98 protein-coding genes, 1 pseudogene and 1 riboswitch are annotated in these 115,343 nt (G+C 52.5%); of the genes and pseudogenes, 46 read left to right on the top strand and 53 right to left on the bottom strand.

The features are described from left to right. Positions 1–499 precede the first annotated feature (499 nt). From ACEVG1_RS16455 to ACEVG1_RS16445, 3 genes are read left to right on the top strand one after another with little or no spacing between them, the layout of a single operon-like run. Positions 500–3,577 carry a SusC/RagA family TonB-linked outer membrane protein gene (locus ACEVG1_RS16455; protein ID WP_374744813.1) on the top strand — a complete coding sequence of 1,026 codons (3,078 nt, stop codon included), beginning with the start codon at positions 500–502 and terminating at the stop codon, positions 3,575–3,577. A 12-nt stretch (positions 3,578–3,589) separates the two neighbouring features. After that, complete coding sequence (locus ACEVG1_RS16450; protein WP_374744812.1) at positions 3,590–4,975, top strand: RagB/SusD family nutrient uptake outer membrane protein; 1,386 nt, start codon at positions 3,590–3,592, stop codon at positions 4,973–4,975. A gap of 1 nt (position 4,976) precedes the next feature. After that, positions 4,977–6,551 carry a TlpA family protein disulfide reductase gene (locus ACEVG1_RS16445; RefSeq protein WP_374744811.1) on the top strand — a complete coding sequence of 525 codons (1,575 nt, stop codon included), beginning with the start codon at positions 4,977–4,979 and terminating at the stop codon, positions 6,549–6,551. Between the two features lie 88 nt (positions 6,552–6,639). Here ACEVG1_RS16445 and ACEVG1_RS16440 read toward each other — a convergent pair whose 3' ends face one another. The 3 genes from ACEVG1_RS16440 to ACEVG1_RS16430 are packed head-to-tail and all read right to left on the bottom strand — an operon-like array spanning position 6,640 to position 8,229. Continuing rightward, on the bottom strand, positions 6,640–7,482 hold the full coding sequence (locus ACEVG1_RS16440) for a MauE/DoxX family redox-associated membrane protein (RefSeq protein ID WP_374744810.1): 843 nt from the start codon (positions 7,480–7,482) through the stop codon (positions 6,640–6,642). Then, on the bottom strand, positions 7,469–7,771 hold the full coding sequence (locus ACEVG1_RS16435) for a hypothetical protein (RefSeq protein WP_374744809.1): 303 nt from the start codon (positions 7,769–7,771) through the stop codon (positions 7,469–7,471). The genes ACEVG1_RS16440 and ACEVG1_RS16435 overlap by 14 nt, the downstream gene beginning before the upstream one ends. Continuing rightward, positions 7,768–8,229, bottom strand: a complete 462-nt coding sequence (locus ACEVG1_RS16430) for a hypothetical protein (protein WP_374744808.1) — start codon at positions 8,227–8,229, stop codon at positions 7,768–7,770. The genes ACEVG1_RS16435 and ACEVG1_RS16430 overlap by 4 nt, the downstream gene beginning before the upstream one ends. 447 nt (positions 8,230–8,676) lie before the next feature. On the opposite strand from ACEVG1_RS16430, the gene ACEVG1_RS16425 reads away from it, so the two are divergent. Then, positions 8,677–9,885 carry an ATP-binding protein gene (locus ACEVG1_RS16425; RefSeq protein ID WP_374744807.1) on the top strand — a complete coding sequence of 403 codons (1,209 nt, stop codon included), beginning with the start codon at positions 8,677–8,679 and terminating at the stop codon, positions 9,883–9,885. Between the two features lie 181 nt (positions 9,886–10,066). Further along, entirely contained in the window at positions 10,067–11,290 is a 1,224-nt protein-coding gene (locus ACEVG1_RS16420; RefSeq protein WP_374744806.1) for an ATP-binding protein, read from the top strand. 19 nt (positions 11,291–11,309) lie between these two features. Here ACEVG1_RS16420 and ACEVG1_RS16415 read toward each other — a convergent pair whose 3' ends face one another. After that, complete coding sequence (locus ACEVG1_RS16415; protein WP_374744805.1) at positions 11,310–11,504, bottom strand: hypothetical protein; 195 nt, start codon at positions 11,502–11,504, stop codon at positions 11,310–11,312. A 346-nt stretch (positions 11,505–11,850) separates the two neighbouring features. Here ACEVG1_RS16415 and ACEVG1_RS16410 point away from each other — a divergent pair, with 346 nt between their 5' ends. Continuing rightward, the gene (locus tag ACEVG1_RS16410) at positions 11,851–12,495 is read left to right on the top strand and encodes a hypothetical protein (protein WP_374744804.1); all 645 of its coding nucleotides are present in this window, start codon (positions 11,851–11,853) and stop codon (positions 12,493–12,495) included. A gap of 50 nt (positions 12,496–12,545) precedes the next feature. Beyond that, a complete protein-coding gene (locus ACEVG1_RS16405) occupies positions 12,546–13,709 on the top strand; it encodes an ATP-binding protein (protein WP_374744803.1) in 1,164 nt (387 codons plus the stop codon). 13 nt (positions 13,710–13,722) lie between these two features. Here the strand turns inward: ACEVG1_RS16405 and ACEVG1_RS16400 are convergent, their stop codons facing one another. Continuing rightward, on the bottom strand, positions 13,723–14,841 hold the full coding sequence (locus ACEVG1_RS16400; RefSeq protein WP_374744802.1) for a hypothetical protein: 1,119 nt from the start codon (positions 14,839–14,841) through the stop codon (positions 13,723–13,725). A gap of 218 nt (positions 14,842–15,059) precedes the next feature. On the opposite strand from ACEVG1_RS16400, the gene ACEVG1_RS16395 reads away from it, so the two are divergent. Beyond that, positions 15,060–15,857: a helix-turn-helix domain-containing protein gene (locus tag ACEVG1_RS16395; protein ID WP_374744801.1), complete on the top strand. Its 798-nt coding sequence runs from the start codon at positions 15,060–15,062 to the stop codon at positions 15,855–15,857. Between the two features lie 513 nt (positions 15,858–16,370). Here the strand turns inward: ACEVG1_RS16395 and ACEVG1_RS16390 are convergent. The 7 genes from ACEVG1_RS16390 to ACEVG1_RS16360 form a co-directional block, all read right to left on the bottom strand. Then, positions 16,371–17,348, bottom strand: a complete 978-nt coding sequence (locus ACEVG1_RS16390; protein WP_374744800.1) for a helix-turn-helix transcriptional regulator — start codon at positions 17,346–17,348, stop codon at positions 16,371–16,373. 251 nt (positions 17,349–17,599) lie between these two features. Continuing rightward, the gene (locus tag ACEVG1_RS16385) at positions 17,600–19,039 is read right to left on the bottom strand and encodes an ATP-binding protein (protein ID WP_374744799.1); all 1,440 of its coding nucleotides are present in this window, start codon (positions 19,037–19,039) and stop codon (positions 17,600–17,602) included. A gap of 104 nt (positions 19,040–19,143) precedes the next feature. Next, positions 19,144–19,683: a Crp/Fnr family transcriptional regulator gene (locus ACEVG1_RS16380; protein WP_374744798.1), complete on the bottom strand. Its 540-nt coding sequence runs from the start codon at positions 19,681–19,683 to the stop codon at positions 19,144–19,146. 35 nt (positions 19,684–19,718) lie between these two features. Beyond that, positions 19,719–20,444 (bottom strand): response regulator, encoded by a 726-nt coding sequence (locus ACEVG1_RS16375; protein ID WP_374744797.1) that lies wholly within the window; start codon positions 20,442–20,444, stop codon positions 19,719–19,721. Further along, a complete protein-coding gene (locus tag ACEVG1_RS16370) occupies positions 20,437–21,246 on the bottom strand; it encodes a sensor histidine kinase (protein WP_374744796.1) in 810 nt (269 codons plus the stop codon). The genes ACEVG1_RS16375 and ACEVG1_RS16370 overlap by 8 nt, the downstream gene beginning before the upstream one ends. After that, positions 21,189–21,860 carry a hypothetical protein gene (locus ACEVG1_RS16365; RefSeq protein ID WP_374744795.1) on the bottom strand — a complete coding sequence of 224 codons (672 nt, stop codon included), beginning with the start codon at positions 21,858–21,860 and terminating at the stop codon, positions 21,189–21,191. Before ACEVG1_RS16365 ends, ACEVG1_RS16370 begins: the two co-directional genes overlap by 58 nt. Beyond that, positions 21,860–22,423: a hypothetical protein gene (locus ACEVG1_RS16360; protein WP_374744794.1), complete on the bottom strand. Its 564-nt coding sequence runs from the start codon at positions 22,421–22,423 to the stop codon at positions 21,860–21,862. The genes ACEVG1_RS16365 and ACEVG1_RS16360 overlap by 1 nt, the downstream gene beginning before the upstream one ends. Before the next feature lie 335 nt (positions 22,424–22,758). On the opposite strand from ACEVG1_RS16360, the gene ACEVG1_RS16355 reads away from it, so the two are divergent. Together ACEVG1_RS16355 and ACEVG1_RS16350 are read left to right on the top strand one after the other, a co-directional pair. Then, positions 22,759–23,010: a hypothetical protein gene (locus ACEVG1_RS16355; RefSeq protein ID WP_374744793.1), complete on the top strand. Its 252-nt coding sequence runs from the start codon at positions 22,759–22,761 to the stop codon at positions 23,008–23,010. Beyond that, positions 23,007–23,201, top strand: coding sequence for a hypothetical protein (locus ACEVG1_RS16350; protein WP_374744792.1), 195 nt, complete (start codon positions 23,007–23,009; stop codon positions 23,199–23,201). The genes ACEVG1_RS16355 and ACEVG1_RS16350 overlap by 4 nt, the downstream gene beginning before the upstream one ends. On the opposite strand, the pseudogene ACEVG1_RS16345 reads toward ACEVG1_RS16350, so the two are convergent. From ACEVG1_RS16345 to ACEVG1_RS16320, 6 genes and pseudogenes are all read right to left on the bottom strand, one after another. Further along, positions 23,198–23,473 (bottom strand): annotated as a pseudogene (locus ACEVG1_RS16345) (putative toxin-antitoxin system toxin component, PIN family); the annotation flags it as partial. The gene ACEVG1_RS16350 and the pseudogene ACEVG1_RS16345 sit on opposite strands and share 4 nt — an antisense overlap. A 106-nt stretch (positions 23,474–23,579) precedes the next feature. Beyond that, on the bottom strand, positions 23,580–23,816 hold the full coding sequence (locus ACEVG1_RS16340) for a hypothetical protein (RefSeq protein WP_374744791.1): 237 nt from the start codon (positions 23,814–23,816) through the stop codon (positions 23,580–23,582). A 60-nt stretch (positions 23,817–23,876) separates the two neighbouring features. After that, positions 23,877–24,047 carry a hypothetical protein gene (locus ACEVG1_RS16335; RefSeq protein ID WP_374744790.1) on the bottom strand — a complete coding sequence of 57 codons (171 nt, stop codon included), beginning with the start codon at positions 24,045–24,047 and terminating at the stop codon, positions 23,877–23,879. Next, entirely contained in the window at positions 24,037–24,393 is a 357-nt protein-coding gene (locus ACEVG1_RS16330) for a hypothetical protein (RefSeq protein WP_374744789.1), read from the bottom strand. Before ACEVG1_RS16330 ends, ACEVG1_RS16335 begins: the two co-directional genes overlap by 11 nt. Beyond that, the gene (locus ACEVG1_RS16325; RefSeq protein ID WP_374744788.1) at positions 24,351–24,770 is read right to left on the bottom strand and encodes a DUF5675 family protein; all 420 of its coding nucleotides are present in this window, start codon (positions 24,768–24,770) and stop codon (positions 24,351–24,353) included. The genes ACEVG1_RS16330 and ACEVG1_RS16325 overlap by 43 nt, the downstream gene beginning before the upstream one ends. After that, entirely contained in the window at positions 24,767–25,534 is a 768-nt protein-coding gene (locus ACEVG1_RS16320) for a hypothetical protein (protein ID WP_374744787.1), read from the bottom strand. The genes ACEVG1_RS16325 and ACEVG1_RS16320 overlap by 4 nt, the downstream gene beginning before the upstream one ends. A gap of 540 nt (positions 25,535–26,074) precedes the next feature. Between ACEVG1_RS16320 and ACEVG1_RS16315 the strand changes: the two genes are divergently transcribed. The 7 genes from ACEVG1_RS16315 to ACEVG1_RS16285 all read left to right on the top strand — a co-directional run bounded on the left by ACEVG1_RS16315 (position 26,075) and on the right by ACEVG1_RS16285 (position 39,786). Then, positions 26,075–26,638, top strand: coding sequence for an RNA polymerase sigma-70 factor (locus tag ACEVG1_RS16315; RefSeq protein ID WP_374744786.1), 564 nt, complete (start codon positions 26,075–26,077; stop codon positions 26,636–26,638). 99 nt (positions 26,639–26,737) lie between these two features. Then, on the top strand, positions 26,738–27,868 hold the full coding sequence (locus ACEVG1_RS16310) for a FecR family protein (protein WP_374744785.1): 1,131 nt from the start codon (positions 26,738–26,740) through the stop codon (positions 27,866–27,868). 266 nt (positions 27,869–28,134) lie between these two features. Then, positions 28,135–31,545, top strand: coding sequence for a TonB-dependent receptor (locus tag ACEVG1_RS16305; protein ID WP_374744784.1), 3,411 nt, complete (start codon positions 28,135–28,137; stop codon positions 31,543–31,545). A 50-nt stretch (positions 31,546–31,595) separates the two neighbouring features. Next, positions 31,596–33,356, top strand: a complete 1,761-nt coding sequence (locus tag ACEVG1_RS16300; protein WP_374744783.1) for a RagB/SusD family nutrient uptake outer membrane protein — start codon at positions 31,596–31,598, stop codon at positions 33,354–33,356. Next, on the top strand, positions 33,350–34,258 hold the full coding sequence (locus ACEVG1_RS16295) for a metallophosphoesterase (RefSeq protein ID WP_374744782.1): 909 nt from the start codon (positions 33,350–33,352) through the stop codon (positions 34,256–34,258). Before ACEVG1_RS16300 ends, ACEVG1_RS16295 begins: the two co-directional genes overlap by 7 nt. Before the next feature lie 92 nt (positions 34,259–34,350). After that, positions 34,351–36,909 carry a zinc-dependent metalloprotease gene (locus ACEVG1_RS16290; protein WP_374744781.1) on the top strand — a complete coding sequence of 853 codons (2,559 nt, stop codon included), beginning with the start codon at positions 34,351–34,353 and terminating at the stop codon, positions 36,907–36,909. Positions 36,910–37,053: 144 nt separating this feature from the next. Further along, complete coding sequence (locus ACEVG1_RS16285) at positions 37,054–39,786, top strand: hypothetical protein (protein WP_374744780.1); 2,733 nt, start codon at positions 37,054–37,056, stop codon at positions 39,784–39,786. A 42-nt stretch (positions 39,787–39,828) separates the two neighbouring features. Here the strand turns inward: ACEVG1_RS16285 and ACEVG1_RS16280 are convergent, their stop codons facing one another. Further along, positions 39,829–40,176: a hypothetical protein gene (locus ACEVG1_RS16280; protein ID WP_374744779.1), complete on the bottom strand. Its 348-nt coding sequence runs from the start codon at positions 40,174–40,176 to the stop codon at positions 39,829–39,831. 296 nt (positions 40,177–40,472) lie between these two features. Here ACEVG1_RS16280 and ACEVG1_RS16275 point away from each other — a divergent pair, with 296 nt between their 5' ends. Beyond that, complete coding sequence (locus ACEVG1_RS16275; RefSeq protein ID WP_374744778.1) at positions 40,473–40,757, top strand: hypothetical protein; 285 nt, start codon at positions 40,473–40,475, stop codon at positions 40,755–40,757. 29 nt (positions 40,758–40,786) lie between these two features. Here ACEVG1_RS16275 and ACEVG1_RS16270 read toward each other — a convergent pair whose 3' ends face one another. From ACEVG1_RS16270 to ACEVG1_RS16245, 6 genes are read right to left on the bottom strand one after another with little or no spacing between them, the layout of a single operon-like run. After that, positions 40,787–43,264, bottom strand: coding sequence for a phosphocholine-specific phospholipase C (locus tag ACEVG1_RS16270; protein ID WP_374744777.1), 2,478 nt, complete (start codon positions 43,262–43,264; stop codon positions 40,787–40,789). A 1-nt stretch (position 43,265) separates the two neighbouring features. After that, positions 43,266–44,546: an alpha/beta hydrolase family protein gene (locus ACEVG1_RS16265; RefSeq protein WP_374744776.1), complete on the bottom strand. Its 1,281-nt coding sequence runs from the start codon at positions 44,544–44,546 to the stop codon at positions 43,266–43,268. A 9-nt stretch (positions 44,547–44,555) separates the two neighbouring features. After that, entirely contained in the window at positions 44,556–44,843 is a 288-nt protein-coding gene (locus tag ACEVG1_RS16260; protein WP_374744775.1) for a Trm112 family protein, read from the bottom strand. Between the two features lie 2 nt (positions 44,844–44,845). Beyond that, positions 44,846–45,493 carry a thiamine phosphate synthase gene (locus ACEVG1_RS16255; protein WP_374744774.1) on the bottom strand — a complete coding sequence of 216 codons (648 nt, stop codon included), beginning with the start codon at positions 45,491–45,493 and terminating at the stop codon, positions 44,846–44,848. Further along, on the bottom strand, positions 45,493–46,548 hold the full coding sequence (locus ACEVG1_RS16250; RefSeq protein ID WP_374744773.1) for an AIR synthase family protein: 1,056 nt from the start codon (positions 46,546–46,548) through the stop codon (positions 45,493–45,495). The genes ACEVG1_RS16255 and ACEVG1_RS16250 overlap by 1 nt, the downstream gene beginning before the upstream one ends. Beyond that, positions 46,548–47,270 (bottom strand): class I SAM-dependent methyltransferase, encoded by a 723-nt coding sequence (locus tag ACEVG1_RS16245; RefSeq protein WP_374744772.1) that lies wholly within the window; start codon positions 47,268–47,270, stop codon positions 46,548–46,550. The genes ACEVG1_RS16250 and ACEVG1_RS16245 overlap by 1 nt, the downstream gene beginning before the upstream one ends. Positions 47,271–47,338: 68 nt before the next feature. Further along, positions 47,339–47,433, bottom strand: a riboswitch (TPP riboswitch). Between the two features lie 252 nt (positions 47,434–47,685). On the opposite strand from ACEVG1_RS16245, the gene ACEVG1_RS16240 reads away from it, so the two are divergent. After that, positions 47,686–48,270 carry a hypothetical protein gene (locus tag ACEVG1_RS16240; RefSeq protein ID WP_374744771.1) on the top strand — a complete coding sequence of 195 codons (585 nt, stop codon included), beginning with the start codon at positions 47,686–47,688 and terminating at the stop codon, positions 48,268–48,270. Positions 48,271–48,355: 85 nt separating this feature from the next. Here the strand turns inward: ACEVG1_RS16240 and recG are convergent, their stop codons facing one another. The 12 genes from recG to ACEVG1_RS16180 all read right to left on the bottom strand — a co-directional run bounded on the left by recG (position 48,356) and on the right by ACEVG1_RS16180 (position 61,210). Next, positions 48,356–50,461 carry an ATP-dependent DNA helicase RecG gene (gene recG, locus ACEVG1_RS16235; protein WP_374744770.1) on the bottom strand — a complete coding sequence of 702 codons (2,106 nt, stop codon included), beginning with the start codon at positions 50,459–50,461 and terminating at the stop codon, positions 48,356–48,358. 23 nt (positions 50,462–50,484) lie between these two features. Beyond that, the gene (locus tag ACEVG1_RS16230) at positions 50,485–51,384 is read right to left on the bottom strand and encodes an EamA family transporter (RefSeq protein WP_374744769.1); all 900 of its coding nucleotides are present in this window, start codon (positions 51,382–51,384) and stop codon (positions 50,485–50,487) included. Beyond that, positions 51,385–51,774 (bottom strand): RidA family protein, encoded by a 390-nt coding sequence (locus ACEVG1_RS16225; protein WP_374744768.1) that lies wholly within the window; start codon positions 51,772–51,774, stop codon positions 51,385–51,387. 19 nt (positions 51,775–51,793) lie between these two features. Continuing rightward, positions 51,794–51,934: a DUF6728 family protein gene (locus tag ACEVG1_RS16220; protein WP_374744767.1), complete on the bottom strand. Its 141-nt coding sequence runs from the start codon at positions 51,932–51,934 to the stop codon at positions 51,794–51,796. A gap of 7 nt (positions 51,935–51,941) precedes the next feature. Next, positions 51,942–52,808 (bottom strand): cupin-like domain-containing protein, encoded by an 867-nt coding sequence (locus tag ACEVG1_RS16215; protein ID WP_374744766.1) that lies wholly within the window; start codon positions 52,806–52,808, stop codon positions 51,942–51,944. 169 nt (positions 52,809–52,977) lie between these two features. Continuing rightward, a complete protein-coding gene (locus ACEVG1_RS16210) occupies positions 52,978–53,937 on the bottom strand; it encodes a gliding motility protein GldN (RefSeq protein ID WP_374744765.1) in 960 nt (319 codons plus the stop codon). A gap of 24 nt (positions 53,938–53,961) precedes the next feature. Next, positions 53,962–55,497, bottom strand: a complete 1,536-nt coding sequence (gene gldM, locus ACEVG1_RS16205; protein ID WP_374744764.1) for a gliding motility protein GldM — start codon at positions 55,495–55,497, stop codon at positions 53,962–53,964. Positions 55,498–55,540: 43 nt separating this feature from the next. Continuing rightward, positions 55,541–56,338, bottom strand: a complete 798-nt coding sequence (gldL, locus tag ACEVG1_RS16200; protein WP_374744763.1) for a gliding motility protein GldL — start codon at positions 56,336–56,338, stop codon at positions 55,541–55,543. 44 nt (positions 56,339–56,382) lie between these two features. Further along, positions 56,383–57,690: an SUMF1/EgtB/PvdO family nonheme iron enzyme gene (locus tag ACEVG1_RS16195; protein ID WP_374744762.1), complete on the bottom strand. Its 1,308-nt coding sequence runs from the start codon at positions 57,688–57,690 to the stop codon at positions 56,383–56,385. Positions 57,691–58,007: 317 nt separating this feature from the next. Next, positions 58,008–58,781: a uroporphyrinogen-III synthase gene (locus tag ACEVG1_RS16190; RefSeq protein WP_374744761.1), complete on the bottom strand. Its 774-nt coding sequence runs from the start codon at positions 58,779–58,781 to the stop codon at positions 58,008–58,010. Positions 58,782–58,791: 10 nt separating this feature from the next. Beyond that, the gene (locus tag ACEVG1_RS16185) at positions 58,792–59,775 is read right to left on the bottom strand and encodes a DUF4271 domain-containing protein (RefSeq protein ID WP_374744760.1); all 984 of its coding nucleotides are present in this window, start codon (positions 59,773–59,775) and stop codon (positions 58,792–58,794) included. A 43-nt stretch (positions 59,776–59,818) separates the two neighbouring features. Beyond that, entirely contained in the window at positions 59,819–61,210 is a 1,392-nt protein-coding gene (locus tag ACEVG1_RS16180) for a DUF1080 domain-containing protein (protein ID WP_374744759.1), read from the bottom strand. Positions 61,211–61,381: 171 nt separating this feature from the next. Here ACEVG1_RS16180 and ACEVG1_RS16175 point away from each other — a divergent pair, with 171 nt between their 5' ends. Continuing rightward, the gene (locus ACEVG1_RS16175; RefSeq protein WP_374744758.1) at positions 61,382–61,741 is read left to right on the top strand and encodes an MGMT family protein; all 360 of its coding nucleotides are present in this window, start codon (positions 61,382–61,384) and stop codon (positions 61,739–61,741) included. On the opposite strand, the gene ACEVG1_RS16170 is transcribed toward ACEVG1_RS16175, so the two are convergent. The 3 genes from ACEVG1_RS16170 to ACEVG1_RS16160 all read right to left on the bottom strand — a co-directional run bounded on the left by ACEVG1_RS16170 (position 61,724) and on the right by ACEVG1_RS16160 (position 64,900). After that, positions 61,724–62,140 carry a CBS domain-containing protein gene (locus ACEVG1_RS16170; protein ID WP_374744757.1) on the bottom strand — a complete coding sequence of 139 codons (417 nt, stop codon included), beginning with the start codon at positions 62,138–62,140 and terminating at the stop codon, positions 61,724–61,726. The two genes, ACEVG1_RS16175 and ACEVG1_RS16170, sit on opposite strands and share 18 nt — an antisense overlap. A 143-nt stretch (positions 62,141–62,283) precedes the next feature. Next, on the bottom strand, positions 62,284–62,850 hold the full coding sequence (gene hpt / locus ACEVG1_RS16165; protein WP_374744756.1) for a hypoxanthine phosphoribosyltransferase: 567 nt from the start codon (positions 62,848–62,850) through the stop codon (positions 62,284–62,286). Then, positions 62,837–64,900 carry a transglycosylase domain-containing protein gene (locus tag ACEVG1_RS16160; RefSeq protein ID WP_374744755.1) on the bottom strand — a complete coding sequence of 688 codons (2,064 nt, stop codon included), beginning with the start codon at positions 64,898–64,900 and terminating at the stop codon, positions 62,837–62,839. Before ACEVG1_RS16160 ends, hpt begins: the two co-directional genes overlap by 14 nt. Positions 64,901–65,032: 132 nt before the next feature. Between ACEVG1_RS16160 and ACEVG1_RS16155 the strand changes: the two genes are divergently transcribed. Together ACEVG1_RS16155 and ACEVG1_RS16150 are read left to right on the top strand one after the other, a co-directional pair. Continuing rightward, positions 65,033–66,094, top strand: a complete 1,062-nt coding sequence (locus tag ACEVG1_RS16155; RefSeq protein WP_374744754.1) for an Mrp/NBP35 family ATP-binding protein — start codon at positions 65,033–65,035, stop codon at positions 66,092–66,094. Between the two features lie 11 nt (positions 66,095–66,105). Next, complete coding sequence (locus tag ACEVG1_RS16150) at positions 66,106–66,411, top strand: SelT/SelW/SelH family protein (protein WP_374744753.1); 306 nt, start codon at positions 66,106–66,108, stop codon at positions 66,409–66,411. A 154-nt stretch (positions 66,412–66,565) separates the two neighbouring features. Here the strand turns inward: ACEVG1_RS16150 and ACEVG1_RS16145 are convergent, their stop codons facing one another. The 4 genes from ACEVG1_RS16145 to ACEVG1_RS16130 form a co-directional block, all read right to left on the bottom strand. Further along, on the bottom strand, positions 66,566–67,459 hold the full coding sequence (locus ACEVG1_RS16145) for a hydroxypyruvate isomerase family protein (RefSeq protein ID WP_374744752.1): 894 nt from the start codon (positions 67,457–67,459) through the stop codon (positions 66,566–66,568). A gap of 86 nt (positions 67,460–67,545) precedes the next feature. Further along, complete coding sequence (locus tag ACEVG1_RS16140; protein WP_374744751.1) at positions 67,546–68,199, bottom strand: hypothetical protein; 654 nt, start codon at positions 68,197–68,199, stop codon at positions 67,546–67,548. An 87-nt stretch (positions 68,200–68,286) separates the two neighbouring features. Next, the gene (locus ACEVG1_RS16135) at positions 68,287–68,895 is read right to left on the bottom strand and encodes a fibronectin type III domain-containing protein (protein ID WP_374744750.1); all 609 of its coding nucleotides are present in this window, start codon (positions 68,893–68,895) and stop codon (positions 68,287–68,289) included. A 593-nt stretch (positions 68,896–69,488) separates the two neighbouring features. Further along, positions 69,489–70,451 carry a helix-turn-helix domain-containing protein gene (locus ACEVG1_RS16130; RefSeq protein WP_374744749.1) on the bottom strand — a complete coding sequence of 321 codons (963 nt, stop codon included), beginning with the start codon at positions 70,449–70,451 and terminating at the stop codon, positions 69,489–69,491. Between the two features lie 189 nt (positions 70,452–70,640). Here ACEVG1_RS16130 and ACEVG1_RS16125 point away from each other — a divergent pair, with 189 nt between their 5' ends. The 17 genes from ACEVG1_RS16125 (at position 70,641) to ACEVG1_RS16045 (ending at position 97,606) form a co-directional block, all read left to right on the top strand. After that, positions 70,641–71,738: an efflux RND transporter periplasmic adaptor subunit gene (locus ACEVG1_RS16125; protein WP_374744748.1), complete on the top strand. Its 1,098-nt coding sequence runs from the start codon at positions 70,641–70,643 to the stop codon at positions 71,736–71,738. A 30-nt stretch (positions 71,739–71,768) separates the two neighbouring features. Further along, entirely contained in the window at positions 71,769–74,975 is a 3,207-nt protein-coding gene (locus tag ACEVG1_RS16120; RefSeq protein WP_374744747.1) for an efflux RND transporter permease subunit, read from the top strand. After that, positions 74,972–78,016, top strand: coding sequence for an efflux RND transporter permease subunit (locus ACEVG1_RS16115; protein WP_374744746.1), 3,045 nt, complete (start codon positions 74,972–74,974; stop codon positions 78,014–78,016). Before ACEVG1_RS16120 ends, ACEVG1_RS16115 begins: the two co-directional genes overlap by 4 nt. Positions 78,017–78,024: 8 nt before the next feature. Then, on the top strand, positions 78,025–79,497 hold the full coding sequence (locus ACEVG1_RS16110; RefSeq protein WP_374744745.1) for a TolC family protein: 1,473 nt from the start codon (positions 78,025–78,027) through the stop codon (positions 79,495–79,497). Next, positions 79,494–79,853: a LytTR family transcriptional regulator DNA-binding domain-containing protein gene (locus tag ACEVG1_RS16105; protein WP_374744744.1), complete on the top strand. Its 360-nt coding sequence runs from the start codon at positions 79,494–79,496 to the stop codon at positions 79,851–79,853. The genes ACEVG1_RS16110 and ACEVG1_RS16105 overlap by 4 nt, the downstream gene beginning before the upstream one ends. 139 nt (positions 79,854–79,992) lie before the next feature. Beyond that, the gene (locus ACEVG1_RS16100; RefSeq protein WP_374744743.1) at positions 79,993–81,255 is read left to right on the top strand and encodes a hypothetical protein; all 1,263 of its coding nucleotides are present in this window, start codon (positions 79,993–79,995) and stop codon (positions 81,253–81,255) included. Between the two features lie 707 nt (positions 81,256–81,962). After that, positions 81,963–83,153, top strand: coding sequence for a 6-bladed beta-propeller (locus ACEVG1_RS16095; protein ID WP_374744742.1), 1,191 nt, complete (start codon positions 81,963–81,965; stop codon positions 83,151–83,153). Between the two features lie 78 nt (positions 83,154–83,231). Further along, complete coding sequence (locus ACEVG1_RS16090) at positions 83,232–83,834, top strand: hypothetical protein (RefSeq protein ID WP_374744741.1); 603 nt, start codon at positions 83,232–83,234, stop codon at positions 83,832–83,834. A gap of 112 nt (positions 83,835–83,946) precedes the next feature. Beyond that, positions 83,947–85,491 (top strand): hypothetical protein, encoded by a 1,545-nt coding sequence (locus ACEVG1_RS16085; protein ID WP_374744740.1) that lies wholly within the window; start codon positions 83,947–83,949, stop codon positions 85,489–85,491. A 60-nt stretch (positions 85,492–85,551) separates the two neighbouring features. Beyond that, positions 85,552–85,968, top strand: coding sequence for a GtrA family protein (locus ACEVG1_RS16080; protein WP_374744739.1), 417 nt, complete (start codon positions 85,552–85,554; stop codon positions 85,966–85,968). Then, complete coding sequence (locus ACEVG1_RS16075; RefSeq protein ID WP_374744738.1) at positions 85,968–86,954, top strand: glycosyltransferase family 2 protein; 987 nt, start codon at positions 85,968–85,970, stop codon at positions 86,952–86,954. The genes ACEVG1_RS16080 and ACEVG1_RS16075 overlap by 1 nt, the downstream gene beginning before the upstream one ends. Beyond that, complete coding sequence (locus ACEVG1_RS16070; protein WP_374744737.1) at positions 86,926–87,318, top strand: hypothetical protein; 393 nt, start codon at positions 86,926–86,928, stop codon at positions 87,316–87,318. The genes ACEVG1_RS16075 and ACEVG1_RS16070 overlap by 29 nt, the downstream gene beginning before the upstream one ends. Positions 87,319–88,259: 941 nt before the next feature. Next, complete coding sequence (locus tag ACEVG1_RS16065) at positions 88,260–89,522, top strand: Tm-1-like ATP-binding domain-containing protein (protein ID WP_374744736.1); 1,263 nt, start codon at positions 88,260–88,262, stop codon at positions 89,520–89,522. 41 nt (positions 89,523–89,563) lie between these two features. Next, a complete protein-coding gene (locus ACEVG1_RS16060) occupies positions 89,564–92,908 on the top strand; it encodes a UvrD-helicase domain-containing protein (RefSeq protein WP_374744735.1) in 3,345 nt (1,114 codons plus the stop codon). Further along, the gene (locus ACEVG1_RS16055) at positions 92,905–95,805 is read left to right on the top strand and encodes a PD-(D/E)XK nuclease family protein (RefSeq protein WP_374744734.1); all 2,901 of its coding nucleotides are present in this window, start codon (positions 92,905–92,907) and stop codon (positions 95,803–95,805) included. Before ACEVG1_RS16060 ends, ACEVG1_RS16055 begins: the two co-directional genes overlap by 4 nt. Positions 95,806–95,887: 82 nt before the next feature. Further along, positions 95,888–96,880 (top strand): PfkB family carbohydrate kinase, encoded by a 993-nt coding sequence (locus tag ACEVG1_RS16050; protein WP_374744733.1) that lies wholly within the window; start codon positions 95,888–95,890, stop codon positions 96,878–96,880. Positions 96,881–96,964: 84 nt separating this feature from the next. Beyond that, positions 96,965–97,606, top strand: a complete 642-nt coding sequence (locus ACEVG1_RS16045) for a bifunctional 4-hydroxy-2-oxoglutarate aldolase/2-dehydro-3-deoxy-phosphogluconate aldolase (protein ID WP_374744732.1) — start codon at positions 96,965–96,967, stop codon at positions 97,604–97,606. A 285-nt stretch (positions 97,607–97,891) separates the two neighbouring features. Here the strand turns inward: ACEVG1_RS16045 and ACEVG1_RS16040 are convergent, their stop codons facing one another. Together ACEVG1_RS16040 and ACEVG1_RS16035 are read right to left on the bottom strand one after the other, a co-directional pair. Continuing rightward, positions 97,892–98,578, bottom strand: coding sequence for a hypothetical protein (locus ACEVG1_RS16040; RefSeq protein ID WP_374744731.1), 687 nt, complete (start codon positions 98,576–98,578; stop codon positions 97,892–97,894). Further along, positions 98,575–98,913, bottom strand: a complete 339-nt coding sequence (locus tag ACEVG1_RS16035; RefSeq protein ID WP_374744730.1) for a PadR family transcriptional regulator — start codon at positions 98,911–98,913, stop codon at positions 98,575–98,577. The genes ACEVG1_RS16040 and ACEVG1_RS16035 overlap by 4 nt, the downstream gene beginning before the upstream one ends. A gap of 203 nt (positions 98,914–99,116) precedes the next feature. Between ACEVG1_RS16035 and ACEVG1_RS16030 the strand changes: the two genes are divergently transcribed. The 4 genes from ACEVG1_RS16030 to ACEVG1_RS16015 all read left to right on the top strand — a co-directional run bounded on the left by ACEVG1_RS16030 (position 99,117) and on the right by ACEVG1_RS16015 (position 103,641). After that, on the top strand, positions 99,117–99,599 hold the full coding sequence (locus ACEVG1_RS16030; protein WP_374744729.1) for an RpiB/LacA/LacB family sugar-phosphate isomerase: 483 nt from the start codon (positions 99,117–99,119) through the stop codon (positions 99,597–99,599). Between the two features lie 27 nt (positions 99,600–99,626). After that, positions 99,627–101,129 (top strand): glucose-6-phosphate dehydrogenase, encoded by a 1,503-nt coding sequence (gene zwf / locus ACEVG1_RS16025; protein WP_374744728.1) that lies wholly within the window; start codon positions 99,627–99,629, stop codon positions 101,127–101,129. A gap of 106 nt (positions 101,130–101,235) precedes the next feature. After that, entirely contained in the window at positions 101,236–101,955 is a 720-nt protein-coding gene (gene pgl, locus ACEVG1_RS16020) for a 6-phosphogluconolactonase (RefSeq protein ID WP_374744727.1), read from the top strand. Between the two features lie 105 nt (positions 101,956–102,060). Continuing rightward, positions 102,061–103,641, top strand: a complete 1,581-nt coding sequence (locus ACEVG1_RS16015; RefSeq protein WP_374744726.1) for a calcineurin-like phosphoesterase C-terminal domain-containing protein — start codon at positions 102,061–102,063, stop codon at positions 103,639–103,641. A 97-nt stretch (positions 103,642–103,738) separates the two neighbouring features. On the opposite strand, the gene ACEVG1_RS16010 is transcribed toward ACEVG1_RS16015, so the two are convergent. From ACEVG1_RS16010 to ACEVG1_RS15995, 4 genes are all read right to left on the bottom strand, one after another. Next, positions 103,739–107,122, bottom strand: a complete 3,384-nt coding sequence (locus ACEVG1_RS16010; RefSeq protein WP_374744725.1) for a HEAT repeat domain-containing protein — start codon at positions 107,120–107,122, stop codon at positions 103,739–103,741. Between the two features lie 246 nt (positions 107,123–107,368). After that, positions 107,369–107,860 (bottom strand): hemerythrin domain-containing protein, encoded by a 492-nt coding sequence (locus ACEVG1_RS16005; RefSeq protein ID WP_374744724.1) that lies wholly within the window; start codon positions 107,858–107,860, stop codon positions 107,369–107,371. 10 nt (positions 107,861–107,870) lie between these two features. Then, entirely contained in the window at positions 107,871–108,218 is a 348-nt protein-coding gene (locus ACEVG1_RS16000; RefSeq protein ID WP_374744723.1) for a DUF488 domain-containing protein, read from the bottom strand. Positions 108,219–108,241: 23 nt separating this feature from the next. Further along, positions 108,242–108,637, bottom strand: coding sequence for a group III truncated hemoglobin (locus tag ACEVG1_RS15995; RefSeq protein WP_374744722.1), 396 nt, complete (start codon positions 108,635–108,637; stop codon positions 108,242–108,244). A gap of 275 nt (positions 108,638–108,912) precedes the next feature. Here ACEVG1_RS15995 and hflX point away from each other — a divergent pair, with 275 nt between their 5' ends. Together hflX and lipB are read left to right on the top strand one after the other, a co-directional pair. After that, positions 108,913–110,121, top strand: coding sequence for a GTPase HflX (gene hflX, locus ACEVG1_RS15990; RefSeq protein ID WP_374744721.1), 1,209 nt, complete (start codon positions 108,913–108,915; stop codon positions 110,119–110,121). Further along, on the top strand, positions 110,121–110,819 hold the full coding sequence (gene lipB / locus ACEVG1_RS15985) for a lipoyl(octanoyl) transferase LipB (protein WP_374744720.1): 699 nt from the start codon (positions 110,121–110,123) through the stop codon (positions 110,817–110,819). Before hflX ends, lipB begins: the two co-directional genes overlap by 1 nt. Here the strand turns inward: lipB and ACEVG1_RS15980 are convergent. The 3 genes from ACEVG1_RS15980 to ACEVG1_RS15970 form a co-directional block, all read right to left on the bottom strand. Continuing rightward, positions 110,809–112,308: a S41 family peptidase gene (locus ACEVG1_RS15980; RefSeq protein ID WP_374744719.1), complete on the bottom strand. Its 1,500-nt coding sequence runs from the start codon at positions 112,306–112,308 to the stop codon at positions 110,809–110,811. The two genes, lipB and ACEVG1_RS15980, sit on opposite strands and share 11 nt — an antisense overlap. A 79-nt stretch (positions 112,309–112,387) precedes the next feature. Then, on the bottom strand, positions 112,388–113,227 hold the full coding sequence (locus tag ACEVG1_RS15975) for an MBL fold metallo-hydrolase (RefSeq protein WP_374744718.1): 840 nt from the start codon (positions 113,225–113,227) through the stop codon (positions 112,388–112,390). A gap of 65 nt (positions 113,228–113,292) precedes the next feature. Further along, positions 113,293–114,720 carry an L-serine ammonia-lyase gene (locus tag ACEVG1_RS15970; protein ID WP_374744829.1) on the bottom strand — a complete coding sequence of 476 codons (1,428 nt, stop codon included), beginning with the start codon at positions 114,718–114,720 and terminating at the stop codon, positions 113,293–113,295. Between the two features lie 193 nt (positions 114,721–114,913). Here ACEVG1_RS15970 and ACEVG1_RS15965 point away from each other — a divergent pair, with 193 nt between their 5' ends. Beyond that, complete coding sequence (locus ACEVG1_RS15965; protein ID WP_374744717.1) at positions 114,914–115,273, top strand: DUF5684 domain-containing protein; 360 nt, start codon at positions 114,914–114,916, stop codon at positions 115,271–115,273. Positions 115,274–115,343: the final 70 nt, after the last annotated feature.

Below are 115,343 nucleotides of genomic sequence, written 5' to 3'. Positions count from 1 at the left end.
CTTTTGAACTTCTATAGTTTTTCCTCCAAGCATTGCCGTATGCTCATCGTTAACATAACCTACAGATTATGGAAACGAGAACCAAAAACCCTCTAACCACAATTCACGGCAACATTGTTGCCGCAGTTGTTCAGTTGTCCGTTACCTCACGGCGACGAAACACCTCTATTAAGTCCATTAATAAGAACATCATCTGCCCACCAGACTAGCTAAATAACCAGAAGAAATACCGGGTTAAAAAAGGCCAGAGTGAAAACTCTCGTCGACCAATGGCATAAAAAAGGCCATTGGTGATGCCCGGTAACACCGACCCTGCGCCATAAGAAAACGGTTATGTTTGCTTTAGGTATGGAGCGGTTGTCTGCCTTTGGTCAATAAGTAGTCAGTGATAAAGGTAGATGGACATTCCCGCTTTTGCAAATTTTAGCTGAAATTTCTCGTTGGCGCTGAGGTCGGTTTGTGAGTGAGTAATTCTTAAACCGTTAATAACCAATGATAAATGAAACGAAATTTGAGCGTAGGGGAGGGGTATGCCCTTTCCAAACATCAACCGAAACTACTATATAGATATATCAGCCTACTGGCTGTAATAATGAGCATGTGTTTGTATGCCGCGAAGCAGGTTTCCGCCCAACAGGCGGAGCCTGTGGCTGCGGCAGTTGCGGATACCACCATTGCCGTTCGCGACACGCTCGCCATTGAAGAAGTACAGGTCAGCACAGGCTACCAGCGCATACCCAAAGAGCGGGCAACGGGGAGTTTTGATTTGATAGATCAAAAGACTTATAGTCGTTCAAATAGCCCTAATATCTTAGAAAGGCTAAAGGGGCTCGGGAATGGTTTGTTGTTTGATGCAAAGGCGGATAATCCGTTAGGCATAAGTGTTAGGGGTAGAAGTACCATATTCTCTAACACACAGCCTCTTGTCATTGTAGATAACTTCCCTTTCGACGGTAACTTGTCGAGCCTCAATCCGGAAGACGTACAAAATATCACGATATTAAAAGATGCCGCAGCTGCTTCCATATGGGGTACGAGAGCTGGAAATGGCGTTATCGTCATTACTACAAAAAAGGGTGCATTTAATAGCCCTGTCGCTTTCGATATGAGCAACAACATTACGGTTACCGAAAGACCCCAAATAAGCCGGATGCCCACTGTTTCTGCTGCAGACTTCATTGAAATGGAAGAGTTCTTATTTGAGAAAGGTTATTACAATCCGACCCTTTCGGTAGATTATCCGGTTGTATCGCCCGTTGTACAGCTACTTGATGAAAGGAGGAATGGAGTAATCAGTGAAGCTATCTATGCCGAACGAATTAACATACTGCGGCAGGCCGATGTGATGAAAGAGTGGCAGCAATACTTTTATCGGCCAGCAATGGTGCAGCAATATACACTCAGCGCCAAGGGCGGCGGTAAAAATCATAGCTTCTATGTCTCTGGCGGGTACAACAATAACCGCTCTACGGAGGTGGGAATTTCATCGGCCCGGTACACACTGAAGACTAACCAGACCTTTACATTGCTGGACGATAAACTGCGGATAGCAACCGACATCCAGTTTGCAAATTCGACAAACGAAACCCAAAACCCCAATGGCTACCGCCCGTATCTTCCTTATGAACGTCTCGCCGATGAAAACGATAATGCACTCCCTGCCTTACAGGTAGGGGGGCTCAGGGAACATTATACCGATACGGCTGGCAGTGGGTTGTTGCTGGATTGGAAATACCGGCCGCTTGATGAGTTGCGCGAAGGGTACTCACAAAGTAGAGGTCGTGTCGATAATATGATGATTAACGTAAATACACAGTACCATATATTTAACGGGCTTTCCGTTGCGGGCTACTACCAGTACCAGAAACAGCTGAGCGCAGGTACGGTGTTACATGATGAGCGTTCATTTTATACACGTAATCTAATAAATAGGTACACGAATATAGACCCCGCAACTGCACAATTGCGTAGACCGATTCCTATAGGTGCTATCTTCAGCGGTAGTAGTGGGGATTACCAGGTGCACAATGCACGCCTCCAAACGAATTTCGACCGAAGTTTCGGAAACCATGTGATCACTGTCCTTGCGGGTTACGAAGTGGGAATGAGCGACTACGGCACGAATGCGACGGGTATGCTCTATGGGTACGATCCCGAAACAGAAACGTACGCCAGAATCAACTCGTTTGAAGAGTTCCCCTATTTTTTTGGGCTGGGTCGCTCAACCATCAATAGCCAGAACGTATCGCGTTCAAAACGACTGGATAGGTCAATCTCTTATTATACGAATCTCATGTATGCGTATGTTGATCGCTACTTTGTCAGTGCTAGTTTTCGGAAAGACCAATCCAATATCTTCGGCGTGAAAGCCAACCAAAAGGGGGTGCCGCTCGGTTCCGTAGGATTAGCTTGGAACATACACAAGGAGCGTTTCTGGGGAGCAAACGCGCTGTCAAGTTTACGCTTGCGGGCAACCTATGGATTCAGTGGAAATGTTGATAAAACAACTTCGGCTTACCTAACCGCGAACACAGGGCGCACCAATGAGTTCCAGGATCTTTACCTTGACATCTCAAATCCCCCTAACCCTTCTTTACGTTGGGAAAAAGTCAAAACCATAAATTTCGGCGTAGACATGGCTTTGTTCGGCAACCGGCTATTGGGAACATTAGAATATTATTTCAAATATGGTATTGATCTGATGGGCCGCAGTCCCATTGCACCGCAAACCGGGGTGGTTTCCTTTTATGGTAATGTAGCGGATACGAAAACCCGAGGAATGGATATAAAGATCACTTCAAGGAACCTAACCTCACCGAATGTTAATTGGGAAACAACAGTCATCTTGAACTTAAATAAAGATAAAGTGACCAATTACAAGGTGAGCCCTGGTGCAAATGCAGATATCGCGCACAGCTCGGCTTTACAGGTGGTGCCAATGGAAGGGTATCCGATATATAGCTTGGTGAGTTACCGATTTGTGGGGCTAGACGACACAGGCGATGCCCTAGGGGTGCTTGACGGTGAAGTGGGTAAGGACTATGCTGCAATACAGCGATCTTCAGACATGAACAGCTTGGTCGTTCATGGTAGCCAAACACCTACTGCTTTCGGAAGCGTGATGAATACGGTGCAATATCGGCAGGTCAGTCTTTCATTTAATATCCTCTATAAATTTGGCCATCATTATAGACGGCCCTCGTTCTTGAGCAATTACCTTATTGGCGGGGGCTGGATGCAACCGGACTTCGAAAAACGTTGGCAACAACCGGGAGACGAAACGAGTACCAATGTGCCTGCGTTCAAATATCCTATCGATTTAAACCGCGATATCTTCTACCAATACGCGTCTATACTCGCCACGCCAGCTGCTTCGGTTAGGCTAAATGATGTGCGGTTAGCTTACTCATTGGCCATCAGAAATGTTGGTTGGTGGGTAAAACAGATGGAATTTTACGCTTACGCTTCAAATCTGGGTATTATATGGCGTGCTAGCGATGCGGGAATCGACCCCGAAGCGACTTTTGGATATCCTACTCCACGGTCCGTCGCAATCGGAATCAATTTTAAACTTTAATTGTACATAAAGATGAAAACCATTTGCTATACTTTACTCGCGGCGGTTTCCCTCGCGGGATGTCAGGAAGGGTTCCTAGATGTTAAACCATCGAGCGGCATCGTCCAGCCCACCACATTGGATGATTTCCAACAGTTGTTGGACAACATGTCGGTCATGAACCGGTTCTCTCCTATATTGCCGCAATTGTCTTCCGATGAGTATTATTACCTAAGTGAAGACACGTGGTTGGCCGCAAGAACAGAGACCGAACGGCATGCCTATATCTGGAACAAAGATGTGTTCGGTGGAGAAGTTGAGGTAAAAGCATGGAATGCACCTTATGAAGCCATATTTTATGCTAATAGCGTATTGTCGGGATTATCGGAACTTGAAGTCTCAGATGAAAATCATACCCATTACAACGAGATAGCCGGCGCAGCCTATTTTTTTCGTGCCAATGCTTTTTTTGAGTTGCTGAAATCGTTCGCTCCCGTTTACGATGCCCAAACCGCCGATACAGATTTGGGTATTCCGCTTCGCCTTCAACCGGAAATCGATGAAATCGTACCTCGGTCGTCGGTACGTGCAGGTTACAATCAAGTGATTGCCGATCTGGGGCGAGCCGCGCAAACACTAACCGGGACGACACCACCCGACAGCCGAAACAGACCTTCTAAATTGGCTGCATACGCGCTCTTTGCAAGGTTGTATACGAGCATGAGGCAGTACGATAAGGCTGAAAAATATGCGGACAGCGTATTGGCACTGTACAACGAACTAATCGATTACAACACGATAAGCCAGACCTCCACAAGCCCTTTTTTGAGAACGAACGCAGAAACCATCGTACGTTTTACCACGGCGATAGGATTTAATGCTGCCAGCTATGCAAGGAATGACAACACTTTCTCAGTAGACAGTAATCTTATTGCGAGCTATGACCAAAACGATCTTCGACTGAAAATTTACTTTTCACCATTAAATGGAGGGAAAGGGCACTATATAAAGAGAGGTTATAACGGGACTGGTGTAGTTCCGTTTACCGGGCTGGCCACGGACGAGATTATGCTCATTAAAGCCGAGTGTGCCGCTAGAAAAGGAGATACAAATATAGCGATGAACTTGCTCAATCAGTTGCTTGAAACGCGGTTTGTTACGGGCACGTACATTCCTCTCCGCGGTTTAGGTGCTCAGGAAGCATTGAATACAGTGCTTTTAGAAAGACGAAAATCATTGATATGGCGCAGCTTGCGCTGGGACGACCTACGCCGGCTTAATAAGGAAGGTGCAAATATCGTGTTAACACGTGTACTCGGATCAAATGAATATACATTGTTGCCGAATAGTCCCCGTTATGTCTTCAACATCCCGGCCGATGAAATATCGATGAGTCATATACAGCAAAATGAAAGATAATATGAAGACGACTAACAAACAGATTACATCCGGGCTGATGCTCTGCCTCTTTTTATTCTGGGCCTCCCCGTCTACTGGAGAGCCCGGGCCATTACAGCAACCGGGGATCAAAATTAGTGGAACCGTCGACCAGCGACTGGACGCGCGAGAGCTTATCATAACGTTGGCAACCGACGTCTTTCAAACGATTAATTGGCCTTTTGATGCTGAACAAATTTCAGTGCCCATCGCCAACGGAGCTTTCTCAACAACATTCGAAGTGCCTGGTCGGTTTTGTTACGCTAAATTTCAATTACTTGGAGAAGAAGGGACAACAATCAACAACCCCCTATTACCCTATGTTGCCAATTTTTTTCTTCTGGAAACAGGGCATGATGTTCAGCTGAAAATTTCTGCGGATCAATGCGATATCTCAGGAAGTGGAGCAAAGCTCTTCCGCTGCCAACACGAAGCTAACTTGATGCGGACAGAAATCTCGAAAAAAAACAATGTCGCCTTGCGTCAGGTCGAAGAGGTGATGAAAAAAAGCAGGGTAGAAAATAAGGACATAGGGGCTATGAAAGCACACCTTGTCGTGCGATTCGAACACGAATACCAAATCCGGGATGCGCAGATTGCAGCACTTCATAATTACTGCAACCACATTTCTAAGGACGCAATGGAAATCCTGGAGGTAGATTACAGGATGAGGGCCCTACATGCGGTATTGAGGCAAATGCATTTTTTTATCAAGTCTTCCGTATTCGCTACCGTACCCGGTGCGCAGCGGGATATTCTCCAGCTTTTTATGGACAGTGTATGGTTTTCAGCAAGCGAAAGCGTATCCGACAAGGTGATACCACTATCCAAATTTTATTTACCCACGTTATACCTCAAAGAGCTTTCTACTTTCTCTCTGCCTATCAAAGCGAATCAATCGGCATTTGATAGCGGTGCACTCTTCGAAGCCGTGGTCCGCAAAATAGCTGCCACATATAAGGGTGCCTTAGCTGAACAGCTCTTGACCACTGCGTTTGTGACTCAAATGGCTAACGGTAATATTTCAGATGAATTATATGACTATGCCCTAGGCTTACTCCATAATCCCGCCTATCGGCAGTGGCTCGTAAACTTATCTAATACAAGCAAAATAGGCTCAGTGGGGTTTGGTTTCACCCTGCAGGATTCGACCGGAAAATGGGTTTCTTTTAGTGGTTTTAAAGGCAAAGTAGTCATACTGGACTTCTGGTATACGGGCTGTGGAGGTTGCATTGGTCTCAAAAAAAAGATGGGTCCTGTTTTTGAGAAATTCTTAAATACTGACAATGTTTCGTTTGTAACGGTAAGTATTGATAAAAATCAATCAACTTGGAAAAAGAGCCTGCAAAGCGGAATATATACGCACGATGGGAGCATAAATCTTTATACCGGAGGTAAAGGCAAAGATGCCCCAGTGATCAACCATTACCGCATCGGTGCCTATCCTACCGTTATTATCTTTGACCAAGAAGGAATGATCCGGTCTTATAATCCGCCAGAAATTGGTAGCGAGATCGGGAATAATCGCTTGATAGCGTTAATCGACTCCTTGATATAACCAAACTCCCGGAGAAACGGCTTGCCGAATTCCGGGAGTTATAAATTAAACAACGGCTACGGACCAACAATTGGCTCGTAACGGAGGCTTATGGGGCTATTGGGTAAATGCCCAGATTCTCACTGAAGTCTTCGATTAAGCCGAGCCCCTTGTAATAAGTGACTTGACTTGGTGTAAGTGATGAAGGAACCGTGATGTGCGAATCCTTTGACGTCCGTTGAAGAGCACAGATGAATTCGGAATTGTTTTCGCATTCTTCTTCAGAATACGAAAGCGGATCCAGCTCTTCGTAATCACCATTTTGGGTCGTGTTGACCCACATCTGAGTGACAAGCATCCTGTTGTTTGCCTCAGCTTTTTGTGTATAGGCGCTGTTTCCTACGGCGATGGCACCTAGTGCCAAGCCCAAGACAGTTAAACGTAACATATGATATAAATTATTGGTAAAAAGCTTTTTGAATACCCGTTTGAAGCCTCTGAGCCCCTTTATAAGAAGCGGCTTTATTTTCTTCCAGTGTAAAGTAATTGGAACAACGGCTATCAGTATCAGATTGAATAGGATATGCTGTGTCCAGGTTAGCGATTCTATTACCCCACCGCAATTGCACGTGCGGGGTAAGCCCGAGGCCACCATATAGATGAGGTAAGTGGTAAATACTACCATCAATGACATGGATGCCCATAGGGCTTTCTTCATCATGGGCGGAAAAATGAGCAGTAAAGCCAACAAGGCTTCTGCCGCAGGGATGGCCCATGCGATGAAATGGGCGTGTTCCGGGCCAATAAGCGGAGATTTACCCAAGGTGGTAGCAAATTCAGCATGGCCTACGAATTTCGCGTGAGCGGTGTAGGCGAATAGGTAAACGTATGCAAACGCGGTGATAAAAATTCGGGGCCTTACTTGCGTGGCTTTAACATTACTCCAGTTCATTGCTTTCTTCTTTTTCCGGTAGAAAAGTCATTTCCTCCTCCGGCTGGTGAATATCGGCTGGTGGTTCTTTATAAAACCACTCGTATGTTTGTTTTACATTGCATGGTGGGCAGTCTACCGGATTGTCCGTGTAGTAAATGTCTGCCAGTGCCTCGTCAAAGAGTAGGTCATCGCAAGCACGGAGCCCTGCTTGGTAGCCTACATAGGCACCGATGGCCCATGCCACGAAGGCAGAAAAAAGGCTCGCCGACAGTATCCATACCCAATATCTCTTCAGTGTGTTCATCATCCCAGTGGTTCATTGTACTTACGGGTACAGTTTGCAATCAGTTTCACGCCGGTGCGCACACGTTTTTGCACGGCCCTACGGATGGCCGATGGACGTCCAATCGTCTTTCCTTGTTCCTCGGTAATGATATATTGCCAGAAGAGGCTGTCCAGCCAGATGATCTGCTCGAGCTCGGTAACCACCGAACAGTTGGCATAGCCCAGGGTTTTAATGCCGAAGCGCCACTCCACAATGCCGTGCACGGCGCTGAGGTAGGCCACCCGCGGGTCGCACGGGTTGCTGTGGTATAGCCGGATGACGAAGGGCGAGGCATACGTGTCGGCATAGACCCGGTCGCCGAAACCTTCCCAGTATATCGCCTCGTCGTGGCTGGTCTGCCAGTGGAAGAGCTTGAGCCAATAGGCTTGGATCATCGCTGGCGTGGTGGCCGGGGTAGGGGGGTATGTCTTTGTTTTCATCGTTTTCTCTCCTTTCTCCATACAAGGATACGGCGGATATGAAATTTTTGATGGGAAGGGCAAACCGGCCTGGCATAGTGCTAAAGCACGATTAGTGGGGGACGTTTTGGGGAATATGGAATTTTTTTGCGGAGTAGGCTTCTTGGTTAATCAGGCTTTTTAGCGTGTTGGAGGCGGTTTTTTGCATTTTTGGTCGATAAAAAAATGGGGAACCGATCATTCCCCAATATTTTTTCATTTTTTCACTGCAATAGGCAAGCGTAGGGCATAGGGTGGTAAAGCCAAAAAGGATGAAAACTTCGGATATTCGTTGAACCGGCCAAGCTTTTTGTATGGGAAGAGAACAAACGGTCTTCGGCAACATATCTTATGCATTGGTAACGGATAAAAGTTTATATTAGTAATGTATAATTTTATACATTTGTAATATAAACATTAGTTCAATAGATGGTTACGCAAGAAGCACTCACCCAAGTTATTGCTGCGCAACGGGATAACCTGTTGGCAAAAGGCTTGGGGTTGAAAAGGGAGGCAATGGCAACCCTCCCCGATATCTCCGCATATGCATTAATTGTATCTGGCGTACGGCGCTGCGGAAAAAGCACGTTGCTTTTCCAGCTTCTCCAGCAACGGTATCCGCAAGCATTGTATCTCAATTTCGAAGATCCAAGGCTTTACGGTTTTGATATCAAAGATTTTGCAAGGCTTGATGAAATTATCCGACAGGCGGGTGCAGGTGTCTTATTGTTTGATGAGATTCAGATTATCCCAGAATGGGAACGATATATACGCCAAAAGCTTGATGAAAATATCAAAATAGTGATTACAGGCTCCAATGCCAGTCTGCTGAGCAGGGAATTGGGCACCAAGCTTACCGGGCGTCATATCACTAAAGAACTTTTCCCTTTTTCCTACCGGGAGTTTATCACATTCACGCAACAGAAAGCATCATCAGATTCCGTAAGCGAATATTTACAAGTGGGAGGTTTCCCGGAATATGTGAAACAACGTGTGGATGATATATTAAACTATGTACTGGAAGACATTCTGATACGCGACATCGCGGTGCGCCATGGTATCCGTGACGTAAATAGCTTGCAGCGGCTTACATTATACTTGATTTCCAACATAGGGAAGCTTGTCACCGCTAACAGACTGAAGAGTTTAATCGGAGTGGGGTCGACCAATACGATAACGGAATACCTATCCTATCTGGAAGATAGTTACTTGGTTCATTTTATCCCCAAATTCGATTATTCGCATCGGAAACAAATGGTAAACCCCAAAAAGGTATACGCGATAGATACAGGTTTGGTAAACGTAAACTCAGCATCCTTTACAGACGACAGCGGCAGGCAATTGGAAAATTTGGTGTACCTGTACCTCCGGCGGCGATACAAGGATATCTTTTATTTCTCAGCGAAAGGAGAATGTGATTTTGTCGTTTCCGATAAAGGCAACATACAGACGGTGATACAGGTGTGCTACCAGTTGAACGCAGATAACCTCGACCGGGAGTTGAATGGAATGACCGAAGCCCTTGGATTTTTCAAATTGGACGAAGGACTCTTGATTACCCATGCACAACGGGATCTGTTTGAAAAGGACGGAAAAAAGATCGTGGTTTTACCTGCACACGAATATCTGATGGATTGAGTCTATTAAGGTTTGAAACCAAAATCTTCCTCCTGCATTTTCCGCATCCGGCCCAGTAGGCGGTAGAATCTCGCAACGCGGAGCACATGAATGATATATTGTTGTTTTAGTTTTTGTGGTTGTAACCCTAAAAATATTAAATAATTGATTATGTTTGTGGTCATAACCCAAATACGAGAAGATGAAAGTATTACCAAGACCCATCTATTTGGATCGACTGTTAAATTACATTGACAAGCCTCAGATAAAGATTCTTACTGGAATCCGCCGAAGCGGAAAGTCGTCAGTTTTAAGGATGATTCGAGACGAATTGCTGTCAAGGGGTGTCGAAGCGGATCATATCATCCACCTCAATCTGGAAAGCTTGCTAAATACGCAACTCCAAGAAGCGGAAGCCTTATACAAACATATTCAGCGGCAAATCACCAAAAGCGATAGATATTATATCTTACTTGATGAAATACAGGAAGTAAAGGGTTGGGAAAAAGCGGTGAATTCTTTTTTGGTCGACTTCAACGTAGACCTATACCTCACCGGATCCAATTCTCATTTATTATCTTCAGAATTGGCAACCTATTTAGCAGGACGTTATGTCGAAATTCCGATCTACACACTTTCTTTTGCCGAGTTTTTGCAATTTAGAAAACACTATATATCTGAAAACCCTGAAAATATCCGAGCAGCATTTATACACTATCTCCGAATGGGTGGGTTTCCGGTTATTCATACAACCAACTACTCAGAGGAAACCGCCTATCAAGTGATTTATGATATTTATTCGTCCGTGATTCTCCGTGATACGGTACAACGACATAAAATCCGCGATGTAGAATTGCTCGAAAGGGTGGTGAAATATATTTTTGATAATGTGGGTAATAGTTTTTCGGGTAAAAATGTAGCTGATTACTTTAAAAGTCAACAACGTAAAATAGACCTCAATACGGTATATAATTACCTTTATGCGCTTGAAGGAGCGTTCATCACCTACCGTATTCCTCGGTACGATGTAAAGGGTAAGGAGCTGTTGAAAACTCAAGAAAAATTCTTTGTTAGTGATCCCTCCATTATTTACTCGGTGATGGGGTACCGTGACCGGATGATTGCCGGTATACTGGAAAATATGGTAATGCTCGAGTTAAAACGCAGGGACTTTCGCGTCTATGTAGGTAAACTTGACAACAAGGAAATTGATTTCATTGCCGAAAAGGCCGGGGAAAAGATTTACATACAGGTAACCTATAAGTTGGAAAGCGAGCGTACGGTAGCCCGCGAGTTTAATCCCCTACTTGCTATAAAAGACCATTATCCAAAATATGTAGTTACGATGGATGAGGTTTGGCGAGAATCGATCGAAGGTGTGAAGCATATACACATCGCTGACTTTTTGCTTGCCGATAACTTTTAGCATTCCATAAACCAAGATTTTAACTATCCGTGGGTTTGAAACCAAAATCTTCCTCCAGCATTTTCCGCATCCGGCCCAGCAGGCGGTAAAATCGGCGTGCCGGCGTGTACAGCGCTTCCTTGTCAAACTTGGTGAGGCCATGCGCCGTTAGGCGTTTCCCGCCTCGCACCGCTGCTTCAAGCGACCAGCGACCGCTACTTCGAAAACCGTACAACGTTCTCTTGGTAAGCCACCGTATCCCGGGTACCCAGTGTTTCCAGGAAATTTTCGCTGAATGGGCTAAATACACCCGAATTGCTGTAGTATGAAGTAGCAAATTCACGTTGGCCGCGCCAACGGCTCAGCAGGTAAACGGTGGCGGGAAGCTCGAATGCCTGATAGGAGCCCGAGGCGGTCGCGATGATATCGCCGGCATGCTGATAGAGGGAAAAGGGTATGGGGATAATGACGTTGGTTTTCGCGATTCGATGACAAGTTGACCAGCTTGTGAAAACATACTGTTTATGGATTTGTCGCGCCTACCGAAACGAAAATGCTTTGCCACTGGCAAGGTGATTTTTATGAGTCGACAAGATGCCAGATCGGCCATGGTCAAGATGAAATGGGCATCCCAGACACACCACCGGCTGCCAGACGAGCAGCATAGCGCGCGTAGACGGAAGCAACCCAAACCACGGCGGGTATATTATTGCGAACATTGCGGCGGCTTCCATCTTACCAAGATGGAGTTTCCAAAGCCAGAAAACCGCGACGAACCCAAAGAGACACGGCTGGAGTCGTTTATCGGCGCTGTGCGTTGGTTCAATACTGAAAAAGGCGGAGGCGTGGTCGTGCTACCCGGTAAGAAGTCCCTGTATATCAACGAAGGGTTATTTCCAAAACCGTATCGCCCACCTCAAACAGGTGATATCCTGGTCGGTCAGCACCGCGACGACCCTGCCCGCGGCCGGGATGTGGCCGTGTATTGCCGGCCAGCCTCAAAATACGAGGACTGGAGGCTGCTGTTCGGGCTGTTGGGTACGGATAATTTGGTGCGTTTTGTCGATACCGATAACCGCTTCGCGTCCGTCCGTGTGGCAGGGCAGGGTGCAAATACATTCAAGTTGCTCGACATTGGTGCAATTCAGCTTTGCCGCACGTACACGGATGCGAAGTTATATTTTCCAGATATTTCAAAATTTATATTCATATATTTCAAAGTTTGATTCCGGATATTTCAAAATTACCGTACCTTTGGTAAGATAAAATTGCGGTTATGCCCAAATTGTTCTCCCGAAGTTTAGCTGAAGAAATCAGAAAACGTGCACATCAATTCCCTATCCTAGCAGTTACCGGCCCACGGCAGTCTGGCAAAACCACGCTGCTTAAATCCCTGTTTCCTGATCATGTCTATGTGTCTTTAGAAAATCCGGATATCCGGTCATTTGCTGAAGATGATCCGAATGGGTTTCTGCAACGGTATCCAGGGCAAGCAATACTTGACGAGGTTCAGCGCGTGCCTGCGTTGTTTTCCTATTTACAGACGGCTGTGGATGAATCCGGCCAAATGGGCCAATACATCTTGTCGGGTTCGCAAAATTTTCATCTACTGAAGAATATCACGCAAACCCTCGCAGGGCGTGTTGCCCTATTTCGCCTACTACCGTTGGATCATGATGAAATGGAGCAAGCTGGAATACTACCGGGTACATATGCAGAAGCTTGCATTCAAGGGGGATATCCTGCTATATTTCATCGGGGGATTAGCCCTGCCGACTTTTACGAAAACTACATCCGTACCTATATAGAAAAAGATGTTACGGAATTGGTTAATATCCGCGATACGCAAAGCTTCCGTACATTTCTGGGCTTATGCGCGGGGCGTACCGGGCAATTGCTGAATCTCAACGCCATGGCAAATGAATGCAATATTTCCCAACCTACGGCTAAGGCTTGGCTTTCCATATTACAAAGCAGTTACCTGGTTTTCCTATTGTATCCTTACCACGAGAATTTCAATAAGCGGCTTGTTAAAACACCTAAACTTTATTTTTATGATACCGGATTGGTGAGCTACTTGCTGGAGATACGTGAAAAGTCGGAAATTTTAACGAACCGGCTAAAAGGGAACATTTTTGAAAACCTGGTGGTTTCTAACTTTATGAAAATAAATGAACACCGATATCTGCATCGGCATTATTATTTTTGGCAGGATCACAACGGGTTGGAAGTGGACCTGCTTCGAAAAACCGCGGATGCATTTGAAGCTTATGAGATTAAAGCTACCCAAACACTAACAAGCGACCTTTTTAAGGGATTGCATCATTTTGCGGAGATCGCTAAGCCGGCAACGGTGCATTTGCATCTCGTATATGGTAGCCAGGAGTCTTTAACGCGAAGCAATACCGATGTACAGGGGTGGAATGCCTGTTTTCCTTAGGTACAGTAATTATTTACCCACTATCGGTGGGTTTGAAGCCAAAATCTTCCTCCAGCGTTTTCCGCATCCGGCCCAGCAGGCCGTAAAATCGGCGTGCCGGCGTGTACAGCGCTTCCTTGTCAAACTTGGTGAGGCCATGCGCCGTTAGGCGTTTCCCGCCTTTGCCCTCATACACTTCGCAAAAAGCCGCTGCGGCCTCCTGCTGCGTAGGGTAGTCGAAATCGCCCGCAAGGAAAAAATAGCGGAAGCGTACGGCCAGATCGCCGATAAGCAATTTTGTGAGCAGCCGCATCCACGGTTTATGGGCATTGAGCAGGCGCTGCTGCTGCTCAAGTCGCTTCCGGCAATCGCGGAGATAGATTTGCATATGTACATGCAGCGATGCGTTGTCCGGATCAAAGGCAATGCCGGGCTTGGGGTTGTAGTGTGCCGCCGTTTGCTGCCACTGCTGCAGACAGGCTTCCTGCCCGCCCTGTTTAGCCGCGGCGGCGATTTCCGCCTCGCGAAGCTCGCGCCAGCGCTCAAAGATGCCCATGTAGTTGAAGTTGCAGTTCACCAGCAGTTCCAAAAGGTGATGCTTCCAGCGGGTGGAGGTGCGCTTGGCGGCTAGCTTCAGCCCCTGGCCGATCAGCAGTGGGAGGTAGGCTTTATGCCGGTAGGTGAGCAGCGGCAGTGCCTTTTCGTCAAACAGGTTGCGTAGGGCATGCCGGATTTCCCGGCCGTACACGGCCGGGAGCTGGTGCCGCTCGATGGCCGTGCAAATCACCGGCAGCTGGCGGTCTACTAACGCTTGGACATGCTCGCGCTCGTGGCGAGGCAGCGGGCGATCGGGGTCTATTAATGCCGTGCGGCCGTCCAGCAGCTCGCCCAGCAGCCGGTCGAGGGCCTGCCGGATCTGGGCTGGCCACGCCTGCCGGTCGATGAGGCGGTCTACCTGATGGTGGTATTGGTTAAACTGGAGCGCCAGCATGTCGGGTGTGGCGCAGCGCTCCAGGCTTTGCTGGAAGGCTGCCGATACTTCTTCCGTAAGTCGGAGGATCTCCTGTAACCGGTTCCCGTCCGGCTCGTCTGCCGGGCGTAGCCGTGGCCATTCGGTCAGTTTCTTTTCCAGCGTGCGTACGTGTGCTACCATGATTCCCTGTTTTGTTGCTTACATGAAAACGAAGGTAGAGCACACCTAAGGCGCATTTAGGTGATTTTGGCTACGGCATTGTAGGCGATTTTGGCTACTTCATGAAAAACCTGCGGCCGCTAGGCGATCCGTCAAGCAAAATGACGGGTAAATGGCGGGTATGATTTGTGCGCTCCTATTCCTTAAACCTGTAATATTGCACCATAAATAGTTTTGATATGCAACAACCAGCATTAGGAAAAAGACTCACCGCCCTGCGCAAAGCGAAAAACCTTACGCAGGAAGAACTGGTAGAAAAAAGCCGCGTGAGCGTGCGCACCATCCAGCGCATCGAGGCGGGCGAAGTAATGCCGCGGATGTATACCGTGAAAATTCTATTGGCGGCACTGGGAGAAGAAATGGAAACTCAACAAAACAACGTACCAACCGTAAACCGAAACACACTGCTCATAGCGGCATTGGCTGGGGCGGTATTCCTCGTAACCGAAACCATCCTTGGGGCCATGGACGTGGCCTGGTTCATCGGCGATAGGAACTGGGGGCACTATGAAAACACCATTTATTTTGCCCTTACGGTATTGATGATCGGCTCATACACGCTATTTGCGCGGGGGCTCATCGCCTTGAGTAACCTATTTGAGAATAAGCTGCTGAAAACCGTGGCCTATATGCTCATCGTGGCTACGGCGGCAGTTGGTGTTTTAGACATAGTGTCATTGTCTGCCGCGGATGCAGATACCTTCCTGCTCCCTTACGCCACAGCATCGGTGCTGTTTGGCGCATTGAGCATCGCTTTCGGCGTATCGCTCATCCGCTTGCAGGATGGCATGGGCGAGCTCTCCCGCGTAGCGGGCATACTGGAAATCATCATCGGCTGCCTGCTGGTCACCGTGGTGCTCTTCTTCGTGAGCTATGTGATCATGATCCCTGCCGTAGTGATTGAGATATTGATCCTATACCGCGGGTACGAATACCTCTCCAAAGCTGATGCGGTTCAATTAGGCGGCGAGAGATAGAGGGGCTACATACTTCTGCAACCACCGCTTGGTTTTTTTCCAACTTCAGTTTGTAAAACTTCATTAATGCTTTTGTTGTTACGGCCGTAACTGTTACGGCGGTAACAAAGTTAATGCCGTCTTTCGAAACACTCGAGTATTACGCACAAGATTCGGCGGCCCTATTCCAAGAGAATAGCTGGCTGCGAACGGGAATTGGCTTTTGAGGATTGACTAATTACCCGCTATCCGTGGGTTTGAACTTGAAGTCACTTGGCAGCTTTTTTCAGGAAATACCGTTTATGTATTAGTAATGAACAAAAGTTTATATTAGTAATATATAATTTCATGCATTTGTAATGTACACATTGGCTTAATCGCCGCAAAACACTGGGCATTTGTCCATTTTCCGATAATGTTATTGTTTTCCGTAATGCTGCTTCTTTTGGACAAGGCTGTAAAACCACTGGTGACCGAAGAAGAAATTGACGAAATGCTATCGTCAATTCAAAAGGACATGGAAGTGCGTGAGCGTTAGCGGTAATTACTTGGCGACACGCCATACCTAGCCTTAAACGCCTTGTTGAAATGCCCGTACGTCCAACACACGTACCGGGCTACTTGTGCAGGGCTGTCACCGGCTTCCAACATGCGGCGGGCCTGCTCCAACTTGCTGCTACGGATGTACGCACCGATGGCCTGGCCTACGTGCGTACGGAAAATCACCTTGGCATAGGCGTAAGATACCACAAACCGTCGTGCCACCTTGGCGGCATCTATGCTGTCACCATCGGCCACCAGCTCATCAATGTGCGTGCGCATGCGCTGGGCGAGTGCTTCGCCTACCTGCCCTCCGGTGCGTTGCACATGCATTTCCTCGCAGGCTGCCAACAACAACGTAATCACCAACGATTGAATGGCAATGTAGCGCCGCAGGTAGCTACTGCCGGGATGGTGCATAAATCGCCGGATGGCATCCGCTGCCGCGCCGGCCGTGGAGAGGCTGGCGCTCACCGCCGGTGTACCGAGCTTGGCCCGCAAGGCTTCCACGGGTGCAATGTTTTCCGCCAGCTCGTAGCTGGGCTCGCGAAACAACAAGGTATCCTTGGCTACGAAGTAAAAAACGTGATGCGTACCGGCCGCGAAGTGACAGGTATAGGCAGCGGCAGGAAGGTAACTGAGTCGGTAATGCCCGGCCCCGGTACGCAGCATGGCGGTCTGCTGATCGGTTCCCGTAATGCAGACGCCGCCCGCCAATACGTAAAACCCATACAGATCGTGCCGCGGGCAACGGATGGGAATGGCCGTAGGGGCTTCGCTTTCTACTTCCAGGCTGCAAACATACACATCGGGCAGGTCATACCCCTGCTCCAGCAAGCACCATCCCGGCGCCTGCCAATACCGCGCCTCCGCGCCCGGCAACGGATGGGCGCTAGCGGCCAAAGCCGCATGGATGGCGGCTTCATCATGCACGTGGGCATCGGGCCGATCGATGTGGATGGCGGTTTGCATGGGATAAAAAATCCGGCCACCTCCCATGGGGCGGCCGGATGATGAAGCATGTAGAAACCGGGCGGCACGTGGCGGCCCATGGTTAAAAAATAAATGAATTGTACGGCTAAGGTAGGTGCTGTCGCCGCGTATGAACCCGTAGAAATGCCGATAATGGGGTCGAAAAGCGCCGCTTTTAATCGGTACAATTACCGATGCTTGCCGAGGTAGCTGGGGCTTACGCTGAGGTAAACGGCCAGGTCCTTGAGCGGTTAATCTACAAAGAACAGATCCATAGTTACTTCGCTATCTACCAATTGCTGCTTATAGGCGTTGTCTGAAACGCCATAGGTGGTAATCAAAGTAAGTTGTGTGTTTTTCCGGGTTTGGGTATATTGTTTGAACGCTAGTACTTTTTGTTGTAGCGCTGCGGCATACGATTTATTGATTGCGAAAGGTTGTTCGCTGAATTTCATTTCACATAGATTAATGGTCTGGTCTGCACGATCAACCAAGAGGTCTACCTGCGCTCCGATACCGTTGCTGCTCCCCCCGGTGTACCATGACGATTGAGTGGTAACAATGCCGGATATGCCAAGCGCTAACTTGATTTGGCTGATGTGCCGGATACAGCAGTTTTCAAATGCGTATCCGCACCAAATACGATAGGCCGGCGTTTGGCTTTTCGCCATCCATTGTCCTCGCTCGGCAGGAGTTTTGTTTTCAATGAATCGGAGGTAAAAGTAGGAATATTCATCCGCAAGCCGGAATAGTGTATCCTTTAGCTTTTTCCCGAAAGGATGTAGTCTAACGATGAAGCCGCTCTCTTCGAGTTCATTAATCGCTGAAGTGACCCCACCACCAGTATCAAGGCCCGAGATTTCAAGAAGCTGTGCGCGGGTGAGTCCCATAGGGCGGCTGGCGAGTGCCCGTATAAGTGCAATGTGCGTGGCGGCGTTATTAAAAAGTGCATGGTATAGATTGTTAAACTCATGGTATAATACGCCATCTTTTTGAAAACAGCTTCGTTCAATAACCTGCGGCACGCTCAAACCACGTTGTACCGCGTTGAGGTAATGGGGAATACCGCCGATAGTCATGTAAAGCTGCAATAACTGATATCGATTGAAATGGATGCTTTTTGCCTGCAGGTAGGCCTCGGTTTCCCGCAGTGAAAAGGGCATCAAACGTATGCGTTGTGTGATACGGTTGTGGAGCCCTCCTTTGTTATTAACCACCTTCCTGATCATCCAAGATGCAGCAGAGCCACAGATAACCACCAGTAGATCCGCTCGGTGGGAGGCATATACATTCCAGAAATAACCGAAAGCAGAGAGAAAGCCCGATCGATGCGTGTCAAGCCAGGGGAGTTCATCGAAGAAAAGTACTTTCTTGTCGATCCCATTCAATCCATCAAGACATCTTCGAAGAAGTGAAAAGGCTTCCTGCCAATTTCTTGGTAACTGAAGGGTCTCGTTCGGGAAGTGAATTTCCAATTGCTCTTTGAAGTTGTATAGCTGCACCTGCAAACTACCTTCTAATTGTCCACTGCAATAAAACCGTAGATTTTGTGCATAATGGTGGGTGATTAGAAAAGTTTTTCCTACACGACGCCGTCCGTAAATAGCAAGTAGATCCGCCTGTGTGTTTTTCAGCAAACGCGTCAGTGTTTTTTGCTCTTCAACTCTGCCGATAATGGTTTTCTTTTCCATGTTATATAATCTATTGCTTGCCAAATGTACGTTTATAAGTCGAGATTTGGCAAGCAATAATGGTATTTTTCGCCAAATAAGCATCGTGTTGACGGTTCAAAGATTTACCGATGCTTGCCGAGGTAACTGGGGCTTACGCTGAGGTAAACGGCCAGGTCCTTGAGCGGTATGTAGCCTGTAAGCGCACCGAAGCGCTTGCGGAATGCGGGGCCCCGCTCTTTTTTCGGAATGGCCAATAGCTGCATGCGAACCTTAAGCATGTCTGACCACTCCTCATAAAGGCTGCCGAGCGGCACAACGAACGACGGGTGGTCATGGCGGATCTGCTGCAGCGACTGGCCCGTTATTCTCAGCAAAACAGCGTCTTCCAGCGCAATGAAGTCCGGCTGGTGTTCTTCAGACCAGGTAGCAAAACAAGGGCTGCCGGCGGGAAGAAAACGTTCGATGTCCGTAGCCGACGGTCCGGTGTATTCCTGCTTGAGCAGGCCCTCCGTGATGAAGAAGAAATCGCCGTGGTAATAGGTGAGTGGTTGCCCTTTTTTCCGATGGACCACCACTGCACACTCCACGATAGTTTGCCACGTGCTCGGCATGATACCAAGGCCGATCAGTTTCTGGTGTAAGGTATGTAAGGATGTTTGCATGTGTTTGATGATGTGTTTGATGATTTGATAAGGAGTTACCTGGATTTCTTGTTTTTCTGGGCTTTCTCAACGAGCGCCCGTATCCGATCGGGCATGCCATTGGGCATCAAGCCGTGCCAAAAGGCCTGTGCCACCATGGCCTTGGTGGTCGTTACGCCGAAATAGTGGTGCAGCCGCTTGACGTGTTTCCGTACCGTGCTCTCGGCCATGCACATCAGGTCGCCGATTTCGTATGAGTTCAGGTCCGTTGCCAGGAGCTGCATGAGCAATGCCGTCTGCGGATGGGAAATGTCGAATCGTTCGGTGGCGTCGTCCCCGAGCGCTGCCAGCATCGCCTCGTCCACATGGTCATTGAGGTGGCGTCCGGTTTCATACACATCGAAAAGTGCCGCTTGGAGCGACTTGGCCCCTTTCCCTTTTTCGATGAATGCACAGGCCCCGGCATGGAGCAGCCGCTGTACGGTTTCGGGCTGGCCATAGTCTGAATAGCCGATCACATGGATTTCCGGATAATGGTCTTTCAGCCAATACGTGCAGCTGTACCCTTCCTCGCCCGCGGCCAACTGGATATCCATGAGGATGATATGGGGCAGGGGCCCGTTGTTGGTTTGCAACGTGCGCAGCTTGTCGGATAATTCGTCCATGCGCTGGGCGAACAGCGTGAGCCGCGCCCCGGCGATGTGCTTGATTTTCTTTTCAACGGATAGGAGGGAGATCGCCTTGTCGTCTACCAACCCTACGCGGATAACTTTCCTAGGCATATTTCGGTAAAGTGATGTGGATGGATGTCCCGGCACCGGGAGTGGATTTGATCGAGGCGGTGCCCTGGGCCAGCGTGGCCCGCGAACGGATGTTGTATAAACCCATGCCGTTGCGGGGTTTATTTTTTATCTCAAAGCCCTTGCCATCGTCTGCTACACACAGGTGGATGCAATCGCCCGTATCGCGCAGCGTGATGGTGAGTTGGGTGGCATCGGCATGTTTATGCGCATTCCAAACACCTTCCAGGAATACATGGTAAAGGTGGTCGGTTACTTTGGCGTTCAGCAGGCCGTCTTGGTACCCTTCGGTACATAGCGAGGCCCGCAGCTTACTGCTTTTCTCCAACCGTTTGAGCTCGGTCTGCATAGCGGGTACCAGTCCCGATTCGTGCAGGGTATGCCCCGAAAAGGTGGACGCCGCATCGCGCAGCGCTTCTTTGATCTCTACGATGCTTTCGCAGAGCGTTTCGGCCAATGCCGGGCTGAATTCCTCGGGGTGTTCCTGCAGCAGGTGGAGGTCGGTGCTGAGCGCCGAAACACGGTTGCCCACGCGGTCGTGCAATGCGTAGCCGATGCGGTGCGCCGCTGCCCGCGCAGCCGACACTTCCGCCGTAAGGCGGGCGATTTCGGCCCGGTCGCGCTCTTTATCCAGCTCCTCCTGGTGTTGGCGCCGCTGGCGGTGGCTGTACGCCGTAAATACAGCCGCCAGGGTAGGCACCGCGATGAGCAGCAATATCAGGATGATCAGGAATTTGGTGAAGGCCGGCGGGTGCGCCACCGCAAGTAGAAAGCATAGCTCCATAGTCCGTATAGTGAATAGATAAGTATGAAATTGAGTGCCTTGTAGAGACGTATTCCAAAAATGGCAGCTCCGGGGTGTAACAACAGTGGCGCAAACAGGGTGATAACCCAATGGCCGATATAGAAACAGCACGTACCATATAGCCACCAGAAGCCGGGCGACGCCTTTACGTTGCGGTAACCGGGCACACGGTTTTGCTGGACGAAATAGTAGATGCAGGCTATGCTGATGCCGCCATTGACGAAATACCGGGTGTATTTGTTGTACACCGATATCCCGCCGGTGGCCCAGGTCTCGGCCACATAAACGGCCAGGCAGGCAACCCACCAGCCGTACAGCCACACACGGCGGATGGGCGTAAGGGCATATATGATGTGGTAAAGCACCAGCCCCAGGAACAGTGGGATGATGGCTAGATAAAGATTGTACACCCATTGGTTGGGTTCATCGGCGATGCGGGTAAGGTACGTGCCGGTCAGTTCCGTTGCAACGACTGCCAGTAGGTACCATGGCTGCAACCGCCAGATGGCACGGGGGTCCCGCCACAAAAAGGCGACCGAAGCCGCCAAGCAGGCGACTTCGATCACCAGGTAATACGTAAGCAGTGCGCCCATCACGGTTCCGGCTCTAGCAGGTCCGTGCCGTCGCAGGCGGGTGGGCAAAGCCCTCCATCGTTCTCTATTTCGGCCATGATAGCCGGGCCCGCCGGTCGCGCCGCCGATGCCACGTCCTCGTAATAGTCTTGGTGGATCGGTTTGCCCTGCGCATTTTCCGCCGCACGCGTAGATACCATCAACAGCGTGTTGCGCCCCCAATATTCACGGGGTGGGATGTGCGTGGCCGAACCTTCGGGGTAGGTGTCGTTGTACCGGGCCAGGTAAAACCGGATGCCGTCGCCACCTTCGGCGTCGATCTGCGCCACCAGTGCTTCCAGCTGCTCCAGGCTGAACCACACTGCGCGGGTGTTGGAAGTCGTATCGCCCGGGGCAACGACAACCTCACCGGCATACGGGGCGTAGTTGGCCACCAAAGCGCGGGCTTCCGCCACGGGTACCTTTACCGAATCGGGAATGGTGTACGTTGCGGCCTCCACCTTCTCGTTGGCCTGTTGTACCGATCCGCCGCACGCGGCGTAAATGGATGTGCCTGCAATAAGCAGAATGGGTAATGTTTTCATGATGATGAAAATTTTGGTTAAAAAATTTGGGTTACACGCAAAAATGGAGATTATTCCCCGGATATGCGGGTAGCGGAAAGGATATGTTTTCGGCCCGTATCCCTGGCTTTGCCGATGGTGGTATTTCACCTCTTTATCGGCGCTGAGCGCTCGCCTGGTACGTTTTCCTTCGCAACGGTGGTTTTTTTACGCCGTTATGGGGAAGGTACATGTTTACCGATCAACGAAAAGGATGGCGGCCGTTTGTGGCCAAATGTACCCAAATGTACCCTTTTGTCCCTTGTCTGCGGGCGATGCGAAGGCTATATTTGCTTCCGAAGCATATCCATCTGCCGATGGGAACCGGTTCCGGTGAAGGTGGCGGCTACCTAACTAGTTTGCTACTTATGAAGATTAAGCGTATTTGCATCCGTTCCAACGAGGTGGCTGCCTTATTGGGCGTCGACCAAAAACAGGGCCAGCGTAAACTACGTCAACTGAAGATCCTGCTGGGCAAGGAAGACCGCCAGTATGTCACGTTCAAGGAGTTTGCCGAATATTCGGGTATTCCACTGGATGAGTTATTGGATGCCTGCCAGTTGCCATGAAGAAAAAGCGGCTCATCATCCTGCCCCACGATGTAAGCATCATCACGGGCAAAAGCAACCGGCAGGCACAGCGCCTGCTTAAAGTCGTCCATTGCGCGTTGGGTAAGCTGCCGCACCAGCCCGTATCGGTGGTGGAATTTGCAGATTATATGGGGTTGGATGTGGAGGAGGTAAAAAGGGTGGTTGGCTAAAGGCTTTGTAAATATGCTTCAGCTGTGAGTATTTTTGTTTGTCTATATGTATCCAAGACTAACAGGTCATTGTCTCCCGTTATCAAATGGGTCGCATTGCCATCTTCCGCCAATGCCAACAGGAAATTGTCTTTATGGTCCCGGCAGCCATCGGCTTCACTAACAACAGTTATCAACTCAGCCCGTAAACTTAATTGGTATAATAGTGACGAAACATCTTCTGGATGAAAATACTTCTTGAACTTTGGACGCTGGGTCACTTCGACAAGCTCATCTAATAGTTCTTAGGAAAACAGAAGAACGATTTCCTTCTTCACAAGGATTGTATCTAATTTTCTCAATCCTTTCGAAAGGAGATAACTTATCCAAAGATTAGTGTCAATGATTATCCGATGCCTTCTTTTTGGCATAACGTTGAGATCTTACTAATTCCACCTCTTCTGTTATTTCCGTTAAGCTAGGTACATCATCGGCAGTGGTTGATCGAAATTTATCCACTACCTTTTGAAAACCATCCTTGCTAATGGGTTTGATTGCAATTAGTCCCAGAGAAGCTAAATCTTTCAGTAGCCTACTCGCTTTCGGGTTCAAAATATCTACTTGTAGCGTATCCATGATGTCAAAGATAGTGATTTTTTCAAAAAAACCGCCCCCGGAATCCCGGGGGCGGTTCGGTTACCGGCGACGCGATCTGCGCAGCCGGTGGAGCACGAGGCTCACCACAAAGCTGACCGTGGCGCCCACGGCGGCGAGGATGGCGGTCTTCAACAGCTCATCGGTGCCGATGTGGGGCAGGGCACTCAATACCGTGCCGGCAGCTGTGCCCAGCTTGAGGTCATGGTTCATCGGCAGCCTCCGCTTCGTCGCTCTGCCCGGCTGCCGGGCCCGCCGGGGTGGGCCGGCGCGCGTCGAGACTTTCCCAGAGCCCCAGCGCCACGCTCACGTACTTCGCCGCGGTAACCACCTTGGCGGGCAGCCGCACCGGCGAGGCAAGGATGAGCTGGCTGGCCAGCTGCAGGCCTTCGCGTAACGTTAGCCACCAAGGGGTCGGTGGGTGTCCATTCGATGCCTGGACAGGCTTGGCATCCGCCGCTCCCCGAGGAGCGGATGACGTTTGGTTGCTTCCGTTCATTGTTGCTTGCGCCATCGCTACGCCGCTTTGGTTACCGCCTCGGCCACGATGACCAGCCATACTTCCTCGTCCGCTTCCAGCACCGGATACACCAGGTCCTTGAGGCGTTCCACCGCAATGCGGCTGTGGCTGCCCTCACCCGGCGCGGTGCATGTAGCGACCGGTGCAATGCACCCCTGCAGTTGGGCCAGCGCATCGTTGGCCGGATGGAAGAGGATGCCTTCTCGCCCCGGCACGTTGGCCACCGCCAGCTGCTCGCCCCAACGTGGGTGCCGGCGTTTCACCAGGCGGTAGCGCCCTTCTGGAATGCAACTGATAAACCGGCGGTTGCCCCGCCAGGGCAGTTCGATGCAGGAACATACCGACTGCCCTCGGTGCGTAAGCTCGCCGTTCGTCCCCTCGGGATGGTAGCGGCGCTTCAGATAGAGCTCTATCATGCCGCATCGATCTGTAAGACGTCAAGCGGATTGTACGCGCCGTTGTTGAGTGGGTACGGCTTGCCATTCACCTCTTGGTAAAACGAAATGCCGAAGAGCACGAAAAGCGGCAGGGTCGTGCCCGCCGGGATGGTGGCGGTCAGCGTGGTGCCGGCAAATTCGTTACTGTTCAGGATGCCCATCTCGCTTTCCGCCATCGCGATGGCCGAGGCGTTTGCCGTGCCTTCCGTATCGAAGTCCATCGTGGCTGCACCGAGGTTGAACTGGAAGTGCGTGGCACCGGCAGGTGCGGCAATGGCCAGCTTGGGGTTGAGCGCAGAGACATCGATCTGCACACTGCCCGTTGCACGGTCAATGGTGTACTCCGGCACCACGAAGAGCGTGTTGGCCAGCGATGCCGTCACATTGAACCCGAACTGCCCGAGCATCCCGAGGTTCTCGGGCAATACCCGTCGCTCGCCGCGGTCGTTTACCGCGTCTGCCTTCACCACCCGCATCAACCGGCTGAAGAGCCGTCGGGGCATCTTCGGGTCATAGGTGAGCAGGATCATCGGCCGCAGCGTATTGCGCAGCCGCTTGACTGCCGCCGCGCCCCGGGCAAACTCCGCATTGTTCTCGCGGGTGCGTTGGTAGTTGGGGTCCGTGGCGATGCGCCGGGGGTCTACCCCCTTGGCTTGGCGTGCTTGGTACCCGTCTTTGGTTTCGTAAAAGGTCAGATCCCCGATCTTCCCTTTTAATTTAATGATACTTTCCTGTTGTGCCATGAGTAGTTCATTTAAACAACAGTACAAAGGTGGGGAGCATCGAAACAACCCTTGTCGCGGATGTCGCGGAATGACGCATTTGTCGTAACATGGCGTTTTTGTCGGCCGGTTGTTAGCTGCCCGCGGCCCGTGCCCCTGTGCAGGCTTCCCTAGGCGCTATCCGTGCGTATCCCGTGTGTTATCCTAGTGATATCCGATAGGTTGCCGATAAAACCCCCAAATAACGGCATATTAACGGGAAACTATCGGGAAGGTATCGGGGAAATGGTAGAAATAGGTGCTGGGAGTGGCCGGTTCGGCAGGAAGCGATTTTAAAGTTGCGGGAGCCGGCTATATTCGCTACTATTGTACGGTAGTATGCACCAGCTAGCCAAATAGGTAGCAAGGGTGGAGAAATAATAATCAATTAATAACGGCTTAATACGAGGGAAAGATATTTGCGTTGGTCATCGAATCTGTTGATCCGTGCCCTTTAGGCCCGCGCGCGTAATGAGATGCACGGCCTGGCAAACACGTCCTTTACGAGAAAAGATGTAGGTGATGCCTAACTACGATTCCGCACTTGATGAAGACCTGTTGTTGTTGCTGAAAAGTAACGATGAAGCGGCCTTTACGGCGCTGTATAATCGATACTGGAAAAAGCTATTCGTCATGGCAGGTTACCGCATGGGTAATCTCGAAGAGGCGGAAGAAATTGTACAGGATATCTTTGCGGCCCTCTGGAATCGCCGCCATACACTCGAATTGGCTACCGATCTGGCAAAATATTTGGCGGTGTCGGTAAAGTACCGCGTAATAAAAACACTCGATAGACATTACCGTGAACAGCGGTATATCGATTCAGTGGTATGTAAGGAACAGGTCGATCATTCTACCGAAGAAAAACTCTCGTTTGACGAACTCAGCGAGGAGTTGGCCAAGTATGTGAGCCAGTTGCCCGAGCGGTGCCAGTTGGTATTCCGCCTCAGCCGGGAAGAAGGGCTTTCGCAGAAGCAAATTGCCGAAAACTTGCAGATTTCCGAAAAGACGGTCGAAGCGCATCTGGCCAAAGCGTTTAAAACGCTGCGTATCAAGCTGGGTAACTTCATGACGGCATTGCTATAACCATCCGTTAGCACCCCAACCACCAATAATCTGGGATTATTTTATCGGCAACTAAGGGATTCCTTTCCCTGCGGGTACATATAGGCAAAGACCGAAGGTATGGACCCGAATAAAAGGCATCAAGAATTGGCATCCAAGTGGCTCAACGGTACCATCACGCCTGCTGAGAAACAGGAATTTTCGGATTGGTACAATGCACATCCGGATGACCGCTTGGAAATTCCCGGATCGTTTTCGGCCGATGAGGAAGTGCTGCGTGCACGGATGCTTGCCAACGTAAGTAAACGGATGGTGAGGCCACAGTTACTGCAGCGACGGGTGGTAGCGGTGGCCGCCGCCGTGGCACTTTCGCTCAGCATCGGATGGCTGATCTGGCAAATCGCGGCCAACGACCGTGCGGGGGTACACTTGGCCCTACACAACGAAGTCCAGCCAGGGGGCAACCGGGCCACGCTCACACTGGCCGATGGCCGGGTGATAGACCTTAGCGGCGACAAAGAGGGGATTGTCATCGGCGACGGAATTACCTATGAGGATGGAAGCTTTGTGGCTGCCGCGGGTGAGTCGCTCGAATTGGCTACGCCCAAAGGCGGCCAATACCAACTCACGCTGCCGGATGGCTCTAAAGTATGGCTTAATTCGGCTACCCTACTCCGATATCCCGCCACCTTCCGGAAAGAGCGGCGCGAAGTGGAGCTCGTGGCTGGCGAAGCATATTTTGAGGTCGCCCCACAACCCGCTGCCGACGGCAGCGGCGGGAGACTGCCGTTCGTCGTGAAAACCCGCCAACAGGAGGTGGAGGTGCTGGGCACACAGTTCAATATAAATGCCTATGAAGATGAGGCGGCGATTACGACTACCTTGGTAGAAGGGGCCGTGAACGTACGTTTCCCCGGCACCGGCCCGGGCAGCCCCACGCGGCTGTTGCCCGGCGAGCAGGCCCAGCTGAACGGTAACGACATCAACGTACGTAAGATCAATACCGAAGAATTTACGGCTTGGAAGGATGGCTATTTTTACTTCAATGATGCAGACGTATACACCGTGGTAAAGCAGTTGGAACGCTGGTATGATATACAGACGGTATATGAGATTTCCGGATCTGACGACCTGTTTGTGGGTAAGATACCTCGGAGTGCAAGCTTAAACGCAGTATTGAACGTGCTGCGAAGCGCCGGCGTAAGGTTTGAACTGGAAGGACGCGTACTGACGGTGCTACCGCGAAAATAAACTGATTCGATAACCCTTAAAAAAACACGATGTGAAAAGCAACTAGGTAATATCGACGACTGGTTTGCAAAAAAAAGCCGGAAGTGCTCGCTACACTGCCGGCCATCCATTGGGCAAACCCCCTTCGGAAAGAGGACGGTCGTTTTCGGACAACCAATTAATTATTTACCCAATCATGCAAATGTATGAATTTCGAGCAATTAAACTGCTTTACTCCACTTGTTAATAGATCCATACTCGTGCGAATAAAACTGATTATCCTTATCATGACGACAGCCTGCCTACAACTGTCGGCCAATGTCTTCGGGCAACGCGTTACCCTGAACGAGAAAGACGCCACCCTGACGAAAATCCTCAAGAAAATAGAGAAGCAGAGCGGTTACACCTTTTTCTATAACCGGAAAGATGTGAAAGACCTGGGGCCGATAAACCTATCGGTCAGCAATGAAAGTGTAAACACGGCACTGGAGAAACTGTTAAAGAACAAACCCTACGGATTTGAAATCCAGGGTAAGATTATCGTCCTCCATAGAAAGGAAACGCCGCCCAAGCCAAGCAGGGCCGTTGCCGTGGAGCCCGAAATGGCGATGCAGCAACGACAGGTATCCGGACGGGTAACAGACTCGATCGGGAATCCGTTGGAAGGGGCCACCGTAAAGGTAAGCGGAACAAACGCAGCAACTACAACCGATGTGGATGGGCAGTATGTATTGTCGATCCCCGAAGCAGGCACGGCACTGACCTACACGCTCATGGGTTTTGAGTCGATCGAACGGACCATCGGTAGCCAATCGGTCATCAATGTGGCTTTAAAGGAATCGGTGAGCGACCTCGAAGAGGTGGTGGTGGTGGGCTATGGTACGCAACGAAGGGTCAACCTCACGGGCTCTGTAGAGGTTGTAGACGGCAAACGGTTGCAGAACCGGCCGGTAAACAACGTTTCACAGGCTTTCCAAGGAACGGTAAGTGGCGTAACCATCGGCTATGGCAACAGCGGCTTCGAACCGGGTGCCGCGCCATCCGTGCAAATACGCGGACAGGGAAGCCCTTACGTGGTAATCGACGGCACCGTGGGCGATATCAACACGCTCGATCCAAATACGATAGAGAGTATCTCGGTGTTGAAGGATGCTGCGGCATCAGCCATCTATGGGGCAAGGGCACCTTACGGCGTATTGCTGATTACCACCAAATCCGGACGGGAAAACCAGAAGCCCCAGGTCGATTTTTCCGTTAATGCCGGCCCCACGTCCATCATCGATAAGCCGGCCATGGTCGATTCCTATACGTTTGTGAGGGCGATGAACGAAATGCACGACAACCAGGGCGTGGCGCGCTTGTTTGCCGAATCAACGATCGACCGGATCATAGCCCGGTTGGCGGACCCGACGCTGCCGGAAACCGTTCCGGATGCTAACAACCCTACCAAATGGTCTACCTACCAATTTTCGAATGGAGACAACGACTGGATAGATGTTCATTACGGAGCGGGATACCGGACGCAGGAGAACCTCTCCCTGAGAGGCGGCGCCAAGGATATTTCCTATTTCCTTTCGTTGGGCCATGCCGCAGAGAAGGGCCCCCTGAAAATGGTAGATGACCAGTACCGCCGGTACAACATGCAGGCAAAGCTGGAGGCAAACCTGACGGAGTGGTGGAAGGTGAGCTCCAACACACGCCTTACCAACGAGTTCAGGGACCGGCCGATTTACAACGGCGAGGGCGGCTATGGCATGCTGATACACCAGATACTCCGCACACACCCCGAAGTGTACCTGAAGTCGCCAAACGGACATTATTCGCAATTATCGCGTGTGCCGCAGATGCAGGCAGGCTACGAGCGGTTTACAGACAATAACCTGATGCAACGGATGGCCACGGAGATCACACCGATTGAAAATTGGACAATCAACGCGGATTACTCGATAGACTACTCCGTCAATAACTACGAAGGCGCCAACTTGGTGGCCTATGAGGATGAGGTAGATGGTACGTTGGTACCCATTTCGCTCACCGTGCCGTCTTATTTGACAAAGGATAAGGCCAATGTAACCTATAAAGCCCTGAACATCTATTCGTCATACAAGGTAGATGTGGGCAACGACCACCATTTCAGTGTGATGGCCGGCTTTCAGCAAGAGGAGAATAATTACGACTACCTGCGGGGCCTGAAAAGGGAGTTGATAACGCCCGAAGTGCTTTCGCTGACAACCGCTACCGGCGAAATGCAGGCGCTGGATGACCTCTCGCATTGGTCCACACTGGGGTATTTTGCCCGGCTGAATTATAATTTTGCAGACAGGTACCTCTTTGAAAGCAACGTACGGTACGATGGCACCTCCAAATTTGCTGAAGGAAAAAGATGGGGGCTGTTCCCGTCGTTCTCTGCCGGCTGGAACATATCGAACGAGGCATTCTGGGCCAACATGAAAAACCACGTGCAGCATTTGAAGTTGAGGGGGTCTTGGGGGATGCTGGGCAACCAGCATGTCTCGGCTTACCAAGACTTGGCCCTATTGGGCGTAAGGACCAACCTTAATTGGATCGTAAATGGGCAAAGACCCGCCTACACCATTGCCCCCAACCTGGTTAATCCACTGCTTACCTGGGAGTCTTCACAATCTACCAATGTGGCTGTTGAAGCAGGGTTCTTCCAAAATCGCCTGCACGTGGAAATGGAATACTACCAGCGGCTTACCTTTGATCGCTTGGGGCCGGCACAGGCGCTGCCAGCAGTGATCGGCAGGGCCATACCCCTGGAAAACAACTCCGAGCTTAAAACCAAGGGCTGGGATTTTACCTTGCGATGGAATGGAAAACCGGGAAGGGAATTTAACTACGCGGTGGCCGCCAGCATGTTTGACTATGCCAACGTCGTTTCCAAGTACCCCAACCCCACGGGGATCTTAACCACCGACTATACGGGGAAGCGCGTGGGAGAAATATGGGGGTATGAAACCGTCGGCCTTATCCAAACCCAGGCAAGGGCCGACGAGATAAACGCAACCAATTACCAGCGCTTTATAAACGGGCAGGTGTGGCGTACCGGCGATGTGGAATACCGCGATGTAAACGGCGATGGGGTAATCGATGCGGGAAAGAATACCGTTTCGGATCACGGCGACCTGCGGGTTATCGGAAATTCAACGAGCCGGTATCAATTCGGCCTCAACCTTACGGCCAATTATAAACGGTTCGATGTAGGGGTATTCCTGCAGGGTACCGCAAAGCGCGACCTGTGGCTGAGTGGCAATGTTTTTTGGGGGTTCCAGGCTTGGAACCAATCTTCGCTCTTCCCACGCCACATGGACTATTACAGGGATGAGGAAGGAACTGCCTATTCGGGCTTGGGCATCAACACAGACGCGTATTTCCCAAGGCCTTACAGCACAACCGGCCAGGATAACAAAAACAAACAGGTACAGACACGCTATCTGCAGAACGGGGCGTACATGCGATTGAAGAACGTCCAGGTGGGGTATACCTTCCCGCCGCACGTGCTGGCGAAAATCGGGCTTAAGCACTCGCGTATCTATTTCTCGGGAGAGAACATCTATACGCTTACATCGCTGCCCTCGGGTTTCGACCCGGAAACGGCAACATTGGGGCAGTATGGGAATGGAAAGGGTATGCTTTCGCAAGCGATCTGGGCCTTCGGCCTGAATGTATCGCTGTAACTGGGAAGATAGGTTTTAACGTGGATCTACCGAATTAAAATAAGATAAAAATGAAGAAGTTCGCAATAACAATAGGGCATATCGGCCTTTTATTCCTAGCGGTGTCGTGCACGAAGGGCTTTTTAGAACGGCCGCCGCTTACACAGATCGAAAACGATACGTATTGGAAAACAACCAGCGACTTGAAAAATTACATGGTCCAGTTCTATACGGCTTTCCCGGCTTTCAATACGGTGGGCAGTTACCTGGGTTTGATCGGATGGGATGGTACCCGCGGATCGGATGTGCAGATCGAAGCTTCGCCAAGCACGGTTTGGAACGGTACGCAATCGCCCATTGCTTCGGGTGGCAATTGGACATGGGCAGATATTCAGAACGTAAATATATTCTTTGAAAACTACGGGCGATGCACAGATCCGTTTGACCGATACAAACACTACGTGGGCGAAGCACATTTTTTCAAGGCATGGTTTTACTTTGAAAAGGTAAGGAGTTATGGCGATGTGCCTTGGTTTACCTATTCGCTGCAAATGGACTCGGAAGACCTGTATAAGCCGAGGGATCCGCGGAATGTGGTGGTCGATTCCATTTTGGCACACCTAGACAAGGCCATCGAATACCTCGACCTCATGCAGGAAACCGAAGGTGGGAACAACCTGCTATCCAAGCAAACGGCTTTGCTGTTAAAATCGAGGGTAGCCCTTTATGAAGGCACCTGGCAGAAATATCACGGTGGCACGGCATTCGGTACGGCCGGGGCAGACCCCAACAAGTACCTGAGGCAGGCGGTGGAGGCAGCGGAAGAGTTGATGAAACCGATGTACGGGCTCTCGCTCTATTCCAATGGCGAGCCGGAAAATGACTACTGCCGGTTGTTTTCTCTGAAAGACCAATCGGCCAACAATGAAGTGCTGCTATGGAAGGCTTATTCCGTAAATCTCAACCAGTCGCATTCCTTCCAGATATACGTTTCTGACCGTACCGCCGGGATTGCCATGACACTTGAACAGGTGCACCATTACTTGCGGAGGGATGGCAGCCCCTACGATTACTTCGCTGCCGGGAAGGCGGTGAAAGGCAACGCATTCCTCACCAAGGTAAAAGAGGAATGCGATCCGCGGTTTGCGCAGACCGTTTGGACGCCGGGAGCGGTGATGTGGGACAACGGATTCGGGCGCGGTGTGTTTTCGAAACCAAACCTGGATGAGTCCGGCCAAACGCTCAACAACACGGGCTTCCAGATACGGAAAGGGAACGACCCCGCCGCTCCGCTGGCCGGGGGAGGCGTTTCGTGGAGTTCCAGCGACGAAACCGGAGCCGTTATCTTCCGCTATGCGGAGGCACTATTGAACTACGCGGAAGCCAAGGCCGAACTCGGGGAACCCGTAGACTATGCCAAATCGCTCAATCTCCTGCGCAAACGGGCAGGAATGCCGGATGTGGCGATACAGCCCGACCCCAACCGGAGCAGGTATGCAGATTATGGCTATCCGCTCTCCGACGAACTGTATGAAATACGGCGGGAGCGGGCGGTCGAACTTGGGGCCGAAGGTTTCCGGTACGACGACCTTAGACGCTGGGCAGCCCATAAGCTGCTGAAAGGAAAACGCCCCAAAGGATACCCCTTTGACGCGACCGAGTGGGACGGCCAAACGATCAATTATAAACTGGATGGCGATGGCTTTCTGGATCCCTTCGTTGGCCAGCTGCCCAATGGGTACGGCTTTGATGAGGGGCGCGACTACCTCGAATGCATACCTACAAATGAAATAACGTTGAACCCTAACTTAACACCCAATCCAGGATGGTAACCCTACTGAATAAAATAACCTCGCTGTTGGTGTTCCTTTCCTGTGCTTGCTTTTTGCAAGCACAGGAAATGGGGAAACAGCCGCTGCGTATCGGCCTCATTGCCGATATCCAATACGCCGACAAAGATAGCCGCGGTACACGCTTTTATAGGGAATCGATACCCAAATTGGCGGAAAGTGTAACGGCATTGAACGAGCAGCGCGTAGACTTTACAGTGGTGCTGGGCGATCTGGTAGACGAAGGCCCCAAGGACCTCCCGGCGGTACTGGATGAGCTGGACAGGCTCGAACGCCCCGTGCATAACCTGCTGGGAAACCACGACTTCGAAAAAGTGGAGCATCCCGACGATCTGTACAGGGCCTTCCGGATGCCAGCGCCGTATTATGCGGTGGATACCGCAGGCTGGCGGTTCGTATTTTTAAACACCAACGAGTTGTCTGCCTATGCGACCGCACCCCATACCGCCAAGGGGAAAGCCTACCGGCGGTTGGCGGAGGCATTCGAAAAACAGGGCCGCGGCAAGGCGCAGCCATGGAACGGTGGGGTGGGAAAAACGCAGCTAACGTGGTTAAGAAAGCAGTTGAAACAGGCACAGGAACGAGGGCAACAGGTATTGGTGTTTACGCATCACCCCTTGTTGCCCGAAGACAATGGCCATGAGGCCCTCAATAACCGCGAACTGCTGGCCCTGCTTTCCAAGTATAAACAGGTGAAGGCCGTTATTTCGGGGCACAACCACAAGGGTGCGTTTGCCATGCACGGAGGATCCCTTCCCTGCATTACGCTGGAAGGGATGGTGGAAACGGAGGATGGCAACGCGTATGGCATCCTCACGATTTCGGAAGGTAAGCTGGTAATTGCGGGCTCGGGCAGGATGACTTCCCGCGAGTTTGATTGGTGAAACGGCCACTCCCTGCAAAAAGTGGTGGAAATTTGAGGAAGACACCGAATATTTACTACCTTCACCAACGTTTAATCAATGCACCACTAAACATGAATCTTAAATTAACCGTATCATCACTAGGCTTTGCCTTGGCCGTTTTTGTCTTTTATTGCAGTATGTTGTCTCCCGTACAGGGTTTCGGACAGACCGATACCGTAAAAAGCCGTGTAGACACCATCCGGGCGGATACCGCCGCGGCCGACTCGGCCAAGAAGAAAAAGCCGGAAGCCAAGGGCCCCAAACCCTATGCGGAAGTCATCAAGCCCGAAGCGAAGTCGCAAAAGGGACTGATCTACGTACATGAATTGGACGATAAATATTTCTTCGAGGTGGGCGATAGCGTGCTGGGCAGGGATATGTTGCTCGTTACCCGCTTGGCGAAAGCCGGCGCCAACATGCGCTCGGGCATGAGCGGTTACGCCGGCGACCCCGTGAACCAGGCGGTGATCCGCTTTGAAAAAGGAGCGAAACACAAATTGTTTATCCGCAAGGTGTCGTTCTCGGAGTATTCCAAAGACAGCACCCAGTCGATGTACCAGGCGGTGACCCGCTCTAACCTGCAGCCCATTGCCGCCTCGTTCGATATCGCAGCGTTCAGCCCCGATAGCACGGGCAGCGTCGTCGATGTGACCAAGTTTTTAGAGGGCGACAACGACTTGCTGTTCTTCGGGTCGGCCGATATCAAAAAGGCATTGAAGCTAGGCGGCTACCAGTCGGACAAGTCGTACACGGAAGGGGTAACCACCTATCCGATGAATACCGAGATAAAGACAGTGAAAACGTACGCCCGCAGCGAGGGCGGCACGGCAACGGTTGAATTGAATACGTCCATCGTTAAATTGCCCGAAAACCCCATGCAGCCGCGGTATGCAGACAACCGGGTGGGTTATTTTACCGTGGGGTACACCGATTTCGACAAGGACCCCCAAGGGGTGGAGCAGGTACGCCTCGTGAAGCGGTGGCGCTTGGTGCCGAAAGACTGGGCGGCATACCGCCGGGGCGAATTGGTGGAACCCGTGAAGCCGATCGTGTTTTACATCGACCCGGCAACCCCCAAAAAATGGGTGCCTTACCTCATCCAAGGTGTGAACGACTGGCAGGCCGCGTTTGAAAAAGCGGGCTTCAAAAACGCGATCTATGCGCTGGAGGCACCCACCAAGGCGCAAGATAGCACCTGGAGCCTGGATGATGCACGGTATTCGGCGATCGTTTACAAGGCATCGTCCGTGCCGAATGCGAGCGGGCCCAGCATTGCCGACCCCCGTACGGGCGAAATCATGGAAAGCCATATCAACTGGTACCACAACGTGATGCGGCTGCTGCGCAACTGGTATTTTATACAAGCGGCACCCAATGACAAAGGGGCGCAGCGCCTGGCATTCAGCGACGAACTGATGGGGCAGCTTATCCGCTTCGTGTCTAGCCATGAGGTGGGGCACACACTGGGGCTACGCCACAACTTCGGTTCGTCCAGCTCCACGCCCGTGGAAAAGTTGCGCGATAAGAAGTGGGTGGAAGCGCATGGACATACGCCCAGTATCATGGACTATGCACGCTTTAACTACGTGGCCCAGCCCGAAGACAACATCAGTGAAAAAGGATTATTCCCACGGATAGGCGATTACGATACCTGGGCCATCGAGTGGGGCTATCGTCTGTTTCCCCAGTTTGAAAACGCCGATGCGGAACAGGGACACCTCAACAAATGGGTGATCGACAAGAACAAGGACCGGCGGCTGTGGTTCGGCCATGAATCGAATCCTTCCGACCCGCGGAGCCAAAGTGAAGATATGGGCGACAATGCCATGCTGGCCAGTACCTATGGCATACGCAACCTGAAACGGGTGGTGGAAAACCTGCCCGGATGGACCGAAACCGAAAATGAAGGGTATAGCGGGCTCGCCGAGCTGTACAGGGAAGTGAACACCCAGTTCGGCCGCTACATTGGCCACGTTATCAAGAATATCGGCGGGGTGTACGAAACGCCCAAAACCGTGGAGCAGCGGGGGGCCGTGTACAGCGCGGTGCCCAAGACCATCCAGAAGGAAGCACTGGCCTTCCTGGAGACACAGGTGCTCCACACCCCGGAGTGGCTCATTGTGCCCGAAATCTATGAGCGCATCGGCGGAAGCCCCCTTTCTACGGTCGGTGCCCACCAACTGCGCGTGGTAAACAACCTGTTTGACACCGATAGGCTGCAGCGGTTGGTGGAGGCGGAGGTGGCCGCCGGCGATCCCGAAGAGGCTTATGGCATATTGGAATATTTTAAAGACGTACACGCCATGGTTTGGCGCGATTTGGATGGCACAGAAGCAGCGGATGTTTACAGGCGTAACCTACAGAAAAGCTATATCGCTAAATTGGCGGAGCTCGCCAGCCCCAAGCCGGTAGCGACAGCCGCCAGCGTGCCCAGCGGCGTAGTCGTCCGCGTGGTCCGCAACGGCAACGACCTGGCCCATTCCGATATACGCTCATTGGCCAAATACCAGCTCCGTAATTTGAAATCGGCATTGGAGGCTTCCATTCCAGCGATATCGGATGTGATGACAAAAATCCACGTACAGGATTGCCTGGACCGTGTGGAGGAAGCGCTTAAATTGGACGACTGAAAATTTTGACGGTTGGTTCAACGAAGAAAACGAGCATATATCAAACTTTTTCTCCGGTGGAGGCATGGCGCAGACGGTGGGCGTCAACGCGTTGGGCGCCGGTAAGCGAGTTCTCCAGCCGAAAATACGTTACTTTGCGTAGTCATGGGCTGTGTAAGCGTTATCCGATCGGCAGTTTTCATCATGGTGGTACTGGCTGCGGTACCGCCCGGTGGCACGCGTGCCCAGGAAATGCCGGTGATAGCTGCCGCAGCCTACGCGGAAAAAATATACCTGCAAACCGATGCGGAAGTATACACCACCGACCAAACCATATGGTTCGACGCCGCCGTGGTTTCATCGCAGGGCCTGCGGCCAACAACCCTTTCGGGTGTGCTCCATGTGGAACTGATTGCTTCAGATGAGCGTGTTATACAACGGAAACGGATCAAATTGACGGCCGGTAGGGGCGCGGGTAGCTTCCAACTCAATAAGTCAATCTCCCAAGGAGTCTACCTGGTCCGGGCGTATACGGAGTGGAACAAAAACTTCGGTACGGATTTTATCGCCCCTTGTTATGTGCGCCTGTTTGCTGCCTCCACGGAAATCGACCGGACCCCCATCACTGCCTTTGAGCTGCACGAAAAGACGCCCGGCGATCATTGGTTGCACGCACAATTGATGCCCACCATGTTGGATAGCGCGCACAAGAAAGACCTCACGGCATTCCTTACCGTCGATCAGCGGCGCGATACGCTGCGCATCAAGGAAGCGCGCGGCGGCAACTACCTGCTCGACTATCCGCTACCCAGCGGTGCCGCACTGGCCACGCTCACCATCGAAACACAGCACGGCATGCGGTTCACGCGCACGGTTTCGGTCAGGCCCGACAGCATCGACCTCCGGTTCTTTGCCGAAAGCGGACAGCTCGTGCAGGGTATCCGTAGCCGCGTGGGCATCCGCATACGCGATGGCATGGGGAGTGGGGCCGCGGTTTCAGGGAGCATCGTAGACAGCCGGGGCGACACGGTGGCACCGTTCCGTACGAACCACCTGGGCATAGGCAGCTTTGTGTTTACACCGGCCCCGCAGCTTACCTACCATGCCGTGCTCGATGGGGCGGGCAAGGGGCTGCGGCACTATCCGCTTCCGGCCGTGGCCGATACGGGGCTGGTGCTGGCGGTAGAACCGCGCGATACGGCCATCCACCTGGCGGTGCGTACAAGCGGCCGCGAGGACGACACGTTGCGGGTGGAGGTGAGCTGCCGGGGTGCGCTGTACTACAACATCAAAGGGGTGCCGAGAAACGGCTTGCTTGCCGTGGACCTGCCCGCCACCGATTTGCCAGAGGGCATCATTGCCTTCCGGGTGCTGGATGGCCACCGGCGCCCCGTGGCCTCGCGGCTGTTCTTTAACCATACCAGCCAAAACAGGCTCCACGTTGCCATAGCAATGGATAGCATCCGATATCACCAGCGGTCGAAAGCCGGGTTATCCCTGCGCGTATCCGACGGTGGCGGCCGGCCGGTACAGGCGGCGTATACCGTGCGGGTGATGAATGGCGATCAGCTCGGCGGTGTGCACGCGGGCCGGGAGACCCTGCGAAGCCGCTTGCTGCTCGATTCGGAATTGCGGGGCGTGGACGAACCGGGCCACTACTTGCTGCCCGGAACGCCGTATGCCGAACTGGACGCGTTGCTGCTCGTACACGCAGCGGGCTACCGCTACGATGTGCCACTCGCGGGGGCATTTCGCTATCCGAACGAACCGGAGCCTTATGTGAGCGGCCGGGTGTACGGCGTATTTTCGACCAAAGGGCGCGATGGCGTGGGGATAACGCTGCTCACCTTCGGCCAGACCACGGGCATGGATGTGCAGGAGACCGACAGCCTCGGCCGGTTTGCATTCGGCCTGGGTGAAGCGTATGTTGATTCGTTGGCCATCCTCCTCCAGAGCACCAACAAAAAGGGGAAAAACCGGAACTATACGATTTCGTTGGACGAGCGCACACCGCCGGAAATCCATTTCGACCAACGCCGGCTGATTACCCGGGTAGACAGCACGGTGGCCTACGTTGCCAAGCAGCGGCAGGCGCGGGCTCAGCGGGAGTTGGCGTATAAGCTGGCATCCGGCGAAATCCTGTTGGAAGAAGTGGAAGTGGTACGCAAGGCCCTAAGCCCGCAACAGCCGCAGGTGCAAGACCGCTATGGCAAAGCCGATGTGATCATCCCGGGCAAGGCCATCCAGGACAGGGAAGAAAAATGGTCATATGGCCTGTACAGCATACTGCTGTTCAATTTTCCCGAAGATATCCGCATCCAGCGCGTGGGAGACAATGGCGGGTACCTCCGGGCAACGGTGGTGGGCAACGAGCCGACGCTCGTGGTAGTGGATGGCATACCCGTGCCGGGGCATAGTTATGATATCATCCCCAGCATGCCGCCCAGCGAGGTCAAGAGCTTGGAACTGATCAGGTTTGCCAAGAATTTCAGTTCGCTATACCGGGAAACGTACCCCGAAGCGTCGCCGTTGGAGGTTCCCGCCATGGGCAGCGTGGTAGCCATCTACACCCATGCCGGACAGGGGGTATATGCGGCGCGCCAACCGGTTGGTCTGTTGCAGGCTACCATACCGGTCTATTCGCCCGTTACCACCTTTCCCGTAACCACGCATGGGGGCGCTGCGGAAAGCGATGCCGGACGCCCCGATTTGCGGACACTGCTTCATTGGGACCATCAATTGGCTACCGACCAACAGGGTGCTGGCACCACGTCGTTTTACCACTCGGATGCTACCGGCAAAACCATCGTGGTGGTGGAAGCCATCGCCGAAGACGGACGCATTGGTCGCAAAGAGCTGGTTTATGAGGTATTGGCGACACCCCCTAGCGCGCCTTGAACAGTGCCCCCATATGAAACAAAGACACGGCAATGGGGTGCTTTACTCGATGTATTTAATCGCTTGGGCTTTCTGGTATTCCTCGGTTTCCTTGGAACCGCCGTATTCAAAGCCGAGGATGATGACGCCATCGGCGCCCACTTCACGGCATTTGGCGATGATCTGCTGCTTCGCCCGCTCCTCGCCTTTCAGGCCACTGACTTTCTCGGAGAGATGGCCGATGACCCGGTACTCGGTTTTAACATCTTTCTCGGCGTAGTATACATCTACTTGCTCCGTCGGCTGGTAGCGATCGCCCACATACGATACCGTCATACAGGCGTGGAACGTGATGGTAGCAGTGATTAGTAGGGCACCCATTATCCTGGGCAACGGCGAATTGATTTTCATGATGCATCGATTTTCACATACAATGATACGAAAAATAGAGTGACCCGCTTTGCCATTTCGGTGCATACCCTGCGAGGCAGGAGAGTGCAGTACAGTTGTTTGGAAAAATACCCCGAAGTTTGTGACTTCATAATTTAGGTTTATAATTGGTTTGTGAAGGTTTCCACTCTCCCCGTTTGGAAACCTTTCTTTTTTGCCCCTTCCCCATTTGGCCCTGCATTCTCTTGCCTTTTCATCCATTCGAAAGCGGTGCCAAGGATACCGGATAGCTAAATAAATTTAGCTAAGTTTGACTGATGAAAACCATCGGCAATACCATTGCTTACCTGGCTGTTGCACTCAATGTGTACTACCTTGCGGCGTGGCTGTACGTATTTAACCGGTTTGACGTGCATGGACAGCGGCAGGAGGCGTTTTATAGGTTCATCCTCGATATACCCAATTGGCTGGTGACCATCCTTCTCATCCTGCTCTCCATCGCCTCGCTCATTATCTTGGCCCGGAAAAATACGTTCATACCCAAGGCACTGGCGGTGCTCCAGTCATTCTTCGTCTTCCTTTGGATTTGGCAGTACCTTTGATGCGGCACCGCACCGACTACTTCACACCGTCAACGGGCACCTACGCCCATGAGGGGGTCGGTAATGCCATCGGCACCGATTTCTACCCGGCCGGCAAACTGCTCTTCGAACCCGTCTATGCCCATACAGCGCACACTGACGTCGTACCACCGGTAGCTACCGGATAGGTCGATCGCTACGGTGGATTCCTTCCCTTTGGGTAGGCGCACCGTTCTGGGCTTGCTGCCGTAGCTGTTGTCTACCACTTGCAGCCGGTGATCTTCATCGCCCGTATTGGTACAGGTGAGCAGCAGCGTGGCACGGCCATTGGTCCCGGGGCGGTAGGTGCAGCCTACGCGGATGGCCGGCCGGTCGGGTCCGCCCTTGAACAGGCGGTAGAAACCATTGGGCCCGTACACGGCCAGTTGGTACCGGCCGTTGGCAAACCCGCTAAGCGGCCACGAATCCGCCACGGCGCTACCGGCCGATGCGGCGTAATCCCACGTACGTCCGGCTTCGCCATCAAAGGGCACCTGTGCATATACTTTGAACGGCGAACCGACGGCCCGGTCGCCGAATAGGTCCCGGCCTGCCTTGAAGGTGATGCGGTAATGCCCGGTGGGGTCATAGTGCCCATCGGCATACAGCTCGTAGGGCAGTGCATTGGAATTGCGCACGCCGGGCTCCTGCTGGGGGAACCAGGGCGACTGGCGCGGGTCTTGGTTGATGGCCGTGATCTCATCGCCGCTTAAAGACCGGTACCCGGTGGGGAGGTCCTTGAATTTGGCCCGGTGGATACCCATCAGGAAGGGAGCTTTTTCTACGGCGGCAAGGGGTGTGAGTTGCTCGCCGTTGTAGGGCCTGAAGGCCGAGGTGAGGTCGCCGCATACCGCCCGCCGCCAGCTACTGATGTTGGTTTCGGCTACCGGTGCACCTACCTTGCGGCTGACGAATTTTTCGAGGAACTGCAACGGCGACGTGTGGTCAAATACCTGTGAGTTGACCCATCCGCCGCGTGTCCACGGCGAGGCGATGACCATCGGCACGCGGTAGCCCAAGCCGATGTTGCTCTCGCGGGCACTGTCGGGATGGTACTGGTCCTCGCGGCGTACGAACTCGCGGTGGGCGTCGATATCGGGCGATACCTTGCCGGTGCCGCCCTGGTAGGGGTTTGGCGACCCGAAAGGGGCCACGTGATCGAAATAGCCGTCGTTCTCGTCGTAGGTAAGGATGAAGATGGTCTTCTTCCACACCTCCGGATGCTGGGTGAGGATATCCATCACTTCGCTGACGTACCACGAGCCGAACCACGGTGAATCGGGGTGGTCTGAAAAAAGCTGGGGCGGCACCAGCCACGACACCGTGGGAAGCTCGCCCGAGGCGACATCCTGCCGGAACTGGTGGAGGATATCGCCTTTGGGTATGCGGAGCTCGCGCTCGGTATCACCATCGCGGTAATGCATGGTTTCGAGCTGCATGTAGTCGGGGTCGCCGGCGTTGTTTACGAATGCGCGGCGGTGCAGGTTGCGGGTGTGCTCGGGCAATGTGTCGAGCTGTGCGTTGCCGTATAGGGCGATTTCCTTGTCAACATTGGCCAAGGCGTTTTGGAGCTTCGCGCGGGCCTCGTCCTGCGGTGGGTCGCCATCCAATGCCGCCAGCTGGTCCAGGAGCTTTTGGCGCTGCTGGGTGAGCAGCGACTTGTACCGTGCACTGTATTTGACCGCATACTGGGGGAAATATTCCAGTGCGTTGCAGCCGAAATTGCTGAGCCAGCTGTTTTCCTCGCCCGAATAGCCGGCACTGCTGGCGGATATCTCATTCTGGTACACCTTCCAGGCGACGCCTTGCTCGGACAGCCGCTCGGGGAAGGTACGCCAGTTGGCCTTGCCGCTGAACTCCGAATCGCCGTTCCATACCAATGCCTTGCCGTCCAATCCTTCGCGGATGTTGCCGCTCCAGAAATAGAGCCTATTGGGGTTGGTGCCGGTGAGGCTGGCGCAGAAATGCTGGTCGCACACCGTAAATGCATCGGCCAAGGCGTAGTAGAAGGGGATGTCTTCGCGGGTGTAGTGGCCCATGGTGAGCGGCATGTCTGAAAATTCCTTGAAGCCGGAGCGTTTCACGTCGAGCCAGCGGTCCATCTTGCCCCGGTGGTAGGCATCGGTCTGGTCGGTCCATCCGTGCGGCAGGCAGCCCATCCACGTTACCTTCGTGTCTCGGATATCCAGGCGGAAGGGCGCGAAGGTCTGTCCTTCTTTATTGGTTTGGAGCCATACCTTGTTGTTGTTGGGCTGTACGACGGCACGTGGGTCGTTAAAGCCGCGCACGCCTTGCAGGGTGCCGAACGCATGGTCGAACGATCGGTTTTCCTGCATCAGCAGCACGATATGCTCCGCATCGTAAAAACTGGAGCCCGGTGCGGGGTTGATGGCCATGGCCCGGGCGATGGCGGGGGGCAGGGCGTTCGACAAGGATGCTGCACCCGCGAGGTAGGCGGCTTTTTTCAGGAAGGCGCGTCGTGTATCCATATTATTTGTGTGTGGCTTTGAAATGCTTATCGGCAAAGTCCAGGAAAGCCAGCCAGTCGTACCGGGTAACGTCGTGTTTGCCGGCGCGGATATGGTAGCCGATATCATGCATGATGGGCTGGTGGATGGCAGGCGGTGTGGCCGACGGAAGGCCGCGGAGGCCATAAAGCGCATATGCCGGGCCGGCATGGTAGGCACCCAGGTACTCGCCCTTGGGGTCTGCCCATTGGTCGTCCTCGGCGCTGGCCACGTATACCGCCCGGGGGGCCATCAGTGCGAGCAGCTGGTGCTGGTCGAAAGGCAGGTCCTCTTCGCGCCCGTGGTAGGCGTCGAAAGCGGGGCAGAACCAGGCCGGCTGGATGGAACTCACAATTGCCAGCGTTTCGCCGTACTTGCGCCGGGACAAGGCAGCGCCGCCTTCGCCCGAATCGTTGGAAATAACGATCTTAAAGCGTGTATCCTGTGCACCTGCCCAGAGGGCGGCCTTCCCTTGGCGGGAATGCCCCATGATGGCGATGCGTGCGGTATCTACCCGCGGGTCGGTAACCAGGTAGTCTACGATCCGGCTGGAACCCCATGCCCACGCGCCGATGGCCTGCCACGCATCGGGCGCTTCGTGGCCAGCACCGTAGCCGGGGAAAAGGGAAACGATGCTGTGGTCCTTCCGCCCCGGCTGATCGGGGAAAATATCGTGGTAGCACATGGTGGCGATGCCGTAACCGCGGTCGATGATATCGTCGTACGACCACCGGGTGGCCTGGCAGCCACGTTCCCAGTCGGGATGGCCCTGCTCCCGCACCAGCATGAAATTCCTGGAGTACAGGATGGTGGTGTCTAACGTGGTGCTGTGGTTGCCCTTGAAGTTGTAACCGACAAACATGGGAGCTTTCTTGACACCATTGGGCAGGTATACCAACAGCAATGCCTCCAACGTTTTGGTGCCGTTGCTGAATAGCAGCTTGACCTGCCTGCTGGTTGCTTTGCCGCCCAGCGCCCGCGGGTTTTCCGTGAGCACCTCGTAGCTAACGGCAATCGGATCGGTAGGGGTGCGCCCGTACATATGCGAGCTGAATAAGCCGAGCAGCTCGGGACGCCGCTGCTGTTCCCACTGCGCAACCGTGGTTACCGGTTGGCCGCTTTCGGTTTGGAGCAGTGCCGGCAGGGTGTATGCAGGTACCTTTGACTCGTCGTAGTTGACCTCACGTTGCTGCGCCGAGCCACGGGTACTGGCGAGCGACAAAAGGACCATCGCGGCACAGAGGGGTTTACAAAAGGCTTTCATACCACAAACTTAACCAAACTTACCGGAAATTCCATCCACCAGGCGGAACTGCTCGATGGTCTTTCCGTTGAGGTGCTTTTTCCATCGCGCTAGCAAGGGTTTCTCCAACCCAAATTCGCGGTACTCATCGGGGCTCATGATAGGGATGCCCCGTACAATGGGGTAGATGCGGTTGCACTGCCCGCATAGCAGGTAGCCCTCGTCGATAGCGCCGGTTTCGGTGGTGCGGATGGGGGTGAGTGTGAGGTCTGCCCGATCGAAGGGGCAACATAGCTTGTTGATGGTTTCCGTATTCATGGTTATTTGGATGGGGATGATGATTGGATGTGTTTAAGGTAAGCACGGATGGCTTCGCCGGGCGAATCGCTGCTCATGATGCCCGATATGGCCGCGATACCGGTATAAGGGAGGCCGCCTAGCTGCGCGATGTTGTCTGGCCGGATGCCGCCGGCCAGGAAGATAGGACCGTCATAGATGGCCTTCGCCCGTTGTACCGAAGCGGGGGTTACCACCTCGCAGGTATCAACGGTGTGGGAGGGAAACATGGAGCAGAACGAGATGTAGTCGGCGCGGTGGTTGTGTGCCCAGTGAACGGGCGCCATATCGTTCGTACAGGTGATGCCGTACCGGAACGGCCGGCCGATGGCGGCCTGGATGGCCCCGTAGTTGTGGGGGATGGTATCGAAATGCACGCCATCCAGCGGGGTGCCTGCGAGGTAGGCCCACCGGTTGTTGATCAATACGGGTACGTCCTTTGCGTGGCAGCGGCGGCATAGCTCGCCGATCAGCGCGGGAATGTCGTCGTCCACGCCGAAATGATCCCAGATCTGCAGGGCAGCGATGCCTTCGGCCAGTACCGCATCCAGCTTGTCGTAGAGCGTGGGCTTGTGCATGGAAGGGTCTACCACGAGGTAAACCCCTTTGCCAATGTGCCGGGTTGTTTCCATCAGTTCCATCCGTTTTGGTGCGCTTGGTAAAATGCCGCCCAGTAGGGGTCTTCGTCGTGGTAGGGTATGTCCTTTGTTTGGCCGGATGTTTCCAGCTTGATGCCATGGGCGGCATCGGTGAGCTGGCCCACTGCTGCGCAGGGGACGCCTGCGGCGTGGAGCCGGTTTATAACACCTTGCACGGCGGAGGGTGGGCAGGTGATGACCATGGCTCCCGCCCCGATGCAGTAACGGGGGTCGAGCCCGAAGACGTTACATACCTGTTGCTGCACCGGGTGTAGGGGCAGCTGGTCGTTATGGATGAGCGCGCCATGGCCCGAGGCAACGGCGAGTTCGTAGATGGCGCCGAGTACGCCGCCTTCGGTGACGTCGTGCATGGCGCTGATGGGTGCTCCGGCATGCCGGCCGTCTGCCGCCGCCAGCGCATCGGGCAAAACGGAAGTCTGGTAAAAGGAGCTGCATGCTGCCGCGTATACCTCCGCTCCGGCCTTATTTTTGACCGTTTCGGGAAAGCTCATGGCCAAAATCGCCGCCGATGACAGTGCGCACTGCTTGGTTACCAGGATGGCATCGCCCTGCCGGGCTGCGGCAGCGGTAAGCAGGGTGCCGCTGGGAGCCACGGTAACCAGCGTGCCGCCACCGGAAATGGTGGAATGCTGGTGGGCTACAAAACCGGTGTGGCCACCTGTGATAGCCACGCCGATATCGCTGCAGAACCGGTGGATGTACGCCCAGTATTGCTTGAAATCGGCTGCGCCCAGCGTATCGGGCAGGTTGAGCACAAACTGCCCATACATGGGCGCGTGGCCTGTGGTGGCCATGTCGTTGGCCATGAGGTGCACCGATAGCCACGCCGAGACTTCCAGCCCCAGCGATGGGATGAGCGATAGCGGATCGCTGGTCATGGCCATGGCCATGCCACCGGGCAGGTCTACCACCGATACATCCACGCCGAAACGCGGGCCGGTACGTACCTCGGGCCGTGGGTGGCCACCCATGGCGACGATGGTGCGGTCAAATAACGGTATGCCTATTTTGCCGAGTTGCTTCTCCATCAGTCTACATCGTTGAAACGTACATACAGCCCGAAGAAATCGCCGTAGGGAAGGCCCCATTGCTGCACGGGAAACCAACGCGGCAGGCCCGTGCAGGTCCACTCGATGGTGTACGCGCGCCCTTGCAGCGCTGTATGGATGATGGCACTCAGTTGCTTGGGGGTGTAGAAGGTGGCTGTGAGGTAAAAGGGGTTCTTGCCAAACAGCTCCTGCACCCGGCGCCGCACCACCTTGGGCGAGTTGCGGTTCATCATGCCCATGGCGATGCCATAACGGCCCACGCGGGCGGCCTCGCGGATGACGCGCACCGGGTCGCGGTAGTACTCGAACGTGGTAATGAAGGCCAGCGCATCGAAGGTATGGTCCTTGAACGGCATGTGGTGCGAGTCGGCCATCACCAGGTCGCCCTCGAAGAGGTGCATGGCCTGCGACAGCATCAGCGGCGAGATGTCACCGCCGGTGGCCTCGATGCCGATTTCTTTCCACCACCGCGTGAAGCGGGTGGTGCCACAGCCGAATTCGAGCAGCGTTTTTACACGGCGGTCTTTCGATACCAACTGTTCCATCACTTTTTTCTGCCAGATCTCGGCGCGTTTGTAGCGGCCCTCATACCACTGCTCATACGTGTCGGTGTGTTCCCTGTTGAAAAACCATTCGGGCCGGTTTTGCCAGTTCTGCTGTTGCTGGGGGATAAGTTCGAGTGTTGTTTTTTCGTGTTCCATGCTAGTTGCCTATTTGTTGTACAGCCCCTTTCATGGATTTGCCAACGGCGTGCGGAACAAGAACGGTGGTCTTGTGCGGTTTGCATCCCTACGTTGGCATGATCCAAATCAGGTAATTAGGGTGTAATCTCAGCCCCGCTGCGGGGCACCCCTTGCTGTGTACCGTCACAAACATAGCGAATGTTGGGTGGATATGCAACTTTATCGGGGGTGAGGAGGCCCGCTGCGGGCGTGGTAGCGGGTGCCAACGGTAGCCGTTTATCTATAAAAAATGCCTTTTGGTCTAATCGGGTTTCCATTGGTCGATGATTATGGGCGGTTTGTCTATTATTGGCCCGGGGAGGTGCAACGTTTTTTCCCCTTTGTCGTCTTATCCATAGAAACAACAAAAAAGGAAAAACAAAATCGCATAGTTATGAAATCGATCGTATTGAGCGCCATGATTTGCGCAGCCGCAGTAGGAACCAGCGTTGCCAACACCAGTGTAAGCCGGCCCGCCGAGAAAGTGAAGAAAGAACACATCAACGACCAGATGAGCGTAGCCGCTTTCAAACAGGTCATTGCATTCCACCAGCGCAATGTGGATGTGCTGTTCCACCAGTTCGAAATAGCCAAGGGGCAGGTTCGGGAGAGCCGTGGCAACCACGCTGATCTGGAACGTGACAAGGCTTTCTTCGTCAAGGTTTACCAAGACGATATTGACCAAGGGGTGCGTGTGGAAGCCAGCAAAAGGGCCATTGCCGAAATCGAAACGATGTATACCAAGAAGCACGAAGAGCGCGATGCGTATGAAGCGGCACAGCTTGCCAAGTTGAAGGAACAGCTTCGTGTTGAATTGAAACGGGAGCAGAAGCAGTTTAAGAAAGCCAAACGTAAATATGCAGGCTTTGTAAACGAAGAAACCCTTCCGTTGCTTCAAAAGGTAGAGCAGTACTTCGCCAAGGCAATAGACCAGGCCCAGTACGCCGATGCAGACCACATGGTTATCGCTGCAAGGTAAACCACGCATACCTCCACGGAGTCTATATATAGCAGGGCAGCCATCTCGACCTAGGCGAGGTGGCTGCCTCTTTTTTTGCTGGCTGCTAGGATATTTTTTCCCAGCTGATGCCGGGCTCGGTCTGTGTAAGGTAGTCACGCAGCCGGCTGTTTTCGGGCTTGGCCAGCTGTGGGTCGGCTTCGAAAAGGGCGATCACGGTGTTGCGTACGGTGGTAAGCAGGGCTTGGTCGGTGGTGAGGTCGGCCAGCTTAAGATCGAGTGCACCGCTTTGCTGTGTGCCGGCCAGGTCGCCCGGTCCCCGCAATTGGAGGTCCACCTCGGCGATTTCAAATCCGTCGTTGGTGCGTACCATGGTTTCCAGCCGGAGTTTGCTATCCTTGCCGAGCTTGCTGCCCGACATCAGGATGCAATAAGACTGCTCGGCACCCCGCCCCACGCGCCCCCGTAGCTGGTGCAGCTGTGACAGGCCGAAGCGCTCGGCGTTTTCGATCACCATGACCGAGGCGTTGGGCACATCCACCCCTACTTCGATCACCGTGGTGGCTACCATTACCTGTGTTTCGCCCTTTACGAAACGCTGCATCTCGAAATCCTTGTCTTTCACCGGCATTTTCCCATGCACGATACTGATGCGGTACTGCGGCAGCGGGAACTCGTTTTGCAGCGTTTCCAAACCGGCCTCGAGGTACAGGAGGTCCATTTTTTCGCTTTCTTTGATGAGGGGGTATACGATGTATACCTGCCGGCCTTTGGCGATCTCCTCTTTCATGAACCCGAACATGCGCAGGCGGCTGCTTTCGTAGAGGTGCATCGTTTTGATGGGCTTGCGTCCGGCGGGCAGCTCGTCGATCACGGAGATATCCAGGTCGCCATACAGCGTCATGGCCAGGGTGCGCGGTATGGGGGTGGCGGTCATGACCAGCATGTGGGGCGGGATGTGGTTTTTGCGCCACAGCTTGGCGCGCTGTTCCACGCCGAAGCGGTGCTGCTCATCGATGACCACCAGGCCCAGGTTACGGAAACGCACGGCATCTTCGATGAGTGCATGGGTGCCCACCAGGATATCGAGGGTGCCGTCTTCAAGCTGGGTGTGGATGATCCGGCGGTCTTTTTTGGGTGTCGAGCCGGTGAGCAGCTGCACGGATGCGATACCGCTACCCAGCAGCTTGCCGATGCTGTGGTGGTGCTGCCGGGCGAGGATCTCCGTGGGTGCCATGAGGCATGCCTGGAAGCCATTGTCTATGGCCAGCAGCATGGCCATGAGGGCCACCACGGTTTTGCCACTCCCCACATCGCCCTGTACCAGCCTGTTGAGTTGTGCCCCCGATGCGGTATCCCGCCGGATTTCCTTGATGACCCGCTTTTGGGCGTTGGTGAGCGCAAAGGGGAGGTGCTTGTTGTAAAAGGTGTTGAACGTATCGCCCACGCTGTCAAACCGGTGGCCCTTGAACCGCTGTGTGTTGAGCAGCTTGTTTTTGAGGAGTTTCAGTTGGATGAAAAACAGCTCGTCGAATTTGAGGCGGTGGATGGCTTGCGCCAGTTCGCTGCTGTTGTGTGGGAAATGGATAGCCACCAGTGCCTGGGGCAGTGGGAGTAGCCGGTGCTGTTGTACGAGGTGGTCGGGCAGTGTTTCGCCCAATTGCTGGGCGATGCTTTCGAGCAGGGCAGCCTGTAGCTTCTGGATGCCCTTGCTGTCGAGCGCGAATTTCCGTAGCTTCTCGGTGGTGTTATACACCGGCTGTAGGCTCATATTGCCCTGCTGCGGACTGCCCGGCTTGTACACTTCCATCTCGGGGTGGGTCATGGAAAGCTGGTTGTTGAACAGGTTGGGCTTGCCATAGATGACATAGGCGGCGCCTACCTGCAATGCTTTTTTGAGCCAGCCGATGCTTTGGAACCACACCAGTTCCATAGTGCCCGTATCGTCCCGGAAATGGCCCACGAGCCGCCGGCCGCGCCGCTCTCCGAGCTCTTCGATATGTACAAGCCGCCCGATTACCTGCGCCGCGGCCATATCGGGGTGGAGCTGCTTGATTTTATGGAATTGGGTGCGGTCGATATAACGGAAGGGGTAGTGCCTGAGCAGGTCGCCGAACGTATGGATGCCCAGCTCGGCTTTGAGCACCTCGGCACGGGCGGGCCCCACACCTTTGAGGTATTCAATGGGGGTTATGGTACTGAGTGGTGCCACAGGGAGCTTCTGCTTTCAACGGTTCATGCGAATTTATGGAAAACTTTCCGAAGTGCACCCCAATTGAACAGGAATACGGCGACGAACAATACCAGGTATGCCACCAGCTGGTGGGTGTAGACGGGCTCATGGAAATACACCACGGCGATGGCAAAGGCGATGATGGGGTTGATGTAGATAAGCACGCCCACGGTGGTGGATGATATGCCGTTGAGCGCATACAGGCTCATGTAAAGGGGGATGATGGTAAAAACAACGGCAATGACAGTGATATTGATCCAGAAAGTGGCGCTGGTAGGCAACGGGTGGTGCTGCCAGAGCAGGAACGGTAGGATGAGCAGGCTACACAGGGTGAGCTGTACAGCCAGCACGACCAGCCTATCCACGTGTTGGATGATGCGTTGGGCCACCAAGTAAAGGGCATAGAACGACGCGATGCCCACGGACCAGGCGACGTCATACAGCGAGCCGCGGGCCAACAGGATGACGCTGGCCAAAGCGATGCCGATGGCTAGTTTTTTAAGGCCCGTTAACCGCTCTTTGAGGATGATGAATGCCGCCAGCGTGGTAAGCAGCGGGCAGACAAGGTAGGCGAATGCCGCAGATTGGATACTCACGTTGTTTACCGCATAGATGAAGGTAAACCAATTGCCCATGATGAGCAACGAAGCGATCACGGTAAGCGTGATGAGCCGTTTGCGGAGGGGCGGTGGCCCGGTTTGCAGGTAACGGACGGATGCGGCAAGCTGCTTAGAGCGGAAAACGAAGATGAACGGCCATATCAGCGCCGTGGACACGAAAATCCGGTAGTAGAGGATGTCTTCAGCGGGCCACTCCCGGATGGCACGCAGGGGGATGGCCATGAAGCCCCAAAGCACCGCCGCGAAAAACGCTGCCGAGAAGTATTTCAAACGGCCCTGCATTTAGGCTTTCCATGCGATGGCCGAAATTTCGACGTTGACATTTTTCGGCAATCCGGCCACGGCCACGGTCTCGCGTGCGGGGGCCTGTTCGGTGAAGTAGGTGCCGTAAATATCATTGACAGCGGCGAAATCGCCCATGTCGCGGAGGAAAATCGTTGTCTTCACCACATCGGCAACGGTGTACCCCGCTTCGGCCAGTATGGCGGCTAGGTTATCGAGCACCTGGCGGGCCTCCTCGGCTACCGAGCCACCAACCCGTTCGCCGGTGGTGGGCGATAGCGCAATCTGCCCGGATATATACAGCGTATTGCCCGCTTTGACGGCCTGGTTGTAGGGGCCGATGGGGGCGGGTGCGTTGGCGGTATTGATGATTTCCTTGTGTGTAGCCATGGTGTTTGGATGTAAAGACTTAGTTGAAGAAAAGCCAATCGACGATCTTGTACCCGATGGCCAGCAGAAACAGGATAATGGCCGTCGCATTGATGACATGCATCACCCGTAAATTGAAGCTGGTGGGTCTATCGGGATCTTTTTTCCTGAAGAAATACATGCGATCGCTACTGTACCCGCTTCAGCGCGCGTTCGGCGCGCTTATTCGCCGCGTTTATTTTGTAGTTGAACCACCGGTCCTTGAATATTTTGCGCATCGTGTTGTCGAAGTGGCGCGTGATGACCAGGTTACGGAATCCACGCCACTTGTCGTAAACGGTGGAGGGCAATGCACGGACGCTGATGGAATAGCCTTCGGTGACGTACTGGATGTAATGCCACCACCCCGAGGGCATAAACAACGTCTCTCCCGGATGGATTTCCGCCTCGTACCCATCGAGGTACTTCAATGCAGGGAACTTCTCGTAGTCGGGATTTTTGATGTTGGCAATGCTGTGGAAGTTGTAGGGCAGTTTATACATCAGGTCCGACTGCTCCAGCGGGAACAGCCATATTTTCTTGACCCCTTTGTATTGGGTGATGAAGACATGCGACATATCGATGTCGAAGTGGTTGCGTGTGCTCGACCCCTCACCACCGAAAAAGAGGTATGGCAGCCATTGCAGCACCTTGCCACCCGTTACATCGTTGTAAATCAGGTCGTGGTTGAGCTCGGGCTTCAGCTTCATGAGGTTGAACAGGAAAATCCGCAAATCGGTCGGTTCGCGCTCGATCATGTCCAAATACTCACTGAATTTCATTTTGGCCACAGGAGCACTGGCTGCGCGGTCGTTCGACGCGTCTTCCCGCCCATGTAAAGAAATGATGCTATCTCCGGCTATTTCCTTGAAATAGTCATAGTTCCATTTAGTCCATGCCGGACTGTTTTTGGCTACGAAATCATCCATAACTACCGGTACTCCCTTGTTGAGGTAGTCCTTGATGAAGTCAGCCGAGCTGATCCCGGAGATTTTGTTAACTTTTTTGAGTTGCACGACTTAATAGCTAGTTGAACTGTTAATTATGCTTATGCAAACTTAAGCAATCTTCGTATGCGCCCATACGGTGTAAATCATTTTTACATTTGCATTATAAATACGCATGCAACGATTTGCGTGCCAAAAAGAGAAAAACGGCAGCGAACTGACGAAAATCATTTTTTGGCTAATAGGACCACAGGTCCTGCTCGAAATCGACGAGGTCTTTTTTGATACGTTGTGCTTCATATAGGCGGTCCAGCCCGTTGTCTACATAGTCTCGGATACGGAGATCTTCGGGGTTGGATTGCTTAACGATGTAGCTGGAAAATAGCCGCTTGACGAACAGGTCATCATAGCTCAGGCCTGTGGCGTCGTTATTTCGTGAGGCAACTTCTTTGTTGACCAGGATGTGCCGGGCTTCGGGGAAATAAATCCAGAATGCCGGATAGGCATCGGCTACGACGGCGGGCGTGTTTCCGGCGCCGTCGAAACCGGGTATGTCTTCAACGGCCTCCATCCCTTCCATATCGGCCGATGCTCCGCCTGTGATCTCATCCATCTTGGGGGTCACCAATGGCGCGATGCCGATGATGCGCGGCTCGAATACGGAACGTTGCTTGTCGAAAATCCAATCTTCCTTGATCCGGAAGCGCACCACATCGTTCGGGTTGAACGCGGTGGCCTCGAAGTGCGAAGCGATGACGTTGCCGTCTTGGTCGTACTCTTCTACCAACGTGCTGTCCGATCCGAACCGGCCCAGCACCTGGTCGGGCGATAGGCGGGTCTTGAAGCTATCGCCCGTGGGGTCATCTTCGGTAGGTGTAGGGTCATAGGCGGTGAGTTCGCCGGCTAGTACCGCTTGCATGATGACATCGATCAGCCGCGATTTCGGTGAGGCATACAGTGCGTTGAGCTTTTCACGCACGTCAAACTCACGCCAGATACGTTTTACGTAGGCCACATCGGTAGGGCGGATATTTGCATAGGGCACAACTTCGCGGTCCAATATGTCGGATTTGACGTAGTAGCCATCTACCGGTGGCTCTTCCGCGGGGATGGGCGTGGTGCTGTTGGATAGGTTTGCCTCCTGGGCATATGCAGACAGCCCCACCGCCATCATGACCAAAAATCCATACACTTTCATCGTTACCTCCTTTATCGTTATCAATTAGTTGATCCGGAATGAAACCGGATCGAGTTCTTGCTGTACGCCGTCGGGGCCTACCGCGATAATATTGTAGAAAAACACAAAAGAGCCCGGTGAAACGGCACTGAGTGCATTCTGCATGGGCCCTGAAAAGGTGCCGTCCGTGCCCTGGTAGGGGCCCATGGGGTCTACACGGGGCTTCTGTATCAACATCGAAAAACGTGAAATGTTGAACTTGGCGTCGAACTCAAAATCTTCCAATGCGGCAAAGATGCGGTTTTGGCCGCGTATCTGCGCGGCGGCAACGGTGCCGCCCGCCCGGCCCGCCACGCGGGCCTGCGGTTTGGGGATCCGTTTTACCCGGAAATCCGTGGAACTAAGAGACTGTGTTTGGTCGCCGATGCGGGCCGAAACCTGGATGCTGGCCGTGCCGGGCTGGCTTACCCGGGCTACATACTTGCCGCCCGAGCCGGAGATGCTTACGCCTTTGCCGCTCACCTGCAGGCTCTCTTTGGGGATGCCCGGGGCCGATACGGAGATCGGATTGTCTACCCCGATGTACAGCACATTCATGGCATCGGGCGAAACCACGGCCGAAGGCCGGGCTACCTGGTAGGTCTGCGGCTCGGTGACATACTCCTTCACCGTGCCATCGGTCTGTTTTACATGGATGGTCCCGATCCAGTTAAAGACCCCTTCGCTGGATGTATTGGCCGTGTAGGTGGCCTGCCCATCGGCAACAGGCAGTGTGTTGCCCCCAACGGATATCTCGGGTGTCGACTTCGAATCGTAAGCGGTGAGGAATACCTTGGCCGTGTAAGGCTGCCCCTGGATAATATAGGATGACGGAGCGACGGCGACGGCGGCAAACCGATCGAGGTTGACCACAGCCATGTCCATCTCGCCGAAGATATGTTTCACCACCACGGCCTCGGCATTTTTCACATCGGCCTTGATTTTTTCCAATGCCGTGATGGAAGCGGTCAACGGGATGCCGTCGCCGAAGTTGGCCTGCTCCCACGATTTCTTGATGCCGCCACGGGCGGGCGGGTCTTGGGCGTCCAACGAAAAGGAAACTTCGTTGTTGGCCAGCGCCAACAGCCGCTCACGGGTGGTATTGATGCGGCTCCGCAACTGCTCGGCGCGGTTCACGCCGTCTTCTTTCTGTTTGATCATGATGCGGGGGCTGATACTGAGGTTGTCGCGCTTGCGCACGTCGCCCGTCGTCTCGTTTTGTCCGCCGCCCTCCGCTTCGAGCACGGCCTTGAGCGAATCGATGTATCCCGATAGGTTGTTTGCCAATTGGGTGGCCTGCTCGGCCCGGCCCAGTATGGGCTTGGCACGTTCGGGCTCATCTTTCAACTTGGTGGCCCGGAAGGCGCTGAACATGTTGTCTATTCCTTCCTGGGTGTTTTGTGTAGAGGTACTCAGGCTTGTCGCCAGGTTCTTGAAGGCGTCGAGCACGGAGTCACTCACGTTCAATGCCACTAATCCCAACAACACCAGGTATAGGATACCCATCATACGTTGCCTCGGAGTCTGTTTTCCTGCTGCCATGCTGTAATGCTGCTCGTTAAGGTGTCAGTATCTTAGAAATAAACTATACGCGCGGTTGGTTCATGGCGGCCAGCATGTTTCCATACACGGCATTGAGCGATGCAAGGTTCTTATTGAGATGGGCTACTTGGTCCTTGAACTGTTGTGTATCTACCACCGAGTCATTGAAGTTCTGCAGGGTTTGGGCAATGCTGTTGTAGTGTTGGGAAATGGTCTGTAGCTTCTTGCCCGTATCTTGCAGCTCCAATTCGTACACCGCATTGAGGTGCTGGAGGTTGTTGGCGAGCTTGTGTACCTGCTCGTGGTAAGCCGTTACGTCGCCGCCGCTTGCGCTGATGCCGGCGAGATCGCTGGAGGCTTTTTCAAAGGCTGCGTTGAGCTTGTCAACACTGCCCGTAGCGCCCTTCACGCGCTGGGTAAACTGGTCGGTGGCGAGGGAGGCATCGGACACGTTGGAAATAGCGGCTACCTTATCGCCGAAGGAGCGGAGGCCATCGCCGAGGTTGCCAATCAGTTCAGGGCTGATGCGCGCGTCGGCCAGCATCTTGTCGAGCGCGGCCGTGTTGCCTGTATTGGCGGCCGGGCGAACGGTCGCTTTCGGCAATTCGCCCTGGTAGTCGTTGGCAAGTTCGGGGTACACCCGGGTCCAATCAACGTCGTTGTTCTCGTTTTGGAAGCCAAGCAGGAAAAAGAGCAACGCTTCGGTACCGAGGCCGATGATGATGAGCCAGTCGCCCGCCGGCCAATGTTGCAGCTTGGCCATTAGTCCGATGATGACGACGGTAGCTCCCCAGGAAATGATGTTATTGATGCCGATTTTGAATGTGCGTTTCGCTGCCATGGTATTGCTGTGTTGTGCTTGTTGATTGCTTACTAAGTAGTATGTTAATTATTCATTGGATCTACCCCCGGGTAGGCGGATACGCTCCGGAAACCAAGGTAAGATTTGGATGTGTCCTGGTATTCGTAGGCGCGGGCACCGTTCTGCAAGAAATAGCCGATGTCTTTCCAGGAGCCGCCGCGGACCACCTTGCGCTTCAAGGATTCCGGGTCGCCCGCCGCCGCGTCATAGCGGTAGGTGGGGTTCATATCGTGCACGAAAGACGATGCCGACTCATTGAATGAAGAGGAGGTCCACTCGGCTACGTTGCCTGCCATGTTGTAGAGGCCGAAGTCATTGGGAAAATACGAATATACCGGGGCCGTATAAGCGGCTCCGTCATCGATGTAGTTGCCCCGGCCGGGCTTGAAGTTGGCCATCAGGCAACCTTTCGCGTTGCGCGCCGATGGGCCGCCCCAAGGGTATTGGGTGCCTACCCGGCCACCACGGGCAGCGTACTCCCACTCTGCCTCGGACGGCAGCATATAAGGTTGCCTTATTTCGCGGCTGTTGGTCTTGCGGCTACGTTGGTGGTTTTCAAATAAACGGCTACGCCAGGTGTTGAATGCCTGGGCCTGCCGCCAGGTGACCCCCACTACGGGATACTCGTCAAACGAGGGGTGCGAGAAATAGCCCTCCACCATCGGCTCGTTCTGGGCATAGCTGAAATCGTTGAGCCACACCGTGGTATCGGGATAGACCAAGATGGTGTCTCGCCGGATGAAGTCAGACCGGGTTTTGGTGGGGTCGTTCTTCGCCGCCGTGGCGGCACGGAGGTCGTACCAATCGTAGTGATAACGCAGCAGGCGGACATCGATCTCGTCTTTCCCGAAGATACGGTCTTCGCCCTGGTAGTACATCTGGCGTGTCCGCTCGCGCACATCCTGGTCTTTGGAGTTCCACAGCGATCGCTTGCTCCCACTTACCTTCGACCAATCGATGTACCGCTCACCGGAGCCCTCCACTTCCACGAAGTAGCTATCGTCTTGCAGGTAATTGTATATGAGGATGGAGTCTCGTACCCAATTGACGAATTGGCGGTACTCGCTGTTGGAAATCTCGGTCTCATCCATATAGAACGACGAAATGGTGACCTGCCTGTTTTGCGCCACCTGCGAAAAGGTGATGTCTTCGTCAGACTGGCCCATGATGAAGGTGCCCCCCGGGATGAGTACCATACCGTGCGGTACCCGGCTGGTTTTGAGGTGTGCCCGCTTAACGCCCACCAACTCGCCCCCGCCAGACCTGGAGCAGCCCGAAAGCAGGGCGGCGCACATAAAAACCAATAATATAGGTAAATAAGCTCTATTCATTTAGTTCTATCTCTTGGCTAGCAACGCCCATGCAATGGGATTTCTATTTCGTTAAAGCCCATGATTAATAACCCGTTACGACAGCAAATTTCAGACCAAAAGTGTTTCTTTGACCCATTCATCCCGGCCGCCAAATTTAATAAATATCCTTAAAAGCCATTCAAAACAACGCCTTTCCGCGGGTAGATGGCTTACCGCGGGAATATCTCCCCGCCGAAACGCGGCCCTAAATTTATTAAAAGAAACAGTAAGTTGTTAAGAAAGCGACGGATATTTCAAAAAAACACACATCGTTGCTGTTTGGATGGTTCCGGCGGTTACTTGTTTGCTGCTTTGATATACTGCTCTACAGCCATGGTCATGCTCGGCGCCTCGGGTGTGGGGGCGGCAATATCGAGCAGCAACCCGCGGTCCAGTATAGCCTGGTGCGTGGTAGGGCCAAAGGCAGCCAACCGCGTATCGTTCTGTTTGAAGTCGGAGAAATTCTCAAAGAGCGACTGCACACTGGAAGGGCTGAAGAACACGATAATGTCGTAAAAAACATCCTTCAGGTCGGACAGGTCGCTTACTACCGTGCGGAAGAGTACCGCTGGCGTAACGTTATAGCCGTTGTCTTGAAGCCAGTTGTAGGTTTCCTCGTTGGCCACGTCCGAGCAGGGGTAAAGGAATTTCTCCTTGGCGTGTTTCTTCAACACATCAGAAAGATCTTGTGCCGTCTGCTTGCCGAAGAAAATTTTCCGCTTGCGGTATTGGATGTATTTTTGGAGGTACAGGGCAATGGTCTCCGAAAGGCAGAAATATTTCAGGTCTGCCGGCACTTCGTAGCGCATCTCCTCGCACACCCGGAAGAAATGGTCTGCGGCATTGCGGCTGGTGAAAATAACCGCCGTGAAATCCGCGAGGTTGATCCGTTGTTCTTTGCGGACATCGCGCCCCGGCACGCCTTCCACGTGGATGAATGCCCTGAAGTCGAGCTTGAGGTTATACTTCTGCGCCAAAGCAAAGTAAGGCGATTTTTCGTTCTCTGGTTTAGGCAACGTTACTAATATGCTTTTTACTTTCTTTGCTCTGTCTGCTTCTGGCACGTGCATGTTTCTTACGTTAAGAACCCAACACTTTTACTAAGATAAGTATGGGCGCGATTTCGAGGCAGCAAAGATACGTAAATAAATAAAATTTTGAAAACGGATAGTTTATAAGCAGGTTGCGGGCGGTCTTTGCAAAGCGGAACACAAACAGGCAGCATACGATGAAAAAGGCGGCCGGAACCACCCATGCCGCGTACGAGCGCGGTGACAAGCTCAACACCAGGATGATCGGAAGGAACACCAATGCGGCATTGAAATAGCTGAGGTATAGGATGGATACATATTCCCGTACCACCCGCCGCAGGTCGAATATGAAGCCGAGCAGCCGGGTGGCGATGATTTTGAGGATGAACAGGGCCATGACAAACAGCGAAATGCCAAAGAACCGCTCCACGCCTTGTTGCATACTGCTGTAACCATGCGGCTCGCTGCTTAGGTAAATAAACAGCCCCACTGCAAAACCGAACAGGATATAGAGGAACACAAAAGGCCACGAGCTATAGAGGGTGTCTTCCTTGTTGACCTGAAACAATACACGGTCGTTATAGAACGCCTGGATGATGGAGAGCACTTCGTTTGAAAAGGAAACGCGGACAATACCCAGGAAAAGGATCAGCAGGCCGATGGTGGCCAATACCCACGGCTCACGGCCGCGGCGTTCGGCATCGGTTTCGATGCCCTGCTCCAACCGGTGCATAAACGCCAGCCACGTCATGAAGTCGCCGTTTTGCACGATGACCTGCTTGCGCAGGCTATCGGCAAATGCATTGGGCCTATGAGGATTGGGCAAGCCGATGTATTGCATGGCCAGCGAATCGCCCACCCGTTTGATGGAGTCGGCCAGCCGTATTTTTTCGGCCAGTTGCACCTGCCTTATGGAATCCTGCGGCGAGCGGTAGCGTGTTTGCTGCATAGCTACGCTGATGGGTGCCGCGTGCACAACGGCAACCCCGGCCATCGCCCAAACCAACAGCGGTACCCAATGCCAATACTTCATTTACCTACGCTATGAGCCTGTAAAGGTAGGCAAAATCGGATGGTTATAGGGCCTTAATTTTCAGGTTGCGGAAACTGACGCGGTCACCGTGGTCTTGCAACAGGATATGTCCACTGTCGGCTTGGCCGAAGTTTTCCCAATCCTTATACTTGCTCTCGCTGACCAATTGCTTATAGGTTTCCGAACCGCGCTGGTACTGCACCACCTGCTCGCCATTGAGGTAATGGGTTACGGTGTTATCCGGCTGCACCACGAGCCGGCCTTTGTTCCATTCGCCTATTTTGCGTTGCGCACGGTTGGTCTTGTTGGCCTTGATGAGGTCATACAGCGAGGCCAGTGTGCGGTTGCCGTCTTTTCCCATCTTGGCGTCCGGGTGCTGCTTATCATCCAGTATCTGGTACTCCAGCCCGATGGCCGACCCGGTGTTGTGCTCGGAAAGCGTAACGAAATACTTGACGCCGCTGTTGGCCCCTTCGGTAAGTTTAAACTCAAAGGAAAGGTCGAATGCGCTGTACTGATCGGTCGTAACGATATCGCCGCCGTTGGTCGATTCGCTGCCATCAGCAGGGAGGACCGTGAGGGCACCGTCTTTGATTTCCCATCCATTGGCGGGGAAGGCATCTTTGTATGCGCCCACCCAACCCGCGTTGCTATGGCCATCGAAGAGGAGTTTATACCCGTTTTGCTCTTCGTAGGCGGAGAGGCTATTGGGCGTGAGGTTGACGGGATAGATGCCTGCGGGGAAATCCTGCGGCTGCAGGTTTTCGGTCTGTATACGGATGTTCTTGAAATATACTTTCTTGCCCGCCAGCGCCTCGTCGCCGATGCTGTGCACCTGCAGGCCGATGAATCCGGTGGCATCGAGCGTATCGACCACGTAGGCCACGGGGGTGCCGTTTACCCAGGTTTTGGTCTCGTTGCCGATGGCTTCTATGCGGATGAGGTTAAAGGCTTCTTTTTTATAGGCCGTTTTGGCCTGTTCGTTGAGGTCGAGCGGATATAGCCACCCGCGCCTGGCCTCGTCGTAAATGCCGCCGGTCCACGCACGGTTGCCGGGGTCGATCTCTACCTGCCTGCCGTAAACACGGCCACGGCCTTCGTTGGCGGCTTCGTCGAGGTGGCTCCGTGTCTGGATGCCCGAATTGGTGGTTTCGCCCTCCAATTTAACCTCCAGTTCGAGGATGAAGTCGCCGTATTCTTTTTCGGTGATCAGAAAGGAGTTGGGGGTGCCGGCGGTCATGGTGCCCACGATGGCGCCGTCTTCGATGGAATAGGGTGCTTCGCCGCCCACGCGTTTCCAGCCGTTGAGGGTTTCGCCGTCGAACAGGGGGTGCCAGTTGTCGGCCGGAGCCGTGTTGCACGAAGTGAGGGCGAGGCCGATGAGTAAGGCGGCTAGCGGTGCCCGGGAGGTTGTCGTTGTACGTATTTTCATCATACTGTAGTTGGTAGACACGCGGCAAAATAAGTTGGTTGGCAGTTTTCCATCCGAAACGGTTAGCTTTGTGTCATTGATTATAAATGATTTTGCATCCAATTATACGGTTTTTATAGCTATAGATACGGATGTGGGGTCCTTTTTTTACGAAAACGATATCGTAAAGCAGCGATGGCAACAACGAAGATCGATGATTTTTTTGGGCAGGTGTATGGTATTGTACGGCAGATTCCGGAGGGGCGTGTGACGTCTTATGGTGCGATAGCCCGTGCATTGGGGGCGGGCGGCTCATCACGTATGGTGGGCTATGCCATGCGGGCGGCGGGGAGTGCACGACCACCGGTACCTGCCCACCGGGTGGTGAACCGCGTGGGACTGCTAACCGGGAAACGGGCGTTCGGTAGCCCTACGATGATGGCGCAATTGCTGGAAAACGAAGGGGTGGCAGTCGTCGATGACAAGGTGGCAGATTTCGACCGGGTATTCTGGGACCCACAGGCTTGCGACGGTGCGTTAACGGGTGTTGAGTAAGAAGAGCACGAGGTCGTTGATGTCTACGAAGCCCACGGGTTTACCTTCATGCACGGTGGGTAGGGCAGCAAATGCACTTACCGCCATCAGTTCCGCAACGTCTTCTACCGTGGCGGAAAGTGGAATGTGCGGGGTGCCGCGTTCCATCACCTGACCAGCCTGTAGCATATCGAATATGCCCATCTCGATTCCATCGCCCTCATTGAACTCGTAACCGAAGGCTAGTTGCTTGATGGTTTTGCGGCTGATGATGCCCACAATTTCGCTTTGCTCCATGATGGTGACGTGCGCGAGTGCATGGTTTTTCATGAGTTGGTAGACCCTGCTAAGCCGATCGGTCGACTGGGCCGTGATCGTGGTTTTACGTACGATGTCGGTGACGGGGGATTTTTTTCTCATTCCACTCATTCGTGTTAATCCTTGGAATACAATATTTATTCCAGTTTTCTTTTGGTTAACGATCGTTTACAAAATTATCCGCAAAGGAAATGAATCGGTGGTTGCCCATGGATGATGGCTGGCATCCGAAAGAATGATGCTGATCATTTTGCGGGCACGACTTCGCGATAGATATCCGGTAGGGTGCGGCCGATGCCCCCGTAGTCCAACCCGTATCCTACAACAAATTCGTTGTCGATTTCGAACCCTACGTAAGCGATGTTGTCGAAGGAGTGCTGCAATGCCTTCGGCTTCAGCAACAGCGTGCATACGGCCACGGAGGCTGGTTTTTGTGCATAGACCGCATCGAGTGTATGCCTGAGCGAATTGCCGGTATCCACGATGTCCTCTACGATGACGACCTCGCGGCCTTCGAGGTTGCAGTCGAGTCCGATGAGCTCGCTTACTTGGTCCCGCTGGGAGGTGCCTTCATAAGACGCGAGTTTTACGAAGGATATCTCGCTGGCAATATGGATTTGTTTCATCAGGTCGGCCATGACCATGAAACAGCCGTTGAGCACACCGATGAAAACGGGGTGCTGGTTTTCATAGGTTACATTCAGCTGTATGCCGATTAGCCGGATGCGCTTCTTGATCTGGTTATAGTCGATAATGCGCTCAAATTGCTTTTGATTGATCGTGATGTTCATCCGCTCGTTAGGGGTTTTCACTGTTTGACGTGTTGAAGATGCGGTCTAACAAACCACGTACATGCTCCAACTCGTTTTCGAAATCGGTGGGCGGTTGCTCCAGTTGCAACGTATCGATAACCGGTCTTTCGGGGCGCAACGGTTCGCGCAGGCTCACGGCGTAGAACCCGTAACTGCCCGATGAATCGGCCGGCGCCAAGCCACGGCGGGCCATGATATTGCCGATATAACTGAAATACGAGGCGATGTAAGGCTTGAGTTGCCCTTCGTAGTTGAATGAATACAGCCCCGTTTTCGGCCGGGGTACAATGCTCGCCAGGTATATGCTCTCACCGAGTGTGAGTTGAGCGGGATGCTTGCCGAAATAGTAACGGGCGGCTTCGGAAATACCGTACACGTTGCGGCCCCATTCAATGATGTTGAGGTATACTTCGTACATCCGTTCCTTGCTTACCGCGTGTGTGCTTTCCATCAGCCAAACGATGAGGATTTCCTCCAATTTGCGGACAATGGTCTTGTTGCGGTTGAGGAATACGTTTTTGACCAGTTGCATGGAGATGGTGCTGCCGCCCCGTTTGAAGGCTTTTTCTTTGAAGTTGATGGCAATCGACGACCGGATGGCCTCTTCAACAAAGCCGTTGTGGCTGAAAAAAGAGGGGTCTTCCGTGGTGAGGATGGCATTTTTGAGGTACGGCGATATGTCGGCCAACGGCACGAATTGGGGGTTTTGGGGGCCTACTACGATATCGCGTACGGGCTTCTCGTCTTCATAAGGCGTGTAGGTAAAGGTGGTGTTTATCTCGGGGATATGGGCATGCCCCCAGGCATTGACCTTGAAATCGTGTTGCTCCATGTGCGAGTCGAACCGGACGCTATCGGGGTTGGTGGTATCAAGGAATGCATCGAGTTTGTATTGGATGCGGCCCGATACCCGTATGCCTTCGAGTGATTCGAAAAGCCCTTTCGGAAAGGCGTCAAACAGGTCTTGGGCCTCCATCTCGGGTGTTTCCAGCCCCAAAGCGTAGGTTTTGTGAGGCTGCGTGTTGTACCGTATGTATGGGTGTACCACCAGGTTTTCTACGGTAACCGTGGATGCGTTGGACAATTCCACGTGATCGCCGCCCACGATGACTTCGGCATCGATATGCGCATCGGGCAAGGTCACCTCCTCCTGGGCAATGCGCCAATGGTTGATGTGGAGATTCTTGACCGTCCATTCCCCTTTGATATGCAGGAGTTCGTTGTGGGTCCAATAAACTTCCCGCAGGCGCGTCTCGATGGTGTCAAAGCTTAGCTTCAGGCCCAACTTGCGTTCCAGCAGGGGCAGAGCGATGCGTTGCCCGTTGGCGTGTGCTTTTATATAAAGCTGGCGCCGGTTGGGATTCAACTTCCCCTCGATCTGCCAGGCAGCCTCGTTGTCGTTGAGGTATACGGACGTGGTGAGGTTGCCGTTGTCGATGTCGGCTTGGGGTACACTGATCTGTTGCTCGGTGCTATCGTCGCGGTAGGTGAGGGTGAAGTCGCGCAGATCCATATCCTCCGGGATCTTGTAAAGCACGTTGTTGAGCATGCGGTTCGCGGCCTGTGCCAGGTTAACGGTTGTTTCGGTGCGCGGCTCTTCCGGCGTTAGCGGGGTGGTGTGCAAGGTATCGGCGCTCCGGAAGAGAAAGTCGTAATTGCTGACACTGTCTTTTTTGATAAGTTGCACGTGGGCGTCGTGCCCGCGCAGCCGCCCGAACCGGACATCGCCCGTAAGCAACGGGAAAAGCTTGATGCTGACGGATAGCTCTTCGATGGTAGCCAATGGTTGCCGCCCGTGCGGTACAAGGGCCATGCTTTCGAAGGTTACGGTGGTAAGGCCGGAGAAATAGGCGCTGCCCACCTCCAGATCGATCTGGTAATCGTGGGCCAGTTTGGATTGGATGCGCTCCATGGTGGCCGCCAGCAACGCCTCGCGCTTGTGGTAGGCCACGGTACCGGCGATGACGCCTGCTACCACAAACACACCCACTATCGTGCCGCCAATGATCAGCTGCTTCCGGGTAACCCTGCTCAAAAATCGCCTAACCATACCAATTGCCACAAAAACGAATTTATTTGGAACCGAAATAAGGGATAATTATGATTAAAAACAAAGATATGACAAGTTTGTGTTTGGCTTTCGCTAGTTTTGTAACAGTATAATATATAGTGATACGGAGCGATGATTACGAAAGAACAGGTGCTGCACGCGCTGAGCCATGTAGATGATCCCGACCTCAAAAAGGACCTGGTAACCCTCAAGATGATTGAAAATGTGGAAATCACTCCCTCGACCATCCGCTTCGATGTGGTCCTTACCACACCGGCCTGCCCCCTCAAAGGGCACATCGAGCATGCGTGCCGAAATGCCATCGCGCTCTTTGTTGATAAAGACATCGCCGTTGACATCAACATGACGTCGCGGGTAGTCGGAATGCAGAGTAACCAGTTGCCCAACATCAAAAACATTATCCTTGTCGCTTCCGGTAAAGGGGGCGTGGGCAAGTCGACCGTAGCTGCCAATCTCGCGCTGGCTTTGCAAGCCAATGGTGCCAAGACCGGCTTGATCGACGCGGATATATACGGGCCTTCCGTGCCCATCATGTTTGGGGTGGAAGGCGCGCGGCCCAAGGCCACCAAAACCGAAACGGGTAAAACAAAAATCGAACCGATAGAAAAATACGGGTTGAAATTGCTGTCGATCGGTTTTTTCACAGACCCCAACCAGCCGGTGCCATGGCGTGGCCCGATGGTGAGCACGGCCGTAAAACAGCTGTTTAACGATGCGGAATGGGGCGAATTGGACTACCTCGTGGTGGATTTGCCCCCCGGTACGGGCGACGTACACATCACCGTGGCGCAGGGCTTTCCGATCTCGGGGGCGGTTGTGGTTACCACCCCACAAAATGTAGCACTTTCGGATGCGGTGCGTGGCATCGGTATGTTTCTCATGGACTCCATCAACATCCCGCTGCTGGGTGTGGTGGAAAACATGGCTTACTTTACGCCCGCCGAACTGCCCGACAATAAGTACTACATCTTCGGCAAGGATGGGGGCAAGCGGCTAGCCGAACGGTTCGACGCACCGTTCCTCGGCGAGATACCCTTGGTAAAAAGCATCAGCGATTCGGGCGATAATGGATTGCCCGTTGTGATGGACGAAGAGAATCCGGCCCGCGCTGCATTTCTTGAGATTGCGGGCAAAGTGGCACAGCAACTGGCCATCAACCAAGTGGTGGCATGAGGTAAAAGGAGATGAAACCGACAATCACGATAACCTATTGTCCCAAATGCGGATGGCTCCTGCGGTCGTCATATCTGGCGTCCGAACTGCTTACCACGTTTGCCGACGAACTCAACGGGGTGCTGCTGAAACCCGCGGAGAAGGCCGGCGAGTTCCGTATTTCCATTGATAACGAACCCCTGGTGGACCGGAAAACCGATGGCGGATTCCCCGAAATCACCGCGTTGAAGCGATTGGTACGCGACCGCGTTGCACCCCGAAAATCGCTTGGACACGCGGATCGGGGCAACAGAGAAACGGATGCAGAAAAAAAGTGAAAAAATAATTTGGATAGTGTAAAAAATACACTACCTTTGTGTCATCATAATTTAGGTTTATAATTGGTTAGTAAAGGTTTCCATTCTCCCCGTTTGGAAACCTTTCATTTTTTAGGGGAATACCTTGCTCCCTATACCGTTCCGAAGCACTTACTCATACATCACAGATACGGATAGCTTGTGCCAGGGAGTTGAGCGGTTCCGGCTGCTTAGGGATAAATTCCTGCGCAACGTAGCCCTTGAACCCGGTTTCGGCAATGGCCCGCATGATAGCGGGGTAATGGAGTTCCTGCGTTTCATCTATTTCGTTGCGGCCCGGTACGCCGCCCGTATGGTAATGGGCGATATAAGGATGGTACTTGCGGATGGTGGCAATCACGTCGCCCTCCATGATTTGCATGTGGTAGATATCGTAAAGCAGTTTGAACCGGTCCGATCCCACGGCATCGCACAGGGCGGCACCCCATGCGGTGTGGTCGCACTGGTAATCGGCATGGTCTACCTTGCTATTGAGCAATTCCATCACTAACGTGACCCCGTGCTGTTCGGCGGTATCCATGAGCCGTTTCAGGCCGGTGGCACAATGCCGGATGCCCTGTTCATCGTCTAGTCCGCGGCGGTTGCCCGAAAAGCAGATGATCTGGTCATAACCTGCTGCCGCGACTTGCGGGATGAGGTTTTCATAGCTGGCTACCAATTCGTCGTGCAGGGCCGGGTCATTGAACCCTTCGGTAATGCCCTTGCCGGCGCCATGGGGCATGGCGGCATGCAAGCCGTACTGCTTCAATACAGGCCATTCGTTGGGGCCGACCAGATCGATGGCCGTGATGCCGATTTCTTTGGCTGCCTCACAGAGTGATTCCAACGGGACGGAAGGATAGCACCAGCGGCATACGGAATGGTTAATGCGCCCTTTCCAGGGTAATGGCAAGGCTTTTTCCGCGGCGGCGACCCGTTGGAATAGATCGGTTGCCATCACCGCGGTGGTGCCAGCCGCTACGGCTTTCAAAGCACTTCTCCTCGAGAAAAGTTGTGGAGCGGATTTCATGATGGATAATTGTTTGTGGTCACATAATCTGTTTCGGTGTAAACCTACGTAAAATAGGAGAAACAATCGTGCCGGGGAAGGCATTTTTATACATTGTGTAGCAGCTTCTCGTCGAAATCCGCGGCCTGTTCGATCAGGCATTCCACGTTGTAGGCCAATTCGGTAAAATCGTCTGTCAAGGCACCCATTTCATCCAGGTACAGGATTTCCTGCTTTTTAACAAAGGCCAGTTCGTGCCGGAAGTCTTCCAGGTCGTGGTCGAAAAAAACGATATCGACCGAGCAATCGGCATGCCGGGCAACGGTTTCATGGAACCGCGGGAATGCGTTTTCGTCCATCCATTCGTCCTGCGCCATGCAATAGTCCTCATAGTCAATGAATACCTTGGTCTCGTCGATTAATTCGGGCACCAGCACGTTCAAGTTGCCATCCAACTGGGCCAGCAGCGCTTTGAGTTGGCTGTACACGGTATCGCGTAATGGGTTTGAGGGAATCATGACCTTCAGGTGATCAAATTTATGGGTAGCCAGGTCGAAGAGCCGTTCGATGGCTTCGATGCGGTACCGGAACCCGGGGACCAATTTCCGGCCCCGCTGTGCGCGTTGCAACCGTTCCCAGGCGCGGTCGTGGATTTCGTGGTAGCATTGCAAGGTTTCGGTTTCGAACTCCGGAGCTTCCTTCGTGCGGTCGTACCGCAGTGTGATGGTACGCAGGGGGTGATTGGTGGATATCGTTTCCATATTTATTGTCATAAAAGTACGATTTAATTACATCCGATGTGATAAAAAAGGGGAAAGCCGGCTCGCCCGGCTTTCCACCTTACAGTGTTACACCACGATGGCCTTCGTAATGTCGCTGAAATTGAGGGTCGTGTCCCTGCTGATGTAAGAGACCCGGAATTCATACTCCTGCAGCATGTCCAGGCCGCTGAGTTGCAGCGTCGACTTGCTGTAAAGCAAGCCATCCCAGCTTTCCGATCCAGCCTTGCGGTACTCGTAGCGGTACAGCCGCGCGGGTTTCCAGGGTTTCACCTTCAGCAGCAGGATGCCTGTGCCTACCTGCACGTGTTCCACGCGCAGGTTTTCGGCCTTCGGTGTGTGGCCTACCCGGTTCGTGGACGGCTGCCCCACGTCATACCCTGCCGCCAGGATGGTGGCCGGGTCGCCCTGGGCCACGGCATCCACGTAGTGGGAGAGTCGGTAGACGGCTTCCTGGAGCTCTTGGCCCCGCTGTTTCTTGAGGATCACCGCCCGCTTGTCGCGGAAGGTAGCCTCGGCAAATGCGTCGCGGTAAGCCGTGATGCTGCTTTCCAACGCCGTCAGGTCGGGAATCGGCGCGGGGAATAGGTCCGCATTTTCTGTCATCTTCAAAAAGATGTGTTCAGCATAGCGCAATAGTCCGGCTGCGTCTTTGCTCGTAAAAATTGGTTTTGCCATTTTGTTTCTTTTTTTGGCGTTAAACATTTAATGAATTACTTCTTGTACTAGCACACCACAAAAGTGCGGTATCGGAAAGGGCAAAAGGTTCGTTTTTGCGCCAAATTCCGGGGGGTACCAAAAAAGTGCTGGCGCAAAAACGAACCTTTTTCAATTCAATTTTTGATGATTTTTCATTGAAAAACGAGGTTTTCGATGGTTTTTGGGTGGTTTTATGACCAAATTAATCCGTTTATCTCGAAAATACGCGAGCTACACTTTTTATCAGGATAGGTAGCTCGCAGGGAAAAAGAGGCTCCCGTTTCTATGGAAAAGGTAGCGTCCAAGAAAAATCAGGCAGCTTTCCTTCGTTAACGGCTACCAGTTTAAATCAAAGAAGGAGCCTCGGGGTTAGCAGGGGGAGTGTGTTGGAAAAAACAGGCCGTTTTCCTGGCTTAACGGCTATCCGTTTAAACGGAAGAAGGAGCTTTCAAAAAAAAGCAGCTGGCTAGCCGGGTCGAACCGCTATCTTTTTAATTAGATGGGGTTGCTTGCCCGTAAAACAGGCTGGCTTGCACGCCGAATCAGCGTGCTCATGACATACAATAGCCAGTTTATTTGCGCGGCAGTATGGCTTTACGCTCTTCGCGGGGCGACCGGTGGAATTGTTTTCGGTATTGGGTAGCGAAATGTTTGCCGTTTGGAAATTGTAATATCACTGCCACTTCCTCCACCGACAGTTCGGGCTTTTTGCGCAGCAGCTCCCGTGCTTTGTGCAGGCGCAATGTGCGGATGGCCGTGTTGAAGGTAACCGATCGTCCTTCAAAGGCCCGGTTGAGTTGCCTCACGGAGCAGTTGCATTCCGCGGCGACTGTTTCCCGGTTCAGGCCCTCGTCCATATAATGCCGTTGGATATAGGCAACGACCTGGTGGTACAGCAGCATGAGCGCTTGCTCCCCGCCCGGTTCGCGTGGTTTCTCCAGTTGTTGGGCGTAGGCCCCGTATAGGTGGGCCAGCAGCTGGCCAATGTGGTGTGGCGTAGTGAACGGGCCAAACGTCAACTTGGAGAACGCATCCAAGTGTCGCCTGTCGGCAAAAGTGATGGCATAAGCCGCCCAGTCGTTTTGCGGACCATCGTGCTGCTCCCGCAGCGGCGCCAACTCCGCCAATAGCAGCTGCCGGGACGGTCCCGATAATCCCAACAGCAAGACCCATTGCTTTTCGGCAGCCAGCGTGAGCGGATAGTCGTTTGCGCCCGTAGCAAATGAAAATAGTGTTTCAGGCTGGCTAACGTGCCCATCGGGGAACGACACCTTGCCATGGAACTGCAGGCAGAGCCACAGCACCTCTGTATCGGTTGCGGGCAGGGCAAAGGCCATCATCTCCAGAGGCCGGCCTTTCAGTTCGCACAGCATAAAATCAGGGGTCTCAAACTGGATGAGCGATAGCCGCTGGTCGAGCTTGCGCCGCGTAGTCTGGTGCAATACCGCCAGGTGCATCCCGTTGAAGGAGTCCCTGGTGCCGGGTCGCGACGAAACGGTCTCCCGCCAACGATGGAGTAGATTCTTCTCGGGCATCTTTTCATTAGGTTTTTACTGAACAAGCCCAATATAGGAATAATTTTATTTTAGCACCCTACGAATTTGGTCCTAAAATGTATCAGGATAATTACAGTTTTTTTCTACCTTTGAAAGTAATGACCGTAAGCATACTGTAGCGGTATTACCCTAATTATTACAAATAACCAAGAAATTAATTGCCAAATTGTGTCTTATTCCAAGTTTTCCTTTCCGAACATGCTACGCCTGTGCGCCTTTCTATCATGGGGTGTCATCGCGATTTCTTGCCAACAAGCCCAGCCAACAGAAAATCAGCCCATTGCTGAAACCTCACTCCTGCAAGCGACGGAACAGCCCACCGAGGTTGAAACCGTCACATTGGAGAAAACGTCATTCCATCAGGAACTGATTGCCAATGGCCGATTGAGTGCTATCCGAAAAGCAGATCTGCGGTTCCGGGCGGATGGCACGGTAGAACAACTTCATATGACCGAAGGCAATCGGGTACAAGCAGGCCAGTTGTTAGCGAACCTCAATGACGAAACCCAGCAGCAGGCATTGCAGCATGCAGCGCTGCGGCGGCAGAAGGCCGTGATGGACTATGAAGACCAACTCCTACGTTTGGGGTACCGTGCGGCCGATACCGCCGCACTCGACGAGGAGGTGAAACAAATTGCCCGGCTCCGTAGCGGGCTCAGCGATGCCCTGCTCGAATGGCGCAAAGCGGAGAAGGACGTCCATCACACGAAGTTATACGCCCCATTTGCCGGAAAGATAGCGAACCTGAAAGCAAAGGAATACAATAACACGGCAGGCTTGGATTACGTATGTTCGTTGATTGACGACCGCGAGCTTCAGGTAGAATTTGCGGTGTTGGAGCAGGAACTTGATTTTGTTAAGCACGCCAAGTCCGTGCGTGTAACCGCCTTCAGTGAAAAGGATAGGGCTTACGAAGGTAAGGTGACGAGCATCAATCCACAGGTGGACAGATCAGGGATGGTGATGGTGAAGGCCGTGATTAAAAACCCGGATGGCGGATTGATTGATGGCATGGGGGTGAGCGTGGTTGTATCCCGCGACTTCGGCGACCAATTGAGTGTGCCCAAAGAGGCGGTGCTCGACCGCCAGGGCCGGAAAGTCGTCTTTACCGCCACCGACGGCGGTACAGCCTATTGGAACTATGTGGAGATCAGCCACGAAAACAGCACCCATTACGCCATCAAGGACGGCCTGAAACCCGGTGACCGGGTGATTTACTCGGGCAACTTCAACCTGGCGCACGATAAGCCCATCACGGTACAGTAGGATAATCCGTAAAATCCAAGGCAGCCGAATATGGACCGGAACCTTCGTAAGCCTATCCCCGCCTTCAGTATCCTGGTCATCTCCTTGATACTGGGATTGGTGGGCCTGGCGCTCATCCCGCGGCTGTCCATCCAATTGACACCTAGTAGGAGCTATGCGTCCGTCACCGTACAGTGTGCCATGCAGGGGGCTTCCCCCGAAGTCGTCGACCTGGAGGTGACCAACCCCATTGAACGAACGCTGGCACGCCTGCATGGCGTGCAGCATATCCGGTCCACATCGGGGTATGGTAACGCCAACGTGCATGTATCCTTAGATAAATGGACAGACCCGGCAACGTTCCGCTTTGAGGCCACGACGGTGCTCCGGCAACTATATGCCCAATTGCCTGCCACGGCCTCCTATCCCACCGTTTATTTAAACCGCCCGCAGGAAAGCAATGCATTCGGGCGGGACATCATTGGCTATACCCTCGGAGGTCCAGACGCCGCGGAGGGCATCGCCGCCGTGGCCGAGCGGCGTATCCGACCCCTGCTGGCTGAAATAAAGGGTCTCCACCAGGTGAACATCACCGGGACACGCCCCACGCGTGTAGCCATCGACGTAGACCAGACCCGACTTCGCCAGTTGGGTAGTAGCCTATCCGATTTCCAGCAGCAGCTGCAAGGAGGGCTTGCCATGAAAGGGCTCGGTATGGTGCGCTGGAATACCGATAAGGTCGATTTGGCCATCGACCGCTGCATTGCCAGCGCAGACGACCTTCTGGGGTTTCCGTTAAGGGGCCGCGACGGACGTGTGTTTTACGTGCGCGATGTGGCCACGGTCGACGTACAGCCCGTAGCGCCCACGTCACATTACCGCATCAACGGGGAAGAGCTGGTGTATATCAATATGGCCCCCGAAGAGCACGTCAACAACATCAAATTGGCCAGGGAGATCCGGACGGCCATGGAAAACATTGCACAGGAATTGGCGGCCGAGGGGTACCGGCTGGATATGGTCTACGACAATACCGAGTATATCCAGGAAGAGTTGGGGAAAATCTATCTCCGTACCGGCTTGTCGGTGTTGATCCTCCTGCTGTTCGTGATGCTCATTACGCGCAAATGGCGTTACCTGCTGATTGTTGTCCTCTCGTTGGCGGTCAATGTGGCCGTATCGCTCATTTTTTATTACCTGTTCCGGCTGGAGATACACCTATACTCCCTGGCAGGCATCACCATTTCGCTGGGGCTGATCATTGATAATGTGATCGTTATCGTGGAAGACATCCGCCATACGGGCCGCAACCGGATATTCGCGGCGATTTTGGCTTCCACGCTGACCGCCTTGGGTGCACTGAGCGTGATTTTCCTGCTCGAAGAAAATGCCCGGCTGAACCTGCTGGACTTCGCACTGGCCATCATCGTTAACCTGCTGGTATCGCTGCCGGTGGCTTATTTCTTTATCCCGGCATTGTTGGAGCGCCTGCCGGTGACGATTAGGCCCGGCAAGCTGTTTTTTCGACGGAAGCGCCTGCTCGTGCGCTTCAGCCGGTTGTACGGTCGCCAGCTGTCGTTTATGTTGCGCTTCCGCTGGTTATTTCTATTCATTATGTTGCTATGCTTTGGTCTTCCGTTGTTTATGCTCCCCGAGAAAATCGAGGGGGAGGGGTGGTGGGCCCAAACCTATAACCGGACGATTGGCAGCGAGTTTTATAACCGCACGCTACGCGATAAGCTAAACAAATACACTGGAGGAGCACTATACCTGTATGCAGGCAACCGCATGGGGAATTCCGGCGGCGGTCGGGGCGAGGAAGACCGCGTGCAGCTCCATGTCCGCATTACCATGCCCGACGGCGCTACCTTGGAGCAGATGGATGCTGTGGTGTGCGAATTTGAAGGGTTTCTCGCACGGTTCGCCGATGAGGTGGATCGCTTCGAGGCGCGGGTTTCCAGCGCCAACAGCGCCTCCATCAGCATCCATTTCAACAAGGGCTTCGAGGGTGCTTTCCCCCATCGGCTCAAGCGCCTGCTGGAGAGCCGTGCCATCTTATCGGGTTCGGCCGATTTCGGTGTTTACGGTGTGGGGCGTGGGTTCAACAATGCCATTGATCTGGATAATTTCGATTCGACCATCGAACTGCGGGGCTACCACTATGGGCAGCTGCAAGCCATCGGCATGCAGGTGCGCGACACGTTGTTGCGCAACCCGCGCGTACAGGATGTGGTTATCAGCACACAAGGCCGGTGGCAGCAGCGGCGCTACGAGGAGTTTATGGTGGGCATCGACCGGCCGACCTACCTGGTGTCGCGCCGCATTGGGCGGCAGGCCATGGGGACAGCCTTGCAGGCTATCGATGAACGGTCTTCCCTGATCGGTACGGTCGAATCCGCCCCCGGTGTGTTCACGCCCGTGGCGGTGCAGACCAATAGGGACAACACCGCCCCGGTGTGGTCGGTGATGCACGCTCCGCTGCAGGTAAACGACTCGACGATGGTGCGCCTTAACGACATTTCTACAATCGCTAAAGTACGGATGGGCGACGCCATTGTCCGCGACAACCAGGAGTACCTGCTCAACGTGCATTACCGGTTTATCGGCACCTACCAATTGAACAATATCGTAAAAGAGCGTGTAGTGGCCAGTATCAAGCCCACCTTGCCCTATGGCTATGCCGTAACCGTGCCCAGTTGGTCCGGGTGGTTTGGCGGCTCCGGCGATAGCTATACCCACCTATGGCTCGTTGCGCTGGTGCTGCTGATTATCTACATGATCTGTGCCATCCTGCTCGAATCGTTCCGGCAGCCGTTCGCCGTCGTCCTGATGATCCCCTTTTCGTTCATCGGCGTTTTCCTTACGTTCCATGTCCTTTCGCTGCAATTTGACCAAGGGGGTTATGCGTCGCTGCTCCTGCTCAGCGGCCTGGTTACGAATGCCGCCCTGTATATCATCAACGACTTCAACTACCTGCGGCGGGGCCGCCTCGTGGGAGCCGCACCCGGTAGGAAGGTTTTCATACGCGCTTTCAATGCCAAAGCCATGCCCATTCTGATTACCACACTATCAGCCATACTCAGCCTGCTGCCGTTCATGATCAGCGGTGCAGAAAAAGGGTTTTGGTTCACGCTCTCGGCGGGAACCATCGGCGGGCTGTTATTTTCCATCTTGGGTGCTTACCTGCTGCTCCCGCTTTGCCTGCTGGCGCGGCCGGCAAGGCCGCAGCGAAACATCTCCAAACGACCAAAAAAATGATTCGATTTTTAGTCCATAGACCCATTGCTGTGCTGGTCAGCTTTTTTGCCCTGTTGTTGCTGGGTGTCACGGCGTACCTGTACCTGCCCACATCGTTGCTTCCGGAATCAGATATTCCCGAAATCATTGTGCGGCTTTCGGGTGAAAACCTGTCGGCCGAGGAAGTGGAGCAGCAACTGGCCACGCCCATCCGCAACGGGCTGCTGCAACTGCATGGACTGGAGCGCATAGAAAGCAGCGCCTCGGAGGGCCGTGCTGCCGTCCGCGTCCGTTTCGAGGCCGGGTCTGACATCAGCTTACGTTTTATCGAGGTAAACGAAAAGGTGGATATGGCGATGAATAGCCTGCCGCGCGAGGCTGAGCGACCGTTAGTGGTGAAGATGGGGGTAGACGATATTCCGGTGTTCCAGCTAAGCGTATTACCGCGCGATAGTCTCGCAACCGCTGCGCGGCTGGTGGCAGTCAGCACGTTCGTGCGCGAGACCATCACCCGGCGCATCGAGCAATTGGCGGAAGTGGCCATGGTGGATGTGACGGGCCTGATGCAGCCGCAGGTGCAGATTGAGCCGAAGGCAGGCTATTTGGAGAGCCTTGGTTTGGACGGTGGGGTGCTGACGCAAGCGTTCCGCGAAAACGAGATCAGTCTGGGCAACATCCAGGTGGCGGATGGCCATTACCGGTATTTCCTCAAATTCGCCGCCGATGTAGCCTCGCTGGAAAGCCTGCGGGCTACCCCGGTAAACATCAATGGCCGGGTGTTCCGGCTGGGCGAGCTGGCCACGGTGACGCTCACCCACGCCGAAGAAACAGGCGCATTTTATAGCGATGGGACACGTGCCATCAACCTTGGTATCATCAAGCAGCCCTCGGCCCGCATGGAAGATCTCCAAACCCATTTCGACGAACTGCTTGCGCAGATGCGGCAAGCCTATCCCGATCTGGCGTTTGTGGTATCGCAGGACCAGACCGAACTGCTCGCTTTTGCCCTGGGCAACCTCTGGCAGGACCTGTGGCTCGGTGGCGTATGCGCAGCACTGCTGATGCTGGTATTTATCCGCAAGTTTAAGCCGGCGTTGCTCATCGGTATCACCATCCCCGTTTCCCTGCTCATCAGCCAGCTCGGGTTTTTTCTGCTGGGCATCTCCATCAACATCATTTCGCTGGGTGGGCTCATCCTGGGGCTGGGGATGATTATCGACAACTCCATTGTGGTGATCGATACCATCAACCGGTACCGCGATGCCGGGCTGCGCGTGGCCGATGCGGCTATTGAGGGTACCAATGAAGTCATCCGGCCGTTGATTACCTCGGTATTGACCAATTGCGCGGTGTTCATTCCGCTGATTTTTTTAAGCGGATTGGCGGGGGCGATTTTTTTCGACCAGGCCCTTTCGGTCATCATCGGGGTGGTGGCATCGCTCATCGTCGCGCTGTTACTGCTGCCGCCGTTATACACGCTGGTTTATCCCGAACGAGGTGGCGGCGCACGTACGGAGCCCGAGATTAAGGCCCGGGTGCACGTAACCGGTTGGTATGAGTGGGGGTTGGGCCTTGTTTTCCGTAGACCTGTGGCCACCTGTTTGGTGGTGGTGGCGCTGCTCGCGATGAGTGCTGGCCTGTTTGTTTCGTTGGATAAGGCGCGCTTGCCCGAGCTGACGCGCGATGACTTCGAAGCCTCGATCGATTGGAATGAACCCATCGATGTAGCCGAAAACTGGGAGCGCCTGCAAGCGTTGCTCGCCGGACTGGACGACAGCATCGGCACCTTCAATGCCTGGGTGGGCGAGCAGCAGTACGTGTTTGACCGGGGGGAGCAGCAAGGGCAAAGCCAGGCCAACCTGTACATCCAAGCGGCTGGGGGGATAGACCCCGCGGCGCTGCAACACCGGCTCCCCCGGGTGATGGCCGCGCGGTTCCCCCAGGCCACGGTGGAAATCAGCCCGGCACAGAATGCATTCGAGGCCGTATTTGCCGACCGCATCGCTCCCCTACGGATGGAGGTGTCGGAAAGTGAACAGGGGGAGATGCCTGCACCTGAAGAAACGCTGCGCCTGGTCGATTCCCTGCGCCGCGCGCTGCCCCACGCCCGTATCGGCCCGGTGGCGCTGCATGATAAGGTACTCATCCGCATGGATGCGGAGCAAGCGGCACGCTACGGAATCGGGCTTGGCGAACTATCCGCCAAGATCCAGTCGGTCTTCCGGCCCTCGTTGGTCGACCATTTCCAAAGTGGGCAGGCCATGGTTCCCATCCTGTTGGTGCGGGGTGCCGAAAGCGATGTAAGCGGTATGCTGGCCCGTTCCTTTATCCGCAAATCCGAGGACGTTGACATCCCGCTGTCGGCCCTGGTGGAGATGGCGCGGACCAACAGCTATCGGCAGATCATGGCCGGCGCGCAGGGGCGCTACTATCCGGTAGCGATCCATACCGACCGGGAAAGGGAAGACCTTTCCACCATCCAGCGCCTGGTTGAACGGGCTTTCCCCACGCTCGAAGTGGCCTTCGGCGGCGCCTATTTCGATAACCGGGCACTCCTTGGTGAGATGGCGTTCATCCTATTGGTTTCGGTGCTGCTGCTGTATTTTATCCTGGCCGCGCAGTTTGAATCGCTGGTACAGCCGTTATTTATCCTCGCGGAGCTGCCCATTGCCATATCCGGCGCATTGTTTGCGCTTTACCTGGCGGGCAATAGCATCAACCTGATGTCGTTGATCGGCGTTGTGGTGATGTCTGGCCTCATCATCAACGACTCCATCCTGAAGATCGATGCCATCAACCGACTGCGAAGGGAAGGTGTGCCATTGATGGAAGCCATCTATGAGGGCGGGCACAAGCGGCTGAAACCCATTGTGATGATCACGCTGACCAGTATCGGTGCGCTGGCCCCAACATTATTCATGCACGACCTGGGGTCGGAGTTGCAGCAGCCGCTGGCGCTCACCCTGATCGGGGGGATGGTCATCGGCCTGTTCGTCAGCCTATTTTTTGTGCCCTTACTCTATTGGTGGGTCTATCGGAAGCGCAGTCCAATTAACAACTAACCTCGTATATGATGATGAAATCCGTTTTCCAGTGTGTTGTTTTCTTATTCGTGCTGAGCAGCCACCTCTCGGCACAGGAGCGTACGATTACGTTGCAAGAAGCCGTCCGGCTGGCGCAGCAGCACTCGTTTGAATACAAAGTAGCGGTAAACAGCTACCAGAGCAGTGTATGGAGCTACCGGAATTATATGGCCTCGTTCAGGCCGATGCTCTACCTCGATGGCACCATACCCAATTACAGCCGCGCCATCAGTAAGATCACGCTCCCTACGGGCGAGGATACGTTTGTGTTGCAAAACCAAGCGTACAGCACGTTGAACCTGGGCATCCGGCAGAACGTGGCCCTTACCGGGGGGGTGGTGTCGGTGAGCTCGTCGCTCAATCGCATCGACGTGTTCGGCAACAACCGCCAAATCCGGTATTCGTCGGTGCCGGCTTCCATCTCGTATTACCAGAATGCCATCGGCTACAACCCGTTCAAGTGGCAGAAGCAGATTGAGCCGTTGCGGTTTGAGTCGGCCGACCGCACGCTCGTTACCCGGATGGAAGAAATCGGGGAGCAGACGGTGAGCCATTACTTCGATATGCTGGCCGCGCAGGCGCGGCAGGAACTCTCATTGCAAAACCTGGCCAAAGCGGATACGCTGCACGGTATTGCGCAGGAACGGTTCAAGCTGGGTACTGTGGCGCAAAGCGAGTTGCTGCAACTTCGGTTGAATGTGTTGAATGCACAAAACCAGGTAACGAAAGACAGTGTGGATGCCGTGTTGGCGCGGCAGCGCTTCGCGCGTTACCTGCTGTTGCCTACTGGCCAAAGCTGGCAGCTGGCCGTGCCGGAGGACGTACGGTTCACGGATATTCCCATGGACCAAGCCTTGGCGCACGCGCAGACCAATAGCCAGCAGGTCATCGATTTCCGGTTGCAGCGGCTGGAGGCCGAGCAGCACGTGGCCGAGGCACGCGCACAAAATGGACTTAAGTTTAGCGTACAGGCCAATTTTGGGCTTTCCAACACCGCTCCGACTTTCCCGAGCCTGTTCAACCAGATGGAAAACCAGCAGCATGTGCTGGTCGGGTTTTCGGTGCCTATTTTGGATTGGGGGCTGGCGAAGACCCAGCGGTTACGTGCCGAGGCGAACCTGGCGATGGTGGAAAGCCAGATTGAGCAACGCGAAATGCAATTGGAGCAGGAGATTGCGCTGCATACCGCCCGCTGGAACCTGCATCGCCAGCAATTGGCTGTGGCGCAGGAAACGCGCGAGATTGCGGTGCGAAATTACGACCTCGAGATCGAGCGGTTCCTGCGGGGCATGATAACCATCAATGACCTGAACGCCGCACAGGCACAAAAGGACAGTGCCAGCAATGGTTACATCAGCGCCGTGCGGACGTATTGGGAGCTGTATTATACCCTGAGGCAGCTGACGTTGTATGATTTTGAGGAAGGGGAAAACATTCGGTTTCAATTTGATGAGCTATGAATAATAAAAAAATATTCATCAAAACGCTAAAAAAGGCCACGGTTGTTTCTTGTAGCGACATTATATCTTGCGAGGCAGATGGTTCATATGTGCAGATCCAAACCCGCCAAGGAGCCGTGTTGACGGCATGCAAATCGTTGACACAAGTGCATAAAGATATTGAAGTTGCATATATCATCCGAATTAGCCAATCTGCGCTAGTTAATGTGCACTGTTTAACCCATGTACATTACAAGGATAGAGAAGTGGAGTTAGCAAACGGTAAACGCATTCATTATACCGTCAAAAAGCGGGAGTTAGAAGGTTTGATCGATAATGGGCTAAGTGTTGATTTTGAAGATACTACCCCAATATAGGTAGATAGGGAAATCGAAATATGGAACCAAACCATGGGAATACCAAACCAAACGGACATGATATGAAACGGTGCATGACAGGTCTTGTCAACGTGCTATAGTGTTTGTAACATTGTAAGAATACCAATAAACTTTAGCGATGCGTGTCACCTGCCATAGGTTGTTAATAAAATCAAAAAGACAAAAATATTGCATGTTTTTGGTGATTAGCGCCTGTGTTGTGTTATACCCAGTATTATTTAACGGCTTTTCTCAAAGGAGTGGTGACGATGACTGGATGGTTTATAATAATCCATTTGTACAAAGTTTAGACTGGCAAAACATTATTTTTTGTTTTTCAACCTTTTACAATGGTCAATATTCACCTATAAACACGGTGTTTTATTCCATAATAGCCAAAATTTTTGGGATGGATCCGTTTTGGTTCCATTTGTTCAGTTTGGTTTTACATATCGTGAATACCATAATGGTTTTTGTGCTTGTTCAGAGGATTTTGATCGCTCGCGCCTCGGTAACTAACGATAATATGCGCTTAGACGTGGAAAATATAGGATTGGTAGGCATGTTTACTGCTTTCCTCTTTGCGATACATCCCGTTCAGGTAGAGTCAATAGCTTGGATTTCAGCGTCGAAAAATCTACTGTATACTTTTTTTTCTCTTTACGCGCTTTCCTTTTATGTGACCTATCGATCTTCTGGACGCGCGTTTGACTACTTAATAGTTATCCTGTTTTATTTACTTGCTTTTGGGAGTAAAGAACAGGCTGCGATACTACCCGCAAGTTTGATACTTGTGGATTGGTACACCGGAAAATTTGTTTGGTCTTATCGTTATTGGATGTCGGTAATCCCCTTGTTTTTATTGGCTTTGATTATGGGGGTGGTGACCTTGGAAGCCCAGAATAGCGGTTTCTCCAATCGGTTAATAAACGAATATTATCCGTTGTGGCAACGGATTGTATTGTCATGTTATGCGTTTACTGAATACATTTTTAAAGGGCTGCTTCCAATAAAACTCAATTATATATATTCTTTTCCCATGAAAACAGGAGAACCTATGCCGGTGATTTATTGGCTTTATCCTCCAGCGATTGCGAGCTTAGCGTTACTACTGGGGTATGCTTGGAAACGTGGTTTTAGGAGTTTGTTTTTTGGATTAGGCTTCCTGACAATAAATCTGTCGTTGGCTCTACATGTGGTGCCGATGGCACGAAACGGCTTAGTAGCTGATAGATATTTATATTTTGGAAGTGTTGGTCTTTTTTTTATCGTGTCCTATTACGCATTTATACAGAAGAAGATAGAGCTGTTTAGACTCAAACTTGATTTTCGTGTCGTTATAATATGCTATGTTCTATACCTTTCGATATTTAGCTGGTTGTATGCATTACAATGGAAGTAACATATGAATGGTCTTTTTTATAAATTTTTAAATCTTATAATCATGAAAAAAAACAGGTTAAAACTAATTCGAATTATTGCCGCGGTCGTTTTCGTGGCTGCTTTCATGCTGAACATCCGAACGAATTTGGATGGCAAAACCACTTTTTTTAGTCAGAATGTAATAGGGCAAACTGGAGGTACCGGTACTGGAGGTAGTGGAACTGGGGGGGGGAGTGGAAGCTCAAATTGTTGGACTAGTGGCGAAGTGTCGTGTCAGTCAGGTTTTAAGATTACGACAGAAATAACAAGCGGTTCGGGAGCGCCTACTACTTCCACAACTAGTGGTAATGGTTGGCTGCCTTCGCTATCAGGTTCGTATACTTTAGGAGCGGATGGTAACCCCATTTACGGCGGTAGTGCAACATGGAACATGGGAAAAAGAACAACTACTACGACATCTAGCTCTGGCAGTACGACAACTAAAACTACTATTGAAGAAACCCAAAGGAGGAAGACAACATGTACGGGAGGAGGGAACGCTAGCTGTGGTGAGAAAGACTGCGACGGGGTTATGTTAATGATCCATGAGTGTAGCAATCCAGGAGGCTCTGGGGGGTAAGACGGACAAATGTCTTTTAAGGGCTGGGACCCATTTTTTTAAGATGGGTTCCAGTAACCTTGAGTATTAGTGCTTCCCGTGTTCAGTCTATTAAGAAATTCAAAGTTGTGAGTAAGTTTTTATTTAAACTTGTTTTTGTGATTCTGGGATTGCTTGTATCCGCATGTCGACAAAATACTTCATTACCATATAATATGGGATTGATTGAGAATATTTACGTGGATAACAGTAACATAAAGCCGATTCAACTGATTGATACTTTGATTAAATTTTTCGATATTATACCCTTAGAAACGTCTAATAAAAGTCTAATTGGAAGTATAGATAGATTGTTTTATGAAAATGATAGAATTGTTGTCGTTGATAAATTTAATGCGAAACGGATTGTTATTTTCTCTAAAACAGGAAAATTTATATCAAATATCAGTACTTCAGGGAGGGGACCAGGAGAATTTATTTCTATCGGTGATGTTAGAGTTTTGAATAATACTATAATGGTTTTTGACGATGTGCTTTCTAAAATAGTGAAGTATACTTTAGATGGCAAATACATTAAAGATGTGGGAGTCGCGTCATTTTCAAAATATGAATTTGTGCCTTTTGGTGAAAATAAAGCTCTATTTTATAATGCAAACGTACCCACAGCATTTGGGAATTTTAAATTGATACAATGGAGTTTAGATCGCAATAGATTCGAAAAAGGCTATTTAAAGTATGATGAAAAATTAGAAGATTGTAATCGATTCTTTTTTGGAGATCAGTTTTTTGTTGGGTCAGATAATTCTCCTATAAAAATTATTGAACCATTTAACGATACCGTTTTCAGCTTCGATCCTAAATTAGACGAGTTACAACCGTCTCAACTTCTCAAGTTCAAGGAATCTCCAATTCCAGCTGGTTACTCCTATGATTCGTCCATAATAAGTAAAATCGATGATGCTTCTGAAAGAAATTATGCATTCTACTATGGTGGGTTTGGAGAAACGGAAAAGTATTTAATTTTTAGGTACTGGTATGCTGACAGATCACACGTGTTTGTGTGGAACAAACGTTTAAAGCGAGAACTGATAAACTCAGATTTTCTCGGTTTTTCGGGATTGGATGTTATTTTACCTTACAATTGGTTTTTAACAAACGATGGTTGCTTAATATTTTATATGGAGAGTACAGCAGTTATACATTGGCTAGATGATCAATTGAGCAGAGAAAGAGATACGTCAAACAATATCCTGGCTGATGTTGGTGAAAAGTTAAGGGATATTGATAACCCGATATTATTAGTGTTGAACCTCAAATGAATTCGAGTATTATCTCTTTGTTTGTGATAAAGAATCCGATTAATTGTATTTTCAATTGTATTTTCTAATTTTAATTTAATGTCAGGAATACTTAATTTGATTTCTAGGATACTTATTGTCGTGGTGTTTTCTTGCTGCGGTAGCGAAACTAGGAAAAAGGTTGAATCTAGCGACTATCATGTTAGTGAAAGCACTGGTCCGATTTCAATTCAATTAGTTAAGTCAGAGGACGTAATTAATGATGTTCTGATAAAAAAGGAGGGTAAAGAAATTAAATTATCAGATATTATTTTGGCAAATGATTCTGTTAGGTTAATTTTTAGGTATGCAGATATACACTGCAATGTGTGTATTGATTCAGTTTTAGTGGGAATAAAAAAAATTGCGGAAGAAATTGGGGGTAACAACATAAAACTATTTGCAAGTTATAAAAATGAAAGGGATTTATGGGTTTGGCAGCGACTAAATAATATTAGATTTGAAGTGTTTGAAATCCCGGAGCACAGTTTGATAACGAATTTAGACAAGATGAATACGCCATATCTTTTCATCCTTTTACCTGGAAGGTATAAGGCTTATGATATATTCGTTCCCAAGAAAGAAAATCAGATGGCAACATTGAAGTATTTGGAGTTTATACAAAAAAAGTATTTTGCAGTTTCTGTTTTCCAAAGTGATTAAAATAATAGTTTGCGGTCTTCTAATAACGTATTCCATTGGTGTAACAGCCCAGCGGTCAGCGGAGATAGAAGCAGACTTAATGCAGTTTTGGTCTCGCTTAGATTCCACATCGTTGGAGAGTACCGGATATGAAGTGTTTACCGATAACGGGAAAACGGTCGTTGTCTGCGGGACAGATCATGGTATCAAGGTACCCAATAACGAAATGTTTGTTCGGTTGGATAGTCTGTTGTCGCATTTTCAACCCCAATTAGTTTTAGTCGAATCCTACACACCAATCGACGCTAACAGGGAAGATGCTGCTCGAGGGGGCGATGCGAGCTATTGTAATTTCTGGGGGGCTGCCCATGGTGTGCCTGTGCATTGTTGGAGCGATGACTGGGAGGAGATTTTCGCGCAGGTGAAAGAGAAATTTTCAGCGGAACAAGCAGTTTTGTTGCTGATGTCTCTTTACGATACAGAATATTATTCCAATTGGAGCTCCTTCGCAAACTATGAGGAGTTTTATGCACTTCGGGCGTCAATGATGGATTATCACGGATTGACAGCAAGCCCGTTGCAGAAGAATCCATCATACTATTATGATTTGTACAAAAGGTATTATGGGGAACTATTTCAGTCAGCTTACCCCCCAAATAATTTTTCGGAACAGATGCAGCGGGTTCGCCAACACCCATTGTTTAAGGAAGGTTTTTCGGTTATTCAAACCCAACGTGATTTGGCGCTTCTTCGTGCCATTAAGGATGCACTTAATACGTATGATACCATTTTTGCACAAGTTGGATTTGTGCACCTAAAATCAATTGCCAAGATACTGCCTAATGTGATTAGCGGAGAACCGAACGGCGATAACGAAGGCTATGTGGCTGGGGAAAGTTCAGTTGACACGTATCGGATCGTACATGGATCCGATTCGGTGTTAATTAGTGAGGCGCTATTACGCGATGGAACATCTTTGAGATTTGTATGTGTAGACACAGGTAAAAAGTACCTTGTTAGTTCCCATTTGACCGGATTGTTTGACGAATTGAGAGACGTATATGAGTCCTTTGATCCAAATCTTGTTGCTGTTCAGGGCAATGTGCCGTTGCATCCAACCGCGATACAGAGTTTGCGTTATAGTGGAGTAGGCTCGTTATATCGATTTAAAGGGCTCGAAAGAGAAAACCAAATAAAGAATTGGTTGCCAGCATGGGAAGAAATATACCCTCTTTTGGCTGATACTTACGATGAAGAGGAGCTATATATCCATGCATTTATTTTCCAATACCTGAGCTACCGACATATAATCAATGAACATAACTTTCCGTCGGGAGCTGATGCCTTCGATTGGATTTACAGATCATTATGGTCAACGGGTTTTCCGTTCAGACCAAAGCCGATTTCTGAAATGGATCATTTTTTCCAGTTGGTCAATTTAAGAGCGGATAAGCCGACAACTGGAAATGGTACTTTTGACGATTTTTTATTGGCGTTAGAGAGGATGAGCAACCAAAAACTACTTAAGGATATTCGCCGCGTCGCTATTGACCGTTTATTTGCTATGCTCTTAACGAATAACGGAGAGCACAAGCGTGTATTGGTTCAAGTTGACTACCAGTTTTTTAATCTGATTGATGAGATAATTGGGAGAAGCAAGGCTCGGAAGGCTCGTTAAATTGAATTTTAAACATGACCTTTCGATTAACTAAAGTGTTTGTAAAAAAGTTGGCTTGTTATGTGTATTTGCTCACGTCTATTTCAGATTATTAAATACTATCTTTCGGGGCTCACTTGTTTTGGGATTGACTTCTTGGTAACTGGTCTTGCCATTTCTACACTGGGTTTACATCCGTATGTGTCACACGGTACCGGTTGGTTGGTAGCTACCACCTGTAATTTCCAACTGAATCGGATGTGGGTGTTTGGGGATCGGGGCAAGGTGCAATGGAAATTTACGGCTTTTTTTGCCTTGGCATTTTTTGCGCTAGTTAGCGGTACGGGCCTACTGTATCTATTAAACCAAATAGCCGAGTTTAATTTTTATTTCGCGAAGCTATGTGCTATGCTCACGGTTTCTGTCGTGAATTACATAGTGGTTTCGAGGTTCATATTTGCAAACCGGAGTTTAGTGGATTTTAATGATGCGAACTGATGAACGATACATTAGACCATACCAAATTGGCCGTAGTTATTCCCTGCCACAATGAGGAAGGTAATATCGCAGCCTGTTATTCCAGGTTGCTACCGGTGGTGAGCCAGTATGATTATACACTACTGTTTGTGGACGATGGCAGTATCGATAACACACTTGCGGCACTCAAGCAACTCGCCTGCGATAATTCGAGTGTACAGTACATCAGCCTTTCGCGCAACTTCGGCCAGCAGATGGCCTTGAAGGCGGGGTATGATCATGCGGGGTTTGCGGATTGCGTGGTATGCATGGATGCCGATTTGCAACATCCGCCCGAATCGATACCAGCGCTGCTGGACAAATGGAAAGAAGGATATGACGTGGTCAATGGTATCCGTAAGGTTTCAGGTGCGCCGTTGCCGTTTGGAAAGCGGGTGGCTTCGGGATTATTTTACCGGCTGGTCAACAAGTTTACGGAACAGACCATTATTCCCCATGCTCCTGATTTTCGCTTGCTCGACAGGAAGGTGGTGCAGGCCCTTGCAGGGTTCACTGAAAGCGGTCTGTATGTTAAGGCGCTTATTCCCTGGATGGGGTATAGACAGGCAAGTGTAACATTCAGCGTGGGCGAACGGTACCAAGGAGAAAGCCGGTATTCCACTATCAAATTGATTTCTCTGTCAATTAAGGCGTTTGTTTCCGGCAGCATAGCGCCGCTACGGCTCTCGATGGCTATCGGTGCGGTGTTTGCCGGCTTGTCGTTCTGCTACGGCTTTTACGCACTTTATATGCATCTTTTTACGGACAACACGGTTGCGGGTTGGACATCTATCATTGCCAGTATTCTTTTTATAGCAGGTATTCAATTCCTACTCATGGGAGTGATGGGCGAGTACCTCGGACGCACGTTGGTGGAAGCACGGCGTAGGCCACCTTATCTTATCCGGGAGAAGAATGTGGAACCGATTGTTCAAGTAAATGCTAGCGACGATAAGATGGTATTGTAAATATGCTAAGGAAAACAAATATGTTTATGGAGCATCTAATTTTAGAGAAAGTAAAGATTATATTACTTTTAGTTTTCAGGGCGCGAGTATAGCAATATACTCTAAAGCCTCAAAAAAAACAAAAGTGTTTAGTGCGATGCCTAATGACGATGATCGTATGGCATTTTACAATTATTTTGCCCATGATGGGGATGATAATAACCTAATTATTGTTTATCCTTCTGATCAATTTAAAATGCAGATGGAAATTTATAAAAAGAATGATGATGTTTGGGAAAAACTGCCTGACTATCTTAAAAAAATAGATGAAAATGTATCTATTAACAGCAATCCACTATTGCATCTTTATACGTTCATGGAATAGGTGTTTTCAGCTTAACTTATCAACAACTGTAGAGTTGAAAAGGAGGCCTGAAATATATCATGTGTAAATTTTGGAGCGGTTGAGAAGTAAAACATATACATTGCTGTCCCATTAAAGTTTAAAAAAACAACTGGAAATGGTACTTTTGACGATTTTTTATTGGCGTTAGAGAGGATGAGCAACCAGAAACTACTTAAGGATATTCGCCGCGTCGCTATTGACCACTTATTTACCGTGCTCTTAACGAATATCGGAGAGCACAAGCGTGTATTGGTTCAAGTTGACTACCCGTTTTTTAGCTTGATTAACGAGGTAAATGGGGGGTGAAAGCATAACCAGACCTCGGCCATTTCCGAGGGGCTACAGTCAACTGGATTGATCATTGACACGAATTGAAAAAAAATAAAAAAAAGTTTGCATAGTGTTATAAATACACTATCTTTGTGTCATCATAATTTAGGTTTATAATTGGTTAGTAAAGGTCTCCATTCTCCCCGTTTGGAGATCTTTTTTTTGCCCGAAAAATACCTGTCTTCGTCCGTGCTTTTGTGAAACCCGGCAGTTATGTGGGGGGCAAATAATTACTGGTTAGAGCGTTTACCGGTTATCCCGATGTGGTTTTATTGTTTATTTTTGTTTCTAGGCCATAAGGCAACGGCAATTGGGATTCGGCGATATCGATCCGTTCGGTGGGTTGGTATTAAAGACAGACTCAAATGGTATAAATCAAATTAAGCAATAAATTATGGTCAGACATTTTGGTGTTTTGATATTTAAGAAGGGAATCAGCGACTCGACGATTGAGGAATGCTTGCGTACGATGAAGGAACTGGTATGGATGCCTACCTCCCGCGCCCCCTCCATTGACAGGCGAGAGAAGTGGTTGTGCCCTGTCTGGAACGTGCAATTGTTTTTGACTTTGTGGTATAACTATGGGTGCGATGGGCGTAGATAGCGGGACTATCGTGATGTTAGGATGTTTCGATACCAAGGGAGAGGATTTTTCATTGCTCAGGGAACGGATCATTACGCAGGGGCAACCGGTTTTCAGCATCAATGTGGGTGTCAAAGGGACGACGTCGCTTTTCCCGGTCGATATCGAGGCGGCAGACGTAGCTGCTGCCGCTGGTCGTACGCTGGATGAGCTGCGTTCGCTGGGCGACCGCGGTGTTGCCGTGGAGGAGATGGGACGCGGCGCGGCCATGGTGATGAAGCGACTTTTTGGGGGCGACCACGTGGCCGGGGTTATCGGGATGGGCGGTGGCGGCGGCACCCACATCGCGTTGACGGCCATGCAGGCCGTTCCTTTCGGGATACCCAAAGTGTGCTTAAGTACGGTGGCTACCCGGGACTTGAGTATGCAGGTTGGCAGTGCCGATATTGCGCTGTTCCCTTCGGTGGTGGATATCGGCGGGATCAACAGCATCAGTCGCATCACTATCGGACATGCGGCATCCGCCATCTGCGGGATGGTGCGGGGCCGTCAGACAGCCGAGGCGGATCATGCGGAAACCAAGGGGCGGATCGCGATCAGTATGTTTGGCAATACGACGGCCTGCGTCAATGCATGCACGACGTTGCTGCGTGGGCTGGGCTACGAGGTCTTTTCGTTCCATGCCAACGGCGCCGGCGGGCGCACCATGGAGTCGCTGATCGCTGGCAGATACTTCGACGGCGTACTGGATATCACCACCACCGAGCTGGCAGACGAACTATGTGGGGGGGTATGCAGCGCCGGACCGCACCGGATGACTGCTGCAGCCAAACAGGGTATCCCGCAGGTAATCGTACCCGGATGCATGGACATGGTCAACTTCGGGACCATGGAAAGTGTACCTGCGCAGTACCGCGACCGATTCCTCTACAGCTGGGCGCCGGATGTGACGCTGATGCGTACCGACGAGGCCGAGAACATACAGCTTGGGGAGCAGTTTGCGCTGAAAGCAAACGCCTTGCCCAAAGGGACGGTTGTATTGCTCCCGCTGCATGGACTGTCCCAATTGGATGCTGAAGGGGGGCTTTTTCATGCTCCGCCAGTCAACCGCGTGTTGTTCAAATCCATACGTGAGCATGTGGATCCGAGTGTAAAGGTGGCGGAGGTGCCCCACCATATCAATGACCGGGAATTTGCTGCGGTTGCGGTAGACACCCTGCTTGGATTGATCCGTGGCTCCGGTGCAGCGGATAATCATTTAACCGGTTGAGATAAATTGCGGTGCCGTAGGTCCCCTATGCGGTATACGGTATGTTGATCAAAAAAATACCTATCTTCACCCCTGAAAACACAGTTATGCCCGCCGTTCCTCCATTAAAGATACTCAAAGCGTCCGCCGGGTCAGGAAAGACCTTCAGCCTGACAGCACAGTACCTAACGCTCTTGTTTGCAGGCGAGCATAAGTACCGCGAAATACTGGCCATCACTTTCACGAACAAAGCGACGGCCGAAATGAAAGGTCGCATACTGGAAGTGCTCGAAGCACTGGCTACGGGCGATGGCAGTACGAAAGACAGTGCTCGGGGGTACCGCGAGGTATTGCTGGCAGCCTACCCGCAATGGGATGCCGCGGCACTGCAGCAACGGGCTGCGGAGACCTATCGTAAGATTTTGCACGACTATAGCCGGTTTACCGTGAGTACCATCGACGGGTTCACCCAAAAGGTAATCCGTGGCTTTACGTTTGAACTGGGTATCGATGCCGGGTATAAACTGGAGATGAATATCCGCAAGGTGAAGGCCGATCTGGTGCTGCGCCTCAACCGGATGCTCGATGAGCGGCCCGACCTGTTGCAATGGATCATGGACTATGCACAGGCCAAGATTGACCGTGATGAAAACTGGAATTACCGCTGGGCGCTGGGCGAGCTGGCCTCGGAGATATTCAAGGAGGATTTCCAGGACTTCGACAAGGCCATATCCCCGATTCCGGGGCAGGAACTCTTCACCAACCTGGATCGGTATTGCAAAACGGCCATCAAGCAGGTCGAAGAGACCTTTGCACAGTTGCTGAAAGAGGCCGCCGGAGCCTTTAGCGATTCGGGCGTGGAGGTGGCCGACCTGCTTGGGAAATCGCGCAACTACCTCGGCAAGCTGGACCGGTTTTCGGCGGAAGATCCCGCAGATACGATCAAGAAACTGGATAAGTACATCCATAAGCCCGACGAATGGCAAAAGGGTGGATTGGATGGCCGTGTGGCGGCACTTTACGACGTGCTGAACCCGCTGCTCGAGCAGTTGCGGAACGTGTATGTGGAGCAGTCCCCCGATTACTACCTCGCTAAGGCGATCGACGAAAACCTGTATTACCTGCGCCTGCTCAAGGAAATGAGTGCGCTGCTGGCCGAATGGCGGCACGACAATGCCGCGCAACTCATCAGCGATGCACAGATCCTGCTAAGCAATATCGGCACCAATGAATCGGGCGATCCGACATTTATCTGGGAAAAAACAGGCAACCGTTTCCGGCATTTCCTTTTCGATGAGTTCCAGGATACCTCGCGGCGGCAATGGGATAACCTGCGGCCGCTGCTGGTAAACGCCATGGGCAATGCTACCGGTAGGCGGAGTGAACACCTCATCGTGGGCGATGTGAAGCAAAGCATTTACCGCTGGCGCAGCGGCGATTGGCGCATCCTGCTCGACCGTGCCGAACGGCAGATCGGCCAAGCATTCAACGCGGCCGACACGGCTTCGTTGGTGCAACAGGAAACACTGGATACCAACTACCGCAGCCATGAGCGCATCGTGGCTTTCAATAACCTTATTTTTGAACATGCGCCGGCATGGCTGCAACGCCGTTTGAACGACCGTGTTTTAGACGAATTGGGCGAAGTGCCGTACGAACAGTGGTGGATACCTTCCGGCAACCACGATACCATCATCCGCGCCTACCACGATAGCAGCCAGCGATTGCCCCCGCATGCCGACAGGGCGGGCGGTGCGGTGCAAGTAGACTTCATCGAGGTGGCCAACAACAGCCACCGCCCGAGTGCCGTGAAGGAAGATGCACTGGCCCGCATGGCCGATACGCTGCTGGGATGGATGGGGGCAGGGACCTATACGCCCGGCCAGGTGGGTGTCCTCGTGCGTACCAACAACGAGGCCCGGGAGGTTATCCAGCACCTGCTGGACCGGCAGCGCGAAACCGGTGTTTCTTTTGATGTGATCTCAGGGGAAGCGTTGACGCTGGCCAATAGTCCCGCGATACGGCTGTTGGTGGATACGCTGCGGGCATTGGTGGGTGGCGTGGCCGAGGCGGCGCTGTACCGGGCCAACTGCGTGCTGCTGTACAACCAACTACATGGCACATCTATAGCAGCCGATGATTGGCTGCACATCTGCGGGGGTGGCCTGGGGCGGCTGGCAGGTCTGCTGCCCGCGCCGCTCTGCCAGCAGCACACGGCATGGACGCAGCTGCCGCTGGTCGAACTGATCGAAACGCTGATTGGTGCCTACGGGCTGCATGCGCTGCCCCAGCACTTACCCTATATCTTTGCATTCCGCGATATCATAGCCGGGTTTGCAGCGGGTGGCGAACGCGGTATACCGGCGTTCCTGACCTACTGGGAGGAGGAAGGCATCGACAAGGCGCTGCCCGCCAGCGCCGATGCGGATGCCGTGGAAGTGATTACGGTGCACAAATCGAAAGGGCTGGCGTTCGATGTGGTGATGATTCCCTTTTGTGCGTGGGCGATAGACGGCAAGCCGAATAGCAATTTCTGGGTGGACACTGCCGACACACCCTATGCTTTATTGGACAAGACCCCGGTAAAATACAAGGTTGACCTCGGCAAATCCTCTTTATATAAGGCCTACTTTGAGGAAATGCTTTTCAACTACATGGATGCGCTCAATACGCTATATGTAGCCACTACCCGTACACGCAAACACCTATACATAACAGCACCCGGTATAAAGGGGGCAGACGAGGTCAGCTCGCTGGTGGCGGGCGATCTGCTGCTGGAGGTGCTGCAGCACCATGCAGGCGAATTGGGGGTGGTGTTTGACCAGGGTATACGTTTCGGCGAACCCATTGCGGAGCGTCCCGACAGCGTGGAAAGCCCGGAAGGAAATTTCTCGTTTGATCGGTACCCTACATCAGATAGGCTGAAAGCAGTGTTGGTGCGGCCAGAAATGCATGCCGAACTGGATTTGGTGCGGCGTGAAGCGGCACGGCGCCACGGACAGCTCCTCCATGAGTTGATGGCTACCGTTACCAACATAGACGGATTGGACATCGCGCTGGACAGCCTGCACGCGCAGGGACTGGTACAGGACGAAGAGCGGGGGGAATTGCGGGCGCTCGCCCTTGCCACATGGGAACATCCGCAGTTGCAGGCATGGTTCGGAGGCGACTACCAACATTGGAACGAACGGAGCGTGATCCTGCCCAACGGCCACGCCCTGCGCCCGGACAAAATTCTCGTAAGCGACGATGAGACCATCGTGCTCGATTTCAAATTCACCCAGCAGGAGGACGATGCGCACCGCAAGCAGGTGGCCGACTACCAGCTGGTGCTGCGCCAGCTGGGCATGCCAAACGTAAAAGGATACGTCTATTATGGAATGTTGAATAAAGTGGTTGCCGTATGATGACCAGCCCGTTTCTCCGGCAAGTAGCAGCGGACCTATTGTCGCGCTTTGGCGACGACCTGAAAGACGTGGCGGTGGTGCTGACCAATAAGCGACCTGGCGTGTTCCTGCGCAAACACCTGGCCGACCTTGCCGGCAAGCCGTTGTGGAGCCCTGCGTTTTTTACCGTACAGGAGTTTTTTGCCCAGTCATCGCCACTGCCGCAAAGCAACGTGCTTGCCCAGTTTTTCACACTGCACCGGTTGCACAACGGGCTATTGCGCGAAGAAGGCCTGCCCGAAGAAACACCGGACGAGTTTTACCCGCTTGCGGAAACCATCCTTGCCGATTTTGCCCAGCTGGACTATGATCTCGTGGATCCAGGCGAGGTGTATGCCGAGCTGCGTGACATCGCCCTGCTCCAGCAGCGGTTTCCCCATCTATCCGCCGAACAGCAGCGTTTCATGCGGCAATTTTGGGAATCGTTTTCCGTAGGGAAACAGACGGCCATACAGCAGAAGTTCCTGCAACTATGGGGGCGCCTGCCGCGGTTATACCGGCAGTTTAAAGTGGCATTGGCCGAGCAGGGACTCACCACACCGGCCATGACCTACCGCGACCTCGCAGAAGGACGTGCGGCCAACCCCGGGTTTATCGATGCCTATAAAAAGATGGCATTTGTTGGCTTCAATGCCCTCAGCCGCTGCGAGGCAAAACTATTCAGCCAATGGCAGGAAGCCGGTAAAGCCCTTTTCTATTTTGATGGAGACAGCTATTACGTGGATGATGGCTTGCAGGAGGCCGGGCTTTTCCTACGCAAGAATATTGGCCAGCACGGACTGAGAAATGCCTTGGGCGACTTCCCCTCCGTACTGGCTGTGAAAACGGACCGGGTGGATGTGATCGCCGCCTCGGGGGCGGTGGCCCAGGCCAAGATGCTGTCCACATTATTGCCCACCGCGACTGCGGACACGGCTTCGCCGACCCGTACAGCCATCATCCTGGCGGACGAGAGCCTACTGATACCGCTGTTGCAGAGCCTACCGGAGGGGGCCGACTTCAACGTGACGGTAGGTTACCCCCTGGCGCAGTCGACACTCTTCGGTTTCATCGACCTGTGGCTGCGTGTCCAACAGTACTATGCCACCCACGGTGGTGCTACCGTGCATCACCTTGATGTGGAGGCGGTTTTAACCCACCCCGTGGGGGGCGTGGCCGAAGAAGAACGGCGGAATATCCAACAGCATATCCATGCAAACCAGTGGCTGGAGGTGCCAGCCGAAGGGTTGTTGCTCAACTCGGGTAGCTACCCCGCCTTCTTTGCCGAGCGGAAGAGCAGCGGCGCATTGCTCGAGGCGCTGCACGGGCTGCTCGAAGGGGTGCTGGAACAACGCCAGCGCGACGGGGCATTGCAGCATATCGAGGCGGCTCTCCTAATGGCGACCAAAAAGGCGGTGAACCTATTGCATCAGGGGCTTGCCGGCCAGCCCAGCCTCTCGGTAGGCTTCGCCTGCTCGCTCATCCGGAAGGTGCTTCAGGGCGTCAGCGCACCGATTGAAGGCGAGCCGTTGAATGGCATCCAGATCATGGGGCTACTGGAAAGCCGTTGCCTCGACTTCGATGAGGTGTTCATTATCGGTGCCAACGAGGGTGCATTGCCAAAAATCACCGCCGCCCCCACGTTTATCCCCGATTCCATCCGGCGGGCACATGGCCTTCCGGTACTCGAAAACCAGGACGCGCTGTCGGCCTACCTCTTCTACCGCCTGCTGCAGCTGCCCGAGCGGGTCACCGTGGTGTACAACCGGGTGGTCGATGAGCGCAACAGCGGCGAACTGAGCCGATTCGTGCGGCAGCTGGGTTTCGAAAGCCGATTGACGTGGCGCCGGCGCGTGCAGTGGCAGCAAGTGCGTACCGCCTCGCCGCCCACGCCGCTTTCGGTAGCCAAGACGGGCGCCGTGTGGCAACAGATGCAACGCTATCTAGCGGTGGATGCGGCCGACCGCCTGCGGCTGTCGGCCTCGGGCCTCACTACCTACTTGCAGTCGCCGTTATTGTTCTTCCTGAAGTACATTGCCGAAATCAAGGAACCTCCGAAGCTCTCGGAAGAGTTTGAACTGAACAAGCTGGGCTCAGTGGTGCACAGCACCATGCAAACGGTATACGAGCGGCTGCGTGCCCAGCACGAAACCATCGAAGCCGCCCACATCAGGCAACAGCTATCCCAACTGCCGCAACTATGCCTCGAGGCACTTGCCAAGGAACTGAAGGTGCCGGCCGGCAGGAAGGTAACACCCAACAGCGTACACCGCATCCTGCTGAAGATCGCCACGGAGTATGCGGCGGTGTACCTGCGCCACGATGCAAGTGAGGTGGCTCCGTTGCACATCATGGAACTGGAAAATGAACGCGATTATGCCATGGAGTTCCCGATAACCGTGGGGGGCGAAACGAAGACCGTCTGCCTGTATGGCATCATCGATCGGGTGGATGTGGTTGCGGGGAAAACACGTATCGTGGATTATAAAACGGGGCGCGACGAACTGAAGTTCAGCGGTTACGATACGTTGTTTGCACCGGCATCGGCCAAGAGCAACAAGGCGATGATACAAACCCTGTTTTATACGCTGTTGTATGAACAGGTAACCGGTACCCACGACGTGGAGCCAAACCTCTACGTGGCCCGGAAACTCCGTAACGAAGGTTCGCTGTTTTACATGGGGGGGCGCAGCGGATTTGTGGTTGAAGGGGTGGCGCTGGAAGATGCCAAGGCCCGGTTCGTGGAATTTCTGCGCCGTACGCTGGAAGAGCTGTTCAACCCCGACATACCTTTCCGACACAACGGCAATGCGGTGTTGTTTCCCAATGACCCTTACCAAGAGTTTGTTGGCCAGTACCAGGCTGACGACGAAACGTAACGAAAACGTATGCGTAGATTGTGTGGTGGATTTCACGTGTTGCGTTTCCGGTTTCATACTTTAAATGCTACTTTAGCATCCCATGAGTAAACATCGTATACTTTCTTTTGGCGAGCTGATGCTGCGGCTCAGTTCGACCGGGTCCTCATTTTTGGCGAAAGATAGCCCCGTGGTTGTTTTTCCGGCCGGTTCCGAGGCTAATGTGGTCGCGTCGCTGGCGCAATGGGGTGTGCCGTGCAGCTACCTAAGCCGCATGCCCGACAATGAACTTGCATCACAGGCGCTGGCTGTCTTGACGGAACTCGGCGTGGACATATCTCCCACACTGTTGGAAGGGGATAGGCTTGGGCTGTACTTCCTGCTATCAGCAAATGGACTTACCAAAGGCGAGGTGGTGTACGACCGGAAATATTCGGCATTCAGTCAACTGCAACCGGGGACCATCGATTGGGACCATGTGCTCGACGGCTATACGTGGTTCCATTGGAGCGCGCTCACGCCGGCTCTTAACGGGTCGCTCGCGGCGGTATGTAAAGAAGCGTTGGAAGCGGCGCGCCGTAAGGGACTGGTGGTGTCCGTAGACCTCAACTATCGGAATAAACTGTGGGACTATGGCAAGCTGCCGATGGAGGTAATGCCGGAGTTGCTCACCTATTGTGATGTGGTAATGGGCAATATCTGGGCGGCGAACAAGATGTTGGGAACAACGGTACTCGAGACACTGGGCCGCGATACGCCGCCCGAGACATATTTCGAGCATGCCAAGGAATCGGCACGCGAAGTTTTTGAACGATTGCCGCAATGTAAACACCTGGCATATACCTTCCGCTTTATGGATTCGGCCACCCATAACTTGCTGTATGGTACGTATCATACGCGTGGAGGCGATTTTATGTCGGCCATACAGGAAACCAATAATGTAGTAGACCGCATCGGCAGTGGCGATGCCTTCATGGCAGGACTGATCTACGCACTGGTATCGGATAAGGACGAGCGGGGGATTGTAGATACCGCAACCGCTGCCGGGTTCAAGAAACTGTTTGTAAAAGGGGATTTCGGTAACGGGGATTTGTAGCGGAGCGGACCGTAGACTGCGCTTCAAATGGTGCGCCCCGGTAGTATGCAAAAAAGCAAACAGCAAAAAGCAAATGGCAAAAAAATGAAGAATACACTTGACCACATATTGAAATATCCGGTACTACCGGTTTATTATAACGATGATATCCAAACCTGCATAGACGTGGTAAATGCCTGTTATGCGGGTGGGATCCGGGTTTTTGAGTTTGTGAACCGTGGTGAGCGGGCTCCGGAAAACTTTTCGAAGTTGTTGGCGCACCAACGGGAGCATTGGCCCGAGCTGCTGCTGGGTATCGGTACCATCAAAACGGCTGCGGTAGCCTCAACCTACATCGAAATGGGGGCCGAATTTATCGTGAGCCCCGTGGTGAAGCCGGAAATAGCGGCGGTAACCCTGAAGCAAGGCATCCTTTGGGTACCGGGCTGCATGACGCCTACCGAAATCAGCATGGCCGAGGACTTGGGTGCACCGTTGGTGAAGCTATTCCCCGGAGACACGCTGGGTGCCGGATTCCTCAAATCCATCAAGCCGTTGTTCCCAACCATGCGGTTCATGCCTACGGGGGGAGTAAACCCCACAGAAGACAGTATCTCAAGCTGGTTCGGCGTCGGCGTAAGTGCGGTGGGTCTGGGCTCCAAGTTATTCGCTAAGCCCGAGGGTGCTACCGGATTCGACTGGCTCGCCGAACGTAGCAAGGCATTGATGGGCTGGGTGAAGAAGTAACTACGGCCAGCATAAGAGCAACACGAGGTAACCTACGGTAGAACATGCCAGGAAGCCACGGTTTTCAGTGCGACAAGGGCCGCGTTCGAACACCGGTGCTATCTCGTGTATATATTACAAGGAGAATTGCTCTCCTTGCAATTTCCTCTCATATTTGTCGACCTCTTTTAGTGAATTCCGTACCACTATCGCCGGCCATAGATAGCGTAAGCATATGGTTATACGCAGGAATCGTTTCCCACATAACAGTATAAGAGACGTGCGTATATTGGAATCGGTAACGCGTTATGTCTCACCGCCCATTACCGTAGGATAACGCTGCTCAAACTCCTGACACTGCCTGATGGCGAAACGGGAGACCCGAAAAAACGAAGCGAATAGAAAGGAGAACAACAGGATGATCGCCGTAAACAGGCTGGCCTGAAGCCAAAGGGGGGCGTCGGATTGGGGGATTTCCGAAAGGCCGCCTCCAAATTGAAGGAGGATGGTCGGCAGGAAAGCAAAACTATTGGTCACCTGTATGATCATCATTTTTCGGTACCGCCGCTTCAGTTTAAATTGGTACGCCGTTACACCGACGGCCAGTACCAGGTACGTGAAGCCGAAAATACCGATCAACCAGTTGGTGGCCACCATGAAGAAGAGCTGAAATAACAGGAAGGCAAACCCCGCTACAAGGATGATGGTTGGGAATGAAAACCACCGCTTGAATTCGAGTGCGAACTGATTGCGATATTTTTGCGTCAGTGACTTCATCATCGCTTCTTCGAGTGTGGCGAACCCGAATATACCGAACTCGCGGTGCGTCTGTGCCACAGCGTCTTCGAAGGGTAGCGCCGGATTTTCAGAACGCAGGTCTTCAACCCGGCAGGCTACATGGTCGATGATTTCCATCTGGAGGTCGAGCGCGGTGAACCCCCGCTTGCTGATGAACCCTTTGATGTAATCGAGTTGCTGGGAAGTGAGTTTCATGATACGGCTGGTTTAAGGTTCAACACTTGCTGCAATTTCTCGATAAATACGGCAGCTTCGCTCATTTTCTCTTTGACCTCGCCTTTCCCTTCGGTAGACAACGCATAGTATTTACGTACCCGGCCATCCACCAATTCGGTGCTCGTTTCGAGGAGGCCGTCTGCTTCGAGCTTATGCAGTGCGGGGTACAATGCGCCTTCTGTCAGTTTGAACTCGCCATTGCTCAGCTGTTTCACCTTTTGGGTGATTTCATAGCCGTACATTTTGTCGTGGTCTTCCAGCAGCTTCAGGATGATGGTCTGGAGCGTGCCTTTCAATAGCTTCGCCGAACTCATGCCACAAATATATGATTTTCTGATATACCTAAGAAAATTATGTATGATTTATTCGGCAGTGGCTGTCTAGAAAAAATGACACGGTACAATCATTTTCAAAATTAAACGGCATATTTGCTATCAAAAATTGATTTTTTGGCTATCTTCATCGCCTGTTTGGCAAGGCATCAAGATGCCATGGGCAGGTTACATTTTACCCGTTGATGATGAAAGTAGGTATTGCAGCAGATCACGCCGGTTTCGAACAGAAAGAACAACTGATGGCCAAGCTGATTGAGGCGGGGTATGAGGTGTGCGATTATGGTGCAAAGACATACGACCCGGCAGACGACTACCCGGATATCATTGTGCCCTTGGCGCTAGCTGTGGCCAGCAAGGAAGTATCCCGCGGAATTGCGGTATGCGGCAGCGGTGTGGGGGTATCAGTGGCGGCCAACAAGATTCCGGGTGTACGGGCGGCGTTGATTACCGAGACCTATTCAGCCCGCCAAGGGGTAGAGCACGACGACATGAACTTGCTTTGCCTGGGCGGACGGGTGATTGGGCCCATGTTGGTTTGGGAATTGGCTACGGCTTTTCTGCAAGCGGAATATGATGGCGGCGAGCGCTTTGAACGGCGCCTACAGAAAGTCATTGCATTGGAAGGGCAACTGAAGCCGCGGGAAGATGGCCAAACGGATAATTAGTAAGAACAAAGGTGTATTTAAATCAACATGAAGTCAAATAAAAAGCTGGCGCCCACCATTATCGTTATCTTCGGTGGTACGGGCGACCTCACCAAAAGAAAATTAATCCCGGCGTTTTACAACCTCTATATCGATGGGTGGATGCCCGATAAATTTGCCATCATCGGGCTGGGGCGTACCAAGCTCGAAGACGATACCTATCGGGCGCACCTGCATGACGGATTGGCGGAGTTTTCCCGGAAGGGGAAGCCAGACGAGAAGCAATGGGACCAATTCAAGACAACCATTTCGTATTTTGAGTCGAACATCAATGATCCCGCTGCCTACCAAGGGTTGGGGGAAAAGCTCGACGCGTTTGACAAGGAGTGGGGCGTAAGGGCCAACCGGTTGTTTTACCTGTCGATCGCACCGCAATTCATTGAGTCGGCAACCCTGAATATCAGCAAGTACAAGCTTGCCGATGTGCCGGAGGCAGACCGGATTGTCGTTGAGAAGCCCTTCGGTTACAACAAGGAGACCGCCGTAGCGCTTAACGAACTTTTGGGGCGGACATTCCAGGAGGAGCAGATTTACCGCATTGACCATTACTTGGGTAAGGAAACGGTACAGAACATCTTAGCGTTCCGTTTTGCGAATGCCCTGTTTGAGCCGTTGTGGAACCGCAATTACATCGATTACATCCAGATTACCGTGGCCGAACAGGTCGGCGTGGAAGATCGGGGCAGCTATTTTGAAAATTCGGGCGCCCTGCGTGACATGATACAGAACCACCTGTTGCAGGTACTGTGTATGGTGGCCATGGAACCGCCTATTTCCTTCCAAGCCGAAGAGATACGGAACCGGAAGGTGGATGTGATGCGGGCAATACGGCGCCTGAAACCGGAAGAAGTGCACAAGTATGCCGTGCGGGGACAGTATGGCCCCGGGTGGATAGGGGGTAAACAAGTGCCGGGCTACCGCGAAGAGCCCGGGGTTGACCCAAAGTCTAACGTAGAAACCTATGCGGCGGTTCAATTATTTATCGATAACTGGCGTTGGCAGGGGGTGCCGTTCTACCTGCGTACCGGCAAGCGGATGCAGGAAAAAACCTCGTCCATAACCATCCAGTTCCGGCCCGTTCCGCATTCCACTTTTTCCGCATCGCAGGCGGGCAACCTGATGCCTAATCGGCTAACCATCAACATCCAGCCTACGATGGACATCCGGCTGCGCTTTACGGCCAAGAAACAAGGGCTGGAGATGAGCCTCAACCCGGCGGAGATGGTGTTCGATTACGACACGTGTTCCACACAAACTCCGGAAGCCTACGAAACGTTGCTGCTGGATGCCATGCGGGGAGATACCACGCTGTATATGCGGTCTGACCAAGTGGAAGAGGCATGGGATGTCATTACCCCGATACTGGAAACATGGGAAAGCCGTGATTCATTGGATTTCCCCAATTACGCGGCGGGCACGTGGGGGCCTGAAAGCGCCGAGGCGCTGATTGCCCGGCAAGGGCATATCTGGGCGCTGAACCTGCATACATAACAGGAATGTTTTTTTGTTAGGTTGTTTTTCCGTTGGCCGGTTTGGCGACCGGGGCAAAAAAGCAAAAAGCAAAAGGCAAACAGCAAATAGCAAAAGGCAAAATAGCATGGTAAAGAAATTCAACGATTTGGAGCAGCTCAATGAAGAGGCTGCACAACTGTTCATACAGGCGGCGCGGGAAGCGATTGAAAAAAACGGTCGCTTTACTGTCGCCCTGACTGGCGGATCCTCTCCTGTAGGCCTTCATCAATTACTGGCTTCCCCTGCCTATCGCGACCAGGTACAGTGGGATCGCGTATTTGTTTTCTGGGGCGACGAACGGTGGGTGCCGTTAGCTGATGAGCGCAGCAATGCTCGGATGGCATTTGAAACGCTGCTGGACCATGTTCCGATTCCAAAGGAGCAGATTTTCCCGATGTGGGCAGACGGTACATCGCCCGACGATTTTGCGCATGCTTATGAGCAGACGTTGCGGAGCCATCTCCATGCCGGCGGCCACTTTGACCTGGTGTTCTTGGGCATGGGTGCGGATGGCCATACGGCATCGTGGTTCCCCAATACCGGGGTACTCCACGAATATGACAAATGGGTAGCTGCTTATTTCCTCCATGCCCAGGATATGTACCGCGTTACGCTGACGGTACCGCTGATTAATCGTGCCGCTAAGGTGGCGGTAATTGCGTATGGCGCCAATAAAGCGGATGCCCTGTATGAAGTTTTACAAGGCGAACGCAACATTGAACGGTACCCGGCACAACTCATCGACCTGACCGTAGATGAGCGGGTGACCTGGTTTGTGGATGAAGCGGCGGCGGCGAAGATTTAAATCGACCGTGAAGTGTTGGTTTAACGATATGGTAGCAAATCGTTAACGCAAACATGGGTTTGGAGCCGTTTATTTGTTTTTATAAATATGTAAAGACAAATGACCTTGAAAAAACTAGTTACTGTCCTTCTGATGCTGGTTTCCAGCAACTTCTTGTTCGCTCAGTCTACTGTGAGCGGATATGTTTATCATGATGCCAACGGCAACGGTCAGCGCGACAGGCGGGAGCCGGGTGTTGCCGGGGTTTCGGTAAGCAACGGTATCCAGGTAGTCACCACCGATGCCAAGGGTCGCTATGAGCTGCCGATAGGCCAAGACAATATTGTTTTCGTCATCAAGCCTTCCGGCTATGCCGTTCCTACGGACGAGAACAACTTGCCGGAGTTTTATTACATCCATAAGCCGAATGGTTCGCCGGAACTGAAATATGGTGGGGTAGCACCTACGGGCCCGTTGCCGAAGTCGGTAGACTTTCCCTTGATTCAGCATGCCGAACCTGTGGATTTCACGGCCTTGGTTTTTGGGGACCCGCAAACCTACAACGAACAGGAGGTTGCTTATTTCGCTGAAGGGGTGGTCGCTGAATTGGAGGGGATAACAGATGTAGCCTTCGGATTGAGCCTGGGGGATTTAGTGGGTGATCACCTCGTTTTGCATAATCCTTATCTGAAGGCGACCGCCCAGGTGGGGATACCTTGGTACAACCTGATGGGCAACCACGATATGGATTACGATGCATCCGCCGATTCATTGGCCGACGAAACGTATGAGGCTAGCTTCGGGCCTGCCAACTATGCTTTCAACTACGGCGATGTACATTTCATCGTGCTGGACGACATCTTGTATCCCGATCCGCGCGATGGAAAGGGATACTGGGGCGGTTTCCGCAAGGATCAGCTGGACTTTGTGGAAAATAATCTGGAACACGTGGATAAGGACAAGCTGATTGTATTGGCTTTCCATATCCCGTTGCTGCATAACAACGAGCAATCATTTCGCAATGCCGATCGCCAGCGGCTTTTTGACCTGTTGGCAGACTATCCCCATACATTGTCGCTTTCAGCCCACACGCACTTGCAACGCCAGAATTTCTACGGTAAGGAAGATGGCTGGCGGCAAGATAAGCCCCACCACGAATATAATGCCGGCACTACCTCGGGCGATTGGTATTCCGGCGAGCTGAACGGGCAGGGGGTACCCGCATCGACCATGCGTGACGGCACGCCGAAGGGATACGCGTTTCTCCGTATCCGGGGCAACCAGTATGCCATTGACTACCAAGTGGCTGGGGAGTCCAAAGATTTCCAGATCAAGCTTTTTCATCCGCAAGTGGTTGCCAAGGGGCGGGGAACACAGGCTGGTGTATTTGCCAATTTCTTTATGGGGCACGAAGGCAACACGGTGGAATACCGCATAGGCGATGGCGAATGGCGGCCGATGGTTTATACGGAAGCGCCGGACCCGGATTTCCTACGGCAGTTGTACCGCTGGGATACCACGGATGAACTGATGCCGGGCCGCCGGCCATCCAATGCAGTGAACAGCACCCACCTATGGCGCGGCGATATTCCCACGAATCTACCGGTGGGAGCGCATCGGATAACCGTACGGGCTACGGATATGTTTGGACGGACATTTACGCAGGAAAGTTCCTATTCGCTCGCTGAGCCGGTAGCTGTGCGTTAACGGGTTTTTGTTAATAATCCACCTAGTACACCCGCGCATCGGTATGATGGCGGGTGTTTTCGTTGCGACAGGTGCAACACGTACTGTGATACACGAATCAGTCGTCTTTCAGCGTAGCCAAAAAGGCAACCACATCCCGGATTTCGCGTTTGGAAAGGATGCCCTTCATATCCAGCATGCTGGATGGTGAGAAGGTCTTCTCCTTGATGCTGTTGTGTGGGATGATCCGGTCGGGTTCCTGCCCTTTCTTGATTTTTACGCCACGGGCGTCCTCTCCCTGGAAAATACCTGATAGTTGCTCCCCATCGTTGAGCACGAGCATGACGATGCCGTAACCCGGCGCGATACGCTTGCCGGGATCGATGAGCGACTCCAGTAACTGCTCGCGGGAAAGCCGGTTGGCTACGCCATTGAGCTGCGGCCCGGCATTCCCCCCGCGGTCGTCATACGCATGGCATTTCATGCACTGTGCCTGTTGGTGCTGGAAGAATACCCGCCGACCCCGCCAAACGTCGCCGCCCTGGAGGCTGCTGGCATAGGATGCCATGAGCTGGTCTGGCGAAAAGTGCTCGCTGATGGCCTTGTAGCGTGCTGCCAGTGGTTCGGCATGGGTACTGTCGATGGCTTCGCCCAATTCGAGATAAACCTCCGGATTTAACCGGCCGGCCTCCATATCGTCGAGCAGCTTGTCGAAAAGGGACTTGGAATGCGCCAACGGTATCTTGCCCAGTGTAATGATGGCTGCTTGTTTTTCTTCGGTGGTTTTGGTATTGACAACGTCTGCCAACAAGTCGACCATGACGGGTTTGGCGATGGCCATATTTTCCAATAGGTCCAGCGCCGCTACGCGCAACGATTTTTCAGGGTCGGCCAACGCGAACTTGATTGCTTCTTCCTGCTGGGGAGCTTCGAGGGCTACCAGTGCCGAGAGGCATTCTACCCGCATAGCCGTTTCCTTATCGGCCTTTAGGCTGGTTAACAAGACGGGGGCGGCCTGTTGGATATGGAGCTTGTTGGCAGCTTTGGCGGCGCTGAGCCGCACCGTGAGCTCCCGGTCGGTAAGCAAATCGATGTATGTATTTGCCGTTTGGTTTTTCAGTGCATCTACGTCGCGCTCAATGGTGCCGCGGTAGCGGCCGTCTACACGGTCAACGACGGAAGGCTTGGCCCAAGTACTCAACGTGGCCAATGCTTCGGCCCGCATAGGGGCGGGATGGCTGCCGTTTTGGGCATATCGGATAAGCTGTTGCACGTTGTGGTCGTTGCCTACGCGGAGGTTGGCATTGATGATGCGCCGGGTGAGTGCCTCATTCGAGAACGATGTCGTATTGAGCAGATCGGCGAGAGCGGGCAGCGCCCCGTCAATCGAAAGGTCGTCATTGATGGCTCGGGCTGTTTCGGTGACGATAAATTCGTCGCTGTCGTTGAGGAACCGCGCGATACCGGGATTGCCCATCCGCCGCAAGGCTACCACCGCTGCAATGCGCAACGCCCGCGAGGGGTTGTCGGCCAATGCCAGCAGGGGCTCGGCGTTGCCGATACGGGCCAATGCCAATGTGCCGGCATGCCGTAGGTAAGCGTCTTCCTCGTCATTGGCCTCAAGCATCGCGAGGATAGGGTTCACAGCAGCCCCATATTGGATGCGCCCGAGTGCTTCGGCCGCAAAAAAACGGGGGCGGCTTTGGGCATCGGCCAGCAGAGATACGAGGGCATCACCTGCTTCCCCATACCGGATATCACCCAGCCATTTGGCAGCTTGTGCCCGTATCTCCGGATCGGGATCTTGCAGTAGGGGAATGAGGGTGGCGGCATTCTGTTTATCCTGCCGCGCCAGCTGGCTGATGCCCCAGATGGCATGTACACGCGCCAGCTGGTTGTCCTTTTGGGCAAGTGCCTGCTTGAAGATTTCCAGCCCTTTACTGCCACGCTTCACCAAGGTAAACTGTGCCTTTTGGCGGATGCGCATATCTTCGTGGCGCAGGAGGTCACCCAGCTCCGTTTCGCTTTTGCTGGTGAAATCTGCGGCGAGCAATTTCTTAACTTCGGCACGGATCGCTTGCGTGGCCCCATCGGCATCATCCATTTTCCAAATGCGGCCGTAGTCGTGGGTGCCCCATCCATCAATCCAATCGGCCACGTACAGTGCGCCATCGGGGCCGAAGTCGAGGCCGGTGGCCAAAATACCCCCAAGCACCTTTTTATGCTCGCCCAACTCGAAGGTGGCGCCTTTGGGATTCAGCTTGAAGCTGTGTATACCTGAGCTCGCGGGGTTACCGACGAACTCTGCGACGAAAAACGTCTGTTTATACCGTGGACCCAACGCGGTGCCAGGGTTGTAAACCACGCCGGCAGGGCCGCTCACGAAATTGCTGATACAGGGCGTGATGTATGCCGCTTGCCCTTCGAAGCGCGGGAGGTACATTTTCTCGTCCATCCATACTTTGTAACCATTATTGTCGGGGTCGCTGTATTTCCCATACTGCCAGTTGCTCCGCCAGCCGGCATCCGAGCCGTTGACAATATACACCAAGCGTTCCTTTTCGCCCGGATGGTCGCCATCATTGTCTTCGCTGATGATGTTGCCATACTCGTCAAACACAAACTGGTGGGTGTTGCGTAGGCCATGGGCAAAGATTTCGAAATCGCTGCCATCGGGGTTGGCGCGTGCAATGACACCCGAGTTTGGGTGTTCCCATTTGGTGCCATCGGGTCCTTCACCGTTGAAGCCGATGTCGCCGATTTGCCAATACAGGCGGCCGTCGGGTCCCATCTTCACGCCCGACATGCCGTGGCCGCTGAAACCCACATGTACACCATATCCGTGTGAAATGGACGTTTTTTTGTCGGGAATACCATCGCCATTGGTGTCTGTGAGCCGCCACAGATCCGGGGCCACGGCGAGGTAGAGGTCATCACCATCGGCAAAAACACCGCCGGCCACGTCGGTAATCTCCTCGTGGAAGTCATCCACTACCAGTTGCGCCCGATCAGCCACACCGTCGCCGTTAAGGTCTTCGGCGCGGTAAACCTTCTCCCGCTCGATGGTGAGGTCGCGCCAGTCGTGCGAGCCGTCGCCATTGAGGTCGGCCAGCCACGTGTTGCGCGCACTGTTCTCGGGGGATAGTTCCTCACGCAGGAATGCACGCCGGTCTTCCACGGTGCGGAAACTGATGGAAGGGATTTCCCACGCACGATGGCCGCGGATGTCGAATTCAGAATTTTTCTGCCGGTCTGTGGTGGTGTAGAATAACCGGCCGTGATCGTCGATATCGATAGCGATGGGCGAAATAACCAGGGAGTCGATACCCCACAATTTCAGGGTGAGGCCACTATCCAATTCCGCATTTACCTGGCCTTCAATCGTGGCCGCAAATTCGGCGGTTTTAGCAGGATCCATTTCCTTCACCGGCAAATCGGCCGTTTTTTGCTGGCAACTCCCGAAGAGGGTTGCGGCAGCAAGGACGATAATCGTTTTGTTCATTTAAGTATACTTTCAGTTCGTTTTGCAACCCCGGATTAGTAATGGTAAAACCAACATTTATTCGGTTAGCTGGGCTAATATAAGAAGTTTTATGGTAAAAGTGGTTTTAGCCAACGCTACATTGTGCTTCACTAGGGGATAAAGTTGTTTTTTTATGGAGCAGGGTGTGGATATTTCGTTTGCATATTACCCATCAGGGAATCCCAGACGTTGCAGTTGAGTGAACCGGCGGGGCAGTTGGATTGGCTACTTACCGTTCGATGATGCCGTATCGATCCAAAACTCATCTTCCCAATCGTCGCAGTGGGTGTGTTGATTATGATGTTTGTCTACCAGCGCGAGTTGTTGGGCCGTAGCTATTTTTTGCACTTCGTTGAATAGCACCCGTTCCTCGAAGCGGATATGCCTGTCCAGCTCTTCTTCAATCAAGTTCAACGACCGCCAAACCTCGGTATCGTCCGAAAATAGCCGCTTTAAGCGGCGATGTTCACTGAGGGCTTTCTTTACGAGTTCATGCTCGTTTCCCAGAATGGGAAAAATGTATTTTTCTTCGATAGCGAAATGGTCGGTCAGGTGGGTGTCCCAGAACCAATCGGTGTATCGCTTGATCCGTTGAAGGGCTATATTCCGCTTGAAACCCTCACGGATTTTCCAACATAGCAGCAGGCCATGGTGATGGTCGCGGCTCACCGCTTTGAGATAGGGGTCTCTTTTTAAGGGTTTGGCTTGTTCGGTCATCACGAGGCAATTAGGATTCCAACACTTGCTTTAACACCACCGCTTGGTTGTGGTGTTCGTCTTTTGCCGCATACAGTAACGTTACCCATTTTGTTTTGGCGATGTCCCGCAACCGATCGAGATCCTCGGTTTTTGCCGTGAGTTCCTCGCGGTACCGCGTAGCGAACGCTTCGAAGCGGGGTGGCTGGTGGTCGAACCACTGGCGTAGCTCCGATGAGGGTGCAAGGTCTTTGTTCCACTCATCAAGCTGAACGGCGTCTTTCCGCTGGCCCCTGGGCCACAGCCGGTCTACCAAGATGCGATAGCCGTCTTCCTTAGAAGGCGCTTCGTATATGCGTTTTAGTTTGAACCCATCCATAAGCAATTGGTAGCGTATTCAGGCTATAACAGTGGCTTGGCGGTGCTATTTCTGTAATACTCAATTTTATAGAGGAACATTTCGGCCATCCGGTCACCCTGCCATTTCGCCCGCTCGGCCTTTTCACCAATGAAATAGGTATCGACAGTCTGCACAAACAGTTTCATCCATCGGTCGAAATGGCTCTTTTCGACGGGTAGTTTGGCATGCGGCACGAAGGGACTACCAAAATAAGTATGGTCGCCCAGTAGCACAGTTTGCCAAAACCGGTACATTTTCTCCAAATGTTCGGGCCACCGATCCTGGATGACACGATTGAAAATATCTTTCAGTAGATCATCTTCGCGCACTTTATCGTAGAAGCTGTCTACCAACAGCTTGATATCATCAATATCTGATATGTTCTTTCTTTTTTCCATTGCAACCCCTTTGCCGTTGATGGCCCTTTGCTCCAATCAGTTTTCCAAAGATACGAAAGCTTCCTATTTAAGACAAATTTGTCTTAAATACAATTGGGCGGGCACGTCGCTATTGCCCTGTTGGGAAATTACGTGGTTTTCCCAAAAACCTTTACCTTTGCACTTTGTTAATTACCGAAAGGCCATGTAATACCCCACTACATTACCATGTTTTGTTTGGCACTCGAGGTCGCCAAACGGTTTTTAGTTTCTTACTTTTATTTTTTTTTGACTACATGGCAAGACAAGAGATTTTTGACACCGCTATACAACCCGAGACCGCTATATTGGTAGGTATCATCCTGCCCGATGAAAGCGACGAAAAGGAGCAGGAGTACCTGGAGGAATTGGCTTTTCTGGTCGATACTGCCGGGGGCATCGTGAAGGAGGTATTTACACAGAAACTCCACCACCCCGACCGGGCCACGTTCGTAGGTTCGGGCAAACTGGACGAGATAAAGGCGTATGTGGAGGCAGAGGAGATAGACATCGTGGTATTCGATGACGAATTATCGCCTTCGCAACTGCGTAACATCGAAAAGGAGCTAAAGGTGAAAATCCTCGACCGCAGCAATCTTATCCTCGATATATTCGCCCGCAGGGCCAAGACGGCCCAAGCGAAAACGCAGGTGGAGCTGGCGCAATTGCAGTACCTGCTGCCGCGGCTTACCCGCATGTGGACCCACTTGGAACGCCAGCGTGGTGGTATCGGGATGCGTGGACCCGGGGAGAGCCAGATCGAAAGTGACCGCCGGATGATCCTCAACAAGATTTCCTTATTGAAAGAGCGGCTGAAAGCCATTGATAAGCAAGCCGAAACCCAACGTAAAAACCGTGGCCAATTCATCCGTGTGGCTTTGGTGGGCTACACGAACGTGGGCAAATCGACCATCATGAATATGGTTTCAAAATCGGACGTATTTGCAGAAAACAAGCTTTTCGCCACATTGGATACGACGGTGCGCAAGGTGGTCATCGAAAACCTACCCTTTCTGCTCTCAGACACGGTGGGTTTCATTCGCAAACTACCCCATCACCTAGTGGAATGTTTCAAGTCGACATTGGACGAAGTCCGGGAGGCGGATGTGCTGTTGCATGTGGTGGACATTTCGCATCCGAGTTTCGAAGACCATATCCGTGCGGTGAATGAAACACTGAAGGAGCTGGGGGTGCTAGACAAACCCGTGATTACCGTGTTCAACAAAATCGATGCTTACCGCGGCGAGCAGGCGGCGTACGATTCGGGTACGGAAACGGAAGAAACGGAGGGCCGCCCGGTTTTACTGGACGATTTCAAGCGCAGTTGGATGGCCAGGCACAATAGTCCGGCGGTATTTATATCAGCCACCGACAAGACCAACGTGGATGAATTCCGGAAGCTACTGTATGAAACCGTGGTTGATATGCATACGAAGCGGTATCCGTATGATAATTTGCTGTATTGATGAATCGGACCGTTGTTTTCGAGGATTGGGGTTTACTGGACTATCAAGAGGCCTGGAACAAGCAGGAAGCCCTGTTTGCTGAAGTGGTAGCGAAAAAGACGAAGAACAGGTTGGAAGGGACGGCACTACCTACTACTAACTATCTTGTCTTTACGGAGCACCCGCATGTGTATACGCTGGGCAAGAGCGGTAAACCGGAAAATTTGTTGTTGGATGAGCGTGGCTTGCTGGAACGGCAGGCCACGTTTTACAAGATAAACCGCGGCGGCGATATTACGTACCATGGGCCGGGACAAATCGTAGGCTACCCCATATTGGACCTCGACAATTTCTTTACCGATATACACCTATATCTCCGTACGTTGGAAGAGGCGGTTATCCGCACATTGGCCGATTACGGTATCGAGGCAGGGCGTTACCCGGGTTATACCGGTGTGTGGCTGGATGCCGATAATGACCGCGCGCGGAAAATCTGTGCGTTGGGTGTGCGTGCCAGCCGCTGGGTAACCATGCATGGTTTCGCGTTTAACGTGAATGCCGATTTGGATTATTTCGGCAATATCGTACCCTGTGGCATAGACGACAAGGATGTAACCTCGATGCAGCGGGAGCTGGGCGGCCCACAGGATATCGGTCGCGTTAAAGCACGCTTAAAAAGCCATATCGCCGATTTGTTCGGGATGGAGCTTATCGATTAAGTGGCTTTTTGAACCGGTCCCCGATATCAACCGGGAACGACCGGTTAAGGCGGTCTTCGAAACCTTCTACGGGTATCGCCTGCAACGACTGCGCTGTGCGCATTTTGGCGCTCATTGTTTTAGATGTGGTTGGCGGCGCTACGCTCGGATCGATCAGACTTATTGCCTGGGCCAGAAGCGGATCGTCAAGTGAGCCGATGGGTGCCCAGGGTAAGTAATCCCATTCATCAATCTCATACTCCGGCTCCAGCCCGTCGGGATAATCACCGAAACCTGCTTTGTTGGCCAATTTGACAACAATCGGTTGGATACCCCATTCAATCTGGGGCGGGTTGCGCTCATCTATGATGGTAATGGAACCTTCGTTTTTGCCCACGGTCGTTTCACCGATATGCACCACATTTGCATCCTGTAAAAATGGCCTGAGGTTGTTGATAACCAACTCGCTGGCCGATGCGGAATAGTTGGTTGCGATGATATATACTTTTGATAGGTTGAGATTAAGGGCCTCGATGGCATTGATAACCTCGTCGGCACTCGCGACCTCCTCCGGGTCGTCGGAGTCGCCCCCGAATAGGTCGTAATAGGAATACGCTTCCGTGCCATAGTCACTGTTGTACTTGTACTGGATGAAGGTTTCCGATTTGTTAAAGTTCGCCTGGATTAACCCAGACATAATTGCCGCAATCCAGATACCTCCGCCACCGTTATACCGTAGGTCGAGCACGAGGTCACTAACACCAGCAGTTTTGAATTTGTTGAATGCATTCAACAGTTCATTGGGCTGGTTATTCAGGAAACGATTGTAAAACAGGTAGCCTACTTTTTTGCCGCCGGGTGTATGGATGACCGAATCTTTGTGTATGGCTTGCTCTTGGAAGCCCGTTACGGGGGTGAGTTCTATCTCGGCGCCACGTACAATTTGATCGTTTTCGTTAATGTGGGCAACTTGAACTGTAAAAGGACTGGAACCGTAGTAGGCATTTAATACGTTTTGGTAATTATTTACGGTCATCGCCTGACCGTTGATTTCGGTGATGATATCGCCACGCTTAATGCCTGCTTTATCAGCCGGCGACCCTGCCAAGGCGTAGCGGACGGAGATGATTACATCGCCCGCTTGGTTTATCCGTATCAACCCAATACCCAGCCCTACTGTCGTGGAGACGCCGGAAAGGTTATCCTCGAGATCTTTGGCCAATTCAATCCATGAGAATCGGTCGTCCCGATGTAAGATGGTTTCGAAAAAGGCTTCGGGGCCGAGTTCAAAGTCAAGGCTCCCATCGCCCGGGATGGATGTGTTCCAATAATAGATATCGCGCATATTCTCGACCACCCATTTATTGGTCGTTTCGTTTTCTGAAGGCGGTTGCGGTTCTTGTGGGTCTCCCTTGATTTCCTTTTTGCAGGAGGCGGCAAGAAAGAAAACCAATGCCAACGTCAGTACCGATCTTATTTGCCGTTGCCAGCTTAATGGAGGTGTGTGCATATCAGAGAAATAAAAGCCAAATCAAACATACCTAAAAATCTCAAGAAAAACAGTGGGGGCAACAATTTGTTTCAAGGGTTTATCCCGAAATGTAGTGGTAGCTTTGCGTAACTTCGATTTCAATACGGGTCTCTTCCACAATATGGGCCGGCGCTCCACCGATCTCATACACCGCCGTCTCCGAATAACGACCGGCAATCACGATTTCGGTGTCGCCGCGGTGTTGGTGGAAGAGTTGGTATACCAAATCGGGGTCGTTGTTATCGCGTGAGAGGTGCGATAAGAACAGGTGGCTAAGCTTCGGTGGTCGGTGCGTGGTAAATAATTCCAGCGCTTCGGTATTGGACAGGTGCCCGTACCCACCACGGATGCGGTTTTTCAGAAAAATTGGGTAACGTCCCTGCATGAGCATATCCGCATCGTAATTGGCTTCCAGAAAAACCGCATCGCATCGGCCAAAGAAATCGGCTACCTGCTCGCAAACCCGGCCGATATCTGTGAAAACCCCAACAGCACACCCATCGCCTTCGATGAGGAAGCTGTGTGGGTCTGCCGCATCGTGGTATTTCCGAAAAGAGGTGATGGCAAGATTACCTACTTCAACGACCTGCATATCACACAGCGGATGCAACAAGCGCTCGGGGATTGCCAACTTGCAACCCCGTCGTGTACCGTTGGTGAGAAAAACGGGAAGCTGGTATTTGTTGGCCAGCACGCTGAGCCCCTTCACGTGGTCAGTATGCTCGTGCGATACAAAAATGGCTTTCACATTTTGCAGGGAGAGCCCCAGCTTTGCCATGCGCTTCTCAATCTGGCGGCAGGATATCCCGGCATCAACCAGTATAGCCTCGTTGCCATTGCCCACATAATAGCAATTGCCATTGCTGCCCGAAGCGATTGAACTGATGAAAAGCGGCATGGTACAAAGTACGGTTAAAAAAGGAGGAAGTGCAACAAAAAAATGAGCCGATGCTGTGCCACCCTTCAACACTCCGGCAAGCTAAGCGGAATGTTGACTGCCAAACCGCCATCTGCCGTCTCCTTGTATTTGGCGTTCATATCCTGGGCGGTCTCCCACATGGTCCGTACCACGGCATCAAGGCTTACCTTGGCCTTGTCGGGGTTTGATTGCAGCGCCAACTGCGCTGCCGTGATGGCCTTGATGGCGCCCATGGTGTTACGCTCGATGCACGGCACCTGTACAAGTCCCCCGATGGGGTCGCAGGTGAGGCCGAGGTGGTGTTCCATGGCTATTTCGGCTGCCATCAGCACCTGCCGTTGTGACCCGCCCAGACTTTCGGTAAGGGCACCTGCCGCCATGGCGGAAGAAACTCCGATTTCTGCCTGGCAACCACCCATCGCCGCGGAAATCGTAGCGCCCTTCTTGAAAATGCTGCCAATCTCGGAGGCTGCCGCGATAAACCGGATAATATTGTCTTCATGCAACCCGTCGTGGAACACGATATAGTACTGTAATACCGCCGGGATGACCCCTGCGGCACCGTTGGTAGGTGCGGTGACTACCCGGCCGAAGGACGCGTTTTCCTCGTTGACCGCCAACGCCCAACAGCTTACCCAATCCAGCGTGTACTGAAAATTATCGCCCCCGGCGCGGATGGCCGCTATCCAGCTGTGGTAGTCGGAGTAGGGACGGCCAGCCATCAACTTCTTGTTAAGTTTGCAAGCCCGCCGCTCTACCTGTAGTCCGCCGGGCAGCATACCGGTGGTGTGGCATCCACGGTAAATGCAATCACGTATGGTGGTGAATAACTGGCGGATGCCGAGGGTCGTCTCTTCTTCCGTGCGCCATGCCTGCTCGTTTTCCAATACCAATTCGGAAACTTTCAGCCCGGTTTTCATGCACCACACCAATAGGTCATTGGCTGTCTGGACGGGGAAAGCAAGGTCGAGTTCGTTGTGTGCTCCACCATTGTCGCCCTCCTGTATCACGAACCCGCCGCCTACAGAGTAATAGGTTTCGCTCAATGCCGTTCCGTCGATGAACAATGCTTGAAAGGTAACTGCATTAGGATGAAAGGGAAGGCTTTCGGTGTAAAGGAACAGGAGGTCGTCGGCATAACGAAAAGGTATTTGGTGCGTGCCGCCCAACGGTAGGCGCTGCTGCTGTTTAATTTGGCTTACCCGAAGGGGTACCTCCTCCACGGCGATGGTTACCGGGTCGACACCGCTTAGCCCAAGCAATACCGCCACATCCGTACCGTGACCAACCCCTGTTTTGGCCAACGAACCATAAAGCAGGATTTTGACGGATTCGGTCTTCTCGAGCACCCCCTCAGCGGCTAGCCGCCCCGTAAAACGCTGTGCTGCACGCCAAGGTCCCAGGGTGTGCGAGCTCGAGGGGCCGATGCCAATCTTAAACATATCGAAAACCGAAATCTGCTCCTTGACGATCATAATTTTGGATTGAAGACGCTTTTGCAAAGATACCGCTTTATTTGTGCTTTGGTAGTGATGTGCTCGAATGGCCGCCCCTTTGTGTCATATGGGGGTTGCAATTTTCAAATTAACCCTTATCTTTGAGTTGAAATACAGGCAAATACCAATTAGACAACTGTTTCACTTATAACTTCAAATTTTAAGAACCATGGACAATTATGGAAATTATGATGCCGTAGGGGGTGGCCTGCTCGCCGGTATGGGCGTGGCCACGATGCTTTTCTACCTAGCGATCCTTGTTTTGTATATCGCCGGCTTTTGGAAAATATTTGAGAAGGCGGGCAAACCCGGTTGGGCAGCCATTGTCCCGATTTACAACATGATCATTATCGCGGAAATTGTGGGTAAGCCGATTTGGTGGGGCATTGTGGCGGCATTGGTGCCGTGTGTGAACATCGTGTTCAGTATCTGGCTGATGAATTTGCTGATGAAAAGCTTCGGCAAGGAGGTGCCTTTGTGGACTGTATTGACCGTGTTTTTCGGTTTTGTTACCATTCCTGTTCATTAGTGTCCCATTAAAATCCAAAATAGTTCTTTGAAATATTTGAAATATAGTTAGTTACAGAGGTTTTTCAAGC

The organism is Parapedobacter sp. 2B3, from assembly GCF_041925275.1.
GTDB lineage: Bacteria > Bacteroidota > Bacteroidia > Sphingobacteriales > Sphingobacteriaceae > Parapedobacter > Parapedobacter pyrenivorans_A.
The sequence above is the reverse complement of the archived record's forward strand: the minus strand, read 5'-3'. Positions and strand labels throughout refer to the sequence as shown.

Bases quoted from the DNA above. Each gene is read 5' to 3' on its own strand.
- ACEVG1_RS16455 (WP_374744813.1), top strand. From the start codon at position 500: ATGAAACGAAATTTGAGCGTAGGGGAGGGGTATGCCCTTTCCAAACAT.
- ACEVG1_RS16450 (WP_374744812.1), top strand. From the start codon at position 3,590: ATGAAAACCATTTGCTATACTTTACTCGCGGCGGTTTCCCTCGCGGGA.
- ACEVG1_RS16445 (WP_374744811.1), top strand. From the start codon at position 4,977: ATGAAGACGACTAACAAACAGATTACATCCGGGCTGATGCTCTGCCTC.
- ACEVG1_RS16440 (WP_374744810.1), bottom strand. From the start codon at position 7,482: ATGAACTGGAGTAATGTTAAAGCCACGCAAGTAAGGCCCCGAATTTTT.
- ACEVG1_RS16435 (WP_374744809.1), bottom strand. From the start codon at position 7,771: ATGATGAACACACTGAAGAGATATTGGGTATGGATACTGTCGGCGAGC.
- ACEVG1_RS16430 (WP_374744808.1), bottom strand. From the start codon at position 8,229: ATGAAAACAAAGACATACCCCCCTACCCCGGCCACCACGCCAGCGATG.
- ACEVG1_RS16425 (WP_374744807.1), top strand. From the start codon at position 8,677: ATGGTTACGCAAGAAGCACTCACCCAAGTTATTGCTGCGCAACGGGAT.
- ACEVG1_RS16420 (WP_374744806.1), top strand. From the start codon at position 10,067: ATGAAAGTATTACCAAGACCCATCTATTTGGATCGACTGTTAAATTAC.
- ACEVG1_RS16410 (WP_374744804.1), top strand. From the start codon at position 11,851: ATGAGTCGACAAGATGCCAGATCGGCCATGGTCAAGATGAAATGGGCA.
- ACEVG1_RS16405 (WP_374744803.1), top strand. From the start codon at position 12,546: ATGCCCAAATTGTTCTCCCGAAGTTTAGCTGAAGAAATCAGAAAACGT.
- ACEVG1_RS16400 (WP_374744802.1), bottom strand. From the start codon at position 14,841: ATGGTAGCACACGTACGCACGCTGGAAAAGAAACTGACCGAATGGCCA.
- ACEVG1_RS16395 (WP_374744801.1), top strand. From the start codon at position 15,060: ATGCAACAACCAGCATTAGGAAAAAGACTCACCGCCCTGCGCAAAGCG.
- ACEVG1_RS16390 (WP_374744800.1), bottom strand. From the start codon at position 17,348: ATGCAAACCGCCATCCACATCGATCGGCCCGATGCCCACGTGCATGAT.
- ACEVG1_RS16385 (WP_374744799.1), bottom strand. From the start codon at position 19,039: ATGGAAAAGAAAACCATTATCGGCAGAGTTGAAGAGCAAAAAACACTG.
- ACEVG1_RS16380 (WP_374744798.1), bottom strand. From the start codon at position 19,683: ATGCAAACATCCTTACATACCTTACACCAGAAACTGATCGGCCTTGGT.
- ACEVG1_RS16375 (WP_374744797.1), bottom strand. From the start codon at position 20,444: ATGCCTAGGAAAGTTATCCGCGTAGGGTTGGTAGACGACAAGGCGATC.
- ACEVG1_RS16370 (WP_374744796.1), bottom strand. From the start codon at position 21,246: ATGGAGCTATGCTTTCTACTTGCGGTGGCGCACCCGCCGGCCTTCACC.
- ACEVG1_RS16365 (WP_374744795.1), bottom strand. From the start codon at position 21,860: ATGGGCGCACTGCTTACGTATTACCTGGTGATCGAAGTCGCCTGCTTG.
- ACEVG1_RS16360 (WP_374744794.1), bottom strand. From the start codon at position 22,423: ATGAAAACATTACCCATTCTGCTTATTGCAGGCACATCCATTTACGCC.
- ACEVG1_RS16355 (WP_374744793.1), top strand. From the start codon at position 22,759: ATGGGAACCGGTTCCGGTGAAGGTGGCGGCTACCTAACTAGTTTGCTA.
- ACEVG1_RS16350 (WP_374744792.1), top strand. From the start codon at position 23,007: ATGAAGAAAAAGCGGCTCATCATCCTGCCCCACGATGTAAGCATCATC.
- ACEVG1_RS16340 (WP_374744791.1), bottom strand. From the start codon at position 23,816: ATGGATACGCTACAAGTAGATATTTTGAACCCGAAAGCGAGTAGGCTA.
- ACEVG1_RS16335 (WP_374744790.1), bottom strand. From the start codon at position 24,047: ATGAACCATGACCTCAAGCTGGGCACAGCTGCCGGCACGGTATTGAGT.
- ACEVG1_RS16330 (WP_374744789.1), bottom strand. From the start codon at position 24,393: ATGGCTGGTCATCGTGGCCGAGGCGGTAACCAAAGCGGCGTAGCGATG.
- ACEVG1_RS16325 (WP_374744788.1), bottom strand. From the start codon at position 24,770: ATGATAGAGCTCTATCTGAAGCGCCGCTACCATCCCGAGGGGACGAAC.
- ACEVG1_RS16320 (WP_374744787.1), bottom strand. From the start codon at position 25,534: ATGGCACAACAGGAAAGTATCATTAAATTAAAAGGGAAGATCGGGGAT.
- ACEVG1_RS16315 (WP_374744786.1), top strand. From the start codon at position 26,075: ATGCCTAACTACGATTCCGCACTTGATGAAGACCTGTTGTTGTTGCTG.
- ACEVG1_RS16310 (WP_374744785.1), top strand. From the start codon at position 26,738: ATGGACCCGAATAAAAGGCATCAAGAATTGGCATCCAAGTGGCTCAAC.
- ACEVG1_RS16305 (WP_374744784.1), top strand. From the start codon at position 28,135: ATGACGACAGCCTGCCTACAACTGTCGGCCAATGTCTTCGGGCAACGC.
- ACEVG1_RS16300 (WP_374744783.1), top strand. From the start codon at position 31,596: ATGAAGAAGTTCGCAATAACAATAGGGCATATCGGCCTTTTATTCCTA.
- ACEVG1_RS16295 (WP_374744782.1), top strand. From the start codon at position 33,350: ATGGTAACCCTACTGAATAAAATAACCTCGCTGTTGGTGTTCCTTTCC.
- ACEVG1_RS16290 (WP_374744781.1), top strand. From the start codon at position 34,351: ATGAATCTTAAATTAACCGTATCATCACTAGGCTTTGCCTTGGCCGTT.
- ACEVG1_RS16285 (WP_374744780.1), top strand. From the start codon at position 37,054: ATGGGCTGTGTAAGCGTTATCCGATCGGCAGTTTTCATCATGGTGGTA.
- ACEVG1_RS16280 (WP_374744779.1), bottom strand. From the start codon at position 40,176: ATGAAAATCAATTCGCCGTTGCCCAGGATAATGGGTGCCCTACTAATC.
- ACEVG1_RS16275 (WP_374744778.1), top strand. From the start codon at position 40,473: ATGAAAACCATCGGCAATACCATTGCTTACCTGGCTGTTGCACTCAAT.
- ACEVG1_RS16270 (WP_374744777.1), bottom strand. From the start codon at position 43,264: ATGGATACACGACGCGCCTTCCTGAAAAAAGCCGCCTACCTCGCGGGT.
- ACEVG1_RS16265 (WP_374744776.1), bottom strand. From the start codon at position 44,546: ATGAAAGCCTTTTGTAAACCCCTCTGTGCCGCGATGGTCCTTTTGTCG.
- ACEVG1_RS16260 (WP_374744775.1), bottom strand. From the start codon at position 44,843: ATGAATACGGAAACCATCAACAAGCTATGTTGCCCCTTCGATCGGGCA.
- ACEVG1_RS16255 (WP_374744774.1), bottom strand. From the start codon at position 45,493: ATGGAAACAACCCGGCACATTGGCAAAGGGGTTTACCTCGTGGTAGAC.
- ACEVG1_RS16250 (WP_374744773.1), bottom strand. From the start codon at position 46,548: ATGGAGAAGCAACTCGGCAAAATAGGCATACCGTTATTTGACCGCACC.
- ACEVG1_RS16245 (WP_374744772.1), bottom strand. From the start codon at position 47,270: ATGGAACACGAAAAAACAACACTCGAACTTATCCCCCAGCAACAGCAG.
- ACEVG1_RS16240 (WP_374744771.1), top strand. From the start codon at position 47,686: ATGAAATCGATCGTATTGAGCGCCATGATTTGCGCAGCCGCAGTAGGA.
- ACEVG1_RS16230 (WP_374744769.1), bottom strand. From the start codon at position 51,384: ATGCAGGGCCGTTTGAAATACTTCTCGGCAGCGTTTTTCGCGGCGGTG.
- ACEVG1_RS16225 (WP_374744768.1), bottom strand. From the start codon at position 51,774: ATGGCTACACACAAGGAAATCATCAATACCGCCAACGCACCCGCCCCC.
- ACEVG1_RS16220 (WP_374744767.1), bottom strand. From the start codon at position 51,934: ATGTATTTCTTCAGGAAAAAAGATCCCGATAGACCCACCAGCTTCAAT.
- ACEVG1_RS16210 (WP_374744765.1), bottom strand. From the start codon at position 53,937: ATGAAAGTGTATGGATTTTTGGTCATGATGGCGGTGGGGCTGTCTGCA.
- gldM (WP_374744764.1), bottom strand. From the start codon at position 55,497: ATGGCAGCAGGAAAACAGACTCCGAGGCAACGTATGATGGGTATCCTA.
- gldL (WP_374744763.1), bottom strand. From the start codon at position 56,338: ATGGCAGCGAAACGCACATTCAAAATCGGCATCAATAACATCATTTCC.
- ACEVG1_RS16195 (WP_374744762.1), bottom strand. From the start codon at position 57,690: ATGAATAGAGCTTATTTACCTATATTATTGGTTTTTATGTGCGCCGCC.
- ACEVG1_RS16190 (WP_374744761.1), bottom strand. From the start codon at position 58,781: ATGCACGTGCCAGAAGCAGACAGAGCAAAGAAAGTAAAAAGCATATTA.
- ACEVG1_RS16185 (WP_374744760.1), bottom strand. From the start codon at position 59,775: ATGAAGTATTGGCATTGGGTACCGCTGTTGGTTTGGGCGATGGCCGGG.
- ACEVG1_RS16180 (WP_374744759.1), bottom strand. From the start codon at position 61,210: ATGATGAAAATACGTACAACGACAACCTCCCGGGCACCGCTAGCCGCC.
- ACEVG1_RS16175 (WP_374744758.1), top strand. From the start codon at position 61,382: ATGGCAACAACGAAGATCGATGATTTTTTTGGGCAGGTGTATGGTATT.
- ACEVG1_RS16170 (WP_374744757.1), bottom strand. From the start codon at position 62,140: ATGAGAAAAAAATCCCCCGTCACCGACATCGTACGTAAAACCACGATC.
- ACEVG1_RS16160 (WP_374744755.1), bottom strand. From the start codon at position 64,900: ATGGTTAGGCGATTTTTGAGCAGGGTTACCCGGAAGCAGCTGATCATT.
- ACEVG1_RS16155 (WP_374744754.1), top strand. From the start codon at position 65,033: ATGATTACGAAAGAACAGGTGCTGCACGCGCTGAGCCATGTAGATGAT.
- ACEVG1_RS16150 (WP_374744753.1), top strand. From the start codon at position 66,106: ATGAAACCGACAATCACGATAACCTATTGTCCCAAATGCGGATGGCTC.
- ACEVG1_RS16145 (WP_374744752.1), bottom strand. From the start codon at position 67,459: ATGAAATCCGCTCCACAACTTTTCTCGAGGAGAAGTGCTTTGAAAGCC.
- ACEVG1_RS16140 (WP_374744751.1), bottom strand. From the start codon at position 68,199: ATGGAAACGATATCCACCAATCACCCCCTGCGTACCATCACACTGCGG.
- ACEVG1_RS16135 (WP_374744750.1), bottom strand. From the start codon at position 68,895: ATGGCAAAACCAATTTTTACGAGCAAAGACGCAGCCGGACTATTGCGC.
- ACEVG1_RS16130 (WP_374744749.1), bottom strand. From the start codon at position 70,451: ATGCCCGAGAAGAATCTACTCCATCGTTGGCGGGAGACCGTTTCGTCG.
- ACEVG1_RS16120 (WP_374744747.1), top strand. From the start codon at position 71,769: ATGGACCGGAACCTTCGTAAGCCTATCCCCGCCTTCAGTATCCTGGTC.
- ACEVG1_RS16115 (WP_374744746.1), top strand. From the start codon at position 74,972: ATGATTCGATTTTTAGTCCATAGACCCATTGCTGTGCTGGTCAGCTTT.
- ACEVG1_RS16110 (WP_374744745.1), top strand. From the start codon at position 78,025: ATGATGATGAAATCCGTTTTCCAGTGTGTTGTTTTCTTATTCGTGCTG.
- ACEVG1_RS16105 (WP_374744744.1), top strand. From the start codon at position 79,494: ATGAATAATAAAAAAATATTCATCAAAACGCTAAAAAAGGCCACGGTT.
- ACEVG1_RS16100 (WP_374744743.1), top strand. From the start codon at position 79,993: ATGCGTGTCACCTGCCATAGGTTGTTAATAAAATCAAAAAGACAAAAA.
- ACEVG1_RS16090 (WP_374744741.1), top strand. From the start codon at position 83,232: ATGTCAGGAATACTTAATTTGATTTCTAGGATACTTATTGTCGTGGTG.
- ACEVG1_RS16080 (WP_374744739.1), top strand. From the start codon at position 85,552: ATGTGTATTTGCTCACGTCTATTTCAGATTATTAAATACTATCTTTCG.
- ACEVG1_RS16075 (WP_374744738.1), top strand. From the start codon at position 85,968: ATGAACGATACATTAGACCATACCAAATTGGCCGTAGTTATTCCCTGC.
- ACEVG1_RS16070 (WP_374744737.1), top strand. From the start codon at position 86,926: ATGCTAGCGACGATAAGATGGTATTGTAAATATGCTAAGGAAAACAAA.
- ACEVG1_RS16065 (WP_374744736.1), top strand. From the start codon at position 88,260: ATGGGCGTAGATAGCGGGACTATCGTGATGTTAGGATGTTTCGATACC.
- ACEVG1_RS16060 (WP_374744735.1), top strand. From the start codon at position 89,564: ATGTTGATCAAAAAAATACCTATCTTCACCCCTGAAAACACAGTTATG.
- ACEVG1_RS16055 (WP_374744734.1), top strand. From the start codon at position 92,905: ATGATGACCAGCCCGTTTCTCCGGCAAGTAGCAGCGGACCTATTGTCG.
- ACEVG1_RS16050 (WP_374744733.1), top strand. From the start codon at position 95,888: ATGAGTAAACATCGTATACTTTCTTTTGGCGAGCTGATGCTGCGGCTC.
- ACEVG1_RS16045 (WP_374744732.1), top strand. From the start codon at position 96,965: ATGAAGAATACACTTGACCACATATTGAAATATCCGGTACTACCGGTT.
- ACEVG1_RS16040 (WP_374744731.1), bottom strand. From the start codon at position 98,578: ATGAAACTCACTTCCCAGCAACTCGATTACATCAAAGGGTTCATCAGC.
- ACEVG1_RS16035 (WP_374744730.1), bottom strand. From the start codon at position 98,913: ATGAGTTCGGCGAAGCTATTGAAAGGCACGCTCCAGACCATCATCCTG.
- ACEVG1_RS16030 (WP_374744729.1), top strand. From the start codon at position 99,117: ATGATGAAAGTAGGTATTGCAGCAGATCACGCCGGTTTCGAACAGAAA.
- zwf (WP_374744728.1), top strand. From the start codon at position 99,627: ATGAAGTCAAATAAAAAGCTGGCGCCCACCATTATCGTTATCTTCGGT.
- pgl (WP_374744727.1), top strand. From the start codon at position 101,236: ATGGTAAAGAAATTCAACGATTTGGAGCAGCTCAATGAAGAGGCTGCA.
- ACEVG1_RS16010 (WP_374744725.1), bottom strand. From the start codon at position 107,122: ATGAACAAAACGATTATCGTCCTTGCTGCCGCAACCCTCTTCGGGAGT.
- ACEVG1_RS16005 (WP_374744724.1), bottom strand. From the start codon at position 107,860: ATGACCGAACAAGCCAAACCCTTAAAAAGAGACCCCTATCTCAAAGCG.
- ACEVG1_RS16000 (WP_374744723.1), bottom strand. From the start codon at position 108,218: ATGGATGGGTTCAAACTAAAACGCATATACGAAGCGCCTTCTAAGGAA.
- ACEVG1_RS15995 (WP_374744722.1), bottom strand. From the start codon at position 108,637: ATGGAAAAAAGAAAGAACATATCAGATATTGATGATATCAAGCTGTTG.
- hflX (WP_374744721.1), top strand. From the start codon at position 108,913: ATGGCAAGACAAGAGATTTTTGACACCGCTATACAACCCGAGACCGCT.
- lipB (WP_374744720.1), top strand. From the start codon at position 110,121: ATGAATCGGACCGTTGTTTTCGAGGATTGGGGTTTACTGGACTATCAA.
- ACEVG1_RS15980 (WP_374744719.1), bottom strand. From the start codon at position 112,308: ATGCACACACCTCCATTAAGCTGGCAACGGCAAATAAGATCGGTACTG.
- ACEVG1_RS15975 (WP_374744718.1), bottom strand. From the start codon at position 113,227: ATGCCGCTTTTCATCAGTTCAATCGCTTCGGGCAGCAATGGCAATTGC.
- ACEVG1_RS15965 (WP_374744717.1), top strand. From the start codon at position 114,914: ATGGACAATTATGGAAATTATGATGCCGTAGGGGGTGGCCTGCTCGCC.